General features: G+C 60.6%; 95 protein-coding genes and 2 pseudogenes (2 of these 97 cut by a window edge). 49 read left to right on the top strand and 48 right to left on the bottom strand.

Annotation, left to right across the window (positions count from 1 at the left end; translation table 11 throughout):
• Positions 1-95, bottom strand: partial view of a peptidylprolyl isomerase gene (locus tag FRT59_RS17205; protein WP_034119930.1) — the start only. 187 nt of this gene lie to the left of the window's left edge; only the first 95 of its 282 coding nucleotides appear in the window; the start codon lies at positions 93-95; its stop codon lies off the left edge, out of view.
• Positions 96-203: 108 nt separating this feature from the next.
• Positions 204-698 carry a DUF1543 domain-containing protein gene (locus tag FRT59_RS17210; protein ID WP_153871798.1) on the bottom strand — a complete coding sequence of 165 codons (495 nt, stop codon included), beginning with the start codon at positions 696-698 and terminating at the stop codon, positions 204-206.
• A gap of 106 nt (positions 699-804) precedes the next feature.
• Here FRT59_RS17210 and FRT59_RS17215 point away from each other — a divergent pair, with 106 nt between their 5' ends.
• Positions 805-1,626 carry an aldo/keto reductase gene (locus tag FRT59_RS17215; protein ID WP_153871799.1) on the top strand — a complete coding sequence of 274 codons (822 nt, stop codon included), beginning with the start codon at positions 805-807 and terminating at the stop codon, positions 1,624-1,626.
• Positions 1,627-1,672: 46 nt separating this feature from the next.
• On the opposite strand, the gene FRT59_RS17220 is transcribed toward FRT59_RS17215, so the two are convergent.
• On the bottom strand, positions 1,673-2,188 hold the full coding sequence (locus FRT59_RS17220; protein WP_034119926.1) for an Hcp family type VI secretion system effector: 516 nt from the start codon (positions 2,186-2,188) through the stop codon (positions 1,673-1,675).
• A 476-nt stretch (positions 2,189-2,664) separates the two neighbouring features.
• Here FRT59_RS17220 and tssA point away from each other — a divergent pair, with 476 nt between their 5' ends.
• From tssA to FRT59_RS17295, 15 genes are all read left to right on the top strand, one after another.
• Positions 2,665-4,218 (top strand): type VI secretion system protein TssA, encoded by a 1,554-nt coding sequence (tssA, locus tag FRT59_RS17225; RefSeq protein WP_153871800.1) that lies wholly within the window; start codon positions 2,665-2,667, stop codon positions 4,216-4,218.
• A 26-nt stretch (positions 4,219-4,244) separates the two neighbouring features.
• Positions 4,245-4,742, top strand: coding sequence for a type VI secretion system contractile sheath small subunit (gene tssB, locus FRT59_RS17230; RefSeq protein WP_153871801.1), 498 nt, complete (start codon positions 4,245-4,247; stop codon positions 4,740-4,742).
• A 27-nt stretch (positions 4,743-4,769) separates the two neighbouring features.
• Positions 4,770-6,248, top strand: a complete 1,479-nt coding sequence (gene tssC / locus FRT59_RS17235; RefSeq protein ID WP_153871802.1) for a type VI secretion system contractile sheath large subunit — start codon at positions 4,770-4,772, stop codon at positions 6,246-6,248.
• A 14-nt stretch (positions 6,249-6,262) separates the two neighbouring features.
• Positions 6,263-6,664, top strand: a complete 402-nt coding sequence (gene tssE, locus FRT59_RS17240; protein WP_034119923.1) for a type VI secretion system baseplate subunit TssE — start codon at positions 6,263-6,265, stop codon at positions 6,662-6,664.
• The gene (gene tssF / locus FRT59_RS17245) at positions 6,654-8,441 is read left to right on the top strand and encodes a type VI secretion system baseplate subunit TssF (protein ID WP_153871803.1); all 1,788 of its coding nucleotides are present in this window, start codon (positions 6,654-6,656) and stop codon (positions 8,439-8,441) included. The genes tssE and tssF overlap by 11 nt, the downstream gene beginning before the upstream one ends.
• Complete coding sequence (tssG, locus tag FRT59_RS17250) at positions 8,405-9,412, top strand: type VI secretion system baseplate subunit TssG (protein WP_153839543.1); 1,008 nt, start codon at positions 8,405-8,407, stop codon at positions 9,410-9,412. The genes tssF and tssG overlap by 37 nt, the downstream gene beginning before the upstream one ends.
• Before the next feature lie 97 nt (positions 9,413-9,509).
• The gene (locus tag FRT59_RS17255) at positions 9,510-11,039 is read left to right on the top strand and encodes a sigma-54-dependent Fis family transcriptional regulator (RefSeq protein WP_153871804.1); all 1,530 of its coding nucleotides are present in this window, start codon (positions 9,510-9,512) and stop codon (positions 11,037-11,039) included.
• Between the two features lie 35 nt (positions 11,040-11,074).
• Complete coding sequence (locus tag FRT59_RS17260) at positions 11,075-11,206, top strand: type VI secretion protein (RefSeq protein WP_153839545.1); 132 nt, start codon at positions 11,075-11,077, stop codon at positions 11,204-11,206.
• 17 nt (positions 11,207-11,223) lie between these two features.
• The gene (gene tagH / locus FRT59_RS17265; protein ID WP_153871805.1) at positions 11,224-12,414 is read left to right on the top strand and encodes a type VI secretion system-associated FHA domain protein TagH; all 1,191 of its coding nucleotides are present in this window, start codon (positions 11,224-11,226) and stop codon (positions 12,412-12,414) included.
• A 5-nt stretch (positions 12,415-12,419) separates the two neighbouring features.
• Positions 12,420-12,905: a type VI secretion system lipoprotein TssJ gene (tssJ, locus tag FRT59_RS17270; RefSeq protein ID WP_153839547.1), complete on the top strand. Its 486-nt coding sequence runs from the start codon at positions 12,420-12,422 to the stop codon at positions 12,903-12,905.
• A 1-nt stretch (position 12,906) separates the two neighbouring features.
• Positions 12,907-14,235: a type VI secretion system baseplate subunit TssK gene (gene tssK / locus FRT59_RS17275; protein WP_153871806.1), complete on the top strand. Its 1,329-nt coding sequence runs from the start codon at positions 12,907-12,909 to the stop codon at positions 14,233-14,235.
• 5 nt (positions 14,236-14,240) lie between these two features.
• A complete protein-coding gene (icmH, locus tag FRT59_RS17280) occupies positions 14,241-15,101 on the top strand; it encodes a type IVB secretion system protein IcmH/DotU (RefSeq protein WP_153871807.1) in 861 nt (286 codons plus the stop codon).
• A gap of 16 nt (positions 15,102-15,117) precedes the next feature.
• Positions 15,118-18,480: a type VI secretion system membrane subunit TssM gene (tssM, locus tag FRT59_RS17285; RefSeq protein ID WP_153871808.1), complete on the top strand. Its 3,363-nt coding sequence runs from the start codon at positions 15,118-15,120 to the stop codon at positions 18,478-18,480.
• A complete protein-coding gene (locus FRT59_RS17290; protein WP_153871809.1) occupies positions 18,447-19,208 on the top strand; it encodes a PP2C family protein-serine/threonine phosphatase in 762 nt (253 codons plus the stop codon). The genes tssM and FRT59_RS17290 overlap by 34 nt, the downstream gene beginning before the upstream one ends.
• Positions 19,205-20,047: a serine/threonine-protein kinase gene (locus tag FRT59_RS17295; protein WP_153871810.1), complete on the top strand. Its 843-nt coding sequence runs from the start codon at positions 19,205-19,207 to the stop codon at positions 20,045-20,047. Before FRT59_RS17290 ends, FRT59_RS17295 begins: the two co-directional genes overlap by 4 nt.
• 8 nt (positions 20,048-20,055) lie before the next feature.
• On the opposite strand, the gene FRT59_RS17300 is transcribed toward FRT59_RS17295, so the two are convergent.
• Complete coding sequence (locus FRT59_RS17300) at positions 20,056-20,385, bottom strand: DUF6388 family protein (RefSeq protein WP_153871811.1); 330 nt, start codon at positions 20,383-20,385, stop codon at positions 20,056-20,058.
• Between the two features lie 11 nt (positions 20,386-20,396).
• Positions 20,397-20,651, bottom strand: a complete 255-nt coding sequence (locus FRT59_RS17305; protein ID WP_233094268.1) for a hypothetical protein — start codon at positions 20,649-20,651, stop codon at positions 20,397-20,399.
• A gap of 346 nt (positions 20,652-20,997) precedes the next feature.
• Between FRT59_RS17305 and FRT59_RS17310 the strand changes: the two genes are divergently transcribed.
• Positions 20,998-23,067, top strand: coding sequence for an EAL domain-containing protein (locus FRT59_RS17310; RefSeq protein WP_034119913.1), 2,070 nt, complete (start codon positions 20,998-21,000; stop codon positions 23,065-23,067).
• 31 nt (positions 23,068-23,098) lie between these two features.
• Here FRT59_RS17310 and FRT59_RS17315 read toward each other — a convergent pair whose 3' ends face one another.
• From FRT59_RS17315 to FRT59_RS17325, 3 genes are read right to left on the bottom strand one after another with little or no spacing between them, the layout of a single operon-like run.
• Positions 23,099-23,941 (bottom strand): metal-dependent hydrolase, encoded by an 843-nt coding sequence (locus FRT59_RS17315; RefSeq protein ID WP_034119912.1) that lies wholly within the window; start codon positions 23,939-23,941, stop codon positions 23,099-23,101.
• A gap of 15 nt (positions 23,942-23,956) precedes the next feature.
• Entirely contained in the window at positions 23,957-24,847 is an 891-nt protein-coding gene (locus FRT59_RS17320) for an SDR family NAD(P)-dependent oxidoreductase (RefSeq protein ID WP_153839554.1), read from the bottom strand.
• Positions 24,844-26,382, bottom strand: coding sequence for a flavin-containing monooxygenase (locus FRT59_RS17325; RefSeq protein ID WP_153871812.1), 1,539 nt, complete (start codon positions 26,380-26,382; stop codon positions 24,844-24,846). Before FRT59_RS17325 ends, FRT59_RS17320 begins: the two co-directional genes overlap by 4 nt.
• 290 nt (positions 26,383-26,672) lie before the next feature.
• Here FRT59_RS17325 and FRT59_RS17330 point away from each other — a divergent pair, with 290 nt between their 5' ends.
• From FRT59_RS17330 to FRT59_RS17375, 10 genes are all read left to right on the top strand, one after another.
• A complete protein-coding gene (locus tag FRT59_RS17330) occupies positions 26,673-27,671 on the top strand; it encodes an alpha/beta fold hydrolase (RefSeq protein WP_153871813.1) in 999 nt (332 codons plus the stop codon).
• A 309-nt stretch (positions 27,672-27,980) separates the two neighbouring features.
• The gene (locus FRT59_RS17335; RefSeq protein ID WP_153871814.1) at positions 27,981-29,261 is read left to right on the top strand and encodes an alkane 1-monooxygenase; all 1,281 of its coding nucleotides are present in this window, start codon (positions 27,981-27,983) and stop codon (positions 29,259-29,261) included.
• Between the two features lie 133 nt (positions 29,262-29,394).
• Complete coding sequence (gene praA / locus FRT59_RS17340; protein ID WP_034119908.1) at positions 29,395-29,889, top strand: alkane oxidation protein activator PraA; 495 nt, start codon at positions 29,395-29,397, stop codon at positions 29,887-29,889.
• A gap of 134 nt (positions 29,890-30,023) precedes the next feature.
• Positions 30,024-30,527, top strand: coding sequence for an alkane oxidation protein activator PraB (gene praB, locus FRT59_RS17345; RefSeq protein ID WP_034119906.1), 504 nt, complete (start codon positions 30,024-30,026; stop codon positions 30,525-30,527).
• 120 nt (positions 30,528-30,647) lie between these two features.
• Positions 30,648-32,099: an outer membrane protein transport protein gene (locus FRT59_RS17350; protein WP_034119905.1), complete on the top strand. Its 1,452-nt coding sequence runs from the start codon at positions 30,648-30,650 to the stop codon at positions 32,097-32,099.
• A 233-nt stretch (positions 32,100-32,332) separates the two neighbouring features.
• A complete protein-coding gene (locus FRT59_RS17355; RefSeq protein WP_034119904.1) occupies positions 32,333-34,858 on the top strand; it encodes an acyl-CoA dehydrogenase in 2,526 nt (841 codons plus the stop codon).
• A gap of 152 nt (positions 34,859-35,010) precedes the next feature.
• Positions 35,011-36,354: a 3-oxoacyl-ACP reductase gene (locus FRT59_RS17360; RefSeq protein ID WP_153871815.1), complete on the top strand. Its 1,344-nt coding sequence runs from the start codon at positions 35,011-35,013 to the stop codon at positions 36,352-36,354.
• 4 nt (positions 36,355-36,358) lie between these two features.
• Complete coding sequence (locus tag FRT59_RS17365) at positions 36,359-37,249, top strand: MaoC/PaaZ C-terminal domain-containing protein (RefSeq protein ID WP_153871816.1); 891 nt, start codon at positions 36,359-36,361, stop codon at positions 37,247-37,249.
• Positions 37,246-38,544 carry an acetyl-CoA C-acetyltransferase gene (locus FRT59_RS17370; protein WP_153871817.1) on the top strand — a complete coding sequence of 433 codons (1,299 nt, stop codon included), beginning with the start codon at positions 37,246-37,248 and terminating at the stop codon, positions 38,542-38,544. Before FRT59_RS17365 ends, FRT59_RS17370 begins: the two co-directional genes overlap by 4 nt.
• A 31-nt stretch (positions 38,545-38,575) precedes the next feature.
• On the top strand, positions 38,576-40,279 hold the full coding sequence (locus tag FRT59_RS17375) for an AMP-binding protein (protein ID WP_153839562.1): 1,704 nt from the start codon (positions 38,576-38,578) through the stop codon (positions 40,277-40,279).
• Positions 40,280-40,393: 114 nt separating this feature from the next.
• Here FRT59_RS17375 and FRT59_RS17380 read toward each other — a convergent pair whose 3' ends face one another.
• Positions 40,394-41,509, bottom strand: coding sequence for a Gfo/Idh/MocA family protein (locus FRT59_RS17380; protein WP_153871818.1), 1,116 nt, complete (start codon positions 41,507-41,509; stop codon positions 40,394-40,396).
• 328 nt (positions 41,510-41,837) lie between these two features.
• On the opposite strand from FRT59_RS17380, the gene FRT59_RS17385 reads away from it, so the two are divergent.
• Positions 41,838-42,875, top strand: a complete 1,038-nt coding sequence (locus FRT59_RS17385; RefSeq protein ID WP_198809854.1) for a WD40/YVTN/BNR-like repeat-containing protein — start codon at positions 41,838-41,840, stop codon at positions 42,873-42,875.
• Between the two features lie 17 nt (positions 42,876-42,892).
• Positions 42,893-45,268, top strand: a complete 2,376-nt coding sequence (locus FRT59_RS17390; protein WP_153839563.1) for an efflux RND transporter permease subunit — start codon at positions 42,893-42,895, stop codon at positions 45,266-45,268.
• 57 nt (positions 45,269-45,325) lie between these two features.
• Here the strand turns inward: FRT59_RS17390 and FRT59_RS17395 are convergent, their stop codons facing one another.
• On the bottom strand, positions 45,326-50,254 hold the full coding sequence (locus FRT59_RS17395) for a dermonecrotic toxin domain-containing protein (RefSeq protein ID WP_233094269.1): 4,929 nt from the start codon (positions 50,252-50,254) through the stop codon (positions 45,326-45,328).
• Positions 50,255-50,683: 429 nt separating this feature from the next.
• Here FRT59_RS17395 and FRT59_RS17400 point away from each other — a divergent pair, with 429 nt between their 5' ends.
• From FRT59_RS17400 to FRT59_RS17410, 3 genes are all read left to right on the top strand, one after another.
• Complete coding sequence (locus FRT59_RS17400) at positions 50,684-50,980, top strand: DUF5629 family protein (RefSeq protein WP_153871819.1); 297 nt, start codon at positions 50,684-50,686, stop codon at positions 50,978-50,980.
• Positions 50,967-52,142, top strand: coding sequence for a lactonase family protein (locus FRT59_RS17405; RefSeq protein WP_153871820.1), 1,176 nt, complete (start codon positions 50,967-50,969; stop codon positions 52,140-52,142). Before FRT59_RS17400 ends, FRT59_RS17405 begins: the two co-directional genes overlap by 14 nt.
• A 156-nt stretch (positions 52,143-52,298) precedes the next feature.
• Positions 52,299-52,478: a hypothetical protein gene (locus FRT59_RS17410; protein ID WP_153839566.1), complete on the top strand. Its 180-nt coding sequence runs from the start codon at positions 52,299-52,301 to the stop codon at positions 52,476-52,478.
• Between the two features lie 126 nt (positions 52,479-52,604).
• Here FRT59_RS17410 and FRT59_RS17415 read toward each other — a convergent pair whose 3' ends face one another.
• The 10 genes from FRT59_RS17415 to FRT59_RS17460 all read right to left on the bottom strand — a co-directional run bounded on the left by FRT59_RS17415 (position 52,605) and on the right by FRT59_RS17460 (position 66,223).
• Positions 52,605-53,198: a glutathione S-transferase gene (locus tag FRT59_RS17415; protein WP_198809847.1), complete on the bottom strand. Its 594-nt coding sequence runs from the start codon at positions 53,196-53,198 to the stop codon at positions 52,605-52,607.
• On the bottom strand, positions 53,195-56,833 hold the full coding sequence (locus tag FRT59_RS17420) for an AAA family ATPase (protein WP_153871821.1): 3,639 nt from the start codon (positions 56,831-56,833) through the stop codon (positions 53,195-53,197). The genes FRT59_RS17415 and FRT59_RS17420 overlap by 4 nt, the downstream gene beginning before the upstream one ends.
• The gene (locus FRT59_RS17425) at positions 56,830-58,071 is read right to left on the bottom strand and encodes an exonuclease SbcCD subunit D C-terminal domain-containing protein (RefSeq protein ID WP_153871822.1); all 1,242 of its coding nucleotides are present in this window, start codon (positions 58,069-58,071) and stop codon (positions 56,830-56,832) included. Before FRT59_RS17425 ends, FRT59_RS17420 begins: the two co-directional genes overlap by 4 nt.
• A 696-nt stretch (positions 58,072-58,767) precedes the next feature.
• Complete coding sequence (locus FRT59_RS17430) at positions 58,768-60,408, bottom strand: BatD family protein (protein WP_153839568.1); 1,641 nt, start codon at positions 60,406-60,408, stop codon at positions 58,768-58,770.
• On the bottom strand, positions 60,405-62,144 hold the full coding sequence (locus tag FRT59_RS17435; protein ID WP_153871823.1) for a tetratricopeptide repeat protein: 1,740 nt from the start codon (positions 62,142-62,144) through the stop codon (positions 60,405-60,407). Before FRT59_RS17435 ends, FRT59_RS17430 begins: the two co-directional genes overlap by 4 nt.
• On the bottom strand, positions 62,141-63,229 hold the full coding sequence (locus FRT59_RS17440; protein WP_034119886.1) for a vWA domain-containing protein: 1,089 nt from the start codon (positions 63,227-63,229) through the stop codon (positions 62,141-62,143). Before FRT59_RS17440 ends, FRT59_RS17435 begins: the two co-directional genes overlap by 4 nt.
• On the bottom strand, positions 63,222-63,716 hold the full coding sequence (locus FRT59_RS17445; RefSeq protein ID WP_017136650.1) for a DUF4381 domain-containing protein: 495 nt from the start codon (positions 63,714-63,716) through the stop codon (positions 63,222-63,224). The genes FRT59_RS17440 and FRT59_RS17445 overlap by 8 nt, the downstream gene beginning before the upstream one ends.
• Positions 63,713-64,645 (bottom strand): DUF58 domain-containing protein, encoded by a 933-nt coding sequence (locus FRT59_RS17450; RefSeq protein WP_034119885.1) that lies wholly within the window; start codon positions 64,643-64,645, stop codon positions 63,713-63,715. The genes FRT59_RS17445 and FRT59_RS17450 overlap by 4 nt, the downstream gene beginning before the upstream one ends.
• A 5-nt stretch (positions 64,646-64,650) precedes the next feature.
• Positions 64,651-65,610: an AAA family ATPase gene (locus FRT59_RS17455; RefSeq protein ID WP_153871824.1), complete on the bottom strand. Its 960-nt coding sequence runs from the start codon at positions 65,608-65,610 to the stop codon at positions 64,651-64,653.
• Between the two features lie 259 nt (positions 65,611-65,869).
• Positions 65,870-66,223, bottom strand: coding sequence for a hypothetical protein (locus FRT59_RS17460; protein WP_034119883.1), 354 nt, complete (start codon positions 66,221-66,223; stop codon positions 65,870-65,872).
• Between the two features lie 494 nt (positions 66,224-66,717).
• On the opposite strand from FRT59_RS17460, the gene FRT59_RS17465 reads away from it, so the two are divergent.
• Positions 66,718-71,586 carry an NAD-glutamate dehydrogenase gene (locus FRT59_RS17465; protein ID WP_153839573.1) on the top strand — a complete coding sequence of 1,623 codons (4,869 nt, stop codon included), beginning with the start codon at positions 66,718-66,720 and terminating at the stop codon, positions 71,584-71,586.
• Positions 71,587-71,783: 197 nt separating this feature from the next.
• Here the strand turns inward: FRT59_RS17465 and FRT59_RS17470 are convergent, their stop codons facing one another.
• From FRT59_RS17470 to FRT59_RS17480, 3 genes are read right to left on the bottom strand one after another with little or no spacing between them, the layout of a single operon-like run.
• Positions 71,784-72,470, bottom strand: a complete 687-nt coding sequence (locus FRT59_RS17470) for a GntR family transcriptional regulator (RefSeq protein ID WP_153839574.1) — start codon at positions 72,468-72,470, stop codon at positions 71,784-71,786.
• Between the two features lie 17 nt (positions 72,471-72,487).
• Complete coding sequence (locus FRT59_RS17475; protein ID WP_198809849.1) at positions 72,488-73,189, bottom strand: FadR/GntR family transcriptional regulator; 702 nt, start codon at positions 73,187-73,189, stop codon at positions 72,488-72,490.
• A gap of 33 nt (positions 73,190-73,222) precedes the next feature.
• On the bottom strand, positions 73,223-74,533 hold the full coding sequence (locus tag FRT59_RS17480; protein ID WP_153871826.1) for a C4-dicarboxylate transporter DctA: 1,311 nt from the start codon (positions 74,531-74,533) through the stop codon (positions 73,223-73,225).
• A gap of 231 nt (positions 74,534-74,764) precedes the next feature.
• On the opposite strand from FRT59_RS17480, the gene FRT59_RS17485 reads away from it, so the two are divergent.
• Entirely contained in the window at positions 74,765-75,394 is a 630-nt protein-coding gene (locus FRT59_RS17485; protein WP_153871827.1) for a DNA-3-methyladenine glycosylase I, read from the top strand.
• Positions 75,395-75,442: 48 nt separating this feature from the next.
• Here the strand turns inward: FRT59_RS17485 and FRT59_RS17490 are convergent, their stop codons facing one another.
• From FRT59_RS17490 to FRT59_RS17510, 5 genes are all read right to left on the bottom strand, one after another.
• Positions 75,443-75,844 carry a cupin domain-containing protein gene (locus FRT59_RS17490; RefSeq protein ID WP_153871828.1) on the bottom strand — a complete coding sequence of 134 codons (402 nt, stop codon included), beginning with the start codon at positions 75,842-75,844 and terminating at the stop codon, positions 75,443-75,445.
• 84 nt (positions 75,845-75,928) lie between these two features.
• Positions 75,929-77,362 (bottom strand): MocR-like pyridoxine biosynthesis transcription factor PdxR, encoded by a 1,434-nt coding sequence (pdxR, locus tag FRT59_RS17495; RefSeq protein ID WP_153871829.1) that lies wholly within the window; start codon positions 77,360-77,362, stop codon positions 75,929-75,931.
• A 70-nt stretch (positions 77,363-77,432) separates the two neighbouring features.
• Positions 77,433-78,200, bottom strand: a complete 768-nt coding sequence (locus FRT59_RS17500) for an SDR family oxidoreductase (RefSeq protein ID WP_153871830.1) — start codon at positions 78,198-78,200, stop codon at positions 77,433-77,435.
• A gap of 21 nt (positions 78,201-78,221) precedes the next feature.
• Positions 78,222-79,289 (bottom strand): phosphotransferase family protein, encoded by a 1,068-nt coding sequence (locus tag FRT59_RS17505; RefSeq protein ID WP_153871831.1) that lies wholly within the window; start codon positions 79,287-79,289, stop codon positions 78,222-78,224.
• A 129-nt stretch (positions 79,290-79,418) separates the two neighbouring features.
• Positions 79,419-80,372 (bottom strand): 2-hydroxyacid dehydrogenase, encoded by a 954-nt coding sequence (locus FRT59_RS17510; RefSeq protein WP_034119874.1) that lies wholly within the window; start codon positions 80,370-80,372, stop codon positions 79,419-79,421.
• A 70-nt stretch (positions 80,373-80,442) separates the two neighbouring features.
• Here FRT59_RS17510 and FRT59_RS17515 point away from each other — a divergent pair, with 70 nt between their 5' ends.
• Positions 80,443-80,889 carry a hypothetical protein gene (locus FRT59_RS17515; RefSeq protein WP_153871832.1) on the top strand — a complete coding sequence of 149 codons (447 nt, stop codon included), beginning with the start codon at positions 80,443-80,445 and terminating at the stop codon, positions 80,887-80,889.
• Positions 80,886-81,218 (top strand): hypothetical protein, encoded by a 333-nt coding sequence (locus tag FRT59_RS17520; RefSeq protein WP_153871833.1) that lies wholly within the window; start codon positions 80,886-80,888, stop codon positions 81,216-81,218. The genes FRT59_RS17515 and FRT59_RS17520 overlap by 4 nt, the downstream gene beginning before the upstream one ends.
• Positions 81,219-81,227: 9 nt before the next feature.
• Here FRT59_RS17520 and FRT59_RS17525 read toward each other — a convergent pair whose 3' ends face one another.
• The 3 genes from FRT59_RS17525 to FRT59_RS17535 all read right to left on the bottom strand — a co-directional run bounded on the left by FRT59_RS17525 (position 81,228) and on the right by FRT59_RS17535 (position 83,044).
• A complete protein-coding gene (locus tag FRT59_RS17525; protein ID WP_153871834.1) occupies positions 81,228-81,752 on the bottom strand; it encodes a cysteine hydrolase family protein in 525 nt (174 codons plus the stop codon).
• A 241-nt stretch (positions 81,753-81,993) separates the two neighbouring features.
• Positions 81,994-82,440 carry a hypothetical protein gene (locus FRT59_RS17530; RefSeq protein ID WP_153839581.1) on the bottom strand — a complete coding sequence of 149 codons (447 nt, stop codon included), beginning with the start codon at positions 82,438-82,440 and terminating at the stop codon, positions 81,994-81,996.
• 103 nt (positions 82,441-82,543) lie between these two features.
• Positions 82,544-83,044, bottom strand: coding sequence for a DUF4822 domain-containing protein (locus tag FRT59_RS17535; RefSeq protein WP_153871835.1), 501 nt, complete (start codon positions 83,042-83,044; stop codon positions 82,544-82,546).
• Positions 83,045-83,447: 403 nt separating this feature from the next.
• On the opposite strand from FRT59_RS17535, the gene FRT59_RS17540 reads away from it, so the two are divergent.
• Entirely contained in the window at positions 83,448-84,725 is a 1,278-nt protein-coding gene (locus FRT59_RS17540; RefSeq protein WP_153871836.1) for an HAAAP family serine/threonine permease, read from the top strand.
• Between the two features lie 231 nt (positions 84,726-84,956).
• Here FRT59_RS17540 and acnB read toward each other — a convergent pair whose 3' ends face one another.
• Positions 84,957-87,566: a bifunctional aconitate hydratase 2/2-methylisocitrate dehydratase gene (gene acnB, locus FRT59_RS17545; protein WP_034119870.1), complete on the bottom strand. Its 2,610-nt coding sequence runs from the start codon at positions 87,564-87,566 to the stop codon at positions 84,957-84,959.
• Between the two features lie 395 nt (positions 87,567-87,961).
• On the opposite strand from acnB, the gene FRT59_RS17550 reads away from it, so the two are divergent.
• Positions 87,962-88,432, top strand: coding sequence for a DUF1289 domain-containing protein (locus tag FRT59_RS17550; protein ID WP_034119869.1), 471 nt, complete (start codon positions 87,962-87,964; stop codon positions 88,430-88,432).
• Between the two features lie 123 nt (positions 88,433-88,555).
• On the opposite strand, the gene FRT59_RS17555 is transcribed toward FRT59_RS17550, so the two are convergent.
• Positions 88,556-89,419 (bottom strand): universal stress protein, encoded by an 864-nt coding sequence (locus FRT59_RS17555; RefSeq protein WP_153871838.1) that lies wholly within the window; start codon positions 89,417-89,419, stop codon positions 88,556-88,558.
• A gap of 147 nt (positions 89,420-89,566) precedes the next feature.
• Between FRT59_RS17555 and FRT59_RS17560 the strand changes: the two genes are divergently transcribed.
• Positions 89,567-90,169, top strand: coding sequence for a MiaE family protein (locus FRT59_RS17560; protein ID WP_153871839.1), 603 nt, complete (start codon positions 89,567-89,569; stop codon positions 90,167-90,169).
• Here FRT59_RS17560 and FRT59_RS17565 read toward each other — a convergent pair.
• Positions 90,125-90,568, bottom strand: a pseudogene (locus FRT59_RS17565) (MFS transporter); the annotation flags it as partial. The gene FRT59_RS17560 and the pseudogene FRT59_RS17565 overlap by 45 nt on opposite strands.
• A gap of 157 nt (positions 90,569-90,725) precedes the next feature.
• On the opposite strand from FRT59_RS17565, the gene FRT59_RS17570 reads away from it, so the two are divergent.
• Positions 90,726-91,433: a winged helix-turn-helix domain-containing protein gene (locus FRT59_RS17570; protein ID WP_034119865.1), complete on the top strand. Its 708-nt coding sequence runs from the start codon at positions 90,726-90,728 to the stop codon at positions 91,431-91,433.
• Positions 91,434-92,711: an ATP-binding protein gene (locus FRT59_RS17575; RefSeq protein WP_153871840.1), complete on the top strand. Its 1,278-nt coding sequence runs from the start codon at positions 91,434-91,436 to the stop codon at positions 92,709-92,711.
• Positions 92,712-92,792: 81 nt separating this feature from the next.
• Here the strand turns inward: FRT59_RS17575 and FRT59_RS17580 are convergent, their stop codons facing one another.
• The 3 genes from FRT59_RS17580 to ampC form a co-directional block, all read right to left on the bottom strand.
• The gene (locus FRT59_RS17580) at positions 92,793-93,584 is read right to left on the bottom strand and encodes a MipA/OmpV family protein (RefSeq protein ID WP_153871841.1); all 792 of its coding nucleotides are present in this window, start codon (positions 93,582-93,584) and stop codon (positions 92,793-92,795) included.
• A 17-nt stretch (positions 93,585-93,601) separates the two neighbouring features.
• Positions 93,602-95,425 carry a serine hydrolase domain-containing protein gene (locus FRT59_RS17585; RefSeq protein WP_153871842.1) on the bottom strand — a complete coding sequence of 608 codons (1,824 nt, stop codon included), beginning with the start codon at positions 95,423-95,425 and terminating at the stop codon, positions 93,602-93,604.
• A gap of 116 nt (positions 95,426-95,541) precedes the next feature.
• Positions 95,542-96,684: a class C beta-lactamase gene (gene ampC, locus FRT59_RS17590; protein WP_153871843.1), complete on the bottom strand. Its 1,143-nt coding sequence runs from the start codon at positions 96,682-96,684 to the stop codon at positions 95,542-95,544.
• Between the two features lie 131 nt (positions 96,685-96,815).
• On the opposite strand from ampC, the gene FRT59_RS17595 reads away from it, so the two are divergent.
• Entirely contained in the window at positions 96,816-97,688 is an 873-nt protein-coding gene (locus FRT59_RS17595; RefSeq protein ID WP_153839588.1) for a LysR family transcriptional regulator, read from the top strand.
• Positions 97,689-97,730: 42 nt separating this feature from the next.
• On the opposite strand, the gene yghX is transcribed toward FRT59_RS17595, so the two are convergent.
• Genes yghX through FRT59_RS17610 form a run of 3 tightly spaced genes read right to left on the bottom strand, consistent with a single transcriptional unit; the run spans position 97,731 to position 100,100 of the window.
• Positions 97,731-98,618 carry a YghX family hydrolase gene (gene yghX, locus FRT59_RS17600; RefSeq protein WP_153871844.1) on the bottom strand — a complete coding sequence of 296 codons (888 nt, stop codon included), beginning with the start codon at positions 98,616-98,618 and terminating at the stop codon, positions 97,731-97,733.
• A 44-nt stretch (positions 98,619-98,662) separates the two neighbouring features.
• Positions 98,663-99,157 carry a PaaI family thioesterase gene (locus FRT59_RS17605; RefSeq protein ID WP_034119859.1) on the bottom strand — a complete coding sequence of 165 codons (495 nt, stop codon included), beginning with the start codon at positions 99,155-99,157 and terminating at the stop codon, positions 98,663-98,665.
• A 52-nt stretch (positions 99,158-99,209) separates the two neighbouring features.
• Positions 99,210-100,100: a DMT family transporter gene (locus FRT59_RS17610; protein ID WP_153871845.1), complete on the bottom strand. Its 891-nt coding sequence runs from the start codon at positions 100,098-100,100 to the stop codon at positions 99,210-99,212.
• A gap of 89 nt (positions 100,101-100,189) precedes the next feature.
• On the opposite strand from FRT59_RS17610, the gene FRT59_RS17615 reads away from it, so the two are divergent.
• Complete coding sequence (locus FRT59_RS17615) at positions 100,190-101,515, top strand: aminotransferase-like domain-containing protein (RefSeq protein WP_153871846.1); 1,326 nt, start codon at positions 100,190-100,192, stop codon at positions 101,513-101,515.
• Positions 101,516-101,695: 180 nt separating this feature from the next.
• On the opposite strand, the gene FRT59_RS17620 is transcribed toward FRT59_RS17615, so the two are convergent.
• Positions 101,696-103,393, bottom strand: coding sequence for an amidase (locus FRT59_RS17620; protein ID WP_034119856.1), 1,698 nt, complete (start codon positions 103,391-103,393; stop codon positions 101,696-101,698).
• A gap of 192 nt (positions 103,394-103,585) precedes the next feature.
• Between FRT59_RS17620 and FRT59_RS17625 the strand changes: the two genes are divergently transcribed.
• Positions 103,586-103,900, top strand: coding sequence for a DUF2834 domain-containing protein (locus FRT59_RS17625; protein WP_153871847.1), 315 nt, complete (start codon positions 103,586-103,588; stop codon positions 103,898-103,900).
• Positions 103,901-104,030: 130 nt separating this feature from the next.
• On the opposite strand, the gene FRT59_RS17630 is transcribed toward FRT59_RS17625, so the two are convergent.
• Entirely contained in the window at positions 104,031-105,242 is a 1,212-nt protein-coding gene (locus FRT59_RS17630; RefSeq protein ID WP_034119855.1) for an MFS transporter, read from the bottom strand.
• 96 nt (positions 105,243-105,338) lie between these two features.
• Here FRT59_RS17630 and FRT59_RS17635 point away from each other — a divergent pair, with 96 nt between their 5' ends.
• Positions 105,339-106,160, top strand: coding sequence for an AraC family transcriptional regulator (locus FRT59_RS17635; RefSeq protein ID WP_034119854.1), 822 nt, complete (start codon positions 105,339-105,341; stop codon positions 106,158-106,160).
• Between the two features lie 15 nt (positions 106,161-106,175).
• Here FRT59_RS17635 and FRT59_RS17640 read toward each other — a convergent pair whose 3' ends face one another.
• The gene (locus FRT59_RS17640; RefSeq protein ID WP_034119853.1) at positions 106,176-106,682 is read right to left on the bottom strand and encodes a GAF domain-containing protein; all 507 of its coding nucleotides are present in this window, start codon (positions 106,680-106,682) and stop codon (positions 106,176-106,178) included.
• 51 nt (positions 106,683-106,733) lie between these two features.
• Positions 106,734-108,236 carry a glycine betaine/L-proline transporter ProP gene (proP, locus tag FRT59_RS17645; RefSeq protein WP_034119852.1) on the bottom strand — a complete coding sequence of 501 codons (1,503 nt, stop codon included), beginning with the start codon at positions 108,234-108,236 and terminating at the stop codon, positions 106,734-106,736.
• A gap of 321 nt (positions 108,237-108,557) precedes the next feature.
• Between proP and FRT59_RS17650 the strand changes: the two are divergent.
• Both FRT59_RS17650 and FRT59_RS17655 read left to right on the top strand, forming a co-directional pair.
• A pseudogene (locus FRT59_RS17650) lies at positions 108,558-108,908 on the top strand (GNAT family N-acetyltransferase); the annotation flags it as partial.
• 143 nt (positions 108,909-109,051) lie between these two features.
• On the top strand, positions 109,052-110,455 hold the full coding sequence (locus FRT59_RS17655) for an MFS transporter (protein ID WP_153871848.1): 1,404 nt from the start codon (positions 109,052-109,054) through the stop codon (positions 110,453-110,455).
• 143 nt (positions 110,456-110,598) lie between these two features.
• Here the strand turns inward: FRT59_RS17655 and FRT59_RS17660 are convergent, their stop codons facing one another.
• The 3 genes from FRT59_RS17660 to FRT59_RS17670 form a co-directional block, all read right to left on the bottom strand.
• Entirely contained in the window at positions 110,599-111,891 is a 1,293-nt protein-coding gene (locus FRT59_RS17660) for a PQQ-dependent sugar dehydrogenase (protein ID WP_034119850.1), read from the bottom strand.
• Entirely contained in the window at positions 111,888-112,313 is a 426-nt protein-coding gene (locus tag FRT59_RS17665) for a DUF2231 domain-containing protein (protein WP_153871849.1), read from the bottom strand. Before FRT59_RS17665 ends, FRT59_RS17660 begins: the two co-directional genes overlap by 4 nt.
• An 88-nt stretch (positions 112,314-112,401) precedes the next feature.
• Complete coding sequence (locus FRT59_RS17670; RefSeq protein ID WP_153839597.1) at positions 112,402-112,725, bottom strand: hypothetical protein; 324 nt, start codon at positions 112,723-112,725, stop codon at positions 112,402-112,404.
• A gap of 224 nt (positions 112,726-112,949) precedes the next feature.
• Between FRT59_RS17670 and FRT59_RS17675 the strand changes: the two genes are divergently transcribed.
• A complete protein-coding gene (locus tag FRT59_RS17675; RefSeq protein ID WP_034119846.1) occupies positions 112,950-113,429 on the top strand; it encodes a P-loop nucleotide/nucleoside kinase family protein in 480 nt (159 codons plus the stop codon).
• A complete protein-coding gene (locus tag FRT59_RS17680) occupies positions 113,426-114,205 on the top strand; it encodes a nucleotidyltransferase domain-containing protein (protein ID WP_198809850.1) in 780 nt (259 codons plus the stop codon). Before FRT59_RS17675 ends, FRT59_RS17680 begins: the two co-directional genes overlap by 4 nt.
• A 44-nt stretch (positions 114,206-114,249) precedes the next feature.
• On the opposite strand, the gene FRT59_RS17685 is transcribed toward FRT59_RS17680, so the two are convergent.
• Positions 114,250-115,343 carry the 3' portion of a ComEC/Rec2 family competence protein gene (locus FRT59_RS17685; protein WP_153871850.1) on the bottom strand. 343 nt of this gene lie beyond the right edge of the window, so the window shows 1,094 of its 1,437 coding nt (coding positions 344-1,437); its start codon lies off the right edge, out of view; it ends in the stop codon at positions 114,250-114,252.

Genomic DNA, 115,343 nt, shown 5'->3' on the forward strand with positions numbered 1-115,343 from the left:
TCTGCGAAATCAGCGCCGCCTTCAATTTGGGCCTTGAGTTCGTTGCACTTGTCTTCAGTGGAAACGAGGATGTGACGGGCGGTGGCTTTGGCCATGGGAACAATCTCCTAGAGTAAAAAACGGTGAGCGTACCGGATTCAGGCGGTTATTTCTCGGCAAAGTTCCACCGGTTTTCCAGCCCTCACATTTTTCAGCGTGCCGGTTCAAGGCAGCATGAGATAGTCGTTGCGCTGCATTATCGGTCGGTGCGGCCCTTGCACCAGATGGATATAGCGCCCGTCCACCAGATCGATGGGCAGGCAGTCGTCGATATCCAGCACGCCGTCGGTGTGCGCCTGGGACCAATGGCCCAGCATCTGCTGCTTGCCCTTGCTCATGGCGTCCTGCTTGTTGCGGGCGACCACCAGCAGGTAGTGATGGGCCTCGCCAAAGCTATTGGCCTCATAGCCGCCCAAGTTGATGAAGTACAGGCGGGGCGTTTCGGCGGCGGGCGCCAGGTGGCTGAGTTCGACTTTCCAGCCGTCGACGCCATCCACGGCCATCCACGAATCGATATGCACGCCCTTGGGGCTGCCAAACCACGCGTCGCGCAGTTGCGGGTAGCTGGCCTCCAACGTGTCCGCCACCGCGAACGCCACATCGTGTACTTCAATTTTCGCCCGTGGGTGCTTGCCCCCGAGCATGACGACAAACAGCATTACCGGTGATTCCTGGCGACTGGCGAAAGGGCAACCATACTGCGATTGAACCCTTTTGTCCGCTCAATGCCACACTGTTAACCCGCACATTCACCAGGAGGTTGTCATGCGTACCATTGATCTGGCCGGCGTTCCCGTTCCTGTCATCGGCCAGGGGACCTGGCGCATGGGCGAAGACCCGAGCCGGCGGCGCGCCGAAGTCGCTGCGCTGCAACTGGGTATCGACGAGGGCCTGACCCTCATCGATACCGCCGAGATGTACGGCGAAGGCGGTGCCGAAGAGGTGGTCGGCGAGGCCATTCGAGGCAAGCGCGACCAGGTCTTTCTGGTCAGCAAGGTCTACCCCCATAACGCCAGCCACAAGGGCGTGCCCCGCGCCTGCGACGCCAGCCTTCAGCGCCTGGGCACCGATTACATTGATTTGTATCTGTTGCACTGGCGCGGCCAGTACCCACTTGAAGAAACCGTTGAAGCCTTCGAGCGTTTGCGCGAGGCGGGCAAGATTGGCCGCTGGGGTGTTTCAAACTTCGATGTGGCAGACCTGCAGGAACTCGCATCCCCGGCGTGCGCGACCAACCAGGTGCTCTATAACATCGAAGAACGCGGAATTGAATTCGACCTGCTGCCATGGTGGCAACAGCACCATTTGCCACTGATGGCCTATTGTCCTATCGCCCAGGGTGGTGAGCTGCTGTCGAGCCCGACCCTCAAGCAGATTGCCCATCGCCATGACGTGACAACCGCCCAGGTGTCTCTCGCCTGGGTCCTGCGCCAGGAGGGTGTTATCGCTATCCCCAAGGCGGTCACCCCCGAACACATCCGGCTCAATGCCAGGGCCGCAACCCTAATATTGGATGAGCATGACCTGGACGCGATTGATCGCGTGTTTGGCGCGCCCAAGCGTAAGCATCCGCTGGCGATGGTGTAGCCGGCCAGCAGGAACGGCGCCTTCCGTGGCAGCCGTTCCTGCGAGGTTAGCCGGCTACCGGGCTGCGCCAGTCGTCTGAGCCGGAAGTGCCGGCGACTTCGTGAGTCCAGATGATCTTGCGATAGGTGAAGTGCACATCCTCCAAATGCGTGAAGTGGGCGTTGTCAGGGTCCTGGCAGTTGGGCATGCGTGACTGGATGTCCACGATGGTTGCGCCTTCCAGTTCAATGGTGAAGTAGTGCTCCTGTGTCCCGGCGGAGGAGGTGCGCAGCCACTCCAGGCGGCAGGACACTTCTTCACCTGTGGTCAGGGCGCTGAAGAGCAAGGGTGAGGATTTATCGAAGACCTTGCTGATCATCAGCGGCTTGTGCACGCGCTGACCGGTCGGCTGGCCCGATTGCGGGTCACGGGGAATGATGACCTGATGGGCAAAGGCCTGCACCAATATCTGGTCCTCATGACCTTCCTGATAAATGTTGCCTACCGAGTCCTGGGTGAATGTACCTGCGGTGATCAAACCTTGTTTTACACCGGTGACGGAGAGGTACGCGGGTGTGGGCATGTTTCTGGTTTCCTTGCCTGATTGAGTAGGGGGTGCCGAGCGGCGAGATAGCCGGGCGAATAGGAATTAACAAGAAGCGTGCCTGAAAGTGTGAGGAGCAATGAAGTTAAGGTGATAACGGTTTAATGCCCGGTTTTTTGGAAGTTGTTGTCGGGCTGCGGCTGTTTTTACGCCTGTAAGTTGCACATGTATGCGCATTTAGTTGCTCATGCCATTTGTTCTGGAAATACGCGGTCGTGCGAGGCAGACGGCTATTTTTGTGTGATATCCCTGCGCAAATAACTGCGCAGGCGCCTATTTGCCGTTGCGTGTAGGAGGTTTCTTAAGTTCCGTTCCGTTACTTGCTGATTGCTTTTTCCATGGCTAAGGTTCGCACACTTCGATGTGTTTTGAACGGAAGTTAAAGGGCAATCTGATGCGTACTTCAATGGCGCTAAGTTTGCCTATTTTGCCCTGGACGGTTTGTGTGGCCCAAAATGGATTATTCAGAAAAGCTTAGTGCTTATTACCGGGAACTTGCACGAACAGCCTGCTCTTCAGGCAGTTTTGTTGGCAGTGACATGCGTTTCTCCGGCGAGTTTGAAACGCTGGAAGCCGAGCTTGGCAAGGCACAATCGATTCATGATACGGGGCTGCCGGATTGGCAGAAGGTCAGCGAAATCAGCGAGTGCCTGCTGCGTGAGCATTCCAAGGATCTGCGCGTCGCGGCCTGGTTGACCTGGGCGCTGTATCAGCGTGATTCCTTTACTGGGCTGCTGGCCGGTCTCGGGTTGCTGCTTGAGCTCTGCGAACACCATTGGGCGGATGTCTACCCTGCCAAGCTGCGTACACGGGTAGCGGCATTTGGCTGGTTGGTATCGCGCCTCGAGCACGCATTTGCACAACACCTGTCGCTCAGCGATCAACGGCCATTATTCCAGGTGCTGTTGGAGCACCTCGAACGTCTGGATCAGTTATGGGCCCACCATCTTGGCGGCGATGCTCCCTTGCTGCTGCCGATTCGCCGACAGCTCTCGGAGCGCCTGGCCCATGCCGCGCAAGGTGCAGCGCAACCTGGCGGCGTCGCGGGCGCCATTGCCCACGTCACGCAAGCGACAACCCCGTTGTTCAAGCCCGAGCATTCGGTCAACAACGAGAAAGACGCGCACAAACTGCTACGGGCATTACAGGAACAGGCCCGCCCTTTATGTGCCTGGTGGTTGCGTCAGAACGCCGCCGACCTGCGTGCCCTGCGCCTGGGGCGAACCTTGGCATGGCTGATGCTCGTCAGCTATCCCGACGCCAACAGTGAACGGATAACGGCTCTGCGCCCGTTGGCCGCCGACAAGCTCAAGCGCTATCAGGACCGGTTCAGCCAAGGTCATTACGCCGATGTGCTACTCGAGCTCGAGGTCAGCCTGGCCGGTGCATTGTTCTGGTTCGATGGCTTGCGCATGGCGTGGGAGTGCCTGGAGGCCTTGCGCGCAGACCTGGCCATGACCGAGCTGGAAATGCATTTCGCGCTGCTGCTACAGCGTCTGCCGAGCCTGCCTGAGTACAGGTTCGACGACGGCACTCCCTTTGCCAACCCCGCGACAGGCGAGTGGATCGCGCTCCACGTTATGCGCCATGTGCGTAAACCCGAGCCGTCCAACGTGGTAGCCGAGGTGACCAGCGAGCCCTGGGAAATCGCGTTGCAGGCGGTGATGCCCTGTTTGCGCAAGGACGGACTCAAGGCTGCGGTCGGCGTGCTCAAGCAAGGCTTGCAAGGCGCGTGCAACGATCGCACCCGCTTTCATTGGCGCCTGGCACTGGCCAGGTTGTGTGTGGCGGCCGGCAAGCACGACCTGGCCAGGATCCAACTGGAATACCTCGACCTTCAATTGCAGCGCACGGGCCTGGAGAGCTGGGAGCCGACATTGGCCGTACAAGTCTGTCAGCTCCTGTGCCGCTGTTATGACCTGTTGCCACAAAACCAGGCCTTACGCGACTGCAAGGACGCCCTGCATCGCCGGTTGTGCCATTTCGACCTAGAAGCAGTACTCGAATAAAGCCTCATCAAAAAAGGAAAAGCTCCATGGCCAAAGATGGTTCGGTAGCCCCCAAGGAACGTATCAATATCACCTTCAAACCCGCCGTCGGTGGAGCCCAGGAAGAAGTCGAGCTGCCGCTGAAGCTGATGGTGCTGGGGGACTTTTCCCTGCGTGCGGACCCACGCAAGCTGGAAGATCGCAAACCTATCGGCATCGACAAGCACACCTTTGACGAAGTGTTGGCCAAGCAAGCGTTGAGCCTGACGCTCAGCGTTCCCGACCGCCTCCAGGATCAAGCCGATGGGGATGAGCTGGCGATCCAGGTCCGGATCAACGCGATGAAGGACTTCAACCCCGCGAACCTGGTCGAGCAGATCCCGGAGTTACAGAAGCTGATGGCATTGCGTGAAGCATTAGTGGCGCTCAAGGGCCCACTGGGGAACACGCCGAGCTTTCGCAAGGCTATTGAGCAGGTATTGGCCAATGGCGATTCCCGCTCTCGGGTCCTGGCCGAATTGGGGCTGGACGGCCCTGAAGCCTGACATTTTCAGTAAAAGGACACTGACACCATGACGACGATTCAGCACGACCTGCAACCCGTACACGTCACCCAAGCCAGCAGCATCCTCGATAACATCGTTGCCCAGACATTGCTGAGCGCCGACGACGAGGCTTACGACATCGCCAAGCGCGGCGTGTCGGCGTTTATTGCAGAGCTGGTCAGGCCACACAACCGCGGCGAACCGGTAAAGAAACGTCTGGTCGACCGGATGATCGCCGAGATCGATACCAAGCTCAGCCAACAAATGGATGAGATTCTGCACCACCCGGATTTTCAAGCGTTGGAGGCTTCCTGGCGAGGGCTTCAGTTGCTGGTCGAGCGCACCAATTTTCGCGAGAACATCAAGATCGAGCTGTTGAATGTCTCGCGCCAGGACCTGTTGGAGGATTTCGAGGACTCATCGGAAATTACCCAATCCGGGCTTTACAAGCATGTGTACAGCGCTGAATACGGTCAGTTCGGCGGGCAGCCGGTGGGCGCGATCATTGCCAACTACTTTCTCTCGCCCAGTGCTCCCGATGTGAAGCTGATGCATTACGCTTCCAGCGTCGCCAGCATGGCCCATGCACCCTTCATTGCCGCTGCAGGGCCGAGTTTCTTTGGCTTGGAAAGCTTTACCGGGCTGCCCGACCTGAAGGACCTGCGGGACCATTTCGAAGGCCCGCAGTTTGCCAAGTGGCAAAGTTTTCGCCAGAGCGAAGACGCCCGATATATTGGCCTTACCGTTCCGCGCTTTCTATTACGCACCCCGTACGACCCCCTTGATTGTCCAGTCAAGACCTTCGCCTATCAGGAAAACGTGGTTAACAGCCACGAGCACTATTTGTGGGGCAATACTGCCTATGCTTTTGCTACGCGCCTGACCGACAGCTTCGCGCGCTTTCGCTGGTGCCCGAACATTATCGGCCCCCAAAGCGGCGGGGCCGTCGAAGACCTTCCGCTGCATCACTTCCAGAGCATGGGCGAGATCGAAACCAAGATCCCTACCGAGGTGCTGGTATCGGACCGTCGCGAGTACGAGCTGGCGCAAGAGGGTTTCATCGCCTTGACCATGCGTAAGGGCAGCGATAACGCAGCGTTCTTTTCCGCCAGCTCTGTGCAGAAACCCAAATCCTTTGGCACCAGTGAAGAAGGCAGGGCGGCAGAGCTGAACTATCGGTTGGGCACCCAATTGCCCTACATGATGGTGGTCAACCGTCTGACCCATTATCTCAAGGTGCTGCAACGCGAGCAGTTGGGCTCTTGGAAAGAGCGCACGGACCTGGAGTTGGAGCTCAACAAGTGGATTCGCCAATATGTGGCGGATCAGGAAAACCCCAGTGCTGAAGTACGTGGGCGGCGTCCGCTGCGTGCTGCACGTATCGTCGTCAGCGATGTCGAGGGCGAGCCTGGCTGGTACCGGGTCAGTGTGAGTGTGCGCCCGCATTTCAAGTACATGGGGGCAGACTTCACCTTGTCCCTGGTCGGTAAGCTCGATAAAGAATGAGCAGAGGCCAGGGCATGCTTGAGCACAACAGCCTTTTCGAACGCCTTGAGTACGGTGCGCAGGCCCGGGCGTGTCCGGTGGCTTCCGTCGCCGCACATCTGGGAAAAATGCTCAGCACTCGCGAGGGCAGTGTCCAGGCACTGCCTGACTATGGCTTGCCTGACCTCAATGATATGCGGCTCAGCCTGCATGAATCCTTGACTCAGTCGCGGCTGCATATCGAGCGCGTCATCCAGGTCTATGAACCGCGGCTGGCGAGTGTGCGTGTCAGGCTGTTGCCTGGTGCTCGTGAGTCCTTGGCCCTGGCATTTGCCATTGAGGCTGAGCTGGTGATCGACGGCGTTCTGCAACCTGTGGTGTTCCACGCACGCCTGGCTGATCCTGGGCGGGTTGAGGTCTGTGCCGATGGCTTTTAACCGCTATTTTAAAAGCGAACTCAGTGCCTTGCGCCAACTAGGGCGGCGTTTTGCCGAGCGCAATCCCGCCCTTGCGCCGTTTCTCGCGGAGGCTGGCCAGGACCCGGATGTCGAACGCTTGCTGGAGGGCTTTGCATTTCTGACCGCGCGCCTGCACCAGAAGCTGGATGACGAACTGCCAGAGTTGACGCATTCGCTGATGCACTTGCTATGGCCACATTACATGCGGCCAATACCGGCCTTCAGCATCCTGCAATTTGACCCCTTGAAACGTGCTGGCCCCAGCGTTCGAGTGGCTCGGGACACCGCCGTGGAAAGCGCCCCGATCCACGGCGAGCGTTGCCGGTTCCGTACATGCTATGCCACCGACATCATGCCTTTGCAACTCAGTGCTCTGGATTACACATGCAAAGGCGAAGGTGCCTGGCTGGACTTGCGTCTGACCATGAGTGCCGAAGGTAACTTCAGTGAGCTGGCATTTGATTCGCTGCGACTGCACCTGGCCGGAGACCACTACCTCAGCCAGGGCCTGTACCTCAGCCTGTTGCGCCATCTCGATGGCATTTGCTTGCAACTCCTGGATCACGACGGTCTGCCCGTCAGCACCAACGATGGCCAACCTGTGGCGCTGCGGCTCAGTGCCGGCCAGGTCCGGCCGGTGGGGTTTTCCCCGGAGCATGCGCTGATTCCTTATCCGCAGAACACCTTCGGTGGTTACCGGCACCTGCAGGAGTACTTCGCCTTTCCCGAGAAGTACCTGTTTATCGATGTCGAAGGGCTGGATGTAGTGCACTCACTGTCCCATGAGTTGCTTCGGCAGGTGCATGGCATGGTGATGCGCTTCGAACTTCGTACCCAGGGCCGTGAGCCTCAGCGACCTACCCTGGACAATGTGAAGCTGTACTGCACGCCCATCGTCAACCTGTTCAAACAGGATGCGATCCCCATTCGCCTGGATGGTAAACAGGATGAGTATCTCCTGGTGCCTGGGGAATATACGCCGGGCAATGCCGGTGTGTTTTCCGTGGACCTGGTCACCGGGTGGCGCCCTGGCGGGCTGGGCTACCAAACCTATGTGCCGTTCGAGTCGTTTGAACATGACAGCGCCAGTGAGCCTATGGCGGCACCGCCCAGTTACAGCATTCGCCAACGCTCTTCGGTGCAGCATGCCGGCCTGGACACCTGGATGGGATTCGGTAACCGGCGCGAACAGGGCCAGGAAACCCTGTCAATCGAACTGACCTGTACCAACGGCAACCTGCCGCAGCGGCTACGCGCAGGCGAGATCAACCAGCCCGGCGAGCAGACCCCGGAGTCGTTGACGTTTCGCAACATCAGCACGCCAACTGCTAGCTTCGCGCCGCCACTGGACCAGGATTTCCTGTGGAAACTCATCAGTAACATGTCACTCAACTATTTATCGTTGACCGATATCAATGCCTTGAAAGTGATTCTCGAAACCTATGATCTGCCGCGTTATCACGATCGACAGGCGCTGAAGGTCAGCCAGAAAAGATTGGGTGCCTTGCGTTCAATCCGCCATGAGGCCGTGGATCGACTGCACCGTGGTCTGCCTGTCCGTGGCTTGCGGGTCGACCTGACGCTCGATGCCCAGGGCTTTGTCGGCCAGGGCGACCTGTTCGTATTCGCTTCTGTCCTCAATCAGTTTTTTGCCCTCTATGCCAGCCTCAATTCATATCACGAGTTGCGAGTCATCAGCACACAAGGAGACGTGTATCAATGGCCATCGCGGATGGGACAGCAACCCCTGCTCTGACTCACCTTTGCCGTGTTATTCGTGAGTACACGCTATTTCAGGCGGTTCTGCAGGTCACCGAGCGACTGCGCGAAGCCCATCCACTGCTGGATGACGACGCGCTGTACGACCAGTTGGAGTTTCAGGCCAATCCTGGATTGGGGTTTGCCGCGCACGATATCGACCGGGTGGAGTTCTTCAAGGAGAACGGGCATTTGCGCGCTCGCCTGCGCCTCAACGTGTTGGGGTTATTCGGTGCCGGGTCACCACTGCCTGCGTTTTATGGTGAGCAGGCATCTGCCGAGCGATCGGGTGGCAACCCGACTCGAGACTTCCTTGATCTGTTCCACCACCGTCTACATCGCCTGATGCTGCCGATCTGGCGCAAATACCGCTATCGGGCATGTTTCCAGGCAGGTGCCAACGATCGGCTTTCCGAGCAGATGTTTGCCTTGATGGGGCTGGGTGGCAGCGCAATCAGAGGCGCTTCGCAACTCGATTGCAAGCGCCTGCTGCCTTACCTGGGCCTGCTGAGTTTACGCGTGCACTCGGCTGCTTTGATCGAGTCTGTGCTGCGTTACTACTTCAAGCACGACGCGCTGTTTATCGAGCAGTGGGTTGAACGCACGGTCCAGGTCAATCCGTTGCAGCGTAATGACCTGGGGCGGGCCAATTGCGCCCTTGGCCAGGATCTGGTCCTGGGGCACCGCATCGCTGACCGCAGCGGCAAGTTCAGGGTGCATGTGCGGGCGCTGAACTGGCAGCGTTTTCACGATTTCCTGCCCACGGGGAGGGCGTATCAGCCGCTTTGCTCGCTGGTGCGTCTGACCCTGCGGGATCCCTTGGAATATGACCTGCGCCTGGTGTTGGCTGAGGGTCAGATCAGGGCGTTGCATATCGGAGAAAACACGGTTTGCCGCCTGGGCTGGACCACTTGGCTGGAACATGAACGGGCCGACGGCGTGGTCACGCTTACCGGCAATTTTCATTAGGGACGAATGACCATGATTAATCTGGACCTGCAACAACTGATCCGCACACTGTCGGCACAGAGGATGGCAATGGCCGGCACAACTGCGAGTTCAGCCGATGACCAATAAGCTGCCTGGCGAATTGACCGCCCCACTGGTATATGCCGATGCGCTGTCCGCCTGCTTCACACGCCTGGGGTTGGAACGTGATGAACACTCGTTGGCTCAGGTGTGCGTTGCCGGGGCCGCGCGACTGAGCCAGTGCGAACTCAGCCAGTTGTACCTGCTCGATGAAGTGACCGGCGGGCTTGAACTTATCGCCCAACATTTACCCCAGGTGCCGTCGCTGGCCGTCGCCCCCTCTCATCTCGAGTTGCACCACCAACAACTGCTGCACTACGCCTTGAACCAAGGCGCCGTCCTGAGTCTGGAAGATGTGCAACGCAGTTGCTATGACGCGCGTTTCCTGCCGGCGTTGGCGACACCTTGGCGTGCACTTTTAAGCGTGCCGCTGTTCAACCGATGCGAGCGCATTGTCGGTGTGCTGGTGTGCGCCCGCCAACAGCCGGCCCAGTTGCAAGCCTACGCAACATCCTTGGGGCAACTGGGCAGTTTTGCCCTGAATCAACTATTCGTATTGCGCAGTATGCGGCCCAACGGCGGCGCAGCGCCAAGGTGCACCCAGCCGTTGGCCCGGGCATACGGCTTGATCGGCACCAGTGCGGCGATGGAGCAGACGTGCCAGTTGATCACTAAAGTTCTGCATACCGCTTACACCGTGCTGTTGTGCGGCGAGACCGGCACTGGCAAGGAAGTGGTGGCCAGGGCGATTCATGCGGGCGGCCCGCGCGGGGCCAAGCCTTTCGTCGTGCAAAACTGTGCAGCGTTCCCGGAAGGGCTGCTCGAGAGCGAGCTTTTCGGCTATCGCAAAGGCGCGTTCACTGGCGCCGAGCGCAATCATGCGGGGCTGTTTGACGCCGCCCACGGCGGGACGTTGCTGCTGGATGAAATCGGCGATATGCCCCTGTCACTGCAAGCCAAGTTGCTACGGGTTCTGCAGGAGGGCGAGGTGCGCCCGTTGGGCGCCAGTGCGGCACACAAGGTCGATGTACGCATCATTGCGGCAACCCATTGCGACCTCAATGCGATGGTCGAGGAGGGACGCTTTCGCGCAGACCTTTATTACCGGCTCGCACAGTTCCCCATCACGTTGCCGGCCCTGCGTGAGCGCGACGGTGATGTGCAGCAACTGGCGCGCCATTTCACTGACAAGGCTTGCGCAGCGTTGGAGAGGGCGCCTGTTGACTGGTCCAGTAGCGCTCTTGACCAACTGTCGAGCCACGGATTTCCCGGCAACGTACGCGAGCTCAAATGCCTGGTGGAGCGCGCCGTGTTGTTGTGTGACCACAGCGTGATCCTGCCCGAGCACCTGGCGCTGCCGCGGACACCGGCGCTATCCGCTACCGATGATGTGACCCTGCGTCAGCGTATGGAGCGGGTGGAGCGGGCGTTCCTGCTCGATTGCTCGCACAGGAACCACGGTAATCGCACCCGTACCGCGCGGGAGTTGGGCGTTGCCCGGCGCACGCTGCTCTATCGTCTTGCACGCTTGAACATTCCCTTTGGTGATGCCAGGGAGAAACGCTGAATGGCGCACTTGATTTTTATTGTGGGAGAAACCTGATGCCTGATCGTCCATGGCACGCCGTCGTGCTTGTGTTGTGTTTGCTGGGTGGCTGTAACGCGAACTATGTATTCGATGATGCCGAGTACCGTCCTTTGGGTGACCCGCAGGCGATCATTCGTGGTCGATGAATGGAGGGGTGGCGACGATGCAGCTTCTGTTTGAGGTCTGCGCGGTCGAGCGCGACAAGGCCGCACCTTTGGACCAAAAAGTATTCGACGGCGCAGGCGGTGTGATCGGTCGTGGCTCCGGGTGTGACTGGGTGATACCCGACCCCAGTCGCGTACTCTCCAGTCACCATGGGTTGGTCGGTTACCGTGAAGGCCGCTATTTCCTGACTGATATCAGTCGCAACGGTATCGGGGTGGCGGGCAGCCCCGAACGCCTGCGCAAGGGGCAGGCGCGATTGATCAGCGATGGCGATGTGTTTGAACTGGGGTCGTTGGCGATACGTGCGCGGCTACTGGAACCGACCCAATCTGCCGGCGAGCTACGGGCCACCGCGTCAGTGACGATTCCCGATGATGCCTTCCTGTCGCTTGACCCTCTGCATGGGCTGGACCTTGATCACCAGCGGCAGGCTACCTCGGATGACCTGGGGGCTTTGGATGAGGTCGTCGACGAGCAAGGGGCTTGGGCGGACACCCACGGTCCCGAATGGGAGCATGTGGTATTCCCACAGCGTGCAGAACCCTTGGTGGAGGGGCCCGCATTGCACGCTGTTGCGTCGACTGCACCGACTGATGAGGTGTTCTGGTCACAGTTTGCCGCGGCCCTTGGCGTAGGCCTGGATGCCCTCGACCAACCAGGCAAGGAGGCGCTGGCGATTAAGGTGGCGCGCTTGTTTCGCTTGGCGATCGAGGGGCTGCAGCAGAGCCTGCGCACTCGTGAAGAGTTGAATAACGAGCTGGACAGGGCACCGCTAGACAGCCAGGGCGCCGGACAGAACCCCTTGAAGATGTACGGCGATACCCAAGCGGCGTTAGCCGCGATGTTGGATGCAAAAGAGTTGGGCCAACTGCCCGCAGTACGGGCTATCGCACAGGCTCATCGGGAACTGCAAATACACCAGGTCGCGCTGTTGGCGGCCTGTCGAAGCGCCGTACGGAACACCCGCGCCGCCTTTGAGCCAGGCCATTTGCTGGGGTGCTTCGAGTCTCAGGGCAAGTCGCCCAGGTTTTTCACGGATGGTGGGCATTGGCGTGCTTACCAACGTCACTACCAACGGTTGGTGGCGCGAGAACGGTTGCTCGATCGCCCCTTGGGTGGCGATTTCGCCAAGGCGTATGAGGAACAGGTGCGCCTGATCTCCACCCTGCACATTGATTTTTCAGGATGATATTCATGTATAGAGCCACCCTCACTTCGCTGTTGCTCTTGCTGGGCCTGCTGGCTGGCTGCAGCACGCTGTCGCCTTTTTCCACGCTGACCAAGCTGGACGTGGTGCTGACTGCCAGCGAGCACGTCAACCCTGACCTGCACGGCCGCCCGTCCCCAGTGGTGGTGCATTTGATTGAACTGCGTCATGGCGGGGCCTTCGAACATGCCGACTTCTTCGGCCTGTATGGCAATGCGCAGCAGGTGCTACCAAAAGACTGGGTAAACAGCGAGGAAGTTGAATTGCGCCCGGGTGATCGCCTGGCGTTCAAACTTCGTATCGGACCTGACAGTCGTTTTGTGGGAGTGCTGGCGGCTTATCGAGACTTGCCGCATGTCCAGTGGCGGCTGCTGCTACCCGTAACCGCGCAGCAATTGAACCGGGCCGACCTGGTGCTGGGCCAGGCCGGTATACACGCTGCCGGCTCGCTTGCCGGCGTGGAGACCCAGTGACATGCCTGTTCATAAAGTTATCTGGCAGGAAGGCATGCTGTTGCGGCCCCAGCACTTGCAGCACAACGATCGCTATTACCACCAGCAGCTTAACCAGACGCGTCTGTTGGGCAGTGATGCCTGGGGCTTGCTCACGCTGGAACTCAATATGCAGTACCTCAAGCTAGGCAAGCTGGTGGTCAACCAGGCCAGTGGCGTCTTGCCGGACGGTAGCCTGTTTGACTTGAGTACCGCCATGGAGCCGCTGGTGTTGCAGGTGCCCACTGATGCGGGCAAGCAAGGGGTTTACCTGGCGCTGCCCCTGGCTAGCGGCACCTGCCTTGACGTCCGTCAGCCAGAGCAGAGTGATGTTCTGGCGCGCTACCTCAGCTGTGAAGTGGAAGTGGGGGACTCCAACGTCGGTGTGGATGCACGTTGCCGGATCAACTGTGCTCGCCCCGATTTACGTCTCCTGCTGGGCGAACAGCCGGGTGACCAGCGCTTCGTCAAGCTCAAGGTTGCCCAGGTACTGGATGCCACCGGTGAAGGGGGCGTGATCCTCGATACGGCGTTTGTCCCCACGTTCATTTTCGTGCAGGAGCATGGGTACGTGGCGTCATGTCTCAAGGAGGTGGTCGGCTTGCTTGCCAGCCGGGGCGATGCCATTGCGGCGCGCATTCGCGGGGAGAGCACGGCCGCCGGTACGCAACTCGGTGACTTTCTGATGCTGCAAGTGATCAATCGCACCGAGTTGGAGTTGCGGCACTGCCTGAGCCAGGCCCGGGTCCGGCCCGAAGCGATGTTCCGCGCGCTGGTGTCGATGCTGGGTGAGTTATCAACGTTCGCCAGTGACAGTAAGCGTGCGCATCTGGATGTGCATTACCAGCACGCCGACCAGGGCGCCAGTTTTCGCGGGCTGATGGAGCGTGTACGTGCGGTGCTGTCGGTGGTGTTGGAGCAACATGCGATCGAGCTGACATTGCAGCCACGTCAGTACGGGGTGCTGGTGTGCCCGGTAAGCGAGTTGAAATTGCTCGGTACGGCCACGTTCATTCTGGCAGCCACTGCGCAGTGTGACGCGGAGGAACTGCGCCAGCGCCTGCCGGCGCACCTGAAGGTCGGGCCGGTAGAGCGCATACGTGAATTGGTCAACCTGCACTTGGCCGGTATCAAGGTCAAGCCCCTGCCAGTGGCGCCGCGACAGATTCCGTTTCATGCCGGCAAAACCTATTTCATGCTCGATATGAGCAGCCGAGATATCGCACAGCTGGAGCAGTCGGGTGGTTTCGCTTTCCATGTGGGGGGTGAATTCGCCGGGCTTGAACTCAACTTCTGGGCCATCAGGAACTGAATGCCATGGACAGTGAATACACTCAGGATGAAAAAACCGTCCTGCTTGACCGTGAGAGTCATGGGCCTGCACAGGGGCCGTTGACGGACTTCCCGTCGCCGCCGCGTTATGAGCAGTTGGAAGACCGCATGATCTACGCCGGCCATATGCTCGAGACCCTGAGCTTCAAGGCTGGGCTCAACCCTGTGGTGGCTGCCGCCTGGGCGTTGTTGTCCGAGGTCGTGGGGCTCAAGGTCTGCTCCGGTCGTGAAAGCCTGGGCACGCTCAACGACCGATTGTCGTTGGCGGTGACTCAGTTCGAAACCCGTGCGTTGCAGGGCGGTGTTGAAAGCAGCCAGGTCATGTCGGCGCGCTATGTGTTGTGCAGTGTGCTCGATGAAGCGGTGGTCACTACGCCTTGGGGGGCCCAGAGCGAATGGTCGAAGATGAGCCTGTTGAGCCGCTTTCATAACGAAACCTTCGGGGGCGAGAAGGTTTTCCAACTGTTGGAGCGACTGTCGCGCGACCCGGTGAAGCACCTGGCGATGCTGGAACTGTTGTACCTGTGCCTGTCCTTGGGGTTCGAGGGCAAGTATCGGGTCATGGAGCGGGGCGTGTCGCAACTCGAGTCCGTTCGCGATGCCTTGTATCGCCAGATCAGACATGTGCGCGGGGAGCCGCCGGCGTTGCCGCTACTGCCTGCAGCACTGGGGGCGGGCCGGCGCAAGTGGCCCCGTGTCATTCCCGCCGGCTGGTTGGTGGTCTTCACCCTGGTCTGCTTGCTGGCTATGTACGCAGCCTTTGCCTGGGTGCTGAGCAAGGAGCGGGCGATTGTGCTGCAACCCCTTCAATTTTCGGCGTCGGATCTGATCCGCACGCCCTTGTAAACGCTGGGAGCAATGAATGAGCGCATTTTTCAAGGGTGTGGGCGTGCTGCTGGGCAGGTTTTGGGTCTGGAGCCTTTTGCTGGTGCTCTCCTGTGCGGCAGCGGTGTGGTTTTTGGGGCCGTTGCTGGCGGTGGATGACCACCGCATCTGGCAGGGGGCACCTGCTCGCCTGGTCACTATCAGCGTTTTGTTTCTGCTGTGGGGGCTGGTGATGGCCTTTGCAGGGGGTGGCCGTGTCGCCAGGCGGCAAAGGCCTGAACCCTTGGAGCCCCACGAGCCGTTGACGTGGGTAGAGGACGAGCATCGATACGTACGCGGTCGGTTCAAGGAAGCCGTCCACTGGCTGAGAACATCCCGCCGTTATGGAGAGCGTAACGCGCGTTGGCGCCATGACCTGCCCTGGTACCTGTTGATCGGAGAGCAGGGCAGTGGCAAGACGCAACTGCTCGCGGCAGCCGGCTTGCAGTTGTCGCCTGATCACGCTGATACCCGGCCGATGGGCAGCAGTGCACATTGTGACTGGTATTTCGCCGACGAATGCGTACTCATCGACACTCCAGGGCGCTACTTGACCCAGCCCGACAGTTCAGTGGATGCCGCAGGCTGGGCCACCTTGCTGAACCTGCTCAGGTGGCGCCGCCGAGTGCGCCCGCTCAATGGCGTGGTGGTAACGCTGTCGGTAGACACGCTGTTGAGCACCAACGAGTACGACCTGGACCACCATGCGCGTCGTGTACATTCGCGCTTGCAGGAGGTGCAACAGACGTTGCATGTGGATGTGCCGATCTACCTGGTGTTGACCCAGGCCGACCGATTGCCGGGGTTCGCTGAGTTCTTTGACTCACTCCATGGGGAAAGCGCCGACAGCGTACTTGGGCAGCACCTGGACGTCGGCACTGGAGGTACTGACATCACGCTGGTTCGCCAGGCGGTCGAGCGATTATTACAGCGCTTGAACAGTGAGCTGATTGTGCGATTACACCAGGAGCGCAGTGTCGAGCGTCGCGGCCAGATGCTGGAATTTCCCCAGCAGGCGGCACGAATAGGTGAGCGCGTCAGCCTGTTTGTGGAAATGGCGTTTTCCGTTCATCGCTACCAACCTATCAATGGTTTGCGCGGGTTCTTCCTGACCTGCGCCGATGAGGGGCAGGCTCGCTTTGTGCAGGGCCTGTTCAATCGCGTGATCTTTGCCGAAGCCGACCTTGCGGGCCTGCAGGTTCACGAACAGCAGCGCATTCGTCGGCGCCAGGGGCTGCAGGCAATGGCTGTCGCACTGGTTCTTGGCAGTGTCGGCGGGCTGTGGATGCACAGTTTCACTATCAATCACCAACGCCTGGCGCAATTGGCGGCACTGACAGCACCTACGCCGCTCGTCCCGCCCGCCAGCGATGACAGCACGGCACTGTTGGCGCTGTTGGATGCGCGGCTGGCGGCGACCCAGGTTTTTCCTGCAGCGCAAGATGTACGCCTGGTCGAGCGTGCCGGTCTGTATCAGGGCGAGCTGAGCCGGCCCATGGTCGACCAAGCCTATGAGCAGGCGTTGCAACAACTGCTGGTTTGGCTAACCGCCGAGCTTGAAGAGCAGGTACACGCCAGCCTTGGGGATAGGGAGCGGATGCTGGACAACCTGCGCGCATACCTGATGCTCAATCTGCGCGAGCGCCGTGAGCCGACCTGGTTGGCACAGCATGTGACGGGCCTCTGGTCGGTGCGCTTTGCCGGGGATGCGCCGACACAAAAGCGCCTGAGCGAGCACTTTTCGCGCCTGCTTGAGCGGCCGTTTGTCGCGCCGCTCAACGAGGAACGGGTGGCCCAGGCCCGCGAAGCACTGAGGGGAGAGTCATTGGCCGATGTGGTGTATCGCGTCCTGCGCGAACAAGCACGCAACCTGGAGCCTTTGCGCCTGGCAGAGGGCAAGGTGTTTGCCGCCATCGACCCTCCTGTTCCCGGTTTTTATACAAAAAGGTATGTGCAGTACTTGGAGGCCCAGGGCCCGAAGTTGGTGAATGCCATCGCCCAGGATAACTGGGTGCTGGGGGAGGGCACCGACCTGGGTCCCCAGGAGTTGCGCCGGCTGATGACCGAACTGCAACAACGCTACTTCAGTGAGTATGCCGATGCCTGGAGCGACGTCCTCGGTCGTGTCAGGCTGCAACAGACCGACAACCTGCGCCAGGATGCCGAGCTGCTTATGAACCTGACATCAGCCCAGTCGCCCTTGATTGCGCTGTTGCAGCAGTTGCGCGAGAACACCCGGTTGCTGCCTGGTCACGAATTGTTGGACAAGGTGGCCCAGCGCCCGGGAGCGCTGGGCGGGGTGGCCAAGGCGGTGTTGGCGGATGAGCAGGCGGGGTTTTCCGATGTGCCGCGGCGGGCATTGCAACGGCGGTTTGAGCCCTTGCATCAGTTGCTTGATGAGCAGCAAAACCCCGGCGCAGCGTTGACACAGGCGTTACGCTTGCTGGACGAACTGCACTTGCAACTGACGGCATTGAACCGTGACAGCACGCCAGAGCAGGCGGCCTTCATGCGTGCCAGGCGACGTATGGAGGGGCAGCAGGATGTATTGGGCAATCTGCGAGATGCCGCTGCACGTCTACCGCTGCCGCTTGCCGGTTGGTTCGAGAGTTTGGCCGATGACAGTTGGCGGCATGTGTTGGAGCAGGCCTATGTGCACGTCAACCAGCGTTATCAGAGTGATGTGCAAAGTCTTTACGCCAAGGCGATTCGCCGACGTTACCCGTTCAACGCCCACGCGAGCAGCGATGTAGCCCTTAACGATTTTCAGGAGTTCTTCAAGCCACAAGGGGTGATGGCGCGCTTTTATGAAGGTTACCTGCGGCCATTTATCAGCGCCGACGGCGCCCGTTACAGGTTGCGGGGGCTGGATGGCCAGAGTTTGCCGGTTTCCCGTGCGTTGCTGGACCAGCTGATGAAAGCCCAGTTAATCCGCCGCGGCTTTTTCAACGAGGACGGCGGGGAATTGTCTGTGCGATTCAGCTTGGCGCCTTACAGCCTGGACCCATCGGTCAGCCGCGCGATCCTTCGGTTTGGCGACCAGCAGTTGGAGTACCGCCACGGTCCGATCGTGCCGATGGCGTTCCATTGGCCTACCGATGCAGACAACGGGCGCAGCAGCCTCGTGCTGGAGAGAGGCATGGAGCAGCGGCCATTGGGAATCGAGAAGAACGCGGGGGCGTGGTCATTGTTCCGGTTTTTTGATCTGCTGCAGAAAGAACCTGCAAGTGGGCGAAATATGCATATTTTCAAGGCAGACCTTGCCGGCCTGCGCGCTAATTACCTGCTGACCAGCCAACGCACGCCTGGCCCGTTTGACATCGACACATGGCGCACCTTCCGATTGCCGGAGCAACTGTGAGCCAGGGGGTCGCCCAATGGCGTAGCGCTGGGCGTACGCAGCGAGGGCAGGCGCGGTTGCGCAATGAGGATGCATTCCTGGACAGCCCGCGCCTTGGCAGCTGGGCGGTGGCGGACGGAATGGGCGGGTATCGGCACGGGGATGTCGCTAGCCGGTGGGTGGTCAGCAACTTGGCGGCAGTATCGGCTCACGGCAACCTTGATCAGCGCATCAATGCAGTTCGGGAAAGTTTGCAGGGGGTCAACCAGCGCTTGAGGAATGAGTGGATAGAGCCGGGCGCAAAGGGTAACGAGATGGCGGGCAGTACCGTGGTTGCACTGCTCCTGGAGAAAGGCCGGGCGGCTTGTATCTGGGCGGGAGACAGTCGCTGCTATCTATGGCGCGGCCAGAGTCTCTACCAGTTGTCGAGGGATCACTCGCTGCTGCAGCGTCTCATGGATGAGCGTCACATCAGCGTGGCCCAAGCGCAGGCCTATCCTGGCGCCAGGGCCTTGACCCGGGCTGTGGGCGCGCGCTCGCGATTGCAACTTGAGGTGTTGGAACTCAGCACCCGTCCAGGGGATGTATTTTTATTGTGCAGTGATGGTCTGTACCAGGCCCTCAGCCATGTTGACCTCGGACGTGCATTGAGCATGGGAACTCCCCAGCAGGCGGTGGAGCGGTTATTTGCCGGGGCGTTGCGCAGACCGGTACGGGATGACCTGACTGCGGTAGTGGTGCAGCCTTGAACTCGGTGTCCCAACCCTCCCGTTTACTTGTTGGGCGTTATCACCTTGAGCACGTCCTGGGCAGGGGGGGCATGGGCGTGGTGTATCGGGCGCGCGACCTGTTGCATGAGCAGTTTGGCGAGCCCCGTTCCAACGTGGCACTCAAGCTGCTGGGCGAATCCATTTCCCAGTGCGCCGATGCGCATGTGTTGTTGTACGGCGAGTTTGCATTGGCCCGCGGCCTGCGGCACGACCGTGTGATCAGGATGTTTTCGTTTGAGGTCGATACACACAGCCAGATTGCTTTTTTTACCATGGAGCTGTTGCAAGGGGTGACCCTCGACCGACTGCTTCTGGAATGCTCCTCTGGCTTGCCTTGGCGGGAACTGCAACCCATTGCCTTGCAATTGCTGGATGCATTGGCCTACACCCACCAGAAAAACGTTGTTCACGGGGATGTCAAACCGGCCAATGTCATGGTGGGCGACGAAGGCGTGCGTTTATTCGATTTTGGCCTGGGGCATGCACAATCGCAGGCGGCGGTGGGTTTGCCGAGTGTTAGCCGCAGCCGTTTCAATGCCTGGACACCCGCCTACGCAGCGCCGGAATTGCTGGCCGGCGGTGCGCTGACCACCGCTGCCGACGTGTACGGCGTGGCCTGCATTCTGTACGAGCTGGCCCACGGCAAGCGCATTGGCGAACGCACCTCCACGGGGCGGCTGCTGCGGCCCGTGCAACTGCCCAGGCATTGCTGGCCAGCGTTACGTTCGGCGTTGGCGATTGACCCGGAACACCGACGCATAACGGTCGCCGAACTGCGCGAAGTCATTGGCTGCAGCCGGCCACGATGGTACTTGTAGGGCGAGGGTCAAACGGCCAGGTCATGCAGGTGACAGTACTCCACCCAGTCCATGCCGGCCATCTGTGCAACTTCCTTATGCACTTCGCGGCGTTGGGCCTCGTAGGCTTCGTGGGACTCGGCCGTCAACTTGAGCGTCAGCTCCCAAGCGAACAGATGTTGCTGTTCAGCGTGCGCTTCGAAAGCTTCATGTAAGCGTTCGGCACGATACTGCGCCAGGGTTTCCCCTCTGGCCTGGGCCGCCAATGGGTTGAGGCTGTCCAGGTCGGCGACGATCTGCGGGTGTTCGCGCAGGAATGTGTCCAGTGCGCGTTGGTAGGTATCGCTGGGTGCTGACAACGGCGTGCACCTTAGTGAGAAGGGCGGGAGCCGGTATCGGAGGCGCGTGCGCTGACGTGATGGCGAGCACGCTTGCGGGATCTGCGTCGCAACCAGCTATGCACAGGTGCCAGCAGAAAGAACATCAGGTAAGCGACCATTACCAATGCCAGGTCTACCCAGGTCTCAGCGACAGGCCCGGTAAACAGTTCAATGACGTTCTTGATGACAAATAGCAATACCACGCTGCATAACCACAGCAGGATGGTGACAAATAGGGGACTCATGTTACTCGACGGCTTGTCTTGCATAGTGAAGCTCTCTCTCCTTGGTGCCAGTTGTCGTACCGGGCTGGATTCCCTGAGCGCGCGCCCGTTGTTACGCAGTTTGTAACATCCTTTAACACGCAGAAAGGCGCGGATGATACCGACTCAGACAGCATTAGGGGATGACTCAGGTCAGAAAGTTCGATATTTCATGTGGGAATCAGTGCAGCGAGACCGCATTTACTGCTGAGAAAGCGTGGCGAGTGTTGGCAAAAGGCTTTCGCTTCCACTAGCAGGACGTGTAGCGTTAGCGAGTGTTTCCGGCCCTGGTTCCCAGCGGCATTCGGTGACGGGCAGAGGACGGCTCATGGGGCAAACGCTGTTCAAACTTTTCCTTACCCAGCGCCTGGCGGTTTTGGCCAGCACTGAATCGTTGCGTGCGATTCGTGAGGGATTGTTGTGGATCCTGCCGTGCCTGTTGGTGTCAGCCGGCTTTCTGATCCTCTCCGAATGCGCCCAGGTGCTGGGGTTTGGTCCGCAGGTGGTGGGCTTCCTGGCGGGTTTGCATAACCAGATCAGCTCAGTGATTCCATTACTGGTCGCGGCTTCCATCGGTTACATGTTGGCGATTCAGCACCGCCTGCCACAGCTGCCGGTAGCGTTCCTGTGCCTGGCTCATGTGGTGGTTGCAACCTTCATCCTGCGCGACTATCCGCGGGCTTCGGCCACTTTCCTGCTGTTTATCGCTATTGCCTCACCCTTGATCAATGTGCCGGCAATTGCCTGGCTGCACCGCTACCGTTGGACGCGCCTGGTCAACGAGGACCTGGTTGGCCATAACCTCAAGGGCACCATCAATATGGTGATCCCAGGTGCGATCACTGCGTTGGTGCTGGTGGTGGTGCTTTCGTTGCTGCTGCTGATCCCCTATGTAGCTCAGTTGCAGGGCCCCCAGGTGCTCGATGCGCTGCAAACGCCCTACGGTAGCGGGTTGTTCGTGACATTGATGAATTCGTTGCTGTGGTTCTTCGGCATTCATGGCGTGTATGCCATGCAGCCGCTGTTCGATGTACTGGACCAGGCCGTAGTGCTCAACGCTGCGGCGCTGGCGGCGGGGGAGCCGGTCCAGTACCTGCTCAACAGCGGCTTGCTGGGCAGTTTTGCCTTTATCGGAGGATCCGGCGCGACGTTGTGCCTGCTGCTGGCGATCCTGCTGTTTTCCAACAGCCAGTCCATGCGATTGCTGGCGATTGCCAGTTTGCCGTTGTCGTTATTCAACGTCAGCGAGGTGCTGTTGTTCGGGTTGCCGATCATCCTCAACCCGCGATTGTTCATACCGTTTCTACTGGTGCCGGCGTTCAACACGATATTGGCGCTGACGGCGGTACAGCTGGGGTGGGTTTCGCCTTCGGTGGCCAGCGTGCCGTTTACCGCCCCGGTGCTGCTCAATGCCTACCTCAGCACCCATGGCGATGTGGCGGCCGTGGTGTTGCAACTGGCGCTATTGGGCGTAGGCACGCTGGTGTATGCGCCCTATGTACGGGCGATCCACCGCCAATCCACGGATGGCGGTACGGTGTACCTCAAGTCCTTGGACATGACCTTTCGTGGCCTTGAGGAAAAAGGCCGCCTACTGGAATTTGACCCGGTGCTGGCGTCCCACCGGAGCATGGCCCGGCAAGCCGTCGAATTGAGCCGCATCCAGCAGATCAGCGATTACGAGTTCTACCTTGAGTTCCAGCCCCAGGTGTCCACCCGCACCGGCCTGTGCACCGGGTGTGAGGCATTGATGCGCGCCCGGGACAGTCAAGGTAAGGTGCATTCACCCTGGGAGTTCCTGCAATGGCTGGCCCAGGCCAGGCTGATGCCGGACGTGGACATGTGGGTGGCGTCCCAGGCTGTGCGCCAATATCAGAAATGGCAGAAGGTCGGCTTTGAGTTGCCGATGACCATCAATATTTCCAGTGCCACCCTGAAGGATGCTGCCTATGGGGATCGCTTGGTGGAAGTTCTCGCCCAGGCTCATGGCCTGGTGTCGGTGGAGATCACCGAAGATGCGCTGGTCAGCGATATCCCGGCGGCCCGCCAGACTATCCAGAAGCTGCAGTCCCTGGGCGCGAAAGTGTATCTCGATGACTTTGGCACCGGCTTTTCCGCATTGAGCTATTTGCACCAGTTTCCCGTGGACTTCATCAAGATCGATCGCAGCTTTGTGGTCGCCCAGCGCGACCCCAAGGGCGCCCAGGTGCTGACCGGCATGTTGCGTTTCTGCGAGGCGCTGAACCTGGGGGTGGTGGTTGAAGGCGTGGAGACCGCCGAGCAGTTGGCTTTCTTGAATACGGGCCCTGAGTTGTTTATCCAGGGTTGGTATTTCAGCAAGGCATTGCCTGGCGATCAGGTGCCACGCTTTGTGCGTGAGCGGGTGGCTTGGGCTTGAGGGTGGACTGACGGCCGATCCACCAAATAGCCTAGGCCGACTCATACCCTCGGCGCGTCCGTTCAATCTCCTCAACCAACCCCTCTATTCCCGCCAGCCGTGCCCGATTGTCATGATCCCAAGGATGAAACCCCGGTTTGAAATAATGCAACCACGGTCGCACCATCCGCGGAAAAACACCCTTTGGCCCATACAGGAACTTGACCATGCGCCACAGCCCTTTCAGCTTGCCGCCCGAGGTGCGGTCGGCAATCAGCAGGCGCACGTGGAAATCCAGCACCACCAGCCAGAACATCACGGTGGTGGTCAGCATGGTGCCGGTGCGCAATAGGTAGCGTGCGGGCCCCGGCTTGATCACGCGGTTCCAGACATCGAATGCCACGGCTTTGTGTTCGGTTTCTTCCAGGGCGTGCCAGTACCACATCTGCTGGTAACCCTTGAGCGAGTCGCCAAAGCGTGACGGGTCGCTCAGCAGGATTTCCGCGAGCATCGCGGTGTAGTGCTCGAGGGCAATGGTCACCGCCAGGTTGAACGACGGCGGCAGGTGTTTTTTCTGCAGGTCGAGGAAGAATTTCAGGCGCCGGTCGAGGGTGTGTGCCGGCAGGCCGGCCGCTTGCAGCAGGTCGTTGTAGGCCACATGTTCGCGGCTGTGCATGGCTTCCTGGCCGATAAAGCCCTGGATTTCTTTTTTCAGTTCCGGGTCGTCGATCTGCCCGCGGTAGTGGCGCACGCTGTCCATGAAAAACAGCTCGCCCTGGGGGAACAACAGCGACAGGGCATTGAAGAAATGGCTGATAACCGGCCCTTGTTCGTGCCAGTTCTTGATGCGCTCGGCAGGCAAGGCAAAGCGGATATCGCGACGGATCGGCAACATGGTGCGTCCTCCTGTTCAGAGACGGGGCTCGTCGTTGGTTTCAAACACCGGCGTGCGCGGCTTGGGCGCCATGCGCCGGCTGGCAAACACCACCAGCGCTTGATAGGCCGATGGCAGGCAACGGGCGAGCAGATCGAGAAAATAGGCGTCGCGGCCAATCAGTACGCGGCGCTTGTTTTTGCGCACGCCTTGCAGGATCACTTTGGCGGCCTGGTCGGCGTCGGTGATGAACAGTTTTTCGAAGTCGGCGCGGGCCTGCTGTTCGCTGTGGATGAGGAAACCCGTCATGTTTGCGTCGATACGGCTGCTGCGGCAGATATCGGTGCGAATGCCACCGGGGTGTACACAGGTGGCCGAGACGCCACAGCGTTGCAGGTCGAGCTCCTGGCGCAGCGCTTCGGTGAAGCCGCGCACGGCAAACTTGGTGGCGTTGTAGCCGCTCATGCCGGGTTGGGCAAACAGGCCGAACACGCTGGAAGTGTTGACCACATGCCCGTCGCCGCTGGCCTTGAGGTACGGCAGGAACGCCTTGGTGCCGTGCACCACGCCCCAGAAGTTGATGCCGACGATCCATTCCAGATCGGCGTAATCCACGCCTTCTACCGTGCTCGACAGCGCCACCCCGGCATTATTGAAGACCAGGTTGACCTGGCCATGTTCAGCCGCGCAGCGTGCGGCCCAAGCCTCCATGGCTTGGCGGTCTGAGACGTCCAGCACCTGAGTGGTGACGGTTACCGGCGACAAGGTCGAAGTGCGGATCAGTGTCAGCGTCTGCTCCAAGCCCTGGCTGTTCTTGTCCGCCAAGGCCAGGTGGCAACCTTCCCGTGCCAAGGCCAAGGCCAGTGCGCGACCCATGCCTGAGGCTGCGCCAGTGATCGCCGCAACGCGGCCGTTGAATGACTTCATGACAGGCTGCCTTCTGTGGCGGAGTGGGGCGCGGCTGCTGGGCGTGGCGCGCAGGGCATCGGCAGCGGGCTGGCCACGTAGTCCTTGAGCGCAAAGTGGCGGGTGACCTGCTTGAAGCGCCAGGTCGAGCCGGGCCACAGCGTGGTGTTCTTGCCGGTGCGTGGGTCCAGGTACCAGCTCTGGCAGCCACCCGTGTTCCAGATGGTGCGCTTGAGCTGGTCCTGCAACTGGTGGTTGTAGGCCTGCTCCACGTCGGGCTTGACCTCTACCGTGGCAATGCGCTGGCGCTGCATGTGTTTCAAGGCGTCGAGGATGTAGGTGACCTGGGCCTCGATCATCAGGATCATCGAGTTATGCCCCAGGCCGGTGTTGGGCCCGACGATCAGGAACAGGTTCGGATAGCCCGGCACGGTGGTGCCTTTGTAGGCATGCGCGCCTTCGCCCCAGGCGTCCATCAGGTCGATGCCGCCGCGGCCGATGATGCAGCCTCGGGGCAAGGGGTCGCTGGCCTGGAAACCGGTGCCGAAGATCAAACAGTCAGCGGGATGCTTGATCCCGTCGGCGGTGATCACACCGTCGGCTTCGATACGCAGCACGCTAGTGGTGACCACCTCGACATTGCTGCGCGAGAGGGCCGGGTAGTAGTCGTTGGAGATCAGCACGCGCTTGCAGCCGATGGTGTAGTCCGGTGTCAGCGTCTTGCGCAGGGAAGGGCGGGCCACTTGTTTGCGCAGGTGACGCAAGGCGATTTTCTGCACCATCTTCATCAGGCGTGGATGCAGGGCAAAACCCACCACCCGAGCCTCCAATGCCCAGTAAAAAGCCCCGCGTACCAGCTTTTGGGTGAACGGCACGTGCTTGAACAGCCAGCGTTCGAGCGTTGAAATCGGCCGGTCGGGCTTGGGCATGATCCACGGCGGCGTACGCTGGAACAGGTCCAGATGCGCCACCTGCGGCGCGATCTGCGGCACGAACTGAATGGCACTGGCGCCGGTGCCGATCACCGCCACGCGCTTGCCTTTCAAGGAGTAATCGTGGTCCCACTGCTGGGAGTGGAAACGCTTGCCCTTGAAGCTGTCCAGCCCCGGAATGTCCGGCATCGCCGGGCGCGACAACCCGCCCATCCCCGATACCAGCACCCGAGCGCTGACCTGGCGGCCGTTGCTGAAGGTCAGGTGCCAGCGTTGCCGGTGCTCATCGAATACCGCACGGTGCAGGCCCATGCCGAAACGCAGGTAGGGCGCCAGTTCGAAGCGCGTTGCGCAGTGTTCCAGATAGGCACGGATCTCGGGTTGCGCCGCGAACTGCCGCGTCCAGTCCGGGTTGAGCGCAAAGGAAAACGAATACACCTGGGACTGCACGTCACAGGCGCAACCCGGGTAGTGGTTGTCGCGCCATGTGCCACCGAGGGTCTCGGCCTGTTCAGCGATGAAGAAGTCGGTGAGCCCGGCCTCCTTGAGTTTGATCGCCATGCACAGGCCAGCGAACCCCGAGCCAATGATGGCGATGTCGATTGAATCACTGTGGGCATTCATAGAGCTGCCTCATAAGTAGAAAACGCTTGGGCATCGGATGGGCTCCTGTTTTTGTTTTGTCTTTTAGATAGAACACCATTGCAAAGGAAAATTGAATTATTTATTTTAAAAAAGATTTTAAATAATCTACCCGAAAAATTCGCCTACGCTAGGACCTTGTTGCGCATATGCGATTTGTCCGACGGACGACCGCGCAGTGCACTAAGTCCAGGTCCAAGGTGTGGACGATGGCTGAGGCCCTGATCAATTCCGGTCGGGTCGCCAGCAGCAGGGAAGCAGAGGACCGAGCTATGGCTGTCGAATGGGTTGTCGCTGCGGGTGTGCTGGTGGGCGCCAGCGCGGCGTTATGGGGCTTGAGTGCCTGGATGACGCGGCGCATTGAAGCGGCCGTGCCGATCAATGGGCGCTTCGTCGAGGTGCAGGGCGAGCGCTTTCATTATGTCGAGGAGGGCAAGGGCCCGCCGCTGGTGATGATCCACGGGCTGATGGGCAGCAGTCGCAACCTGACTTATGCGCTGTCCGGACAACTGCGTGAACATTTTCGCGTGATTACGCTCGACCGACCGGGGTCGGGCTATTCCACCCGGCACCGTGGCACGGCAGCAGATTTGCCGGGCCAGGCCCGGCAGGTCGCGGCCTTTATCAATACGCTTGACTTGGATAAGCCGCTGGTACTCGGGCATTCCTTGGGCGGTGCGATTGCCTTGGCGCTGGCCCTCGACCATCCCCACGCCGTGTCCGGGTTGGTGCTGGTAGCGCCCTTGACCCACCCCCAGCGCGTGTTACCGCTGGTATTCCTGTCTTTGGCGGTACGTCCGGCCTGGTTACGGCGCTGGATAGCTCATACCTTGACGATGCCCTTGGGCCTGCTGACCAAAGATGCGGTGGTCAAGGGCGTATTCGCCCCCGATGCTGCACCGCCGGACTTCGCCACCCGCGGCGGCGGGTTGCTGGGCATGCGTCCCGATAACTTCTACGCCGCGTCTACCGAGATCAACCGGGTCAACGATTACCTGCCGGACATGGTCAAGCGCTACCCGCAACTGACCCTGCCCATCGGGCTGATCTATGGCGCGCGGGACAAGGTGCTCGACTTCCAGAAACACGGCCAGGCCCTGGCAAGCAAGGTGCCAGGGCTGAAAATGCAGGTGGTGGAAGGGCGGGGGCATATGTTGCCGATCACCGCGACAGAGCGAGTCGCGGCGCTGGTGGAGCAGATTGCCAAGCGCGTTCGGCCTGGGGAAAACGTCAGGCTGCTGCACCCGCCCATTGCCCTGGCGAGTAAATAAACGTGCGACCCGACTCGCGGTTCAAAGGCGTTGATGCCTGCCCTAGACACCTGACCAATCGGCTTAAAAAGAGACTGCCCGGTCACGTAAAAAAGGGCTTGAAAAACTAGTTGACGACCTAACGATTCCGCGCTATTTATTTAAAAAAATTATTTCAATGTGTAATTTGAAATTATTTTTGAAATGCCTAAGAGCGAATAAAATAATGAAAACAACGTCTTTTATCGCATGGTTGATTTCCCGGGGCAGTCAGCGCTCCGTGAACCTGTTTGCTGCCCAACTGCCCACCGACTGCGTACGGAGGCTGCCATGAACCAGACCCTGGCAGCCCCAAACGTCTGGACTGACGGCAAACGCCACTTGTGGTGGCTCGGCATCATGCCCCTGGCAACTCCCTTACTCTCCGGCGCCCTGGCGATCACCACCGGCGTACAGCAACTGTGGTGGGTGGGCGTGCTGATCATCTTCGGTTTCATTCCCTTGATCGACGGCCTGCTCGGCGAAGACGTCAGCAACCCGCCAGAGTCTGCCGTCAGCAACCTTGAGTCCCAGAGCTACTATCGCTGGATCGTCTACACCGGCGTGGTGTTTGTGATCTCCTCGGTGGTTATCACCGGCTGGCTCGCCGCGGGTGGCATCGACTGGATCATCAACGGCGGCCTGCTGCACGCCACGGCCACGCTGGAGCCCTCCAACTGGCTGGCCAAGACCGCTGCGTTCATTACCGCGCGCACCGAGTTGCACGGTGAAATCAGCGTGTTCACCTACCTGGGCATGGCGATGTCCACCGGCGCCGCTACCGGCATCGCGATCAACACTGCCCATGAACTGGGGCACAAACCCAAGCCCCTGGAAGTGTTCCTGGCCAAGGTCACCCTGGCGCCGACGTTCTACGGGCACTTCTACACCGAACATAACCGTGGCCATCACGTACGTGTCGCCACGCCGGAAGATCCAGCCAGCTCACGGCTGGGCGAAAGTTTCTGGGCGTTCCTGCCGCGCTCGGTGTGGTTCAGCGCCGTGTCGGCCTGGAACCTGGAACGCGAACGCCTGCGCAAACTCGGCCTGCCGGCCCTGCACTGGAAGAACGCCGTGCTCAGCGCGTGGATGTACAGCGTGGTGTTGTGGGGCGCAATGATTGCCTGGCTGGGGGCGGCGGTGATTCCGTTCCTGATTATCCAGGGCATCTACGGCTTCTCGTTACTGGAAGTGGTGAACTATGTCGAGCACTACGGCCTCAAGCGCCAGAAGTTGCCCAATGGCCGTTATGAACGCTGCTCGCCACGCCACTCGTGGAACAGTAATCGAATTGTCACCAATATCTTTCTGTTCCAACTTCAACGGCATTCCGATCACCATGCCAACCCCACTCGCAGTTATCAGTCGTTGCGTCACTTCGATGAATCACCGCAACTGCCGTATGGCTACGCGAGCATGATTGTCTGGGCCTATGTACCGTACTTATGGCGGCGGCGCATGGATCATCGCGTACTCAATCACTATGCCGGGGATATCACCCTGACCAATCTTCAACCGTCAAAGCGCCTGAAGTATCTGGAGAAGTACAGCAATAGTGCAAAGCCGTTTTGACGTGAATTAAACCGTTGTTGGCGTACTCGGGATCTGTCGATCGCGCAGCTTCTTATCGCCCAAGGTATTGAGTTCTGAGTGCACGAAAGTGGTTTGACCCTACAAAAATAATTTCAAGGGAAGGACGTCCACCATGCAAAGCCCTGCCACGTTCACCACGCATGTCCTGTTGGCTGCGATGGGCCTTATCTTCTATCACCAGGCCCAGGCTGCCCGTATCGAACCCGCGGGCAGTGCCTTCACTGCCCAAGGGCCCATCAGCTTTTCCAAAGGCAAGCTGATCAGCGCCGACTGCACCATCAAGGTCGCCGGCAAGGTCGCGGCCGATGGTTCATCAGTGAATGTCGATAAAGTCGAGTTTGACGGCGGCCTCAAGTGCAGTCGCGTGGAAGCGATCAACTTGCCCTGGGTCTTGGTAGCCAAAGATACGAAAAGCGGCTCGATGTCGAAGATCAGCGTGGATGTGCATGCCTTTGGCCTGGGCGGCAAGTGCGGCCCTTCAACGGCCGACGGTACATGGGACAACGCCACCGGCAAGTTGGAAGCCGCCGATGTTGCCATTGGCGAAGACTGCAAGATCAACACGGTGTCGATCAAGATGCCGCCCAACTTCAAAGTTATCGAATAAAAGAATCCGACTGTTGTAGCGGTAGATGATTTGAAATTTGGCTGGAAAGGGAAGTTCTGCAGTTTCACCGTGACCTCTCGATCATGGCCATTACCCCTGGCGAAACGAATCGCCATAACATGTGAGGAAAAACAATGAAAAGCTTGAAAACTCTCGTGTCGTTGACTGCTCTGGCTGTTTGCATGGGTGCTGCTTCGATGGCCAGCGCGGCTTCGATCAGTCCAGAAGGCCCTTTCACCACCACCGCAGGTTCTATCGTGGTGCAGTCGCCGTCTTCATTCGGGGGCTCTGTGACCTGTGGCATTACCTTCAGCGGTAATGTCAGTGGCGGCGTTGCCACTATCAACAATGCCTCCCTGACCGGCGGCGGTCTGTGCGCATTGCCAACCCTGAAAAGCATCCCGTCGCCAGGCTGGAAGCTGACCGCCTTGTCGGGCACTGCCGGTCAAGTGGAGAACGTGGGCTACACCATCAAAAAGACCATCATCATCCCCGGCACTGACTGCGGCCCATCCACCATCAGCGTGGCCTGGAACGCTGCGACTCACACGCTCACCGCGGCCAACCAGGCTCTGAGCGGGGGTTGCAACGTTGTCTCGTTGACCACCACTGCCGCTGGCCTGACTGTCAACCCATAACGGCTGTTCGTTGCAGGACAAAGGGTTGATCACCCGCTGAAAGGCCGGCGCCTCGCCAGAGGTGCCGGCTGATGTGGAAAGCCGGCGATGCCGGGAGCGCATAATAATAAGGAGTGCCGCATGATCAGTAAGAAACAACAGGCTCAAACACTGCTGGGGCTGGCGATACTGGGGGGGTTGATGACGACTGCGCCCGTGCAGGCGGGTGGTTTCTCCACGCCGACTTACGGTGCCCCTGGCTGGGGCCGAGCATTCGGCGGCGGCTCTCTGTTCAAGAATGATCCAAGCTCTGCCTACAACAACCCGGCGGCCATGGCGTTTGTCGACCAATCCGTGGTTCAACAGACCGTGGATTACGCCCGCGTCAAAATCAAATACAGCGGCCAAGCTTACGATTACACCGGTAATCCGGTGAGCAATACTGCAGTGTTGCCCGATGGCAGCTTTGATCCCAGCACGGCAACACTCAATAACAATGATGGCGGCCAGGGTGGTTTCACCGCCTGGTTGCCTACCGGTTTCCTGGTTATCCCCATCGGTGACCGCTTTGCATTCGGTCTCAGCCAAGTCGTGCCGCAAGGTATGCGTACCACCTGGAATGAAAACTCCAAGTTTCGCGACTTCGCCGTGGACACCAAAATCGAGACCGTCGGCCTGACGGGCTCCTTGTCTTTCAAAGTGCGTGACGACTTCTCCATCGGTGGCGGCCTTATCGTCCAGCGTAGTCAAGGCTTCGTCAGCCAGAACGTCGATCTGTTTTCGGCGGCGTCAGTCTCTCCAGGCTTGGGTAACGGTGCATTTCCGGCGGGCGTCGGTACTGCACTGATGCGGGTGAAGGTCGACAATATCTCTACTGGTTGGTTTACCGGCGTTGTCTGGAAGCCGACTGATCGTGACTCGTTGGGCCTTAACTACCACGCCAAAATCAAAAACAAAATGACGGGCAAATACAGCGTCCGGGCTGATGCCTTGAACAACGGCCTGATGACCGACGATACGATCTTCGGTAACGGCAAAACGCTGGTCGAAACGGCTTACCCTGGGCTGAAGCTGTACCCCAATGGCGCCCACGCCAGCACTCAGTTGGATATTCCAGCAACCGCCGCGCTTGACTGGGTACACCAGTTCAACGACCGGTGGACCTTGGGTGTCAGTGCCATGTGGACCCAGTGGTCGTCCTTCAAGGACCTCACGCTCAAGTCCCAGGGATCGACCATCGTCGCCATTCCCTATAACTACAAGGATGCTTGGATGTACTCGGTGGGTGGTGACTTCAAGGCCACGGATGAGTTGACCCTGCGGGCTGGTGTGGCGTATGACCAAACGCCGACCCGCAACTCCACGCGCGATCCACGTATCCCTGACGGCGACCGTTATTTTCTCTCGCTGGGTGCGGGTTACGATATCAAGGCCGTTCCTGGCCTGACCCTGGACGCCGCGTATTCGCACCAATTTGTTGAGAAGGTCAACATCAAGACCCAGAACGTTGACCGACTCGGCGGCGGCCGGCTCGACGGTTCGGCCGAGTCCTCAGGCGACATTGTCAGCCTGTCAGCTACTTACAAGTTCTAAACCCACCGTGGCATGAGCGCTGGAGGCATCTGGTGCTCACTGCCTGAACGATCTTGATTACTGCTCTGAAGGCTGACTCGTTCGGCCTTTGATTATTGTGCCAAAGCGTTAAATAAAAATTTCAAAACAAAATTTGAATTTACTCTTTTAAGTTTGTAGTGTGGTTTTACGCCGCAGCTCATTTCGATCTGACCGCGCTTTTGCCACGCCCTGAATCAAGTAGAGGTCTCCCCATGCTTATCTGGTTATTGGTGGGTTTCGCAGCCGCGATTGCCCTGGCTTATCGACAAGCTGCCGCCACCCTGTGGTTGGGCGTCGGCCTGATCTGGCTGGCGGCTGGTTACCTGTTCAACGCAGTGGCCGGCCTGGGCATTGCCATCGCGGCAGTGCTGGTGGTACTGCCGGCCTTGGTGCTGGCGATCAGGCCTCTGCGCCGCGCCTTGTTGACCAGCAAGGCCCTTGGCCTGTTTCGGACGATCATGCCGGCGATGTCCGACACCGAGCGTGCGGCTATCGAGTCGGGCACCGTGTGGTGGGATGCCGAGCTGTTCAGCGGCAAGCCCAACTGGCAGCGCCTGTTGCAAGCCGCGCCGGCCAGCCTGAGTGCGGAGGAGCAAGCCTTCCTCGACAATGAAGTCGAAACTCTGTGCGACATTGCCAATGACTGGGAAACCACCCAGGTCTGGCAGGACATGTCCCCCGAAGGCTGGCAGTACACCAAGGACGCCGGGTTTCTCGGCATGATCATCCCCAAGCAATACGGCGGCAAAGGCTTCTCCCACTACGCGCACTCCCAGGTGGTGATGAAGCTGTCGACCCGCTGCTCGGCGGCGGCGATTTCGGTGATGGTGCCCAACTCCCTCGGCCCGGCCGAGCTGCTGCTGCATTACGGCACCGACGCCCAACGCAATTACTACCTGCCGCGCCTGGCGCGGGGCGAAGACATCCCGTGTTTCGCCCTGACCAGCCCCTATGCCGGCTCCGATGCGGGCGCGATCCCGGACCTGGGCATCGTCTGCAAAGGCATGCACGAAGGCGAAGAAGTGCTGGGTTTCAAAGTGACCTGGGACAAGCGCTACATCACCCTCGGCCCGATTGCCACAGTGCTGGGCCTGGCGTTCCGCGCCGAAGACCCGGACGGCTTGCTCGGCGCGGCCGGTTCCCTGGGCATTACCTGTGCGCTGATCCCGACCTCCCATCCGGGGGTGAACAGCGGCCGCCGTCACTGGCCGCTGAACGCGGTGTTCCAGAACGGTCCTACCACCGGTAAGGATGTTTTCATTCCCTTGGAGTGGGTGATTGGCGGCCGCGAACAGGTCGGCAATGGCTGGCGCATGTTGATGGAATGCCTGGCCGCAGGCCGGGCGATTTCCCTGCCGTCGGCCAACGTCGGCCTCGGTAAAGTGGCGGTACGTGGCACCACCGCCTATGCGGCGATGCGCAAGCAGTTCGGCCTGCCCATCGGCAAGTTCGAAGGGGTGCAGGCTCCGTTGGCGCGCATGGCCGGGCATTTGTATGCCTGCGATGCGGTGCGCAAGGTCTCGGTGGCGTCCCTGGATGCCGGCGAGAAACCGTCGGTGATCTCGGCCATCGCCAAGTACCACGTCACTGAGCGCGCGCGGATGATCGTCAACGACGGCATGGACATCGTCGCCGGCAAAGGCATTTGCATGGGGCCCAATAACTTTCTCGCCCGTGCCTACCAGCAAAGTCCCATCGCCATTACGGTGGAAGGCGCCAACATCATGACCCGCTGCCTGATCATCTTTGGCCAGGGCCTGATTCGTTGCCATCCCTACGTGTTCCGTGAGATGGAAGCGGCGCGCAACCCGGACCGGCGCAAGGCGCTGGAAGACTTCGACCGCGCGATGTTCGGCCACGTGAGCTTTGTACTGGCCAACACCGTACGCGCAGCGGTGCATGCCCTGACCGGAGGGCGGCTGATTTCGGCACCGGCCAAGACCGACCCGGCGCTGGCGTCCTACTACCGCCAGGCCAATCGGCTGTCGGTGGTGCTGGCGTTGATTTCGGACGTTTCCATGGGCGTGCTGGGGGGTGCCCTCAAGCGCAAGGAAAGTATCACCGGGCGCCTGGGGGATATTCTGTCGCAGCTATACATTCTCTCCTGCGTGCTCAAGCGTTTCGAGGACGATGGCCGGCCCCAGGCCGACCTGCCGTTGGTGCATTGGGCGGCCCAGGACGCGTTGTTGCGTGCCCATGAAGCCTTGGCCGAAGTGCTCGACAACTACCCCTCCAAACCTGCTGCGGCAGTGGTGCGTGGCTTGAGTTTCCCGCTGGGCATTCCGCTGCGCAAACCCTCGGACCGCCTGTTGGCGCAAGTGGCGGATGTGGTGCAGACCCCAGGTGAAACCCGCGACCGTTTGCTGGCCAATTCCTACATTCCTCGCCCGGAAATCGACAAGCTGGCCTACGGCGAATTGGGCTTCCGTTTGTTGCCGCAAGTGGAGCTGATCGAGGCTCGGCTCAAACCTGCCATCAAGCAAGGCCTGCTCGAGCCGATGCCGATTTCTGCCGCGGCCTTTACCGGCTGGCGTGTCAAGGCGCGGGCACTGGACTTGATCAGCGACGACGAAGACGCCTTGCTGGCGCGCTATGTGGAATACGCCGACCACGGCATCCAGGTGGATGACTTCCCCCAGGACTTTGGTTTGTTGGAGGCGTTGCAGCAGCGTAAGCAAGCGCTCGAACCGGCCGCCAAGCGTCGCAGCAGCCAAAGCGAAAACGCCTCGGTCAACTAGGAAAAACGCGGTCCAAATGTGGGAGGGGGCTTGCCCCCGATAGCGGTGTGTGAGCCCAGCAGATTTACCTGATAGACCGCCATCGGGGGCAAGCCCCCTCCCACATTTGACCGGGTTTACAGGCAGGATTTATGTTGTGAGTGGAACCTTCTATGAGTGACAACTACCTTTCATTCGTCAATTCCCCCTGGGGCCGTCGTCTGGCCCAGGCTGTCGGCTTGCCGCAACCCTTGCCGCTGCAACGCCATCGCAGCGGCCAGGCCGGGCTGGCCAACCCGGTGATCATCGCCGGGGCAGGGCGCCTGACGGCGGCGGTGCAGCGCATCTTCAGCGCCACCGACACCGTCGCCGCCACCCCGGCGACCCTCAAGGCGCCGTCCACGGTCAAGGTGCAAGGCGCGGTGTTCGACGCCAGTGGCGTGGCCGACCTGCAACAGCTCGACGAGCTCTACGTGTTCTTTCACAGCAATGCCAAGCGCCTCGGCCAGCATGGCCGCGTGGTGGTACTCGGCACCGCGCCGGAACACTGCAAGGACTTGCCCCAGGCCATCGCCCAGCGTGCCCTCGAGGGCTTGGTGCGGTCGCTGGCCAAGGAGCTGCGCCGGGCGATCACCGTGCAATTGCTTTATGTGGCTCCCGGTGCTGAAGAGGCGCTGGACAGCAGCCTGCGGTTCTTCCTGTCGCGCCGTTCTGCCTATGTCTCGGGGCAGGTGGTGCGCCTGGAAAAACCGGTCGATGGCAACAACGTCGTCAATTGGGACAAACCCTTTGCCGGTCGACGCGCCTTGGTCACCGGCGCCTCCCGTGGCATCGGCCTGGCCATCGCCCAAGTGCTGGCGCGGGACGGCGCCCATGTGGTGTGCGTGGACGTGCCCCAGGCCCAGGACGCGTTGCAGCAGGCGGCCGCCAGTGTCGGTGGTTCAGCCTTGCCCCTGGATATCACGGCCGCCGACACCGCATCGTTGCTGCAAGCCCATGTCAGCCAATACGGTGCCTTTGATGTGGTGGTGCACAACGCCGGGATCACCCGTGACAAGACCATCGCCAAAATGACCGAAGCCGCCTGGCGCAGTGTCTTGGCGGTCAACCTGCAAGCGCCTCTGCTGCTCAGTGAAGCGTTGCTCGACAGCCAGGGCGTGAACCCCGGTGGGCGTATCGTGTGCGTGTCGTCGATTTCCGGTATCGCCGGCAACCTTGGGCAGAGTAACTACGCCACCTCCAAGGCTGGCGTGATTGGCCTGGTACAGGGCCTGGCGCCACGTGCGGCGGCCCGGCAGGTCACGGTGAATGCGGTGGCGCCCGGGTTTATCGAAACCCAGATGACCGCGAAAATCCCGCTGATGATCCGCGAAGCCGGGCGGCGCATGAATTCGTTGTCCCAGGGAGGGCAGCCCATCGACGTGGCCGAGACCATCGCCTGGCTGGCCCATCCTGGCTCGGGCGGGGTCAATGGCCAAGTGGTGCGGGTATGTGGCCAAAGCCTGTTGGGAGCCTGAGCCGATGGAGTATGTGACGCAGATTATCGACCCACCGCCCTCGCACACGCAGTTGTTGCTCGACGGCATGCGCGCCTTGCGCAAGCCCAAGCTCGACGGTGCGCCGCCGTTGCCCACGGCGCGGCTGGTGCGCTCTGCGGTGGAGCTTTCGCCCGCGGGTATCGCCGCTTACGCACGGGCCTGCGGCTTTCGTCGCGAACAGGGCGTGCCACTGTCCTATCCCCATGTGTTGGCGTTCCCATTACATTTGATGCTGCTGACCCGGCCGACCTTCCCTTACCCGGCCAGCGGCATGGTGCACCTGGCCAATCGCATTCGTCAGCACCAGCGCCTGCACGAGGGCCACGCGCTGCGCCTGGAGGTGTATTGCGAGCGCTGGGTAGCCCATCCGAAGGGCCAGGCATTGAGCATCGCCACCCGCGCCTACAGTGCGGGCGCCCTGGCATGGGAAAGCGACAGCCTGTACCTGCGTCGTGACGTCGACAACCCCGTGGGTGAACCCTGGAGTGACCCACTGCCGTTGCAGGAAGACGGCTTGTTGCGCACCCAGCGCTGGGTGCTGCCTGCTGACCTGGGGCGCCGCTTTGCCAAGGTCTCGGGGGATTTCAACCCGATTCACACCAGTGTGATCGGCGCCAGGCTCTTCGGCTTTCGTCGCGCCATCGCCCATGGCATGTGGACACTGGGTCGCGCGTTGGCGGCGCAACAACCGCCCGGTGGATTGAGCCAGGCCCAAGCCCATTGCGACTTCAAGTTGCCGATCTTCCTGCCCGGCCAGGTCGCCCTGTGGAGCCACCCGGTGACCGGCCCACGCCGTGAGTTCGAAGTGCGCAATTTTGCTGGGGACAAACCCCATATGCGCGGGCTGTTCATTTGGAAAGAGAGCCAGCAATGACTGACTACAGCTTCAACCCGGCCCCGACGCGCCGTGTGGCGATCATCGGCGGCAACCGCATCCCGTTTGCCCGCTCCAACACGGTGTACGCCCATGACAGCAATCAGGACCTGTTGGTCGCCGCCCTGCAAGGCCTGGTAGACCGCTACAACCTGCACGGCCAGCGCCTGGGTGAGTTTGCCGCCGGGGCGGTGATCAAGCATTCGCGGGATTTCAACCTGGCCCGTGAGTCTTTGTTGTCCACCACGCTGTCGCCGCAAACGCCCGCTTATGATGTGCAACAAGCCTGCGGCACCGGGCTTGAGGCCGCGCTGCTGGTGGCGAACAAAATCGCCCTCGGCCAGATCGAAGTCGGGATTGCCGGTGGCGCCGATACCACGTCCGACGCGCCCATCGGCATCAACGAATCGTTGCGCCAGACCTTGCTCGCGGCCAATCGGGCCAAGGGCGTGGGCGACAAACTTAAACAACTGCTGAAAGTCCGTCCGTCGATGTTGTTCAAACCGCTGCTGCCGCGTAACGGCGAGCCGCGCACCGGCTTGTCCATGGGCGAGCACTGCGAAGAAATGGCCAAGCGCTGGCAGATCAAGCGCCTGGCCCAGGACGAACTGACCCTCACCAGCCACCAACGCCTGGATGCGGCTTATAAACGCGGTTTTTTCGACGACCTGATCAGCCCCCATCGCGGCCTGGCCCGGGACAACAACCTGCGTGCCGATATCAGCCTGGAAAAACTCGCGGGTTTGTCGCCGGCGTTCGACCGGCGGAACGGTACGCTCACTGCCGGCAACTCGACGCCGCTGACCGACGGCGCCTCAGTGGTGCTGCTTGCCAGCGAAGATTGGGCCAGCGCCAACGGCTGGCCGGTGCTGGCGTACTTGCGCACTGGCGAGACGGCGGCAGTGAGTTTTGTCGATGGCACCGAGGGCCTGTTGATGGCGCCGGCCTACGCTGTACCGCGCATGCTCCAGCGCGAGCGCTTGAGTTTTGCCGATTTCGATTTCTTCGAGGTCCACGAAGCGTTTGCCGCCCAGGTGCTGTGCACGCTCAAGGCCTGGGAAGACCCCGAGTATTGCCGCGAGCGACTAGGCCTGGACGCACCGCTGGGCACCATTGACCGCAGCAAGATGAACGTCAACGGCGGCTCACTGGGCTGCGGGCACCCCTTCGCCGCCACCGGCGGCCGGCAGCTGGCGGCGCTGGCCAAAGCGATCCACGAACGCGGTGGCGGTCGCGGCCTGATCTCGATCTGCGCGGCGGGCGGGTTGGGCATTACTGCCATCGTCGAAAAGTAGCGCTATTCACAACAACAATAAGGACACTGCCATGAACGCTATCAGCCTGGAACACGCCGAACGCATCTGGTTGAACGCTTACCTGCCCGGCGTTCCGGCCGATATCGATGCCGGGATCGAGGACTACCCGTCGTTGCGCGAAGTGTTCCTGGAACACTTGGAAAAATTCCGTGAGCGGGTCGCCTACGTCAGCATCGGCACCGAGATGACCTACGCCGACTGGCAGGCCCAGGGTATTGCCTTTGCCGCCTGGCTGCAGGGCCAGGGCGTGCAGAAGGGCGACCGCGTGGCGCTGATGATGCCCAACTGCTTGCAGTACCCGATCTGCCTGTTGGGCACGATCCTGGCCGGGGCGGTGGTGGTCAACGTCAACCCGTTGTACACCAGCCATGAGCTCAAGCACCTGCTCAAGGACAGCGGCGCCGAGACCGTGGTGATCTTCGAGAACTTCGCCCACACCCTGGAAAAAGTCGTGGCCGGCAGCAGCGTCAAGCGGGTGGTGATAGCGGCCATCGGCGACTTGCTGGGCACCTTCAAGGGCGCGGCGATGAACTTCATCCTGCGCCGCGTACAGAAGCAGGTGCCGGCGTTCAAGCTGCCCGGCGCCCTGCGTTTCAATCAGGTGCTGAAACAGGGCAGGGCGCTGAATCATCTGCCGGTCAGCCTGGACCGCGATGAGCTGGCGTTTTTGCAATACACCGGTGGCACCACCGGCGATGCCAAGGGGGTGATGCTCAGCCACCGCAATATCATCGCCAACCTGCTGCAAGCCAAAGCCTGGGTCGGCGACCAGTTGGACCAGCACAAGCAGGAAACCAACGTGACGCTGCTACCGCTGTATCACATCTTTTCGCTGACGGTGAACTGCCTGATGTTCATGTGCCTGGGCGGGCGCAACATCCTCATCGCCAACCCCCGGGACGTGAAGCGTGTGCAGATGATCCTGCGCAAAGAGCGTTTCAACGGGATCGCCGGGGTGAACACGCTGTTCAACGGTTTGCTGGAGAACAAAGCGTTCTGTGCGCGGGACTTTTCCGACCTGCGCATAGTGATCGCTGGCGGCATGGCCACCCACACGGCCGTGGCCAAGCGCTGGAAAGAAGTCACCGGCCTGCCGATCATCGAAGGCTACGGGCTGACCGAATGTTCGCCGGTGGTGAGCATCAGCCCCATTGATATTTCGCGCATGCGTGAGATGGAGTTTACCGGCAGCATTGGTGTGCCGTTGCCGTCGACCTGGGTGCGCTTTGTTCGCGAAGACGGCGAGCTGGCGGATATCGGTGAGCAAGGTGAACTGCAAGTACGTGGCCCGCAAGTGATGCAGGGCTACTGGAAACGCCCGAAGGAAACCGCCGAGGTACTGGATGCCGAGGGCTGGCTGTCTACCGGTGATATCGGGGTGATGGACGCACGCGGCTATATCCGCCTGGTAGACCGTAAGAAGGACATGATCCTGGTCTCGGGTTTCAACGTGTACCCCAATGAAATCGAGGATGTGGTGGCGATGCATCCGGGTGTCGGTGAAGTGGCGGCCATTGGTGTGGAAGATACGGTGACGGGGGAGAAGGTCAAGATCATCGTGGTGCGCAAGGACCCGAACCTGACACAGGAGCAGATCCTCGCGCATTGCCGGGAGTACCTGACGGGGTACAAGCTGCCCAAGTATGTGGAATTTCGTACGACGGAACTGCCCAAGACCACTGTGGGCAAAGTACTTCGTCGGGCGTTGCGCTGACATGAATCCACTGGTGATTCAAGTGTGGGAGGGGGCTTGCTCCCGATGAGGGCGTGTCAGTGAATACATCTGTAACTGACCCACCGCCATCGGGGGCAAGTCCCCTCCCACATTTTAAACCGTGGCCACTTTGACCCAGCGCTCCTCGAGGGCCGCCACGCGAATCGCCGTCGCCAGCCGCTCAACTTCCCATGCGGCCTCAAAGTCCGTTCCCTGCGCACCCTGGCCGGCCAGGGCCATGATCAACTCCTGCACCTCCAACGTCTTCAATTCGTTGTAGCCCAACTGATGCCCCGCCGCCGGGCTGAACGCTGCATAGCCGGGCAGGGCAGGACCTGCCAGTACACGTTGAAAACCGTCCTGGCCGAGGCGGTACAGGCGCAGTTCATTCAAGCGCTCCTGATCGAACGCCAGTGTGCCTTTGGTCCCGCTGATTTCGAAACTGAGGTGGTTCTTGTAGCCGTGCTTGAGCCAACTACTGCTTACCGTGCCGCGGGCACCGTTGGCAAAGCGCAGCAGCGCATGCACCTGGTCGTCCACGGCGATGGCTTTTGACGTCGGGCTACCGGCCGTGGCGGGGCGTTGGGCATGCACGGTCTGGGTATCGGCACACACACTGACCACATCGCCGACCAGGTAGCGCGCCATCGACAGCAAATGGCTGCCCAGGTCGGCCAGGGCGCCGCCGGCATGCGCCACTTCACAGCGCCACGACCACGGGGACGTCGGGTCGGCCATGAAGTCTTCGCTGAACTCACCCTGGAAGCTGATGATATCGCCCAATTCGCCCTGGGCAATCATCTGCCGGGCCAGCACGATCATCGGGTTGTGCTGGTAGTTGTAGCCGACTCGCGTCACCACCCCGGCAGCACAGGCGGCGCAGCGCATGGCGTCGGCTTGCTCGAGGCTGACGGCCAGGGGTTTCTCGCAATACACCGCCTTGCCTGCCGCAATCGCGGCCATGGCCATGGGGTAGTGCAGGTGGTTGGGGGTGGTGATGGCCACGACGTCGACCTTGGGATCATTGATCAACGCCTGCCAGTCGCCATGGGCCTGGGCAAACCCCCAGGCGCTGGCGCAACGTTGTGCGCGTTCGGTGTCGGCGTCGGCCAGGGCGGCCAGCTTGAGGTGTACCGGCAGTTCAAATACCGCCCGCGCGTTATTGAACGCCAGCGCGTGGGCGCGGCCCATGAAGCCTGTGCCGATCAAGCCGATTCCGAGTTCACGCATAGCCGTGGTCCTTTGGATTATTGTTTTCAGGAAGGCTATTAATGGAATAAAAATTCCCTTAATTCAATAGATGGAATAAAAATTCATTTGGCGGCGCCAGTGGGACGCGCTTCTTGTACTCATCATTTCCCCTGATGCCGCTACATTCACCATCTGGCCAAACGCCGCCAGTTAACAAAAGATAACGTAGCGCCGATTGTCAGACGATTCCAAAGCCCGATAGGATGGCTCCTGCTTACTCCAGGCGCTCTAGATTGCAGGTTTCAAGGCCCTGGATGAGACGACCTAACAATAATAAATGGGAGAAAGGTCTATGAGTGAGCCTGTCATGGGTTGGGTTGTCTGCCGCCCACGTGCCGCACGCAGGGTTGCGTTGTTGGCCACAGCGCTCTCGCTGCTTGCAGGTGCCGTGTTGTCGACGCCAGTGCTGGCCGCCAGCGATACCACCGCCGCCGCGGTTTTTGCGATTGAATCTCCCAAGGCCGCCAAAGGCTTGATGATCGACGTGGTTCACGCGGGCAAGCGCCTGGTGGCGGTCGGTGATCGCGGGCATATCCTTTATTCCGATGATCAGGGCCACACCTGGGCCCAAGCCAAAGTCCCCACCCGGCAACTGCTCACGGCGGTGTTTTTCGTCGATGACAAACACGGCTGGGCCGTCGGCCATGATGCGCAAGTGCTTGCCAGCTCCGATGGCGGTGCCACCTGGACCCCGCAATATCAAGACCTCAAGCGCGAAGCCCCGTTACTCGATGTGTGGTTCAACGACGCCAGCCACGGCCTGGCCGTGGGCGCCTACGGTGCGTTGATCGAGACCACCGACGGCGGCAAAACCTGGGACGACATCAGCGACCGCCTCGACAACGAAGACCAGTTCCACCTCAACGCCATTGCCCAGATCAAGGACGCCGGCCTGTTCATCGTTGGTGAGCAGGGCAGCATGTTCCGCTCCAGTGACGACGGCCAGACCTGGGAAAAACTCGAAGGGCCTTATGAAGGCTCGCTGTTCGGCGTGATCAGCACCGCGCAACCGCGCACGCTGCTGGCCTACGGACTGCGCGGCAACCTGTACCGTTCCACCGATTTTGGCAGCACCTGGGAACAGGTTCAGCTGAATGCGGCGCGGGGCGCGCTGGAGTTTGGTTTGTCGGGCGCGGCCTTGTTGGATGACGGATCCATCGTCGTCGTAGGTAATGGCGGTAGCGTGGTGGTCAGCCATGACGACGGGGCGACGTTCAGCGTGTTCAATCGCCCGGACCGCATTTCGCTGTCGGCCGTCACGGCGGCGGGCGACGGCAACTTGATTCTGGTCGGGCAGGGTGGCGTTCGCGTCGCCACGCCAGCTGGCGCTGACCTCTCAAAATAATAAGAAGGCGGGTTTCAATGAGCAGTCATCACAACGATAAAGCGACCTTTCTTGAGCGCCTGATCTTCAACAATCGCCCGGCAGTGATCGTCATCTGTTTGCTGGTGAGCATTTTCCTGTTCTGGCAGGCGACGTTGATTCGCCCGTCCACCAGCTTTGAAAAGATGATCCCCCTCAAGCACCCCTTCATCGAAAAGATGATGGAGCACCGCAACGACCTGGCCAACCTGGGCAATACCGTGCGCATCTCGGTGGAGGCCAAGGACGGGGATATCTTCACGAAGGAGTACATGGAGACGCTGCGCCAGATCAACGATGAGGTGTTCTACATCTCCGGCGTCGATCGTTCGGGCCTCAAGTCGCTGTGGAGCCCCAGCGTGCGCTGGACCGAAGTGACCGAGGAGGGTTTTGCCGGCGGTGAAGTGATCCCGCAAAGTTACAACGGCTCGCCGCAAAGCCTCGACCAGTTGCGCAACAACGTGCTCAAGTCCGGCCAGGTCGGGCGCCTGGTGGCTAACGATTTCAAGTCGAGCATCGTCGATATCCCGCTGCTGGAGTCCTACCCGGACCCGCAAGATCAAGGCAAGTTGCTGGCCCTGGACTACCAGAAATTTTCCCACGAGCTTGAGGACAAGATCCGCAACAAGTTTGAGGCGCAAAACCCTAATGTAAAAATTCACATTGTCGGCTTTGCGAAGAAAGTTGGTGACCTGATCGATGGCCTGATCATGGTGGTGCTGTTCTTTGGTGTGGCCTTCGCCATCACCCTGGTCCTGTTGTTGTGGTTCACCAACTGCCTGCGAAGCACCATTGCGGTGTTGAGCACGACCCTGGTGGCCGTGGTATGGCAACTGGGCCTGATGCATGCCGTCGGCTTCGGGCTGGATCCGTACTCGATGCTGGTGCCGTTCCTGATCTTCGCCATCGGTATTTCCCACGGTGTACAGAAGATCAACGGTATCGCCCTGCAATCCAGCGACGCCGATAACGCCCTGACCGCCGCACGGCGCACCTTCCGCCAGTTGTTCCTGCCAGGGATGATCGCGATTCTCGCAGATGCGGTGGGCTTCATTACCCTGCTGATCATCGACATCGGCGTGATCCGTGAGCTGGCCATCGGCGCGTCGATCGGCGTGGCGGTGATTGTGTTCACTAACCTGATCCTGCTACCGGTAGCCATTTCCTACGTCGGCATCAGCAAGCGTGCCGTCGCCAAAAGCAAGAAAGACGCGAACCGCGAACATGCGTTCTGGCGGCTGCTGTCCAAATTCGCCAGCCCCAAAGTCGCCCCGGTTTCGATTTTCCTGGCCTTGATCGCCTTCGGTGGCGGCCTCTGGTACAGCCAGAACCTGAAGATCGGTGACTTGGACCAAGGCGCGCCGGAGCTGCGTCCGGACTCGCGCTACAACAAGGACAACAACTTCATTATCAGCAACTACTCCACCAGTTCCGACGTGCTGGTGGTGATGGTCAAGACCAAGGCCGAAGGCTGCTCGCGCTACGAGGCCATGGCGCCTATCGACCAGTTGATGTGGAAGATGCAGAACACCGAGGGTGTGCAGTCGGCGATCTCGTTGGTGACCGTGTCCAAGCAGATGATCAAGGGCATGAACGAGGGCAACCTGAAATGGGAAACCCTGTCGCGCAACCCGGACGTGCTCAACAACTCCATCGCCCGTGCCGATGGCTTGTACAACAACAATTGCTCCCTGGCGCCGGTGCTGGTGTTCCTCAACGACCACAAGGCCGAAACCCTTGACCGCGCGGTGCATGCGGTGCAGGACTTCGCCAAGGAGAACAACAAGGACGGCCTGGAATTCATCCTCGCCGCCGGTAATGCCGGGATCGAAGCGGCCACCAACGAGGTGATCAAGGAATCGGAGCTGATTATCCTGATCCTGGTGTACCTGTGCGTGGCGACCATGTGCATGATCACCTTCCGTTCCTGGGCTGCCACGCTGTGCATCGTGCTGCCGCTGGTACTGACCTCGGTGCTGGGCAACGCGCTGATGGCGTTCATGGGCATCGGCGTCAAGGTCGCAACCTTGCCGGTGGTGGCGCTGGGCGTGGGGATTGGTGTGGACTACGGCATCTACATTTACAGCCGGCTGGAAAGTTTCCTGCGGGCGGGCTTGCCGCTGCAAGAGGCGTATTACCAGACGCTCAAGTCTACCGGTAAGGCCGTGCTGTTTACTGGCTTGTGCCTGGCGATTGGGGTATGCACCTGGATCTTCTCGGCGATCAAGTTCCAGGCCGACATGGGCCTGATGCTGACATTCATGCTGTTGTGGAACATGTTCGGTGCACTGTGGCTGCTGCCGGCACTGGCGCGGTTCCTGATCAAGCCTGAGAAGTTGGCGGGGCAGAAGGGCAATTCGCTGTTTGCACACTAGGTCCGTAAAAAAGCCGCACGGTGTGCGGCTTTTTTACTACGTGTCAGCGGCTTAGTTTCACAACGGCAGGAACAGTTTCTCATCCAGAGGCGCTGTGATCCTGGCCTTGATTATTTTCTCCACGGTGCCGTTTTTTCCTGCCTCGCGAATCAAGTCCTTTTGGGTTTTGCGCCGTTGGGATGCGATTTTCAGATGCGCGGCTGTGTAATCGGCGCGTGGCCAGTTTTCCTTTGGGTAGTGAAAGTGGGCGTACCACACCGGTTTTTCTTGGCCTTTTTGGCGAACAGAGTATTCGGTGAAGAAATCACCACTCTCTGTAGGAGTGTCCCGCTGCACAAGGTTGATATCGACAAATTTATTGCGCCACAAGAAGTCTACATTTTCCGCTGTCGGCGGCTGAACCAAATAGCCGTCTGCCGCATGTTGGCGGGCGTTCTGAAACATTTTTTCGGCGGTGGCTCGCCAGTACGCAACCAATTCGGCGGTTTCAGGTCTGGCGAGATGGTTGGCTTCAGCCTGGTCTGCCATTGCTTTGAGTTGTTTGGCAGGTGTATTGATCATGTCGTACCAGTCTCTGGGGGAGACGGTGTCGCGTCGCAGCGGATCGGCAAGCTTTGTCTTCTGGAAGCGAATCGTACGCTCGATGCTTGCCGTGCCATCTATCAGCGTTTGCGCCTCTTTCTTGTAGCTCGCCAAGGACTTCGCGGGAGTAGAGCCTTGGGGCGCTTGTACGGGCTCAGCAGGGACGATCCTCACCCACCCACGGCCATCCGCATCCGAGTGATCGCTGTAGCTTGCTACTGGTTGGCCGCTTTGTGGATCGAGCACATCGACAATATCAAAGGTCCGACCGGGTTCCGGGGCGCGTAGTATGCCGAGCAAGGTCTCCTTGTGTTCGGTCTTGAACACGTGCTGATTATGCGGTCTGGTTTGTAGGTCGTTGCGTGCGGGCGCTGCTGGAATAAGAAACTGCTCTTCGTCGACGACCTGGACCAACTCGGTTTCCGCTTCAGCGATGAGCTCATTGAGTACCTCGGTGAAACGCTGGTGGTATTGCTCCCGAAAGAGCTCCGGATGCTCCTCCTGCATAAGGAGGCCGTCGCTCAATACCTGTTTGTATTTAGAGATAATGGTTGTGAGTGTGGCATTGCGTTCGCTCAAGGTGTAGCCGGTGTATTGGCGCAGATCGTTAAAAGCGGCTATTTCGGTTTTCAGGGATTCTGTCAGGAAGCGCCTCATCTGCAACCGATCGGTTGCCTCTGGGCTGCGGGCTGTCCATGTCGTGGTCAATAGTTTGAGGAACGACATCCTGTTCAGTTTTGCTGTCAGTACTCTGGCAGCGGGAGGGGAGGCGTATCGCTCTTGGATGTACTCCTCGGCGTTTTTCTTACCAAAGGGGGAGTCGTTCTTCCACTGATCAAATGTGTCACTGACCGGTTGCCTCGACGCCAATAGATTTTCAGTAGCGTGATAGGCCATTTCGGACACTTCCATCAATTCATCGTAAGCGATACTGGAGCCTCTATTGGTCTGGCTCATCAACTCCTCCAGCGAGGCGCCATTCACTCCAACGTGGCGAGCGTCGTTGGCCAGAGACGTGTAAACGTTATCTATTTCAGTCAGGGCGTGCAGGATGCTTTCGTATACCGATGAGCGGTCCTTTTTGAATTCGGACAGGTCGTCAAACCCACCGATTTTTTTGGGCGCAATGATTTCAATGGCTTTTTCGCCAGCCACCTTCAGGGCTTGTGTCAGCGGTTTGAGCGCCTGAAGTTGCTGGTCCAGGTTGCTCTTGAGCCGCTCGGTGGCTCGGCACTGTTCCAGATAGGGCGCAAGAAATCGCTGTGCCGAACCCTCATTCTTGGAAAGGTTGCGAAGCGTCTTGAGTTTTTTTCGAGCGGTCTCGTACTCGGAGAGGCTGGTATTGATTTTTTCGATTGCGGTTGAATGGGCTTCCTCCACTTTGCTCAATTCCCGCTTGCTGCGGTGGAAGTTCGCCTTTGCTTGCTTCTGCGCTAGCAGGTTTCTTTTGATTGTATCTTGCAGGCTCTCGTTTTTTGGCATGCCACCCTTGAGCTTGGGGGCGACGTCAAAGTGCCACAGACCCTGGCCATCGCGGGAGATGGGTGGCGCTATACGGGCCTTGTTCTGTTCATCAATGACGAAGGGGCCGTCCAGGTCGATCGCCACGCGGAACCAGGCCTGGCCGATATTGGCATAGAGTTGGTCGTGGACCTTATACAGACCCCTTCTGATGCCTTCGGTCAGGGGAGAGCCGGGCTCAGCCGGCGCCGGTACCTTGAACGTGTCGATCTGCGCCAGCAGGTTTGGCGTCAGCCCGCGTGGGCTCGATAACCGGATATCGATGGCCGTACCGTCGCCACCGAAACTGGTGGTGACAGGGGGTGTCGGATCCTGGCGGATGACGGCTTGGTGAACAACGGGCTCTTGAGTGTCACGGCGGCCAGGCCCGGGACTGTCGGGATTAGCGTCTGGCTCGAAGCGTTCAAACGTGTGTGCCGGCTTGCCGGGTTCCGCGCTGGAGGCGTGGCCCAGCGTCATGCCCAGGTTGATCAACAGGTCGACCACTGCCGACGTCGGGTCCGGGTCGTTTTGTGTGGAAAGCCGCTTGATGTCTTCTTCGCTATTGGCCAGTTGCAGCAACCAGCCCGCCATCGCCCCCGGCCCGCGCAATACCGGCAACAATGTGTTGAATAACAGCCAGCCGAGTTCCTTGTGCGAGGCCCAGCGGCTTTCAGCGTCGGAAGTGGATTGGCCTTCTGCCAGGGTGACCAGGCTGTTGGCGTTGGAGCGGAACCAATGGGTGAACAGGTCACCGTTGAGCAGGTCCTGGCGCAGCGTGGTGGCGTCAGCATAGCCGTCGACGGCGAGGGTGGTGGGCTTGGGCGTGGTGGGTGGGTCGAACTCGTTGAACACGGTAAAGCGCGCGATATTGGGTGTATGAAAACCGCCGTTGCCATAGACCGCGCGGGTTTTGTCATCTTTGAGCCAGGCCAGCACGCTGTCTTGCAATGCCCCAGGCTTGCGGACTGCCTCCAGCAGTGCCTCGCGGCTGGCGAATTCGAGCAACGCGGGTTTCAATTGAGGACGATAGAGAATATGTGGGCCGCTGCTGCCGGCCAGCGGTTCGATGATGAACATATTGTCGACCACGTCTGGCGTTGCCCCCGGCTTGCGCACAAATGCCAGGGGGCGCACGGTGATTTCCTGCCCGTCCACCTGTTTGCTGCCCGCGCCGGGCTGGGTGAGGGCTTCGACAAAACGGTAACCCTGGGCGCTTATGCCCGCTTCGCCCTTGAGCTTGAGTTCCAACGCCTGCATGGCGAGCTGGATCGGCACCTGCTCGACAAACCGCGCTGCCCGCTCCCGGGATTGCGGGGTGTCGCTGAGCAGTTCGCGATTGAGCAGTTGTGGGTAGTGGCGACCGATATCCACGCTGCTGATCAGGTTCTTGAGCATCTGCGGCATGTGCGGGTCGCTGACCGGTTGCCCGTGCAGGTGGACTTCCATCTCGCCCTTGGGCAAGCCCGCGAGGTTTTCCAGGGCCATGTCGACCAGGCTCATCTTCACCCGTTCAATGTAGCCGCTGCCCAGGTTACCCACGGCGACCTTGAACACCACGTCCACATCCTGGGCGGTATAGCCTTTGCCGGCCAGGTGCTGGTCCAACTGCTGCTGGGCATAGGTGCGGATATCGGGAACGCCGTCGAGGAAGGTACGACCGTCGTTGCGTTTCACGCTGCTGGCCAGTGCCAGTGCGTGATGTCGGTAGGTGTCGCGTTCCGCATCGTTGGCGTTACTGAGCCAACCCGGCAGCTTGTCACGCAGGCGCCCAAGCTCAGTAGCGTCGGGGGTGTAGGCGCCCACGAACCAGGGGCTTGGGTCGCTTGCCCGGGAGAACACCTGTTCAAGCTCATCCGGGGTGCCCGATGTTGGAAGACGAATGGACGCTACGTTTTCCACCATGGCATTTAGGATCAGCGCCGCTTGTGTATCGAAGATATTGGCGTCGGGCTCCTGGCGCTTCCAGTCGAGGCTGTCGAATACGAATGCCTTCTCCAGGTTTCGCCCCCAGGCATCGCCGAATGCTTGCAATGAGTCGTACGCGGTAATTACCCCGGCCGCGGTCGCATGCAGTACCTGCGTACGGCCGGCCACTTCCCGGGTGATCAGCAGGTCCGGGCTGAGCTGAGCGGATGTATCAGTACCTTTGCGCACGGCGGTGTCCAGGATGAACACCTTGGCTGCGGCGTCGCCTTTTGCGCTCTGGCGTTGCGCACGGTCCGGGTAGCTGATGACCTGATCGAGGGTTTCGCGTTGTTGCTCCGTGAGCCCGGGTTGTTTCAAGGCGGCGGTTCTCAGGGTGTCCCTCAAGGCGTCGCTGAGCCACAGCCAACGGTTCGCACCGGCCGCGCCTGTGTCTTGAGCGTTATAGGCATCGCCGGTGAAGTGGCGAATCAACGCTTGCTCGAACTCACTCTTGAGGGTGGTACGCAGGCTGCGGATCACCAACTCGACGGCCTGCATATCGATGCCCGGCGTCAACCCTTGCGCCGAGGGTGCCGGCTTGAGCGTATGGCCTGTGGCTTGGTCGATCAAGGTGCAGGCCAGTGAGTGTTTGTCGGTAAAGTCCAGCTCGCCGTCGCTGGTGAGGTGCTTCAAGGCCACGTCCAGAAAGGGCGTCAGGCAGTATTGCGGCGGATTGTTTGAGGTGGGTTCGGCCAGTGATGTGTATTCGAGGTCGAACGCCAGGGTGGGGTAGAGGTTTTTCAGGGCATCGCTGAGCATGCCCGACACCACTGAACGCAGCGTGGGGCGCTCGGCGAACTGGTGGGCAACGGTGTTAGCGGTGATGTCAGGCGAGCGGGGCGCTGTCGCCGGTTGATGCGTGGAAAGCGTGGTAAGAGGCGTTGAACGCAGGGGTACAACAGTTAACCCGGATTCACCCGCTACTTCGTAATGCAAGGTGGCATCACGCCTGCTTCTGCGCAGTGGCTGGCCGTGATCTGATTGGGGTGCAGGTTTGGAAGGGAGGGGCGGTGTTGCTTGGGCTGTTTCAGCCGGCTGGAGGGCGGCGGGAGTTGGCAGTACAGGGCTAAAGGCGTAGTCGAAAAGTCGTGGAGGGTGGTTTCCATGGATCATCGTGTAGCTTCCTTGTCGTTGAGATCTTGCCCGCTGAAAACTAACGACCGGCGCTCAACCGTTAAATGAGCAATGAGTAATCAGCTGTTTCCGGAGACGCTGTACCAGCGGCAAAGGCCGATGGCACGCAGGGCGGGTGAGGAGGCAGTAATTGTGGCGGCATATGAATGCCCCCGGTGGGAGAAAACAGGGTTTTAGGTTGATGCAACATTTTGACCTATCATGAGGTCTTTCCTCTGAACGACTGATGTTATGACTGCCGAAACTGCGACCCTCACCACCGTCCTTCCCACCAGCAACATGCTCGAAATCGATGGCCTGCACGCCTTTGACTTCGAGTTAAACGACGAGAAGTTGCTGATCACCGCCATGGACGGCCGTGCTGAAAAACGCTGGGCATTCAGCCTGGCCCAGGTACAGGCGGCCACGTTCGACGACACCCTGCAAAGCTGGACCCTGACCGGTGAGTCGGGCGAGCACCGCCTGATCTGCATGAGCGCCTTCACCGGCAACAATAACGATGAGGATCAAGCCGATGATGATGCGTAAATTCTGGCCCCTGCTGATGGCGGGCAGCGTCGGTGCCATGTCGGTGCAAGCCGCACCGGCCGACACCTATGAACTGCTGGTAGGCAGCTACACCGCCGGCAGCAGCGAAGGCATCTACCGCCTGCAATTTGACAGCCGCACCGGCCAGTTCAGCGGCAAGCCAGTGCTGGCGGCCAAGACGGCCAACCCATCGTGGTTGACGGTCTCCAAGGACCAGAAGTACCTGTTTGTGGTCAACGAGAACGGCCCGGGCCAGAAAGACCCGGTCGGCCGTGTCAGCAGCTACAGTATCGACCCAAAGAACCATCAGCTCACGTTGCTCAACCAGGTGCAGAGCCTGGGCAACGAGCCGACTCACTCCAGCGTCGCCGCCGATGGGCGCCACCTGTTCGTCGCCAACTATTCGGTGCTGGAAGACCCGGGCGGCAGCCTGGCGGTGCTGCCGGTAGACGCCGAGGGCAAGCTGTCGGCCCCGGTACAGTTGAGCGGGCACCCGGCCAGCCGCGTGAACCCTGAGCGCCAGGCGTCCAACCATGTGCATTCGGTGGTGTCGTCGCCGGATGGCAACTATGTGTTTGTACAGGACCTGGGGGCGGACAAGGTGTTTGTCTACCACTACGACCCCAAGGCCAATCACGAGTTGCCGCTGACTCCGGCCAACCCGCCCTCGGTGCAGTTGCCGCCAGGCAGTGGCCCGCGTCATTTGCTGTTCAGCGCTGACGGCAAGCACGCCTGGCTGACCACCGAGATGAGCGCCCAGGTCGCTGTGTTCGATTACAACGAGGGCAAGCTGACGCAAACCCAATTGCTGGACTATGCCGCCGGCCAACCGGTGTCCGACAAGGCCGGCGCCGCGTTGCATGCCTCAAGCGATGGCAAGTTCCTCTATGTGAGCAACCGTGGCACGGCCAACCAGTTGCTGGTGTTCAGCATCGACCCGGCCACCGCGCACCTCAAGGAAATCCAGCGTCGCTCCGTAGATGGCGACCACCCGCGTGAATTCAGCCTGGACCCGAGCGGCAAGTTCCTGCTGATCGCCAACCAGAAAAGCAATGAGATCGTGGTGGTAGAGCGCGACCCCAAGACCGGCCTGCTGGGTAAAACCGTGCAGAAATTGCCGATCGATGCCCCCAGCGACCTCAAGTTCCTGGTGCGTCAATAAGCCACAGGCCCCGCCATGCGGGGCCTGACCCTTTGTATTAATTCGATTGATAGCGGCTACTGTTTCAAAGCATTTCTAAGGTTCAACCCTCGGGCGTAAGTTGGGTTCCAAGGCCTTCCCCGGCCACCCAACCAAACGAACACAAGGGTTACCGCCATGAACTTCAATCTCTTCTCGATCATCGCCGCTTCCGCTGTTTCCGCCACTGTAGCGTTGCCAGCTGCCGCCACCGTAGAAGTCACCAGCAAAAAATCCAATGTCACGGCCTACACCCAGAAATACCTGCAACAGAGCGCCAACTTCTATGCCGCGCTGGATCACAAGACCCAGCACTGAGCCTCAATTGAGCGACGGTCAAGTGCGGGAGCTGGCTTGCCTGCGATGCTGACGACTCGGTGTAGCCCATGCACCGAGTGGATACCCTCGCAGGCAAGCCATCTCCCACACTTGATTGTATCGGCCTCAGGGTTTTGCCATCACGGCAATAAACAGCGGCGACTCCAGAAACCGCTGCAACCAAGCCTGCAAGCGCCGATACGGCGTCCCCGCGAACCACTCGCGATCCACATGGGCAAACTGCCGTACAAACGGCGCCAGCGCCACGTCGGCCAGGCTCAGGTGATCGGCAAGCAAATACTCCCGCTCTGCCAGCAAACCCTCCAGCTTCTGCAAGAACACCTCGCCCTCGGCCCGGTAAGCTTCCATCGGTTGCTCCGGGTAGCGCTCGGGGTACTTGTATCGATTCAAATGATGTTTGAACCCTTGGTCGTTCGCTTCAATCAGCTCGTACACCGCCGGATGACCCTGTAGGCGCCAGTCCTCGGGGTCGTGTTGGGCCAGCGCCCATTCCATGATCTCCAGGCTTTCCTCAATCACTTGGTCCCCGACGTTCAGCACCGGCACCGTGCCCTTGGGCGACAGCGCCAGCATCTCGGCCGGCTTGGCTTTCAGGCTGACTTCGATAATGCGCACAGCTACCCCCGAATAACGCAACGCCAGGCGCGCCCGCATTGCATAGGGGCAGCGCCGGAACGAATACAGCAGTGCTTCGTTCACTTGACCTCCAAAGTACTCAAGCCATTGCCCTGGCGCTTGACCTGAATCTGTACCGGGATGCGCTCGTGCATTTCCTGTACGTGAGAAATCACGGCCACCTTGCGGCCCTGGGCCTGCAGGCCATCCAGGGCGTCCATCGCCAATTGCAGCGACTCGGGGTCCAGGCTGCCAAACCCTTCATCGATAAACAGCGATTCGATCTTCAAGGTACTCGAGGCCATGGACGCCAGGCCCAAGGCCAGTGCCAACGACACCAGGAAGGTTTCGCCGCCCGACAGCGAGTGCACCGAGCGCAGTTCGTCGCCCATCTCCGTGTCCATCACCAACAAGCCAAGCATGCTGCCGCCGCGTTTAAGCCGGTAGCGGCGCACCAGTTGGCGCAGTTGTACGTTGGCGTGGTGCACCAGCAAATCGAGGTTGTAGGCCTGGGCGATCTTGCGGAAGGTGTCGCCGGTGGCCGAGCCGATCAGCGCATTCAGGCGCGCCCAGCGCTGCCATTCCTCGTAGGCCTTGGCGATCTGCTCGGCCAGGGCCTGGTTGGCGTTCTGGCGGCGCTGGTCTTCGGATTGACGTGCGCGCAGTTCGGCGCAGTGTTTCTCACCTTCGGCCAGTTGCTGGTTAAGCGTCGCCAGGGTGTTGTCCAACTGCTCGGCGTCCAGGTTACCGTTGTGCAACGCTTGGTGTTCCGCCAGGCGCTGTTCGCGCTCTTGCAGCAGTACCTTGGCCTGCTCGACGGCTTTTTCGCTGTTGTGCAGGTGCTGGCGCAACTGCGCGACCTGGGCTTCATCCAGGGCCAGCAGGCGCGTCAGGCCGTCGTCATCCAGTTCGGGGTGCAGGGCACGCCATTCGGTGACACGCGTCGCCAGGTTGTGTTGCTCTGCCTCCAATGCTTGCTGGCGTTCCTGTTGGGCCTTGAGGTCCGCCACCAACTGCACCAGGGTCGTGTGCACGGCGTGCAGTTCCTGGTTGGTATCGGTCTCGGCCTGGCGTGACTGTGCGACGGCCTGCTCCAGTTGCTGCTGCCAGTGTTCGGCGCTGGGGTGGTCACCCAACAAGCCGCTGAGTTTTTCCTGGACGACCTGATGCTGCGCCGCCAACTCGGCGACCTGCAGATTCAGGGCGTCGAGCTGTTGCTGGCGATGTTGCTGGTGGGTCTGTTGTTTCTCGATGGCCTGTTGGCGCTCTTGCTGCTCGGCCAGTTCATCACGCTGATGGCCCAACTGCTCAAGGCGTTGGCTGACCTGCTGGTCGAGCTGCATAAAGGTCGCTGCAGGTGTACTGCGCAAACCTTCCAGGGTGTGCGCGGGCAACAGGCTGGCGAAGGCGCTGAGTTCTGTGTCGAGGCGTTCGCGGTCGTTGGCCAGTTCGCGCTGCTGGTCCACCAGCAATTGCCGGGCTTGCTGGCTGGCGTCCTGGGCGGCTTGCAGTTGTTGCTGCAAGCGCCCGGCGTTTTGTTGCAGGTTGAGCAGGGCGCCCTGGCGGTGCTCGTCCTGGGTGATGCTTTGGGTCAGTTGGGCCAGTTGCTGGGCCAGCCAACTGCTGCGCTGGGTGGCGTCCTGGTTGAACAGCGACGTGTACAGAGGGTGCGCTTGCAGGCTCGGCGCCAGGCCCTGCTGCTGCGTAGCCAACTGCTCCTGCTGCTGCAGGAATTCCTTTTGCTGGCCGATCAAGCCGCCCACTTCGGCGCGCAGCTCGGTGAGTTTTTCCTTGAGGTTGTCGACGGCTTTCTGCGCCGCAGCCTCTTCGCTTTCATCGTGGCGACCGAGGCTTTGCAGCAGCGCTTCGGGCTGGTGATACGGATGCTCATGACTGCCACACACCGGGCAGGGCTGGTCATCCTGCAACTGCTCGCGCAGTTCCTCGACGCTGGCACTGCGGGCCAGGCGCTGGCGCTCGAGCAGTTGCTTGGTCACCGTCAGGGTTTGCTCGGCCACCGTGAGTTCGGCCTTGGTTTGCAGGCCGGTCTGGTTCAGTTGCTCGCGTTGTTGCGCGGCGGCGGCGAGTTTCTGCGCCAGCGCGTCAGCCTGTTGATCCAGCTGTTGCTGGCTGTCCCACAAGCGGGTGAGGTCTTCGAAGGCGCGCTGTTGCTTGCGGTTGTCTTGCAGCAGGCTGGCCAGCAATTGAATTTGTTCGGCCACTGCATGGGGTTTGGCACCGGCCTCCTGGTAGAGCAGGTCCAGGGCTTCACGCTGTTGGGTGAAGTGTTCGGCGGCGGTGCTGGCACGCTGCTCAAGCTGCGGCAGCTCGGCCTCGCCCTTGTGCAGGCGATTGCCGATCAACATCAGTTGTTGCAGGCGGTCGCGGTAAGCGCTCCAGGCATTGCTCAGCGGCGCGAGGGCGGCGCTGTGCTCAAGCTCGGTAGCCAGGCGTTGCAGGCGCTCGGTGACTTGGGCCTGCTTCTCGTGCAAACCGTCGAGCAGGGCCTGGCCTTCGGTGCAGGCGCGGGCGTGCTGCTGTTTCTCCTCGGTGCGCTTGGCCAGTTCCCTGTTCACGTGGGCGAGGTTGTTTTGTTCGTCGACGGCCTGGCGCAGCAGAGGCGCGGCGTCGGCCTGGTTTTTCAGGGCCTCGGAAAGAGCCGCTTGGGCGGCCACTTGCTGTTGTTGCGTCTGTTCCTGGCGGGCATGCAGGGTGACTTGCTGATCAATGTGCTGCTGAATCTGTAGCGCGAGCGGCGTCAGCAAGGTGCTGAGTTCTGCCTGGCGCAGGAAGTGATGGCGTTGCGGCGCCAACTGGTCGAGGCGGCTCAAGTCCTGGCGTTGCGGGCCCTGGCTGTCCCAGTGTTGCTGGGCTTGTTGCAACTGTTCGACGGCGCTGAGTTGGCGCTCCTGCCATTCACGCAGTTCCTTGAGCCAGGTGTGCTGCAACTCCAACTGCTTGAGCTGGGCCTGCTGGGCCTTGAGCTGTTGCTGGGCCTCAGCCAGCTGTTGATCCAGTTCGCCGCGGACCTCTGGGGCCAGGGGCACGACGCCGGTGGCTTGGTCTTGCAGCTGTTTGTGGGCGTCTTTAGCATCCTTGGCCTTGTCGAAGGCGCGGCGGCCGAGCTGGGTGTAGAGCGCAGTGTCGGTGAGCTTTTCCAGTAGTTCACTGCGCTCATTGTCATTGGCCTTGAGGAAGGCGCTGAACTCGCTTTGCGCCAGCAACACCGCACGGGTGAACTGCTCGAAGTTCAGGCCCAGGGCCAGTTCCAGCTGGGTTTTGTATTCGGTTTTCTGGCTGGCCAGCAGTTGCTCGCTGTCCAGGTCGATCAGGCTTTGCCGGCTGTTCTGCAACTTGCCGCTGGCCTTGTCGCGGGCGCGGTTGGCTTCCCAGCGCGCACGGTAGCGGCGACCGCTGACGCCGACGAAATCCACCTCGGCGTAGCCACCACCGGTGCCGCGCCGAATCAGGGTGCGCGGATCGCCGATGGAGATATCAGTGTCGGCATCCGGCATCTTCGCCTGGCCGGTATCACCCAGGCGCGGCACCGCACCGAACAGCGCCAGGCACAGCGCATCGAGCAGGGTACTTTTACCCGCGCCGGTCGGCCCGGTAATGGCGAACAGACCGGCGCTGGCCAGGGGCTCGGCGGTAAAGTCGATTTCAAACGGGCCGGCCAGGGAGGCGAGGTTTTTCAGGCGAATGGCAAGGATCTTCATGGCTGTTCACCCGCTTGTTGCACTTCCTGGAGTAGCACAGCGAAATCCTTCATGGTCTGTTCATCGACTTCACTGCCATAGCTGTCCTGCCAGGCGCGGCTGAACAGTTCCTGGGGTGTGAGCTGGTCGAGTTCGACCAGGCGCTCGTCGTCCGCTTCTGCGCTGCCGCGCTGGCCGGCGTACTCGGCGGCGATACGCACCAGGCGCACCGCTTTGCCTTGCAGGGCGGTTTCGATCTGCTGGCGCAGGTCGGGTTGTGGTTCGTCGAGCCGCACCCGCACTTCCAGCCAGGGGTGACGCTGGGTTTCGGCCAGCAAGTCGATGTCGGGCAACTCGGCCAGTTGCGTGAGGATCTCGGCCAGGGGCGCGGCTTCCGGGCGTTGCAGGTTGACCGAGCGCGGAATCGGCAGCGCTTCGACGTTGACCAGGCGTTCGCCCTGGAACGTCACGTCGAGAATCTGGTGCTTATAGCCGATTTCGGAAAACGACAGCGGAATCGGCGAGCCGCTGTAGCGTATGCGCTCTTCGCCATTGACCTTCTGCGGCTTGTGCAGGTGGCCGAGGGCAACATAACCGACACTCTTATCGAACAGGCTGGCCGGCAGCGCCTCGGCATTGCCGATGATCAGGCTGCGCTCGGAGTCTTCCGACACCGAACCGCCAGCCATATGCGCGTGGCTGATGGCGATCAGCGCCTGGCCCTTCTTGCGTTTGGCGTTGGCAGCGGCGATCAACCATTCATGCACTTGACCGATACCGCGCAGGTAGTCGTCCCCAAGGTGGGCACCGGTGACTTCCGCCGGGCGCAGGAATGGCAAGGCCAGGCACCAGGCGGCAATCTTGCCTTTAGCATCCGGCAAGGGGATCAGCAGGCGTTCGGCATCCAACTGGCCGTCGTCCAGCCACAACACCCGGCCAAGGGCATGGGTGCGCAGGCGGCGCATCAGCGGCGCGGGCAATTCGATACGCGAACCGGAGTCGTGGTTACCGGCGATCATCACAATAGTGAGGCTGGGGTTTTGTTCGTGGGCGCTGATGATGAAGTCATACAAGCGCTCCTGAGCCTTGAGCGGCGGGTTGACCGTGTCGAAGATATCGCCGGCGATCAACAGCACATCCGGGCGCTGGGCATTCAGTTGGCCCAGCAGCCACTCAAGGAAACAGGCGTGTTCGAAGTCGCGTTCCTGGCCGTGGAGGTTTTGGCCCAGGTGCCAGTCGGAGGTGTGGAACAGACGCAAGGCGAACTCCGTGGAGAAGATGAAAAGGAGGGGAGTTTACCTGTAAAAGCGCACCCGGTGCCCGCGGGTGACCACAGATCCAATGTGGGAGAGGGCTTGCCCTCGATGGCGGTGGGTCAGTGACGGAACAACTCTGGCTTGGCCTTGAACCTGTGGCGAGAGAGTTTGCTCCCGCTTGCGGTCTGACAGCCAACGACTCTCTAAATGAGGCGGCGCGATCCAAAGGTGGGAGCTGGCCGGGATGTTGGGTCTGATTGGGTACATATCCGTTTCTGCGGTAACGGCTGCTATTGGTTCCGCTCTTACAGCGGGTCACTTTTGAAAAGAGCCCAAAAGTAACCAAAAGGCTCTTGCCCCACCACTCGGCACCTCGCTTAGGCTCGGTGTGCCCGTAATCCGACATTGATTTGGGGGGCCGCCGCCACGCGCCATCCATGGCGCGGGGCGGCTAAACCGGCATCCCTGCCGGTTTACCCCCCAAATCAATGTCAGATTCCGGCCAGCGTGGTTTAACGGGGCGCCTAAGATCAAAAGCCAGATCAAGATCAAGATCAAGATCAAGAGCGGCTCGCTGCGCATCGTGGTTAGCGGTGGCTGACCCATCGTCATCGGGGGCAAGCCCTAATGCCAGTCAGTTAAGCGAACGAAATGTTCAAAGTAGCGAAGATCAAATGTGGTGTGTCAGTTGGCGTGCGGTTATTTGGGATACAGCGGCGGCAAGCTGGTGGTATCGGTAGCCGGGTCTTGCTCGCGCTCGGCCACCGGGATGGCCTTGATCGCACGCCACAGGTCTTCACCCAGCCAATACTGGCCGCTTTCGCTGTACAACGCGCCGTTCAACCCATCCAACGCATCCGACAGCGGCACAAACCGCGCCGCCATGTCGGCCAGGGTTTCTGGCTGTTGCCGCGCCCAGGCGTCGAGGGCCTGGCGGGTGGCGTGGGGGTCGTTGGCCTGGGTGGCGCGCTTGAGGTCGTCGAGCAAGGTGCGTGGGCTTGGGCCGGTTTGCGCGGCGCGCTGCACGGCTGGTTGCCGCCGGGCGCGCCACCAGAGGCCGAAGCCCAATAGGGTGGTGCAGGCCAGGGCCAGTGTGCTCAGTTGCCACAGCCACAGGCGCTCATCGTCGGGTGCGGTGATGATGGTCGGTGTCGCGGGCGTGTCTACCACCAGGCTTGGGTTAACCGCCACTTGCAGGGTACGCGCCGGCAGGCTGGTGCGTTCCAGGTGATCTTCGTGGGTATTCCACCACACCACGTCCACCGGCGGCAGCTCCAGCGCGCCGGCGCGGGTGGGCACCAGGGCTTCGCGGTCTTCACGGCTGCCGGTCAGGCCGCGGTCACTGGTCTGGTTAGCCATTACCGGTTGATCGGGGTAGCGGCGCAGGCCGTTGACCTCGGTGCTGGGCAGCGCCGGCAGCTGTGCGCTGGACAGGCCTTCGGCCTGGACGGTCAGGCTGCGGGTCAGGGAGTCGCCGACTTGCACGTGGTCAGGCGTGGGGTTCCAGCCTTCGCTCAGGGTCAGGCTACGCGCAGGTAGCCAAGGGGCGTCGGCGGGGTAGAGGTCCGGCTTGGGCTTGATCGTCAAGGGCAGGGCCGCGGAGCTGACGTGAATCATCTTGCCCGGCTTGGTGCCCTGTAGCGTGTTCTCCTGGGCCGGGCGCGACTCCACCAGGGTTGCGCTGAACGTCTGCGCGGGAATCATCACGCTGCCGCTGTGTTGTGGGTAGAGGGCGTAGCGGGTCTCGATCACGCCATGGCGGATGCTGTTGATGACCTTCTCATAGGTCCGCGACTCGCCCAACTGTTCGACGCGCGCGTCGGGAATCTGCAGTGGCGTGAGGCTGCTGTCGTCATACAGCGACACCGAGTGGTACACGCGTACGGTCAACAGCGCCTGGGCCTGCACGTACACGCTGGTCTGGTCGAGGTTGGCTTCGATAAACACCGGGGCCAGTTCGGCGCTGGTGTTCTGGCTGGCGGTTTCCACTACTTGCAGGGTGATCGGCTGGGTCTTGAGTGCGCCGACTTGCAAAGGTGGGATAACCACGTTGCCGTTTTCCTTGGGCAGCAGGGTGATGATCCAGCGCGTGGTGGCGTGGTTATCGCCGCCCAGGGTCGTGAGTTGGTTGATCTGGCGGGTGCCGCTGACTTCAAACTGCGCGTCCAGAGGGGACAGGTCCGGCTTGCCGAACTGGGTCACGTCGCTGGACTCCACCGTCAGCTCGACCGTTTCCCCGGAATTGAGGCGGCTGCGGTCAACGCTGGCGACCAGGTTCGCCGCCTGGGCGTGGCCTGCCGACAACGCGAGCAGGAGCAGAAGGGTGGTGCAGCGGCTCATCGAGTCGTGTCCTGATGTTGTTGCTGTTCGTACCAGAATTTGCGCCGTAGCAGTTCGCCGGGGTTGTCCGGGATCTCTTGCAGCCATTGCTCCAGGGCCTGGCGCCGCTCGCCTTCAAGGCGGGTATCGGCTGGGCGCAGGGGCGGCGTAGTGGTTTGCTCGTCTCCCAGCTCACTGCCCGGCACTTCGTTACCGCCTGGTTTTGGCGTAGCGCCGGCCTGGGTCTCACTTTTGCCGGCTTCGCCCTGGCCCTGGGCCGGCTGTTCGCCACCCTGAGCCGTTTGCCCGCTGGCGCCCGGTTGCGCAGTTTGGCCGGGTTGGGTGGTTTCGTCATCTGTGTTTTTTGCTGGCTGGGCCGGCTCGGGTTGCGCTTGCTCCTGCATCAGCGTTTCCACCAGGGCTTTGTTTTTCAGTGCCGGTTGCAGATCGGGCTGGGCCTCCAGAGCCTGTTCGTACGCGTCAATGGCCGCCTCGAACTCACCGGACTTGGCCAGCGCGTTGCCACGATTGTAGTGGGAATAGGCATCACTGCCTTGGGCAAAACGTTTAATGGCCTCGGCGTAATTGCCCGCCTCGTACAATGCCACGCCCTGCCATTGCGGGTCTTGGAAGTGTTCGGCGGCTTCGGCCGGGCGTTTGTGCTTGAGCAGGTACTGACCTTGTTGGTCTGGGCGCAGCCACAGGTCCTGGAGGCCAAACGCATAACTGGGTTGCGGTGCGCCCAGTAGCAGCAACGGCAGGCAGAACAGCCAGCCGCGACGCCCGGCGCAGGCGGCGAGCAGCAACAGTGGCAGCAGCAGCCAGTAGCCCTGGTCGGCCCAGGTATCCAGGTGCAGCACCTGGCCGTCGTTGCGCAGGGCTTGTGCGCTGTCGAGCAGGCCGAGTTGGCGCAGGTCCTTGTCATCCAGGCGCGCCGCACGGTAGCGGCCGCCCATTTCACTGGCGAAGGCCTTGAGGGTCGGGCTGTCGAGGCGTGGCACGAGGATCGCGCCCTGGTCGTCCTTGAGGAATTCGCCGCTTTCCTGGGTTACCGGTGTGCCTTCGCGGCTGCCGATGCCGAGGATCGACAAGGCCGGTGCCTGGGCACTTTGCAGTTGCAGGCGGATGCCTTGGCGTTCCTGTTTCGACAGCGAGGAACCGACCAGCAGCAGGCGCCCCTGGCCCAGGCCGCCTTGCTTGAGCAGGCCCAGGGCCTTTTCCACTGCCAGATCGGCGCGGTGGCCGGGCTCGGGCATGATCGACGGGCGCAGGGCTTCCAGCAGGTTGCGGCTGGTGGCCAGGTCATCCGACAGCGGCACCAGTGTGTGGGCACTGCCGGCATACACCACGATGGCGGTTTGTGCATCGGTGCGCGCTTGCAGCAAGTCGTACAGCTTGCGCCGCGCCTGCTCCAGGCGATTGGGCGGGCTGTCGGTGGCGAGCATTTCCGGGGTCAGCTCCAGCAGCACCACCAATGGGTCTGCGGGTTTCTGACTGGACTGTTCGACTCTTTGCCAACTTGGGCCCAGCAACGCCAGCACAGCCAAGAGCCAGGCAATGCCAAGCACCACCCATGGCAATTTGCTCTCGCGACCGTTGCCACCACTGAGCAACACGGCATGGAAGGCCGGCGGCAGGATCATCTGCCAGCGCCCGGCGCGCTTTTGCCGGTGCCACAACTGCCACAGCAACCAGCCAAGCAACGGCAGCAGCAACAGCCACCACGGGCGGAACCAGTGCGGCCACAGGGCGATCATCGACGCCTCCGCAAACGCAGGCGCTGGAGGCGCTGGCGCCATTGCGGGTGTTGTTGCAGGAAAATCCCCTTGTTCGACAGTTTGTTGAACCAGCGTTGCAAGGCGTTGTTCGGCCAGCGCTCCTGGATCACCAGTAACAGGCTCAGGATCAGCGCCAGGGCCAACGGGCCGCTGTATAACGCCTGGGCCGGGCGGGCCTGGGTGGGTTGTTGCTCGACAGGCTCGAGGGTGTCGAGGGTCTCCTTGATCCTTTGCAGTTCCTCGCCATCGCGGGCGCGGAAATATTGGCCGCCGGTGGCCTCGGCCAGTGCCTTGAGCGCCGGCTCGTCGAGGTCCAGGCTCGGGTTCACGCCGAGAATGCCCAGGGAGCCGGTTTGCTCGGGGTCGGCGCCGATGCCGATCGGGTAGATTTTCACCCCTTCCTCGGCCGCCAGGCGCGCTGCTGTCAGCGGGTCGATCTGCCCGGCGTTGTTGGCGCCGTCGGTGACCAGGATCAGCACGCGGCTTTGCGCCGGACGCTGGCGCAGGCGCTTGAGGGCCAGGCCAATGGCATCGCCGATGGCGGTGTTCTTGCCGGCAATGCCGATGCGGGCTTCGTCCAGCCAGGTGCGCACTGTGCGCCGGTCAAAGGTCAGTGGTGCTTGCAGATAGGCTTGGCTGCCGAACAGGATCAGCCCCACACGGTCGCCTTCACGCGCTTCAAGAAAGTCCCCGAGCAGGTGCTTGACCAGGGACAAGCGACTCACGTCCTCGTCCTGCCAGTGCATGTCAGGGAAATCCATCGAGCCGGACACGTCTACCGCCACCAGCAAATCCCGGCCACTGGCGGCAATCGGCAAGGGTTCGCCGAGCCATTGCGGGCGTGCGGCGGCGGTCAACAGCAGCAGCCACAGCACCACGAACGGTGCTTGCTGGCGCCAGGCGGGCAAGTTCACCCGGGCACGGCGGCGAGCCAAGCCTTCGAGATCGCTGAGGTAACTGACTTTCAATGCCGGCTCGCCGCTGTCGGCCACCGGCAGGATCAGGCGCATCAACCAGGGCAATGGCAACAGGGCGAAGATCCACGGCCAGGCAAACTCAAACATGTTTGCGAATCCAGGTGTCGACGGCCTGGGTCAGGCCGGCGATGGCTTTGTCATCGAGTTTGCATTCGGGTTTGTAGGCGCCCTCCACCAGCACCATCCAGCGCGTCAGGCCGGCAGCGGGGCAGCGGTTATCCAGGAAGGCCAGCCATTTGCGCCCGTTGAGGGTATGGCTCTGGCTATAAGGGTAGTCGTTGCGACACAGGCGTTTGAGCAGGCCGTTGAGTTGCTGCAACCAGGCGCCAGCGGGAGCGCCGTCGTAGGGCTTGGGCATCAGCGCCAGTTCGGCCAGGGCGGCGATGCGCAGCGGGTCGAGAGGCTGCTCGGCGCGGGCCACGGGGCGGCGGGTCGGCAAGAAGCGGCGCAGCCACCACAGGCCCCAGCCGAGCAGGGGGATCACCAGCAGCAACAGCCACCAGCCGGGTGCAGGTGGCCAGAACCCGATGGCCGGTGGGGCGATCAGCGGTTGCAGTTGATCCAGGCTGCTCATTGTTTTTTAACCGGGCGTTGCGGGTTGAGGTACTCGCGCAGTTGCTCGACCATTTCACTCTGGGTGCTCAACGGCATCAACAACACACGCAGTTTCTGCGCGAGCAGTTCCCAGCGAGCGATGCGGGCTTCGGCCTGGGCCTTGTAGGCCTGGCGCAAGTCGACGTTCAACGTATCCAGTTCCAGTTGCGCGCCACGCTCGGCAAAACGCAGCAACCCGGCGGCGGGCAGGGCGTGATCCAGTGGGTCGGAGATCGGCAGCAACAGCAGGTCGCAATGGCGCGACAGCAGGCTCAGCTGTTGCTCGGCGCCTTCGGTAAGCGCACGTTCGTCGCAGATCACAATCCCCAGGCTGCCCGGGCGCAGCACTTCACGGCCACGGCGCAAGGCCATGCCCAGGGCATCGGCTTCCGGGCGGCTTTCGGTGTTCAGGCTCTGGTTGACCCGCACCAGGCGGTTGAGCAGTTGCAACAGGCTTTGCTTGCTGCGCCGGGGCTTGATTTCGTAGTGCTCGCTGTCGCCGAACACCAGCCCGCCGACCCGGTCGTTATGCCCCAGCGCCGCCCAGCCGATCAGGCTGGCAGCCTGCGCGGCGAGCACGGACTTGAACATTTGCCCCGAGCCGAAAAACAGCCGGCAGCTTTGCTCGACCATGATGAAAATCGGCCGTTCGCGTTCTTCGTGGAACAACTTGGTGTGCGGCTCCTGGGTGCGCGCCGTCACGCGCCAGTCGATGGTGCGCACGTCGTCGCCGGCCTGGTACACGCGCACCTGGTCGAAGTCGACACCGCGCCCGCGCAGCTTGGAGTGGTGCAGGCCGATTAATGGGCTGCGCTGGCCGGGCGTGGAAAACAACCGCACTTCGCGCACATGGTGGCGCATCTCAATCAATTCACTGAGGGTTACGCGGATACCATCGCTTGCGTTCATCGACTTCAAGCGACGGCAACGACGTCGAGAATGCGTTGTACCACGCGGTCCTGGTCGATCCCGGCGGCTTCGGCCTCGAACGACAGGATGATGCGGTGGCGCAGTACGTCGAACAACACCGCCTGGATATCTTCCGGGCTCACGAAGTCGCGACCGGCCAGCCAGGCGTGGGCGCGCGCGCAGCGGTCCAGGGCAATGGAACCGCGCGGGCTGGCGCCGTAGGCGATCCACTCGGCCATTTCCGCGTCGAACTTGGCCGGGGTGCGGGTGGCCATCACCAGCTGCACCAGGTATTCCTCCACCGCGTCGGCCATGTACAAACCGAGGATTTCCTTGCGTGCGGCGAAGATCGCCTGCTGGCTGACGCGGCGCTCGGGCTTGGTTTCGCCATTCAACGCTTCGCCCCGCGCCTGTTGCAGGATGCGCCGTTCTACGGTGGCGTCCGGGAAGCCAATCTTGACGTGCATCAGGAAACGATCGAGCTGGGCTTCGGGCAGCGGGTAGGTACCTTCCTGTTCGATGGGGTTCTGCGTGGCCATCACCAGGAACAGCGGTGACAGCTCGTAAGTGCTGCGACCTACACTGACCTGGCGTTCGGCCATAGCTTCCAGCAAGGCCGACTGGACCTTGGCCGGTGCACGGTTGATTTCGTCGGCCAATACCAGGTTGTGGAAAATCGGCCCTTGCTGGAACACGAAGCTGCCGGTTTCCGGGCGATAGATCTCGGTGCCGGTGATGTCGGCAGGCAACAGGTCGGGGGTGAACTGGATACGATGGAACTGCGCTTCGATACCTTCGGCCAACTCCTTGATCGCCTTGGTCTTGGCCAACCCCGGTGCGCCTTCGACCAGCATGTGGCCGTCAGCGAGCAGGGCGATCAGCAGGCGATCGATGAGTTTTTCCTGGCCGAGAATCTGCGTAGAAAGAAAGGTTCGCAGCGCAAGCAGCGCTTCACGATGTTCCATCGATGACGGTTCCTGGAAAGATGAGCCTGATGCTCGAGCGCGAGCGTCAGGCTTGGGAGGCTTACTTTAATGCATCGAAGGGGGTGGCGACTAACAGCGTCACGGGTATTTTCAGAAAAACTTGTAGGGTTTTTGTGTGGGAACACGGTCAATGTGGGAGGGGGCTTGCCCCCGATGGCGGTGGGTCAGTCACAGATGTATTAACTGACCCGCCACTATCGGGGGCAAACCCCCTCCCACATTTGATCTATGGTGCAGCTTAAATCCGGATGAAAGTGCCGGTGCCTTTGAGGATGTTCTGCAAGGTTTCCTCCACCTCGGCCAGGTCGGATGCGGCGGTGGCGTGGGTGATTTCCAGCTGATCCTTGCCCCCCAGCGCATCGGTATCACCCGCTGCAAGTTCGACCAGCAACGTCGTGGCACTCAAGGTCACCTTCAGCCCATCCAGCGTCGACGGCTCGTAATCCCAGGTCAGTTCCACTTCATCTTCATCCGGGTACCGGCTCAGCATGAACATCTCGCCGTTCTTGCCGTGGCAGCAGAGCATGGCCATGTTGTCTTCTTCTTCATCGCAAGGGGTGGCCATCAGTGCGTCGGTTTTCAGTTGCAGCATGGGGAGTCCTGTCTGGGAGAGGGTGTTGCGCCGGGCAATTGTGCCATTGCGGCGAATTTTGTGCTGCATTGTGTGTCAGACCCAGAGCATGACCTGACGGGCTGTATCAGTCATTTCCGGTACTTGCTGACCTGGAAATGGCAGGTTTCTCACCTTGAAAATGCCGGTTGCACAAGTCGCAACCGGTAGTCTGCTTACCGATGACCGAATATGTCGCAGCGTCGCAAGCAGCTGTCTTACTACACTCGTTAAGCTGCGCAACGGATGTGCCCTGTGCCGGGAGCTGGACCTGCCCGTCGTATCGTCGCCTGGCAAGGCGCATGTCTTATGGAAGCTGTATGTGACCTGACTGTCTTGTCCAGCTTCACCCACCTGTCGCCCTGATTCGTTTATGGTGCTTATCGTCACTACCAGCGAACAGAGCTGACGGTCTCCCCGCAAGGGGATAACACGCGACGCTTCCATCAATAACAAGCCCAAGCGGAGTACCACAGATGGCGTTCTTCACCGCAGCCAGCAAGGCCGACTTCCAGCATCAACTGCAAGCGGCACTGGCGCAGCACATCAGTGAACAGGCACTGCCACAAGTGGCGCTGTTCGCTGAACAATTTTTCGGCATCATTTCCCTGGACGAACTGACCCAGCGTCGCCTCTCCGACCTGGCCGGTTGCACCCTGTCTGCCTGGCGCCTGCTTGAGCGCTTTGATCACACCCAACCGCAAGTGCGGGTCTACAACCCCGATTACGAACGTCATGGCTGGCAATCGACCCACACTGCGGTCGAAGTGCTGCACCATGACCTGCCATTTCTGGTGGACTCGGTACGCACCGAGCTGAACCGCCGTGGCTACAGCATCCATACCCTGCAAACCACCGTGCTGAGCGTACGCCGTGGCAGCAAGGGCGAGCTGTTGGAGGTTCTGCCAAAAGGCACCCAGGGCGAAGGCATCCAGCAAGAATCGCTGATGTACCTGGAAATCGACCGCTGCGCCAACGCCGCCGAATTGAATGTGCTGAGTAAAGAGCTTGAGCAGGTGCTGGGCGAAGTGCGCGTGGCCGTGGCTGATTTCGAGCCGATGAAAGCCAAGGTCCAGGACCTGCTGGCCGGTATCGACGCCAGCCAGTTCGCCATCGATGGCGAAGAAAAAGCCGAGATCAAGAACTTCCTGGAATGGCTGGTGGGCAACCACTTCACGTTCCTGGGCTACGAAGAGTTCGTGGTACGTGACGAGGCGGACGGCGGTCATATTGAATATGACGCCGATTCCTTCCTCGGTCTGACCAAGTTGCTGCGCGCCGGCCTCACCGCCGAAGACCTGCGCATCGAAGACTATGCGGTGGCCTACCTGCGTGAACCCACCGTGCTGTCGTTCGCCAAGGCCGCGCACCCAAGTCGCGTGCACCGCCCGGCCTACCCGGACTACGTGTCGATCCGTGAGATCAGTGCCGACGGCAAGGTCATCAAGGAACACCGCTTCATGGGCCTGTACACCTCCTCGGTGTACGGCGAAAGCGTGCGGGTGATTCCTTACATCCGCCGCAAGGTCGCGGAGATCGAACGCCGTTCGGGCTTCCAGGCCAAGGCGCACTTGGGCAAGGAACTGGCCCAGGTGGTTGAAGTGCTGCCCCGTGACGACTTGTTCCAGACCCCGGTCGACGAGCTGTTCAGTACTGTGATGTCCATCGTGCAGATCCAGGAACGCAACAAGATCCGTGTGTTCCTGCGCAAAGACCCATACGGTCGTTTCTGCTACTGCCTGGCCTACGTACCGCGTGACATCTACTCCACCGAAGTGCGCCAGAAGATCCAGCAAGTGCTGATGGATCGCCTCAAGGCTTCGGACTGCGAGTTCTGGACCTTCTTCTCCGAGTCGGTACTGGCTCGTGTGCAACTGATTCTGCGGGTTGACCCGAAGAACCGCCTGGACATCGACCCGCTGCAACTGGAAAAAGAAGTGGTGCAAGCCTGCCGCAGTTGGCAGGACGACTACGCCAGCCTGGTCGTGGAAAGCTTCGGCGAAGCCCACGGCACCAACGTGCTGGCGGACTTCCCGAAAGGCTTCCCGGCCGGCTACCGCGAGCGTTTTGCCGCGCATTCGGCCGTGGTCGACATGCAGCATCTGAACAGCCTCACCGAAGCCAACCCGCTGGTGATGAGCTTCTATCAGCCGCTGGGCCAGGTCTCCGGCCAGCGTGAGCTGCATTGCAAGCTCTACCACGCCGATACGCCGCTGGCATTGTCCGATGTGCTGCCGATCCTGGAAAACCTCGGCCTGCGCGTGCTGGGTGAGTTCCCGTATCGCCTGCGCCATGCCAATGGTCGCGAGTTCTGGATCCACGATTTTGCCTTCATCGCCGCCGAAGGCGTGAACCTGGATATCCAGCAGCTCAACGACACGCTGCAGGACGCGTTCGTGCATATCGTCCACGGCGATGCCGAGAACGATGCGTTCAACCGCCTGGTACTCACCGCCGGCCTGCCATGGCGCGACGTCGCGCTGCTGCGTGCCTACGCTCGCTACCTCAAGCAGATCCGCCTGGGCTTCGACCTGGGTTACATCGCCAGCACCCTGAACAACCACACCGACATCGCCCGCGAGTTGACCCGGTTGTTCAAGACCCGCTTCTACCTGGCGCGCAAGCTCACCGCCGACGACCTGGAAGACAAGCAGCAACGCCTGGAACAAGCGATCCTCACCGCCCTGGACGACGTTCAGGTGCTCAACGAAGACCGCATCCTGCGTCGCTACCTGGACCTGATCAAGGCCACCCTGCGCACCAACTTCTACCAGGCCGACGCCAACGGCCAGAACAAGTCGTACTTCAGCTTCAAGTTCGACCCGCGCGCCATTCCAGAACTGCCCAAGCCGGTGCCGAAGTTTGAAATCTTCGTCTATTCGCCGCGTGTTGAAGGCGTGCACCTGCGCTTTGGCAACGTTGCGCGTGGTGGCCTGCGCTGGTCTGACCGTGAAGAAGACTTCCGTACCGAAGTGCTCGGCCTGGTAAAAGCCCAGCAAGTGAAGAACTCGGTCATCGTGCCAGTCGGTGCGAAGGGCGGCTTCCTGCCGCGTCGCCTGCCACTGGGCGGCACCCGCGACGAGATCGCGGCCGAGGGCATCGCCTGCTACCGCATCTTCATTTCCGGCCTGTTGGATATCACCGACAACCTGAAGGACGGCGCCCTGGTGCCGCCGGCCAATGTCGTGCGCCATGACGACGATGACCCGTACCTGGTGGTCGCGGCGGACAAGGGCACCGCAACGTTCTCCGACATCGCCAACGGCATCGCCATCGACTACGGCTTCTGGCTGGGTGACGCGTTCGCTTCCGGTGGTTCGGCTGGTTACGACCACAAGAAAATGGGCATCACCGCCAAAGGCGCGTGGGTTGGTGTGCAGCGTCACTTCCGTGAACGCGGCATCAACGTGCAGGAAGACAGCATCACCGTAGTGGGCGTCGGCGATATGGCCGGTGACGTGTTCGGTAACGGCTTGCTAATGTCCGACAAGCTGCAACTGGTCGCGGCCTTCAACCACCTGCACATTTTCATCGACCCGAACCCGAACCCGGCCACCAGCTTCGTCGAGCGCCAGCGCATGTTCGAGCTGCCGCGTTCGTCCTGGACCGATTACGACACCAGCATCATGTCCGAAGGCGGCGGGATCTTCTCGCGCAGCGCCAAAAGCATCGCCATCTCGGCGCAGATGAAAGAACGCTTCGACATCCAGGCCGACAAGCTGACCCCGACCGAGCTGCTCAACGCCTTGCTCAAGGCACCGGTAGACCTGTTGTGGAACGGTGGTATCGGTACCTACGTCAAGGCCAGCACCGAAAGCCATGCCGACGTGGGCGACAAGGCCAACGACGCGCTGCGGGTCAACGGCAACGAGCTGCGCTGCAAGGTGGTAGGCGAGGGCGGTAACCTGGGCATGACCCAACTGGGTCGTGTGGAATTCGGCCTCAATGGCGGCGGTTCCAACACTGACTTCATCGACAACGCCGGTGGTGTGGACTGCTCCGACCACGAAGTGAACATCAAGATCCTGCTCAACGAAGTGGTGCAGGCCGGTGACATGACCGACAAGCAGCGCAACCAGTTGCTGGCGAGCATGACCGACGAAGTCGGCCACTTGGTGTTGGGCAACAACTACAAGCAGACCCAGGCCCTGTCCCTGGCTGCGCGCCGTGCCTACGAGCGTGCCGCCGAGTACAAGCGCCTGATGAGCGACCTGGAAGGCCGTGGCAAGCTGGACCGCGCCATCGAGTACCTGCCGACCGAGGAACAGCTCACCGAGCGCGCGTCCACCGGCAAGGGCTTGACCCGTCCAGAGCTGTCGGTGCTGATCTCGTACAGCAAGATCGACCTCAAGGAAGCGCTGCTCAAGTCCCAGGTGCCGGATGACGAGTACCTGACCCGTGACATGGAGACCGCGTTCCCACCGAGCCTGGTGGCCAAGTTCGGCGAGGCCATGCGTCGTCACCGCCTCAAGCGCGAGATCGTCAGCACCCAGATCGCCAACGACCTGGTCAACCATATGGGCATCACCTTCGTGCAGCGACTCAAAGAGTCGACCGGCATGAGCCCGGCAAACGTGGCCGGCGCCTATGTGATCGTGCGTGACATCTTCCATCTCCCGCACTGGTTCCGTCAGATCGAAGCCCTGGACCACCAGGTTTCCGCCGACGTGCAACTGGAGCTGATGGATGAGCTGATGCGCCTGGGCCGTCGCGCTACGCGCTGGTTCCTGCGCAGCCGTCGCAATGAGCAGGACGCCGGGCGTGACACCGCGCACTTCGGCCCACACCTGGCTGCGTTGGGTCTCAAGCTCGACGAGCTGCTGGAAGGCCCGACCCGCGAAGGCTGGCAGACCCGCTACCAGGCCTACACCGAAGCCGGCGTTCCGGAGCTGTTGGCGCGCATGGTGGCAGGTACGACTCACCTGTACACCTTGCTGCCGATCATCGAAGCCGCCGACGTAACCGGGCATGACGCCGCCGAAGTGGCCAAGGCCTACTTCGCCGTTGGCAGCGCCCTGGACTTGCCATGGTACTTGCAGCAGATCAGCGATCTGCCGGTGGCCAACAACTGGCAGGCCCAGGCCCGCGAAGCCTTCCGCGACGACGTGGACTGGCAGCAACGGGCGATCACCATCTCGGTACTGCAAATGGCCGACGCGCCACAAGACATGGAAGCCCGCGTGGCCCTGTGGCTTGAGCAGCATCAGGACATGGCCGATCGCTGGCGCGCAATGATGGTGGAAATCCGTGCAGCAGTGGGTACGGACTACGCCATGTACGCGGTCGCCAACCGTGAGTTGCTGGATCTGGCGTTGAGCGGTCAGTCGGTGCTGCAACCGGCTTGATCAAGCGGTAAATAAAAAGCCCCCGCATCGTGAGATGCGGGGGCTTTTCATTGGAACACTATTTATCAATCAACGAGGGGCCAAATGTGGGAGCGGGCTTGCTCGCGAATGCGGTATATCAGACACATATGTGTTAACTGACCCACCGCATTCGCGAGCAAGCCCGCTCCCACATTTTGATCTGCTTACACTTGGGTTCAGTGGTGCTTGAGTAATTTGGATTCCAGGTGATCCAGATGCAGGGTCATCAGCGCCACTGCGGTGGTTGAATCGCGCTGCTCAATCGCCTCCACGATCGCCTCATGCTCCTGCCACGCGCAATACGTGCAGGCCTTCGCTTCATATTGGGCAATGATCAACGACGTCAACGGCACCAGGCTGTTGAGAAACTGCGCCAGCGGCGCATTGCCTGCCATCTGTGCCAATTGCAGGTGGAACTCCCCCGATAACCGGATCGCCGGCCCCCGCTGATCACGCTCGATACAGTCGCGCTCGCGTGCAATCAGTTCGCGCAGTTGGCGGATCTGTCTCGGTGTCGCCTGGGCGCAGGCCAGTTGCACCACGGTGATTTCGGTCAGGCGCCGCGCTTCCAGAATCTGCCGCGTGTGCTGGGCATCTGGCGCGGCGACCTGGGCGCGTTGATTGGGGCGCAGGATGATCACTTGCTGATGGGACAGCTTGGCCAGCACCCGGCGGATCACGCTGCGGCTCACGCCAAAGGTTTCGCCCAGGCTTTCTTCGGTGAAGCGGCTGGACGGGGCGATGCGCTGTTCGAGAATTGCGTCGAACAAGCGGGGGTAGATGTCATCCACCGACAGCTTTTTACCAGGCACCAGGCGCAGTGCAGGGAGGAGTGGGTCGCGTTGCAAAGCGTGAGCGGTCATGGTCGTCCTCCAGAAAATCAACTGCCCAGATGGTCGTCCGGGATGTTCAAGCGAATGCCCATGCGCAGGCCTTCCTGAAGGATATGCCGACGCATTTCGGCGCTGGCCAGGGCGCTGTTTTTATTGCGGATGGCGCGCACCACGGCTTCGTTTTCCTGCAGGCGTTCAGCCAAGTGCTCAGGCGAATTACGCAGCACGTGGGCGCTTTGCTTGAGTGCATTGCTGGTTTGCTGCACTACGTTCTGGAAAATCGGGTTGGAAGTCAGGGCGAACAGTTCTTCGTGAAAGTCGATATACGCGTTCATGCCGGCTTCGGCGTCACCGGCATCGAGGGCCTCGCGCATGTCCATCAGGGTCAGGCGCAACTGGCCGACTTCCTTGCTGCTGATGGACTGGGCCACCAGGCCGACGATAAAGGGTTCGAGGGTGTAGCGCAGTTGCAGGATGTCTTCGAGGCTGGCATCGGCTACGGCGTCGCTCGATTGCGGCTCGCTGATACTGGTCTCCAGCACCACCACGCCTTTACCGGGCATGGAGCGCACCAGGCCGAGGGTTTCCAGCACGATCACGGCTTCGCGCAGGCTGGGGCGACTGATGCCCATTTGTTCAGCCAGTTCACGCTGGCCGGGCAGCATTTCACCACGCCGCCACTGGCCCTGCGCCAGGGCGGCGCGCAGTTTTTCTACGACTGAATTGACGACGGTTGAAGTGCTGATCACGTCGATGGCTCCTGAATGTTGCAAAAAAACAAATTAGAACTCCTGATGCGCCGGCAACACCGGCTTTTTGGCCTGGAAGGCATAACCTTGCTGGCCGTCCAGCACCTTGTTGGCGCGCGGGATGTCGATGTCTTTTTCCCACCGGGCAATCGCCACGGTAGCCACGCAGTTGCCGATCAGGTTAGTCAATGCACGGCCAATGCCCATAAACCAGTCCACTGCCAATACCAGCACCAGGCCAACCACCGGAATCGCCGGAATAGCCGTGAGCGTCGCCGCCAGAATGACCAGCGCCGAGCCCGGGATACCGTGGGCACCTTTGGAGGTGATCAACGATACCAGCAGGATGGTCAACAAGTCGGTCATCGACAGCGGAGTACCGGTGGCGTTGGCGATAAACACGATGGCCAGGGTCAGGTAGATCGAGAAACCGTCGAGGTTGAACGAGTACCCTGTCGGAATCACCAGGCCGACAGTCGAGCTGCCGATGCCCAAGTGTTCCAGCTTACGCATGATCTGCGGCAGCACGGCATCGGACGAAGCGGTGCCCATCACGATCAGCAGCTCTTCGCGCAGGTACTTGAGCAGGGGCAGCATGCGCAGGCCCGACAGGCGCATCACCAGGCCGAGGATCAGCCCGACGAAAGCAAAGCAGGTCAAGTAGAACAGGCCCACCAGGCTGCCCAGGTGTTGCAGGGAGTCCAGGCCGTAGGTGCTGGTGGTGAACGCGATCGCGCCGAACACACCAATCGGCGCCAGGCGCACGATCATGCCCATGATGCGGAATATCACGTGGCTCAGCTCGTTGATCAGCCGCGAGATGCCGCTGGCCGCCTCACCCACCAGGTTCAACGCACTGCCGAACAGCACCGAGAACAACAACACTTGCAGCACATTGTTATCGGCGAATGCGCCGATCACCGAGTTGGGGATCAGGTCCATCAGGAACTGGCTGGTGCCGCGGATGTGTTGGCCCTTGTCGGCCAGTTCATTCAAACCAGCGGAAGAGAGCTGCTCCAGGTGGATATTGGCGCCGCTGCCGATGCCGGTGCTGAACGCCATGATCAACCCGAGCACCAGGGCGACAGTGGTGAGTACTTCAAAGTAAATCACCGACTTGAGGCCGATGCGCCCGACCTTCTTCAGGTCGCCGGCGCCGGAAATACCGCTGACCACCACGCAGAAGACGATCAGGCCAATCAGCATTTTGATCAGCTTGATAAAGCCGTCACCCAGGGGTTTGAGTTGCGAGGAGAATTCGGGAAGGGCCAGGCCGCAGACTACGCCTAGCATCAGGCCGATCACGACTTGCAGGAAAATCGAACGCGAGCACCATCTGAGCATGGGAAGGATCTCTATTCGGTGCCCTGGTGGTTCCAGGGCTTAATTGTTGTGGTCTTACCGGTAAGTCCAGTGCGTGGCCAGTCTACGCCTGGCTTTTTTCAAATAACAAGTAAATATTCGGCGGTTCGTAGGTCCCGGTCTGACCAGTTAGTCGGTCAGTACGATGCTTGAGCGGTTGACGGGGTATATTTTTTTTTGCGTATCATCCGGCTTCTGTACACGAGGTGACGAATGGACCCATCAGGTCTGACAACCGACGCAGCCGGGTGCACCCATTGCACATGGCGCAACGCCGCCCCCGAATACCTCCATTACCACGACCACGAGTGGGGCGTGCCGGTGGCGGATGACATCCAGTTGTACGAGAAAATCTGTCTGGAGGGCTTTCAGGCCGGAATGGCGTGGATCACCATCCTGCGCAAGCGTGAAAGCTTCCGGCAGGCGTTCGAGGGTTTTGATTTTCGCCGGGTGGCGCAGTACGGCGAGGCGGATATCGAGCGCTTGATGAACGACCCGGGCATCGTGCGTAATCGGGCCAAGGTTGTTTCCACTATCAACAATGCGCGCCGGGCCTGTGAACTGGTGGATGAGATCGGCTCGCTGGCGCGCTGGTTGTGGGCATTCGAGCCTGCCGAGCAGGAGAGGCCAGCGGTGGTGGACATGGCGTACTGGACGGCCAACCCGACATCACTGGCGTCGGTGCGCTTGTCCAAGGCCCTGAAGAAGCGCGGTTGGACCTTTGTCGGCCCGACTACGATGTATGCGTTGATGCAGGCGATGGGAATGGTCAATGACCACCTTGAAGGTTGCGTTTGTCGGCAGCGGATTGAGGCGCTGCGCAACCACTTCAAGCGACCCTGACCCTGTGGGAGCGGGCCTGTTCCCATATTGGTTTTGTATCGTGGCGGGTTACTGTGGCAGCGGGGTCAGCACTTCAGCCTTGTCATCCAGCACCATCACCACCAGCAGTTTGGCCGGTTGGGTCTGGCTGGCATTGCTCGATTCAAAATGCCGCGAACCGGCCGGTTCGTAGAACGATTCCCCAGCTTTGTAAGTGATCGCTTTCTCCTCGTTGACCCGCGACGTGATCTCGCCTTCCAGCACATACGCCACGGCCGTACCGGTGTGGCTATGGGGCACGGTGGCCTGGCCGGGGGCGTAGTCGACGGTGAGCATGGTGGTTTTCTTGCCGGGCACATTGGTCAAGGCGTGCTCTTGCAGCACCTTGATCGTTTCCTTGTTGTACACCGGGTCGTGGGCAAATGCGCCGAGGGAGGCGAGCATCAGCGTGGTGGCGAGCAATCGTTTCATGGTGAGGGTTCCACATAGTTCAAGACCTCTCCACCCTACGCCGCAGCGTGCACACCACCAATGACCAATGCGCCGGAAAACCCCTTAGCCAATCTGCTGGAGGATATCGCGAACCTTGTCCAGCGCCGGGTCGATGTCCAGGGTTTCCATGGCGCCGAAGCCGATGATCAGGCCCGGGCGAACCGCAGCGTCGTGGTAAAACACGTCCAGCGGATACAACCCCACGTCCACCTGGCGCGCCAGTTCGATCAGCAATGCAACATCCACTGGCACTTTGCACAGCGCTGCCATATGAAAGCCGGCCACTGTAGGCACCGCTTCAAACCACGGTGACAGGTCACCCGCCAGACGCTGCAGGATGCGCTCGCGGCGCCCGGCATAGACGCTATGGCAGCGGCGGATATGCTTGAGCAAATAGCCCTCGCTGATGAACTTGGCCAGTGCCCATTGCGGCAGGGTCGAGCAGTGCTGGTCAGTCAATTGCTTGGCCTTGAGCACAGCGCCATAAATCGCCGGTGGGAGCACTGCATAGCCCAGGCGCAACTCCGGCAGCAGGGTTTTGGAGAAGGTCCCGACGTAGGTCACCACGCCGCGGGTGTCCATGCTTTGCAGGGAGTCGGTGGGGCGGCCTGCGTAGCGGAATTCGCTGTCGTAGTCATCTTCGATAATGATTGCGCCAAGCTCGATGGCCCGCGCCAGCAACGCTTCGCGGCGCGGCAGGCTCATGGGCATGCCGAGGGGGAACTGGTGTGACGGCGTCACGTAGATCAATCGCGTGCCATCGGGAATATTTTCGACCTGAATACCGTGTTCGTCGACCGGCACACTCGCGACGCTGGCGCCCATCGCCACGAACAGTTGGCGTGCCGGGCTGTAGCCTGGGTCTTCCATGGCCACGATGCTGCCCGGTTCCAGCACTACGCGGGCGATCAGGTCGAGGGCCTGCTGCGCGCCATTGGTGACCACGATGTCGCTGTCGCGGCATTTGACCCCACGGGAGAAGGCGATATGCCCGGCAATGGAACTGCGCAACGCGGGCAGTCCCTCGGGCTGGCTGTAGAAACCGCTGTTCTGGGCGATACGGCGCAGGGCGTCCTGGGTGCAGCGCCGCCATTCGTCCTGGGGGAATTGATTGCGTGTGGTGGCGCCGCCGATAAATTCATAGCGCAGGATGCTGTCGTCGGTGGGATGGCGCATGGGCGAGGGCAACGCCGCCCACTTGCCCAGGTTGGCAGCGCAGGCCAGGTCGGCAGCGGTCTGTACGCGGTCGGGCTGTGGCGCCCACGCATTGACGAAGGTGCCTCGGCCAATCTTGCCGACCAGTAGGCCTTCGTATGTCAAGGTCGCGTAGGTGTCGGAGACGGTTTTGCGCGATACGCCTAATTGCTCGGCGAGCAGCCGGCTGGGAGGCAGTTGTGCACCGGCCGAGAGTCTCCCGGTGGCGATGGCTTCGCGTAACTGCTGATAAAGCTGGGCAGCCAGGTCTTTGCGGCCGGTGATGACGAGGTGCAATTGCATGTTTCATCCTGGGGCAGATCGATCTGCGCCAAGGTTACTCGCAAACCGATCCGAAGAAACCCAGGTGGCGTCAGGACAAGAAACCACCGTCCACATTCAGCGACATGCCGGTGGTGTAGCTTGAGGCATCACTGGCCAGGTACAGCACCGCGCCGGCCATTTCGCTGGGGTCGGCCACACGCTTGAGCGGGATCTGGGCCAGGGCCACTTTCAGGATCGAGTCGTTCTTGACCAGCGCCGAGGCGAACTTGGTGTCGGTCAGGCCCGGCAGCAACGCGTTGCACCGGATGCCGAATGCCGCACATTCCTTGGCAAACACCTTGGTCATGTTGATCACGGCGGCCTTGGTCACCGAATAGATACCCTGGAACACGCCGGGCGAGATACCGTTGATCGAGGCCACGTTGATGATGCTGCCGCCGCCGTTCTCACGCATCAGCTTGCCGGCTTCCACCGACATGAAGAAGTAGCCACGGATATTCACGTCCACAGTCTTCTGGAAGGCGGCCAGGTCGGTGTCCAGCACGTTGCAGAATTGTGGGTTGGTGGCGGCATTGTTGACCAGGATATCCAGGCGTCCGAACTGCTCGCGAATGCCGGCGAACACCTGGGTGATCTGTTCCATTTCACCAATATGGCAGGCAACGGCGGTGGCTTTGCCGCCGTCGGCGATGATCGCATCGGCCACGTGCTGGCAACCGTCCAGTTTGCGGCTGGAGACAATCACATGGGCGCCTTGCTGGGCCAGCAACTTGGCGATGGCCTCACCGATGCCACGGCTGGCACCAGAAACGAAAGCAATCTTGCCATCAAGGTCGAACAGGTTGGTCTTGGACATAGAAATTCCTTGTTGTTGCAATCAGAGTGCGGATTTACCGATGACATTCAGGCTCATCTGCTCCAGCAGCTTGTTCATGTGGATGAACTGCGCAAAGCGTTTGTCCTGGGTCTGGCCATGGAAGAAACGGTAGTAGATCTGCTGCACGATGCCGGCCAGGCGAAACAGGCCGTAGGTGTAATAGAAATCGAAATTGTCGATCTGGATACCGGAGCGCTCCGCGTAGTAGTCGACAAACTGGCGGCGGGTGAGCATGCCGGGGGCGTTGCTCGGCTGACGCCGCATCAGTTGCACTGGCGCCGGGTCTGCGGCTTCGATCCAGTAGGCGAGGGTGTTGCCCAGGTCCATCAGCGGGTCGCCCAGAGTGGTCAGTTCCCAGTCCAGCACGCCGATGATCTGCATCGGGTTATGCGGGTCGAGGATCACGTTATCGAAGCGGTAGTCGTTGTGCACGATGCTGGAAGTCGGGTGGTCGGCTGGCATCTTGTCGTTGAGCCAGGCGCGTACCGCCTCCCATTTTGGTGCGTCGGGGGTCAGGGCCTTTTCGTAGCGGTCGCTCCAGCCGCGGATCTGCCGCGCCACGTAGCCCTCGGGCTTGCCCAGGTCGGCCAGGCCGCAGGCGTTGTAGTCCACCCGATGCAGTTCGACGAACTTGTCGATAAAGCTTTTGCACAAGGCTTCAGTCTTGCGCGCGTCCAGCCCCAGTTCGGCCGGCAAGTCAGAGCGCAGGATGATGCCGTTGACCCGCTCCATTACATAGAACTCGGCGCCGATCACCGATTCATCGGTACAGTGCACATAAGCCTTGGGGCAGTAGGGAAAGCCATCTTTAAGCTGGTTGAGAATGCGGTATTCGCGGCCCATGTCGTGGGCGGACTTGGCCTTGTGGCCAAAGGGCGGACGGCGCAGCACGAATTCCTGGCCCGGGTATTCCAGCAGGTAGGTCAGGTTCGATGCGCCGCCGGGGAACTGGCTGATCGTGGGCGTGCCACTCAAGCCCGGGATATGGGCCTTGAGGTAGGGATCGATCAGGCCGGTATCAAGCTCTTCGCCTGGGCGAACCTGGGTTGATTGGTCGTTCAGCGCCATGCTTATCCCTTCTGCTTATTCTTAAGGCCTTGGACTATTTCCTAATCTAATGCGCCCAGCCGCCCAACGACAAGGTCGGGGCGGCTTAATAGGTTAGCGTGTTGAAGGGTGATCAGCGTGCCTGATTGGTCACTTTGCAGGCGCTGGCAACGTGACCGGCGTGAGCGCCGGGCGGCCGGCAAAGTATTCCACCAGGTTGTCAGCGACACGCTGCACGGTGTCGTGGGCGGCTTCCGGTGACAGGCCTGCGACATGGGAGGTGAGCACTGTATTGTTCAGGCGCTTGAGGGCGTCCGGTACCTTGGGCTCGTCGTCGAACACATCCAGCGCGGCGCCGCCGATACGCCGTTGTTCCAGTGCGGCCACTAGATCAGCGGTCACCACCACGCTGCCGCGGCCGATGTTCACCAGATAGCCGTGTGGCCCCAAAGCGTCGAGGGCATGGCGGTCGATCAAGTGACGGGTGCTTGCTCCGCCGGGAGTCGCCAGGATCAGGAAGTCCGAGTTTCGGGCTAGCTCCACGGCCGTCGCACAATAGGTGTAATCCACGTCATCGCGGGGTTGGCGGTTGTGATAACTCACCTCCATGCCGAAACCGAGGGCGGCGCGCTTGGCGATCTCCATACCTACGGCACCAAGCCCGAGAATTCCCAGTTGCTTGCCCGCCAGGGAAGGGCGCATGACCTTGGGCCATTCGCTGCGCCGCACGGCGGCATCCGTCTGGGGAATGCCGCGCACCAGCGAGAGCAGCAAGGCCATGGCGTGATCGGCCACCGAAGGCGCGTTCACCCCGGCGCCGTTGGTCACCACGATCCCGCGATTGCTCGCGGCCTGCAGGTCCACGTGTTCGTAGCCCGCTCCGATCACGCAGATGATTTCCAGCAAGGGCAACGCGGCGATTTCCTCGGCGTACAGCCCCAGCGGGCCACGGGTCACTACGGCCTTGATCTGCCCGCCTTGGGTCTTGATCGCCTGGGCCCGTTCAGCAGGAGTCGGCGCCAGGATCACATGAAAATCATTGCTCTCGATGATTTGCAGGTATTCATTGATGGTTTCAACCAGGACCAGAACAGTGATGGGCATCGCAAGGCTCTTCCTGAAGGGTTTGAGAGCATGAGTATGCGGGATTTGTAAGGCGGAACGTTTTATTGGGATGGAAAAATTTCTTCTTTCGTCAGACCAATCTGAATTTGGAGACCGTCCATCCGTAGCCGCTTTTTTGCGCAAGACTTTAATGACTTTCCCATCAGCAGAGACGACATGGATGCTTGTTCCTGCCACACCCGAAGAGATCGAATGGACGCCGTATGGTTACAAACACAGCCCCTCAACGCTGGTTCCCTGGAGAGCGGTTATCGCCAGTACGCTTGTCGGCCCCGCCAAGTACAGGCCGGGCATCGCTATTGAAAAGCTTGAAAGGGAGGCTTATAAAAACGGAGTACCCACTACGAATGGAAAGCCTTGGAGAGTCATGGAATTCTCCCACTGCATAGGCGCGAGCCATGGCAAACTCAGCCGCTGGGTTCGGATCGAACTAAGCGCTGGCGCCATTCATGGTCACCCAATTTCTGAACAGGAATTCAGGAGGTTAACAAATTGATTTCGCTCAATTTTATTGGTGGAACAGTCACCCATGACGATTTGTCGCTCTTGCAGGATGTTGCAGTGGCGAAGCAGGTCGATCTGTTAAAGGAAGATATGCTCCAGGTCGAGTTCGCCGCAGGATTGCTGCTGGACGTTGGTTGGTATCCCGAATTTGATACAACGGGTGGATTCCGGATAAATGTCATCAAGAACTATGACTGGGACCACCCGCTCATAGCGCTGACTGCCCACGAGACGACTGAACTGATGGAAAAACTGGATATTGCGCAGAGCACCATAAAGGGCGAGCTGCGCAATGCAAGCCAGGGGAACTCGGCTTCTTGATTGGAAGCGTCAGCTCCAGATATCCCTCGCTTTGACCTGCTTTGTAAATGCCCCGGCCAACGTTGCATTGTGATGCTCGATGATCGCCTTGGCCGACAGCGCCGGCGTATCCATGCACGTATGGCCGTCCTCCGGTAACACCACCGAGAACCCCAGTTCCACCGCCACACGACAGGTGGTATCGACGCAGAACTGAGTTTTCATGCCCACGATGACCAACTCCTCGATTTGCGCCGCCGCTAATTGCTGCGCCAGATCGGTGCCCAGGAAACAGCTTGGGCGGGTTTTATTAAACAGGTGGTCGTGGGACTCGTCGACGTTCAGGCCTCGCCACAGCTGCCACAGTGGGCTACCTGCTTCAATGGGCGAGCCGGTGGGGCCGGTATGGCGAGCGAAAAAGATTGGCGCGCTAGCCGAGCGGGCGCGTTGGATCAATTGGTTGACGGTGTCCAGCACACGTTCGCGCTCGAAGGGCTTTTGCGGCCCGTCGTACAGGCCGGTTTGCATATCAATGATCAGTAGGGCGGTAGCCATGGTGTTACTCCTTGAGAGTGCCGGATGGCGGAGCAACAAAAAAGGCCCCGTCCATCGCTGGCGGGGCCTTGGGGTATTTCCGGAGGGTGTCTAGATGAAGCACCCACGGTCACCGCACGACCCGCCATTGGCGGTCGTGGTGGTGGTGTGGGTGAGGTTCAACTGAATAAGGTTCATGCCCCGATCATGCTGGGGCGGGCGCGCGGCTGTCAACGGGCGTGTCCGATTTGTTTCCCCCAATCTATTGGGCTGTGCCCGTATTCCGTGCCTGGGCTTGCTCTCTTTGAGCGATCGGCATGAAGTCGTACGTAGGAAAAAATTCGGTCTGGTACGCGCCCCAGGCAGTGTTTTCAATCGCAAGGTTGACCTCAGCCAGGCGCGACGCCGGCAAGCGCAGGACGACGACCTGCCCTATGCCCATGGTTATATTCCAACTGACGACTTCTACGCCGGCAGGCGGAAATACCTTGTGAAATTCCTGTTTGGCAAGTTGGGCTTTCAACTCGCCTAGCGGTCGTGATTGATCGTGTTTAAGAAAGACGGTCAACATGACTGCATTGTCAGGTGTGACGGCGATACTTTTTGCAGGAGAGGCTGCACTTGCCTGCGCCATGGCTGAGCTGGGTAGCAGTACGGCCGCCAGCAGTGCAGGTATTAACAGAGATTTGAATGGCGTGGGTATATTCATATCAAGGTGCCTCGTTTGTTATTGGTTTTTATGGCTGGATATAAAGACGTGAGTCAACGCAGTAAGCGATGGGCAGATTTGTCAATAAGTAAGTGTGGTTTGATCAGTTCGACATTTTAGTCTTTATCGGGCCGGTGTAAGGCGCGTGCACTACATAAATTCGAACGGAAGGGTTGGTGGCGACCATGTCGCGACGAACTTCCCGGGAGTAGGTAAACTCGGTGTTATCCAGTTTTTCCAGTCGCCTGACGATTGTACGATTGGGGCCGAGGTCAGGCACCAGGATGTGGGTCTGCTTATCGCCAGTGACCAGGAAATAACCCCCACCCCCATCGGGGTGTTTCGAGCGCCCGGTATCCGTGTAGAAGAACTCATAACGATTGCGCTGCGGGTCCCACATCGATATTCCGACTACACCTGGATAGTTAGCCTTGACGTCTTTTTCTGGTTCACCCTCTATATAGACCTTGGTAGTCAACCATTGAGGTGAGGAGGCCAGCGCACGAATATCCGCCTCGGGCTCCGCTGATGTCGCGTAACTTAAGGAAGAGACTAATGATCCCGCAAAAATCAGGCTGATAAAAGCAATGTTGAATCTTCGCATTGTCAAGCTCCTGAAGTCTTTATTAAGTATTGTTTCCAGTGCGGGGACGATATTAGTTTGGGGGTTTGTGGCTGCTCAATAGCTATGAATGGTTCTGTAACAGTTCAGGTGTTGTATGGATAAAAATATAATTTTTATGCGAGTGATCTCTGAAGTTTTTGTCGGACTCTTCTTGTGTATTTTGTTTGTTACATGAGAGGACGTATTGTCCGTACGACTCTACGGCAGTCCAAATCCTTCACCGACGGCCGTCCTTGAACGGCCGCACCGCATAACCATTCCTCAGCTAAGTCTTTGCTTATTCAAGAGAATCCCGGACAATCCGGCCCTTGTTATGGCCAGGGCGCTGCCTGTCAGGGGTTTCTGACTCGTCCTGGCCGTGTGAATGCGGAGATCCGACCGGATGAATGATCAGGCCAATAGCGTCGACGAACGCTATGCAACGACACCTGCAACCCTCACAAGCTGGAGCCGCCAGGACACCACCTGGATGCTCGGGCTGTTCGGTACCGCCATCGGCGCCGGTACTTTGTTCTTGCCGATCAACGCGGGCCTGGGAGGCTTCTGGCCACTGGTGATCCTCGCGCTGCTTGCGTTCCCGATGACGTTCTTTGCCCACCGAGGGCTGACCCGTTTCGTACTGTCCGGCCGTGAAGGTTCCGACATCACCGATGTGGTTGAAGAGCATTTCGGTATCAAGGCCGGTGCGCTGATCACCTTGCTGTACTTCTTCGCGATCTTCCCGATCCTGCTGATCTACAGCGTGGCCCTGACCAATACCGTCAGCAGCTTCATGGAGCACCAGTTGCACATCATGCCGCCGCCGCGGGCGATCCTGGCGTTTGTGCTGATCCTCGGCCTGTTGGCCGTGGTGCGTTGCGGTGAGCAAGTGATCGTCAAGGCCATGAGCTTGATGGTGTATCCGTTTATCGTCGCCTTGCTGTTCCTTGCGGTGTACCTGGTGCCGCATTGGAATGGCGGCATTCTGAGTACTGCCAGTGAGGTGCCGGCACCGTCGGCGTTGCTCAATACACTGTGGCTGGCGATTCCGGTGATGGTGTTCTCGTTCAACCATTCGCCGATCATTTCGACCTTTGCGGTTGACCAGAAGCGCCAGTACGGCGTACACGCCGAGGAGCGCAGTTCGCAGATCCTGTCCCGGGCGCACCTGTTGATGGTGGCGATGGTGCTGTTCTTCGTGTTCAGTTGCGTGCTCACCCTGTCGCCAGCGCAGTTGGCCGAGGCGAAAGCGCAGAACCTGTCGATCCTGTCGTACCTGGCCAACCACTTCGACAACCCGACCATCGCTTTCGCTGCGCCGTTGATTGCGTTCGTGGCGATTGCCAAGTCGTTCCTGGGCCACTACATCGGTGCCAGCGAGGGCCTCAAGGGCTTGGTGATCAAGACCGGTCGCCGTCCGGCACCGAAGACCCTGGACCGCATGACCGCCGCATTCATGCTGGTGGTGTGCTGGATCGTCGCCACGCTGAACCCAAGCATTCTTGGGATGATCGAGACGCTGGGTGGGCCGATCATTGCATCGATCCTGTTCCTGATGCCGATGTACGCGATCCGCAAGGTGCCGGCGATGGCCAAGTACCGTGGGCAGGCGTCTAACGTGTTCGTTACGGCGGTAGGTTTGGTGGCGATTACGGCGTTGGTGTATTCGCTGATTGCCTAAGGTTTGACACAGCCCTCAAGGGCTGACCAGATCCAAATGTGGGAGGGGGCTTGCCCCCGATAGCGCAGGTTCAGTCGATTGATGGGTGACTGATGCACCGCCATCGGGAGCAAGCCCCCTCCCATATTTGTTTTGTGGTGTTGCTGATACCGTATTGCGGGCATAAAAAAACGCCGCGTACCTTGCGATACGCGGCGCTGATTTACCAGGTATAGCTACATCAACCTACCGTTAAGCTTGAATCACCGGGATGTTGGCGCTTGCTGCGATCTTGCGGAACTCAGCGATCTGGTCGAAGTTCAGGTAGCGGTAGACGTCACTGGCCATGGTGTCCAGTTTCGCTGCGTAGCCCATGTACTCTTCGACAGTCGGCAGGCGACCCAGGGTAGAGGCCACGGCCGCCAGCTCAGCCGACGCCAGGTAGACGTTCGCACCATCACCCAGGCGGTTCGGGAAGTTACGGGTCGACGTCGACACCACGGTCGAATTCGGCTCTACACGTGCCTGGTTACCCATGCACAGCGAGCAACCCGGCATTTCCATGCGCGCGCCAGCCTTGCCGTAGATACCGTAGTAGCCTTCTTCGGTCAGTTGGTGAGCGTCCATCTTGGTCGGCGGCGACAGCCACAGACGGGTTGGCAGCTGGCCCTTGACCTGTTCCAGCAACTTGCCGGCAGCGCGGAAGTGGCCGATGTTGGTCATGCACGAACCGATGAACACTTCGTCGATCTTCTCGCCAGCAACGCTGGACAGCAGGCGTGCGTCATCCGGGTCGTTGGGTGCGCAGAGGATCGGCTCGTTGATCTCGGCCAGGTCGATCTCGATGATTTCGGCGTATTCGGCGTCGGCATCGGCTTCCATCAGTTCCGGGTTGGCTACCCAGGCTTCCATCGCTTGGGCACGACGTTCCAGGGTGCGTGCATCGCCGTAGCCTTCGCCGATCATCCAGCGCAGCAGGGTGATGTTGGAGTTCAGGTACTCGGTGACGGAGTCCTTGGACAGCTTGATGGTGCAACCGGCAGCCGAACGTTCAGCCGAGGCGTCGGAGAGTTCGAAAGCCTGTTCCAGCGTCAGGTCGTTCAGGCCTTCGATTTCCAGGATGCGGCCGGAGAAGGCGTTCTTCTTGCCTTTCTTCTCTACGGTCAGCAGGCCAGCCTGGATCGCGTAGTAAGGAATGGCATGAACCAGGTCACGCAGGGTGATGCCAGGTTTCATCTTGCCTTTGAAGCGCACCAGGATCGATTCCGGCATGTCCAGTGGCATCACGCCAGTGGCTGCGGCGAACGCGACCAGGCCAGAACCGGCCGGGAACGAGATGCCCATCGGGAAACGGGTGTGGGAGTCACCACCGGTACCGACGGTATCCGGCAGCAGCATGCGGTTCAGCCAGCTGTGGATGATGCCGTCGCCTGGACGCAGCGATACACCGCCACGGGTCATGATGAAGTCAGGCAGGGTGTGGTGGGTGGTCACGTCGATCGGCTTTGGATAAGCCGCGGTGTGGCAGAAGGACTGCATCACCAGGTCGGTCGAGAAGCCCAGGCACGCCAGGTCTTTGAGTTCATCACGGGTCATTGGACCGGTGGTGTCCTGGGAGCCGACGGTGGTCATCTTCGGTTCGCAGTAAGTACCTGGGCGAACGCCTTTGCCTTCCGGCAGGCCGCATGCCTTGCCGACCATTTTCTGTGCCAGGGTGAAGCCTTTGCCGGTGTCGACAGGTGCTTCAGGCAGCTTGAACAGGTCGGTAGGGCCCAGGCCCAGTTCTGCGCGGGCCTTGTCGGTCAGGCCGCGACCGATGATCAGCGGGATACGGCCGCCGGCGCGAACTTCGTCCAGCAGTACCGGGGTCTTCATTTCGAAGGTGGTCAGGACTTCATCAGTGCCGTGTTTGCAGACTTTGCCAGCATGAGGGTACAGGTCGATCACGTCGCCCATGTTCATGTTGGTGACGTCGAATTCGATAGGCAGTGCGCCAGCATCTTCCATGGTGTTGTAGAAGATCGGGGCGATCTTGCTGCCGAAGCAGAAACCGCCGGCACGCTTGTTCGGCACGTAAGGCACGTCGTCGCCGAAGAACCACAGTACCGAGTTGGTGGCCGACTTACGCGACGAACCGGTACCGACCACGTCACCGACGTAGGCGATCGGGAAGCCTTGGCCGCGCATTTCTTCGATCTGCTTCATCGGGCCGGTCTTGCCTTGCTCGTCCGGTACGATGCCTTCGCGCGCCATTTTCAGCATGGCCAGGGCGTGCAGCGGGATGTCAGGACGGGACCAGGCATCAGGCGCAGGGGACAGGTCGTCGGTGTTGGTCTCGCCGGTGACCTTGAACACGCGCAGGCTGATCTTGTCGGCCAGGGTAGGGCGGTTGCGGAACCACTCGCCGTCAGCCCAGGACTGGATCACGCCTTTGGCGTGCTCGTTGCCGTTGCGGGCTTTTTCAGCCACGTCGTGGAACGCATCGAACATCAGCAGGGTGTGCTTGAGCTGGGCGGCCGCGACGGGCGCCAACGTGGCGTCGTCCAGCAGCTCGACCAACGTCACGATGTTGTAGCCGCCTTGCATGGTGCCGAGCAGTTCAACAGCGCGTTTCTTGTCGATCAGGGGGGAAGTGGCTTCGCCCTTGGCCAGGGCAGACAGGAAACCGGCCTTGACGTAGGCAGCTTCGTCAACGCCTGGTGGAATGCGGTTGGTGATCAGGTCAACGAGGAATTCTTCTTCGCCAGCCGGAGGATTTTTCAGCAGCTCGACCAGGCCTGCGGTTTGTTCGGCGTTAAGCGGCTGGGGAACGATACCCAGGGCGGCACGCTCTTCGATATGTTTGCGGTAGGCTTCAAGCACAGTTATTACCCTCATCAGTGGTCCCACGGGACGCTCATCCAGAAATGAACGGCACGCATGCGCTCGGGGGCTTTTTGAGCCGCAAAGCCAGCGCTGCCGGCATTCCTTACAGAAGCTGTTTTCAAAGTTTTACGCCTGCAGAACGGAGCTGATGAGGGTTGGCGCGGGCTCTGACCTACCGGGTCGAACCTGCGCCAACACCGTTCTGAAGGAACGACTGTGCTCGTGACGCTTTGAAAACAGCTTCCAGCGGATTATTGGCGCCTTACAAGGCCGGGTGATTCTACGGCAAAAAAAAACTAAAGGTAAGTTACCTAACCAAGTTTGCGGGGTGATCAACCTTAGACAAAGGGCTAACATGGCGCACTGTTTCGCTGATTTGCGTGTCGTTGCCCATGCCCAACCAAACTATCAAGACCCCCTGCGTCGGCCTGTGCTCCACGGTCTACGGCGATCTCGTGTGCCGCGGCTGCAAGCGCTTCCACCACGAAGTGATCCAGTGGAATGGCTATAACGAAGAAGAAAAACGCGCCGTCTGGCTCAGGCTTGAGCAACTGCTGGTACAGGTGATGGCCGGCAAAGTGGAAGTCTTCGACCCCAAGACCCTGCGCGGGCAGCTGGAGCAACGCAAGATTCGCTTTGTGCCGCACCAGTCCGAGTATTGCTGGGCCTACCAGTTGATCGCGCGCGGGGCGCGGGTGATCAATAATCTGGAGGCGTATGGCATGGTGCTGTTGCCGGAGTTTCGCGACTGGCCCTTACCGGACCTGCGCGATGCCATTGATCGTGAGTTTTTCATCTTGTCCGAAGCGCATTACCAGCGCTATATCGCCCCGGCTTTCCTGAAAGATTCGCTATCCACCTGACAGCATGCATCCAAATGTGGGAGGGGGCTTGCTCCCGATTGCGGTGGGTCAGTGAAGGATGGGCTGACTGACACGCTGCTATCGGGAGCAAGCCCCCTCCCACATTTTGCCCTTCACTGTTCTTCAGGGCTTGGTCGCAAGCTCTTGCAGGTGATCCATCAACGTCTGTGGCTTGAGCACCAGCACATCGCTTTCCACCGCATCGAGCACCACCTCCGCGGTATTGCCGATCAATGCCCCGGAAATCCCGGTGCGCGCCACGGTGCCGATGATGGTCACCGCCGCCTGCAACTGATGGGCAATATGCGGGATCAACACATCCGCCGGGCCTTCCTTGATATGCAGGTGTGCGTCATCGACGTCGAACTCGGCCTGGAATGCCTTGCACTGCTCGCGATAGCGCGCCTCGATGGTTTCCTTGAGCTGGAAGGTCGGGTCCGCCGCTGACAGCATCGGCGACGGGTGGGCACTGATCACGTGCAATTGCGCCTTGGCCAGGCTGGCGATATCAAAGCCGTGGTCGATGATCGAGTTGTGCAGCGAGCGGTGTTCGCTGTCTGTATTGCCCACATCGATGGCCGCCAGAATCACGCCGCCGGCCCATGGCGTGGAGGTCTTGACCAGCAGCACCGGCGTCGGGCAATAGCGCAGCAGCTTCCAGTCCGCCGGGGTCAGAAGGGCCTTTTTCAGCGGGCTGTCGGGGAAGTGCTGCTTGATCACCAGGCCGCAGCCCTCGGCCTGCTGCACATCGATGATGGTTTCATGCAGGCTGTCGTTCCACGCCTGTTCGGTGGTAACGCTGTAGCCGTCTTCCTGCAGCCCGGACTTGAGCAGGCTTAACAGCGCGGAATGCTCGTGCTTTTTGTCGCAGACCAGCAAGTGCAGGTGCGCGCCGGTCACTCCGGCAATCAGCTTGGCACGCTTGAGGGCCAGGCTTTCCGAATGCTCGGGCTCGATGACCACCAGGATGCTGCGGATGGCTTGCATGATCGGGTTCTCCAGGAAGGGGCGTGCAACAACTATAGTTGCTGCCTGCCAGACGTCATGTTGATACACATCAAGGCCGGTGGCTGGTGGTCTGCGGCGGGGTCGGTATAATCGGCGCCCTTTTGTGATCCTTTGCCCGTGAGCCCGATGAACCTGCCCGAAATCCACGAATTCCTCGGCTGCCGCACCCCCGACGCCTGGGTCCAGGCCGCCCTGGCCGATCAGGACACCCTGCTGATCGACCACAAGAACTGCGAATTCAAAGCCGCCAGCACCGCCCTGAGCCTGATGGCCAAGTACCACGGCCACGTTGACCTGATCAGCATGATGTCGCGCCTGGCCCGCGAAGAGCTGGTGCACCACGAACAAGTCATGCGCCTGATAAAAAAACGCAAGGTCGAGCTGCGCCAACTGCACGCCGGTCGTTATGCCTCGGGTTTGCGCAAGGTGGTGCGCAGCCATGAGCCGGTCAAGCTGGTGGATACCCTGGTGGTCGGCGCTTTTATCGAGGCGCGCAGTTGCGAGCGTTTCGAAGCGCTGGCGCCCCATCTGGACGAAGAACTCGGCAAGTTCTACTTCGGTTTGCTGAAAAGCGAGGCGCGGCACTTCCAGGGTTACCTGAAGCTGGCCTACCAGTACGGTGATGCCAAGGATATCGCCCAGGTCATCGAGCGGGTTAGGGCAGCCGAACAGGAACTGATCGAATCACCCGACGTCGAGTTCCGCTTTCACAGTGGCGTGCCAGCCTGAGGCCACGGCCACGCCGATCAAGGCGGTGATACCGGCCAGCAGCAGAATCACCGTTTGCATGCCCAGAGGCGCGGCCAGCACGGCAATCGTCAGGCCCGCCAATGGCTGGGCCAGGTTGTTGAGCAAGGTAATCACCCCCACCGTCTTGCCGAAATCCTGCACTGGAATAACCCGTTGACGGGTGCTGCGCAGGTACACGTTGAACATCTTGTCGAAGCCGGTCACCAGCAGGAAGCCCACGGCGTAAGCCCCTACGCCGGGGCTGACGGCGGTGATCAGCGCGCCGACGGCAATCATCGTATACGACAGCCCTCCCATGACTTTCAGCGGCATTGAAGAGCGCGCCAGGTAAAACAGAATGCCGATGGTGACCACCGCACCAGCGGCTTGCAGCAGGGCAGAGCTCCCTGTGAATGGCGTTAAAGATTGCGGGTAATTTGTTAAAAACTCTTAAAAGCATGAAGCTTCGTCGGCGCGTACTGGCCAGCTGCTTCTGTTGGCCAGCTTGCCACCTATAATGCGCACACTTCAATCCGCGCATCCACACTGAGAACTTATGGAAAACCTGGGTCTGGGCAAGGTCCTGCTCGTTGAGGACGATGAAAAGCTGGCAGGGCTGATCGCGCATTTTCTGTCGCAACATGGTTTCGAGGTGCGGGTGGTGCACCGGGGCGATAAAGCCTTGGCGGCCTTCCTGGACTTCAAGCCGAAGATGGTCGTGCTCGACCTGATGCTGCCGGGCCAGAGCGGGCTGCATGTGTGCCGCGAGATTCGCAATGTGTCGGATACGCCCATCGTGATCCTCACCGCCAAGGAGGACGACCTGGACCATATCCTCGGCCTTGAGTCCGGTGCTGACGACTACGTGATCAAGCCGATCAAGCCACCGGTGCTGCTGGCGCGCTTGCGTGCCTTGCAGCGCCGTCAAGTGCCCGAGCCCACCGTGCGCGGTGCGCTGGAGTTTGGCCGTTTGTCGATCGATCGCAGTTGCCGAGTGGTCAGCCTGGGTGGCGAGAAGATCGACCTCACTACCATGGAATTTGAATTGCTGTGGTTGCTGGCCAGCAGCTCGGGCAAGATCCTCTCCCGCGACGACATCCTCAACCGCATGCGCGGCATTGCCTTCGACGGGCTCAACCGCAGCGTCGACGTCTACATCAGCAAGTTGCGCGGCAAACTCAACGACAACCCTCGCGAGCCGGTGTGCATCAAGACCATCTGGGGCAAGGGGTACCTGTTCAATCCGTTCGCGTGGGAGGTTTAGATGCTGCGCTTGTATCTGCGCCTCTATGTCATCCTTGCGCTCGGCCTGGCCGCGTCCATCTGGCTAGTCAACTTCGGCCTGGACGCGTACATGCCCGAGTCCAACGAGACCTATAACCGTGAAGCCCTGCGCGGCCCGGCATGGGCCCTGGTGCAACAGTTGCAACCGCTGCAGGGTGAGGCGCGCCAGGCTCGTCTGGATGAACTGCAACCGCATTATGGCTTGCGCCTGAAACTGGTACAGCGCGACGCCCAGCACCTGAACGAGCGCGAACGCAAACTCCTGGCGAGTGACCAGGTGGTGGTACGCGAGGACTTCATGAAGTTCCTGGCCCCCATCGACAACGGCCCGCAATTGCTTGAAATCAGACTGCCGGAAGAGCCCAGATGGCTGTACCTGTGGGCCTATGGCTTACTCGGCGCAGGCCTGGCCATCGTCCTGTATTTCTGGGTGCGCCCGCACTGGCGCGACCTGGAGCACATCCGCCTGGCGGCGCAACGCTTCGGTGACAACGATCTGGGTTCGCGCATCCTGCTGCCGCGTCGTTCCACCGTGCGCGAACTGGCCGGGCATTTCAACCAAATGGCCGAGCGCATTGAAAGCCTGATCGCCAACCAGCGTGAACTGACCAACGCTGTGTCCCATGAATTGCGCACGCCGATTGCGCGCTTGTCGTTCGAACTCGACCAGCTCAGGCAGCAAAGCGACCCACGCCAGTGTCGCGAGCTGATCAGCGATATGTACGCCGACCTCGGCGAGCTGGAGGAAATGGTCTCCGAGCTGTTGACCTATGCCAGCCTGGAGCGCGGCGCCACCCAGGTCACCCGTGAGAATATCGAGGCCCATAGCTGGCTTGACAGCGTGATCGGCAGCGTAGCCCTGGAAGCCGAGGCAGAAGGGGTGCAGTTGTCACTGCGCACCTGTGAAGTCGACTTTATCCAGATCGAGCCACGCTTCATGGCGCGGGCGGTGATCAACCTGCTGCGCAACGCCATTCGTTATGCCGACCGCCGCGTAGAAGTGTCGCTGGTCAAGTTCGGCAGCGGTTACGAAGTACGGGTCAATGACGATGGGCCGGGCGTGCCGTTGGAGGGGCGCACCAAGATCTTCGAACCCTTCCTGCGCCTCGACGCCAGTCGCGATCGCCGTACAGGCGGGTTTGGGTTGGGCCTCGCGTTGGTCAAGCGCGTGAGCCAGTGGCATGGCGGGCAGGTGGAAGTGCTGGATTCGGAGTGGGGCGGGGCGTCGTTTCGGATGACCTGGGCGTATGCCGAGTAACACTTTTTGAATACTGCGCAGGCTAAATGTGGGAGGGAGCAAGCCCCCTCCCACATTTTCCAATTGGTTTACCAACATTAATCAGAAGGTGTATTCCAGCGCCCCGATCACCGACGTCTGCAACCGCCGCTCCACAATCGGGCTCTTGCCCGCTTCATCCGCCAGGTATTGCACATCCAGCAGCGTCGAGAACTGGGTGTGCTCACTGATCGGCACGCTCCACACCAGGTTCATGCCATTGCTGATATTACCCGCGCCGGCCTTGTATTCCTTGAAGCGGCTGCGCGCCGCCTGGCCGGTGGTCACGCCGTACCAGGTCTGCAGGTAGTCACGGTCACCGAAGTGGCTGTTGAGGCTGGCATCGACCGAGCCGAAGCGGCCTTCATACAGGTTGGTGCCCAGGCTCAACTCCAGGTGGGTGTAGGCTTTGCCGGTGTCTTTGTGATCATCCTCCTTGAGCGCATGCTCCAGGGTAGCGCCGATGATCACACCACCCAGGTTGTAGGCGGCGCTCACGCCCACTTGCGGGCGTGATTTGATCTCGCCCATACCTTTAAGGCGTTTGGAGCCGGCATGCATGCTCTCGTTTTTATCCTTGCGTGAGCTGCTGGCGCCGACATAGGCGCTAAAGCTCAAGGCGTTGCCTTCGTAGCCCCAGCCCAGGCCCTTGTCGGTGTCGAGGAAAAACCCCCAGGGGCTGACGATTTGGCCGCCCAGCAGCGGCGCGGTCATGCGTTCGTCGCTGCCACTGTAGCGGGGCGCGTTGGCCACGCCGGCCTTGAGGCTGTATTCCCAGTCTTCGGCGAGCGCAGTGTCGGCAGCGGCGAGCAGGCATAGTGAGGTCAATGACAGGCACAGGTTTTTTGAGCGCATCAGGGTGTTCTTCCAGGTTAGAAATTCAAAGGTGTGTGGGGTGAATGCGTGCGTTTGAAGGAGTAGCCCGAAGCGCTCAGGCCGTTGACCTGGCGGCTGACGGTGTCGCCCAGGCCGTAGCCGCTGCCGGCCAGCACCGCGTGGGCATTGTCGACGGGCAGCAGGATGTAGTCGGTCAGCGGCTCGTCATGCAACTGGCCGCGTATCACCAGGAAGCCTTCTTCCAGGCGCACGCTGATACCGCTCAATGGCGCGTCGGGTTCATGGCTGTTGAGTACCTGGTAGGTGCCGATAGTGTCGGCCCAGGTCGTGGACAAAGGCGGCGCTTCGATGCGCTCGCCAATGGCGATGCGTTGGCCGTGGCTACGCGCAGTCAGCATCTGCCGGCCTTGTACCGTGACCACGTCCAGCTGTACGCGGCCCAAGTCGCCCAGGTCCTTGAGCCAGAAGCCCAGGACTTTTTTCTGGGCGCGTAGCCAGCCTTGCTCGTCGCGCAACAACTCAAAGGTGTAGCCGGCCAGTTCGCCTGCCAGGTGTTCGTGGTCATCCTTGATGCGGAACACGCCCCAGGCGGTCGCGTAAAATCCCGACAGACGCTTGCGGTCGACCGCCGCTGGTACATGGCGCAGCTTGAGGCCGTGGCTGGGCGCCTGGCAGTCGTCGGCGCAGACGGCCTTGCCGGTCTGCGCCTCGAGCATCAGGCGCAGGCTGTCGGTGGACAGCGACACCACCATTTCTTCGGCATTGCTGTCGTTGGCCATGATGATCACGGCCAGTTGCTGGTCCGGCAGCAGGGTCAGTTGCGCGGCGAAATCATCACCGCCACCGCTGTGCTGATAGGTGCGCACGCCAGGCCCGACCGGCTCGTCACCGCACGGCGCGAGGAACCAGCCCAGGCCCATCTGGCAGTCGAAATCCAAGGCGTTACCGGTGTTTTGCTGGGTGAACATTGCGTCAATCGACGCGCTGTCCAGCACCTGGTTGCGTTTGTAGGTACCTTTGGCGAACAGCATCTGCACATAGTGGCTGAGGTCCTTGGGGCTGGCCCACAAGCCGCCGGCAGCAAGGTCACGCACCTGGGCGTCGGTGCTGGCGTTGCCATTCTCATAGCCCAGGGCGCGGAAGCTCAATTGCGCGCCGGTGCCGACGAAACTGGACTGGTTCATCTGCAGGGGTTTGAACAGGCTGCTTTGCAGTTGGGCCTCGAAAGGCTTGCCGCTGCTGCGCTCAATGGCGGCACCCACCAGCGAATAGCCGAGGTTGGAGTAAGCCACCTGGGAACCCGGCAGGCTGCTCAGCCACACGCCCGATACGCGCATCGGCATCTGCCCCATGGCGTAAGTGCTGCGCAGGTCACGCAGATGTTCGCTGGGTAAGCCGGATTGATGGCTGAGCAAACGCCGCAACGTGATCGCACGATCCGCTTCGGCCTGGTCGCTATGAAAGCGTGAGCGTACGTAGAATTCGCGCAGGGTGTGCTGGATCGGCGCATCCAGCGCCAGGCGCTGTTGCTCCACCAGTTGCAGCGCCGCTGTGGCGGTGATCAGCTTGGAAATGCCGCCGGCCCGAAAGGCTGTGTTGGGCGTGACCGGCACACCCTGGGCCTTGTCGGCCAAGCCGAAGCCGCGGGCCCAGATCAACTCCTGGCCATTGACCAGGGCAATCGACAAGCCCGCCACATTTTCCCGGGCCATCTCCCGGGGAATGCGGGTTTGCAGGTAACGGATGATTGCGCCGTAATCGCCTTTTTGAATCGGCGGCGGGGCAGGCGGTTGCGAGTGGCAACCGATACTGCCTAGCAGGCAACCCAACAGCGGAATACCGCGCAATGTGCGAAACATGAAGAGCACCCGAATGGTGGTTTGGATGCTCGAATGCTAGGGCCGTGGGGGCCAACAATCTTTGAGTGCTTTGTCGGTAAACTGTCAAAGACTGTTAATTGCTGATTTTTTCGGCGTTATTGGTCCATCGCGCTCAAGATCCCATGGGCGACTTTCACCCGTTCGGCATTCGGGTAGTTCCGGTTCGCCAGAATCACCACACCCATATCCTTGCTCGGCACATACGCCACATACGCACCAAACCCACCGGTGGAGCCGGTCTTGTTGTACAGCACGTTGGCCGGTTGCGCCTGGGCCGGTTTCAGCCAGTTGACCTTGTGCGGCTCCATCGTCATGGCGGTGGAGTTGCCGTCAAGCAGGGCTTGCAGAGTGATGGGGTAGGGGTAGCGTTCCCAGCCCAGGCCCTGGGTCATGCCGTTGACTGTGTAGTAGCCGGCGTGGGTGGCGAAGATGGCCTGTTGCAGCGGTTGCTCCAAGGTCTGCGGGTGCATGTTCGCAATCACGTAGCGAGCCAGGTCCTGGGTGCTGGTCTTGATGCCGTAGGCTTCGCTGTCCAGGGCACCGGGGCTGACGCGTACAGGTTTTTGCTGCTTGTCATAGCCTTGGGCATATTGGCCGGCTTTGTCGCTGCGCACGCTGACGTAAGTGTTGGTCAGGCCCAGTTTGGGCAGCAGGGTTTTCTCCATGGCGACGTTGAACGGCTGGCCCAGGCTTTGCGCCGCCAGGTAGCCGAACAGGCCGATGCTGGGGTTGGAATACAGGCGTTGTTCGCCCGGGGCGTAAGTGGGTTTCCAGTGTTGGAAATAGCCGAGCATGGTGGCTGCACTGTCGGCCGCATCCGGGAACTGCAGCGGTAGGCCGCCGGGGGTATAGGTCGCCAGCTGCAGCAGGCTGATGCGATCAAACGCGCTGCCGGCCAGGGCGGGCAAGTGTTGGCTGGCCATGTCCGACAGCTTCAGCTTGCCAGTGGCCTGGGCGTAACCGCCGAGGGTGGCGGTGAAGGTTTTGCTCACCGAGCCGATTTCGAACAGCGTGTCTTCGTTCACCGGGGCCTGTGTGTCCTTGGCGGCCACGCCGTAATTAAAGTATTGCACCTTGCCCTGGTTGATGACGGCCACCGACAGGCCAGGTATACCTTGCTGCTGCATCAGGGGCTTGATAGCGCTGTCCACCACCTGGCGCATATCGGCGGCGGCGATGCAACTGCCAGACCCAAGCAATAATGCGGATATCAATAGTTTTTGTAAGTTGCGCTTCATGGTGACTCGCTTCCATGTAAATGAGTAATGACGATCAGAACCTGCGCAGGCGAGGCAAATCTAGGTGGATTTTACGGCGTGGGCAAACGATGATATCTCGCACCAGCCATTAGAAAAATTTGGGGCAAGCCTTGCTGCGTTCTCATCTTCCGCTAAATGCCCTGCGTGCCTTCGAAGCCTCGGCGCGCCATTTGAGCTTTACCCGGGCGGCCATTGAGCTATGCGTGACCCAAGCGGCGGTCAGTCATCAGGTCAAAAGCCTCGAAGCGCAACTCAATGTCACGCTGTTCAAGCGCCTGCCACGGGGCCTGATGCTCACCAGCGAAGGCGAAACCCTGCTGCCGGTGCTGCGTGAAGCCTTTGATCGCATTGCCCTTACGTTGGGCCAGTTCGAAGGCGGGCATTACCGCGAGGTGCTGACGGTAGGGGCGGTCGGCACCTTCGCGGTGGGCTGGCTGTTGCCACGTCTGGCGGATTTCCACAGCCTCTACCCCTTTATTGATTTGCGCCTGTCCACCCACAACAACCGCGTGGATGTCGCCGCCGAGGGCCTGGATTACGCGATCCGCTTTGGCGCCGGCGCCTGGCACGGCACCGACGCCTGCCCGTTGCTGGAGGCTCCGTTGACAGTGCTGTGCGTGCCGCAGATTGCCGAGCAACTGCACAGCCCGGCAGACGTGTTGAAGCACACCTTGCTGCGCTCCTACCGTGCCGATGAGTGGAGCCTGTGGTTCCAGGCTGCCGGTTTGCCCAGCGATACGCGGGTGCCGCGCAGCATCGTGTTCGACTCCTCGCTGGCGATGATGGAAGCCGCCCTGCAAGGCACCGGCGTGGCGCTGGCGCCGGCACTGATGTTTTCGCGGCAGTTGGAGAGCGATGTGGTTCGCCAGCCGTTCGACGTGGGGATTACGACAGGCAGTTATTGGCTGACCCGTTTGCAGTCGCGGGCTGAAACCTCGGCGATGCTGGCGTTCAAAGGGTGGTTGCAGACGTGCATTGGATAAGCATGTGGGAGGGGGCAGGCCCCTCCCACATTTAGAGTGCTGCTACGCCAGGTATTGGCGGAACCATCCCAGGGTGCGCTCCCAGGCGAGATTCGCCGCCGCTTCGTCATACCGGGGTGTCGAATCATTATGAAAACCGTGGTTGGCACCCTTGTAGATAAACGCCTCATATGTCGTACCTGCAGCTTTCAACGCCTGTTCATACGCCGGCCAACCCTCATTGATCCGCGTATCCAGCTCGCCGTAATGCAACATGATCGGCGCCTTGATTCGCGGTACGTCCTTGGCGTCGGGTTGGCGCCCGTAGAACGACACCGCCGCGCCCAGTTCCGGGTAGGCCACCGCCGCGGCATTGGTCACGCCGCCGCCATAACAGAAACCGGTGATGCCGACCTTGCCGGTGCTGCTGTCGTGGTGCATCAGCCATTCGATGGCGGCGAAGAAGTCGTTCATCAGTTTGGTCGGGTCGACAGTCTGTTGCAGCGCCACGCCTTTTTCATCATTGCCGGGGTAGCCGCCCACTGAGGTCAGGCCGTCTGGGGCCAGGGCGATAAAGCCGGCTTTGGCCAGGCGCCGAGCGACGTCTTCGATATACGGGTTCAGGCCACGGTTTTCATGCGCCACCACCACGGCGGGCAGCTTGCCTGCGGCCTTGGCCGGGCGCACCAGGTAGCCGCGCACCGTGCCGTTACCCGAGGGCGAAGGGTAGGTAATGTAGTCGGCAACGATGTCCGGGTCGGTGAATTTCACCTGTTCGGCCAGGGCGTAGTTGGGGCTCAGGGCTGCCAGCAGCGCCGAGGCGGTGAGGCCGCCCAAGGTGAACAGCGCGGCGCGGTCGAGAAATTCGCGACGGTTGATCTTGCCGTGGGCGTAGCCGTCGTAGAGTTCCAGCAGTTCGGGGGCAAAGTCTTTCGCGGTGAGACGGGGCATCGGTGCAGTCCTCGATCAGCGGTTGCAGTCAATGTAGACCAGGATCAAGCCTCGCGGCCATGGGCGGCAGCGGCCAGTTGCCCGGTGTCGACGCGCACGAACACCGAGTCGCCGATGGCGGTGAGTACGTCGCCGGCATACACCTCGCAGACCACGCGGCTTTTGCGCCCGACTTCGCCTTCGACCCGGGCACGCAGGGTCAGGGGTACACCCATGGGCGTGGGCTTGATGAATTTGATCCCCAAGTTGCCGGTGACGCAGTCGATGCGCGGCAGGCTGCCGGGTTCACGTTGCTCGGCACGGTAGTGGTAGGCCATGGCGGTCCAGTTGGAATGGCAGTCCACCAGCATGGCGATCAGGCCACCGTAGACCAGGTCGGGCCAGCCGCTGTATTTGGCCTCGGGTTGATGCTCGGCGATCACGTGCACGCCGTCCTCGGCCCAGCGGCTCTTAATGTGCAGGCCATGGGGGTTGCTGCTGCCGCAGCCGTAGCAGATACCTTCCGGCGCGGTGGTGTCCTGGAGAGAAGCGCTGTGCATGCAGAGTCCTTGTTGTTCTTGGGGGCGACGCCTCTGTTTAGCAGGCCACGCGTTAGCGAGCAAATTTCTTCGCCCCGGCCACGCAGCCGATCACCGCGACCGTCACCAGCAGCATGCCCAGGCTGACCTGCTCATGCAGCAGGCCCGCTGCCAACGCCAGGCCGAAGAAAGGTTGCAGCAACTGCAATTGGCCGACCGCCGCAATGCCGCCCTGGGCCAGGCCGCGGTACCAGAACACAAAGCCGATCAGCATGCTGAACAGCGCCACATAGCCCAGGCTCAGCCACGCCGGCAGGCTGATACCGCTGAAGGTCGAAGGCGCCAGCAACAGGCTCAGCGGCGCCGCCACCGGCAGCGACACCACCAACGCCCAACAGATCACCTGCCAGCCGCCCAGGCTGCGCGACAGCTTGGCGCCTTCGGCATAACCCAGGCCGCATACCAGCACTGCCAGCAGCATCAGTAAGTCGCCCACGGGAGCGGCGCTCAGGCCCTGGGCAAAGGCATAACCCATCACCAACAGACTGCCGAGGATCGAAAACAACCAGAACACCGGCCTGGGCCGCTCACCCCCACGCAGCACGCCAAATACCGCCGTGGCCAGCGGCAGCAGGCCGATGAAGACGATGGAGTGGGCCGAGGTCACGTATTGCAACGCCAGGGCGGTCAGCAGCGGGAAGCCGATCACCACGCCGAGGGCGACGATGACCAGCGGTGCCCATTGCTGGCGTGCCGGGCGTTTTTCCTTGAACAGCCACAACAGACACACGCCCAGCACTGCGGCGAGAGTGGCGCGGAGCATGGTCAGGAACACCGGGTCGAATTCCATCACCGCCAGGCGCGTGGCCGGCAGCGAGCCGCTGAAAATCACCACGCCGATAAAACCGTTGATCCAACCCTGGGTGCGAATGTCCAGGGTGCCGAGGGGGGAAGTACGTTCCATGAGGGCCTGTCCGAAAAAAGGGAGTTGCGTGTCGGCCATCCTAGGATCGAAGATCAGGACAATCAAAAAATTGTCATGGATACATGCCTATGCCCCGTGCCCGTTACAAGTCGCTGGTCGATACCTTCGCCGAGGCCATCCGCAGCGGCCAGATGCCGCCCGGCACGCGGCTGCCCACCCATCGGCAATTGGCCGCCGAACATGGCCTGGCCCTGGTCACTGCCAGCCGGGTGTACAGCGAATTGGAAGCCATGGGCCTGGTCAGCGGCGAGACCGGTCGCGGTACCTTTGTGCGCGAGATTGCCTTGCCGCCGGGGCAGGGCAGTGGGCAAATGACGGTTGCGGCAGGCCTGCTCGACCTGAATTTCAACTACCCGTCTTTACCTGGCCAGGCCGAGCTGTTGCGCACGGCGCTGCGCCAGTTGGCCCTGTCCGGCGACTTGGAGGCGCTGCTGCGTTACCAGCCCCATGCCGGGCGTGTGCATGAACGCTCCGCCGTGGCCCGGCACTTGTTGAGCCGAGGCCTGGCGGTGGACGCCGAGCAGGTGCTGGTAGTCAGCGGCGCCCAGCATGGTTTGGCGGTGACCTTGATGGCGTTGCTCAAGCCTGGGGATGTGATCGCGGTGGATGCGCTGACCTATTCGGGCTTCAAGGTGCTGGCGCAAACCCTGCACCTGGAAATCGTCGCCATCCCGGTCACCGCCAGCGGCCCGGACCTGGAGCACCTGCACAGCCTGTGTCGCAGACGCCCGGTGCGTGCGGTATACAGCATGCCGACCCTGCATAATCCGTTGGGCTGGGTGCTGAGCCTGGAGCAGCGCGAACGCTTGGTGGCGATTGCCCGGGAGCACAACCTGATGATTATCGAGGATGGCGCCTATGCGTTTCTCGCCGAAGATGCCCCCGTACCGGTAGCGACCCTGGCACCAGAGCGCACGGTGTATATCGGCGGGCTGTCCAAAAGTGTCGCCACCGGTTTGCGTGTGGGCTTTATCGCCGCGCCTTCGGCCTGGGTCAGCGGGTTGGAGCGCACGATCATGGCCACCACCTGGAATGTTCCGGGAGTGATGAGCGCGATTGCGGTGGCCTGGATTGAGGATGGTACGGTGGCGCAACTGGAGGCGCAAAAGCGTGCGGATGCCCAGGCCCGCCAGGCATTGGCGGCGCAGGTGCTGACGGGCGTGAGGTATATCAGCCATCCGTGCTCATATTTCCTGTGGCTGCCTCTGGCGGAAGACGCCCGCGCTGATCAGGTCGCCATGACCTTGCAGCGCGACGGCATATCCGTGTCCACCGCCGAACCGTTCGCCGTCTCGGCCCAAGTGCCCCACGCACTGCGCGTCGCCCTGGGTTCGGTGCCGATGGCCCAGTTGCGTGAGGCCCTGGTGAAAGTGCGCACGGTGGTGGCGTGGTGAGCGATCCTCAGTACCTGTAAGCCAGATGCCCGATCAGCAGCCACCTGAGCCACGGTGCGTGATTGGAAATACAGCAAAATGTGGGAGGGGGCTTGCCCCCGATTGCTGAGTGTCAGTCAACCCATTATTGGCTGATACACCGCTATCGGGGGCAAGCCCCCTCCCACATTCGAGTTGCGTTTAGCCTGGCGTCCGCGGCGGGATCATACGTTTGCTGCCGGTGGCTTCAAACGCTGCAGCAAAGCGCAGCAGCGCCGAATCATCATAGGCACGCCCGGCAAAAGTCAGCCCCACCGGCATACCGATATCCGCCATCACGCCCATCGGCACGGTGACAGTGGGCACGCCCAGGTGACGAATCGCGAGATTGCCGTTCGCCACCCACACGCCATTGCTCCAGGCGATATCGGCGGACGCTTCGTTCACATCGGCATCGGCCGGGCCCACATCGGCCACGGTAGGGAACAGCACGGCGTCGAGGCCGAGGTTGTCCATCCAGTCTTCCAGGTCGATACGTCGGGTTTGCTCAAGGCCGCGCAGGCCATCGGGCACGGTGCTGATCTGGTCCCACGGGGTGATCCCGCGTTGGGCCATGCGCACGTATTCGTCCATGCCGGCGGCCAGGTCGTCTTCACGGTTGGGCAGGGTGCCGGGGTCGTGGGGGAAGATCTTCGGTCCGTCCACATCTGCCAGGCGGTTCAGGCTCGGGTCGCCATTGGCGCGCAGGAAATCATCGAAGGCCCAGGCCGACAGTTCCCACAGTTCGTCGTGCAGGAACTCCTTGGAGACCAGGCCACGGGTAAACACCGTCGGCGCGCCGGGGCGGTCGCCTTCGCAGTTGGACACCAGTGGGAAATCCACTTCGATCACTTCGGCCCCGGCTGCTTCCAGCGCCTGGCGGGCGGCTTGCCACAGTTCGATCACCGTGGCACGGGTGTGGATCTTTTGCCCGGTCGGGCCGCCGATCCCGGGTTTTTCGCTGGTGCCAGCATCGGGGTCGGCATTGATGTACATGCGCGGCACGCCGAAGCGCTTGCCGGCCAGGCTGTCGCTGCTGACCGCCAGGGTGGCGTACGACGCCGGGCGCACCGAGGTGACGCTGGGGATCGGCACCCAGGGCTGCAGGCGCCAGAGGTCGCCACGCGTGTCGGGGTCTTCGGCAACCACCACGTCGAGGACTTCGAGCAGGTCGGCCATGGTGCGCGCATAGGGCACCACCACGTCCATGGTTGGCGTCAACGGCCAGTTGCCGCGTACCGAAATCACGCCCCGGGACGGTGTGTAGGCACACAGGCCATTGTTGGACGCCGGGCCGCGGCCGCTCGACCAGGTTTCTTCAGCCAGGCCAAACGCCGCAAAGCTGGCGGCGGTGGCGGTGCCGGCGCCGTTGGAGGAGCCGGAGGCAAACGGCGCCGTGAGGTAGTCGGCGTTGTACGGGCTTTCGGCGCGGCCATACACGCCACGCTGCATGCCGCCATTGGCCATCGGCGGCATGTTGGTCTTGCCCAGGCAGATGGCGCCGCCGGCCCGCAGGCGTTCAATGGTGAAGGCATCCCGCTGGGCGACCAGCTTGGCAAACGCGGGGCTGCCGGATGCAGCGGTCAGGCCCTTGACCAGGTAACTGTCCTTGGCGGTGTAGGGAATACCATCCAGCGGCCCCAGGGTTTCACCCTTGGCACGGCGCGCATCGGACGCCTCGGCTTCTTTCAGGGCGTCGGGGTTGCGCACCACCACGGCGTTCAACGCGGTGGCGGTGTGCGGGCCATCGTAGGCGTCGATCCGCGCCAGGTACGCCTGGACCAGTTCAACCGCCGTGGTCTGGCCGGCTTCAAGCGCAGCGCGCAATTGGGCAATGGAGACTTCAGTAACTTGCATCACGTTTTTTTCGCCGCCTTCAAGTGGGGGTATGGCGGCAGTCTACGTACAGATATTTCACAAAACCAGCGCGGCATAGTTCGCGTAGGCGGCACGCATGATCTGCCCGATGAAGACGGCAATGGGATTGCGAGAGGGAGGCCCTTATCGCTAAGGTGGCCGCGATGATTTCCATCGCATTTCAAGGAAGAACCCATGCGCAGACCCTATATTGCCCTGGCTGCATTGCTGGGATTTACCCTGTACACCGTGGCGACGATGTTCACCGCCGAGCAATCACTCTTGGCGTTTGGACGAGAACTGATGTCGCGGCCCGATACCGCCCAGGTGGTGATTGACCTGTATTTGATGGCGGTGCTGGCGGGTGTGTGGATGTACCGCGATGCGCGCGGGCGAGGGCGGTCGCTGGCCTCGGTGTTGCCATACTTTTTGCTGACGGCGGTGTTTGTGTCGGTGGGGCCGTTACTCTATATCGTGGTCAATGGGTTTTCCCGTCGGCCATGCAACTGAGCTGGTAAAGAATCGCCCGCAGTGTGGCGGTTTGTTATGACCTGTAGTGGAACTTACTATGTGGGAGGGGGGCCCCTCCCACATTTGGATCGCGGCGTATCATTTACCTGCTTTTGGGTACACCCAGCAATCAAACACCCTTGGTCGACGGCAACAGTACCGTCAGGATGCCCACCAGCGGCAGGAACGAGCACAGCTTGTAGACGTACTCGATCCCGTGGTTGTCGGCGAGCATACCGAGCAGCGCTGCACCAATCCCGCTGAAACCGAACATCAGGCCAAAGAATATCCCAGCGATCATGCCCACATTGCCGGGCACCAATTCCTGGGCAAACACCACGATGGCCGAGAACGCCGAGGCGATGATAAAGCCGATGACCACGCTGAGTACGGCGGTCCAGAACAGGTCGACGTAGGGCAGGGCGAGGGTGAACGGCGCGGCACCGAGGATGGAGAACCAGATGACTTTCTTGCGGCCGATCTTGTCGCCGATCGGGCCACCGGCGAAGGTGCCGACCGCCACCGCGCCGAGGAACAGGAACAGGTACATCTGCGAACTGGCAACCGACAACTGGAACTTTTCAATCAGGTAAAAGGTGAAGTAGCTGGTAAGGCTGGTCATGTACCAATATTTGGAGAACACCAACACGGCCAGCACCACCAGGGCAAAGGTCACGCGGCCTTTGGACAAGCCATGGGTCGCCTGGCTGCCTTGCTTGAGCTTGAACAGGTTGAGGTGGTGGCGGTACCAGCGGCTCAAGCCGTACAGCACCAGGATCGCGAACACCGCAAACAGGCCGAACCAGGCGATATGGCTTTGGCCGTAGGGAATGATGATCGCCGCCGCCAGCAACGGGCCGAAGGCGCTGCCGGTGTTGCCGCCGACCTGGAAGGTGGATTGCGCCAGGCCGTAGCGGCCACCGGAGGCCAGGCGTGCGACGCGAGAGGTTTCCGGGTGGAAGGTCGACGAACCGACACCCACCAGCCCCGCCGCGAGCAAAATCGCCGGGAAGCTGCCGACAAACGCCAGCATCAAAATACCGATCAAGGTGCACACCATGCCCGCCGGCAGCAGCCAGGGCTTGGGGTGACGGTCGGTGTGGTAGCCGATCCACGGTTGCAGCAAGGACGCGGTCAACTGGAAGGTCAGGGTGATCAGGCCGACCTGGGTGAAGCTCAGGCCGTAGTTGGCCTTGAGCATGGGGTAGATCGACGGCAGCACGGCCTGGATCAGGTCATTGATCATATGCGCCAGGGCGCAGGCGCCAAGGACGCGCATAACCAAGGGGCTTATCTGGGGCGTCGTGGTGGCAGCGGCGGGTGTCGCGGTGAGACTCGACATGCAGGCATTCCATACAAGGCAGCAAACAGGGGCAGACAGTACTTTAGCTGGCAGCCATTTCTAATTGTTTCGAAAGCTATGCTAAATTCGGAGAAAATGCCTGTCTCGCGAAATTCGGGCGTAAACCATCTCAAAAAGGGCGAAACAATCAAATCCCTCGACAAATTTCTCCAGGAGATCGATGAAGGTGATTGGGCCGTCATCAGCTCGGCCACCGATTATCCCGAAAACTGGGTGATCCCCGAGCACAGCCACAACAAGCATCAGCTGCTCTATGCCATTGGCGGGGTGATGGTGGTGTATTCGGCCCTGAATCAATGGACGGTACCACCCAACCGTGGCTTTTGGATGCCTTGCGGACAAGTGCATTCGCTGCGCTGCGTGGGCACATTGAAAATGCGCAGCGTGTTCGTGCGCCCGGACAGTTTCCCAAACCTGCCAGCCGAGCCAAAGACGGTGACGGTCTCGCCGTTGTTGAGCGAGCTGATCAAGGCATCGGTCAGTTTGAAGCCGCCCTATGCCGAGGACTCACGCGACGCCCGGATCATGCATCTGATCCTCGACGAACTGGCCAACCTCCCAGCCTTGCCGCTGTCTTTGCCACAGCCTGCCGACCCACGCCTGAGCCAGATCTGTCTGGCGCTGCAGAACGAACCTGGGGATGCCTCCACCGTTGCGCACTGGAGTGCGCGCTTGGGCCTTGATCAAACCACCATCCAGCGCCTGTTTCGCAAGGAAACCGGGATGACCTTCGGCCAATGGCGCCAGCAGGCACGGCTGCTGCTGGCGCTGGAGCGCATTGCGGTGGGGGAGAAGATTATCGATGTGGCGTTTGAACTGGGGTATGAAAGCCCGAGTGCATTTACCAGCATGTTCAAGAAACAGTTTGGCAGGACTCCGAGTCAGTTTTTCCGATAACGCAGGCGATCGTTGTTATTGCTCAGTCGCGGTCAGGTTAGCGTAGAAAATGCAGCCAATCAGCCGCGCAAACAGACTCAGGGTCTCGGGCAGGTTGGGATCATCGAACAGCATTGCCCGCGAGTCCAGCGCACACAGTGCACCGAACAGACGCCCATCGGGCAGAAAGATCGGCGCGCCGGCATAGCTTTCGATGGCGTATTGCTTGACCACCGGGCGCGCGGCAAAGCGGCCGTTCTGGCTGATCTGCGGGATGAACAGAGTCTGGGGGTTGATGCAGAATTCACTGCACAGGGTAGTTTCGAGGTCGAGGACGTCATCGACATGAATGCCCATGTCAAAGGTGTCGTGTACGGAGCAGACGATCCATTCCAGGTCAGTAAACTTGGCGATGCCAGCAAAGCGCATTCCGGTCAGGCGGGTCACCAGTTGCAGGATGCTGGTGGTGGCTTCTATTTCGGCAATGGCAGCGCGTTCATCGGCGCTGAGTAATGAGTGTGCTGCGGTGACGCTTGGAATCATGCTTGAACACTCCAATGGCGTGACGGCCAGGCCGCCACGCCGAGCCAAGTATTAGTTAATCCGAGGGTGCTGCTGCACCAGGTTCTGGCGCTTGGCTTCCAGTTCGGCAATCTGGGCGTCGATGTCTTCGATCTTCTGCTCGATATTATCGTGGTGCTCTTGCAGGATCTCCTTGGCCTCTTCCATGTCCGACGCTGCCGGCGCCGCGCCGCGCAGGGGCTTGTTAGCGGTTTCCTTCATGGTCAGGCCGGTGACCAGGCCAACCACGGCAAACACCATCAGGTAGTAGGCGGGCATGTACAGGTCGTTGGTGCTTTCCACCAACCAGGCCACGGCGGTTGGGGTGAGACCGGCGATCAAGACCGAGACGTTGAACGCACTGGCCAACGCGCTGTAACGCAAGTGCGTGGGGAACATGGCTGGCAATGTGGAAGCCATCACACCGATAAAGAAGTTCAACACGATGGCCAGGATCAACAGGCCGCTGAAGATCAGGCCGATCTTGCCGCTGGTGATCAGCATGAAGGCCGGTATCGACAGGAACAACAGGCCGATGCTGCCGGCGATGATGAACGGCTTGCGGCCGATCTTGTCGCTGATAAAACCAATGAACGGCTGCACGAACAACATGCCGACCATGATCGCGATGATGATCAGCACGCCGCTGTTTTCTTTGTAATGCAGGTTATGCGACAGGTAGCTGGGCATGTACGTCAGCAGCATGTAGTACGTCACGTTGGTGGCTGCGACGATACCGATGCAGGTCAACAGGCTGCGCCAGTGCTGGGTGGCAACTTCCTTGAACGACACTTTCGGGCCGTGAGTCAGGCCCTGGCGGTCACCCTGTTCCATCTTGTCCATGTGCTGCTGGAACGCCGGGGTTTCTTCCAGCGCGTGGCGCAGGTAGAGCCCGATGATGCCCAGCGGCAGGGCAAGGAAGAACGGCAGGCGCCAGCCCCAGGCTTCGAACTCCGCCTCGCCAAGCACAGTGGAAATCAACACCACCACACCTGCGCCGAGGACGAAACCGGCGATGGAACCGAAGTCCAGCCAACTGCCGAGGAATCCGCGTTTGCGGTCCGGGGCATATTCGGCGACGAAGATGGACGCGCCGGTGTATTCCCCGCCTACCGAGAAACCTTGGGCCATTTTGCACAGCAGCAACAGGATCGGTGCCCAGATACCAATGGAGGCATAGCCGGGGATCAGGCCGATAGCGAACGTGCTCAGGGACATGATCACAATGGTGGCGGCGAGGACTTTCTGTCGCCCGTACTTATCGCCCAAAGCGCCGAAGAACAGGCCGCCCAGTGGGCGAATCAGGAAGGGCACCGAGAAGGTGCCCAGCGCAGCAATCATTTGTACGCTGGGGGAGGCGTCCGGGAAGAACACTTTGCCGAGTACATAGGCGACAAACCCGTAGACGCCGAAATCGAACCATTCCATGGCGTTACCCAGCGCGGCGGCGGTGATCGCCTTGCGCACCTTGGCATCGTCGACGATGGTGATGTCTTTCAAACCGATAGGTTTGACACGTTTCTTACGTAATATCATGCGGGTCACTCTAAAGCTGAACAGGGGAGGTGCCATCGCGGCGATGGCACCACTCTGTCAGTTCAGATACAAGTGGACACGAAATAATTCACCCCTTTGTGGATTTTTTCTCGCAGCGGGTAGAAATGCTCGGTTCCGGGTACCTGGGATTGCACTGGCGATACAGATCAAATGTGGGGGTTGTCGAGCCTTGGCGAGGCTACGAAGGCGGCGGCGCTTTTGGCATTTATGTTGCCTGACCCACCGCCTTCGCGGCCTCGCTAAAGCTCGACGGCTCCCACAGGGATCGTCGGTGTTGTTTAAACGGGGTTCGCACATGACTACGGCTGGTGGGCGATTGCCCGGCGAGAGGCACCGGAGCACATCATCGGTTTTGGCGGGATCGCGCCCCTCAACTACCTGACACAGCGGCGTATCAACCTCGGCTACCGCTTCGCCGTGCAAGCGTGGGGGCAGGGCTACGCGACCGAGGTGGGCCGCGATGCATTGGTGCTGGCGTTTGAAACCCTCGGTTTACCGGAGGTCTTCGGCTTGGTACGACCCGATCATGCCGCGTCGATCCGCGTGCTGGAAAAGCTCGGCATGCAACCCTTCGGCGTGCTGGACGACGTACCGGGGCAAGCGCCCAGCCTGGTACTGCGGGTTTGTCATCCTATAACTGCACGGAACTAACGTTTTTCACACCCGCGTAATTCCTCGATAAACGGCACTCTTTCCGATTGACACTGTGTGGGTGTCTCGATATAAAAGCCACAGTTGTACGACGACATATGACGCTGCATGTGTCCTATCTAACAAAAATAAAAAGTGATGCCATGAATTTGAACGAGCCCATCAGTGCCCATCGTGTCGGCCAGGCGGTCGGCAGCTATCGCTGGACGATCTGCGCGATGCTGTTTTTCGCGACTACGGTCAACTACCTCGACCGTCAGGTGCTGAGCCTGCTGGCGCCGCAACTCTCGACACAATTTGGCTGGAGCAACACCGATTACGCCAACATCGCAGCGGTGTTCCAGTTCGTCTACGCCATTTCCATGCTGTTTGCCGGGCGGTTCGTCGACAAGATCGGTACCAAGGCCGCGTATGTGGTGGCGATTTGTATCTGGTCTACCGGTGCGATCATGCATGCCTTTTCGGTGCCGATGGGCGAGGGCATCGCGGCGATCAGCGGGGCAATTGGCCTGGCGGTGATCCCGGTGTCGATTGCCGGTTTCATGCTGTCACGGGCGGTCTTGGCGATTGGTGAAGCGGGTAACTTCCCCATTGCGATCAAGGCCACTGCCGAGTACTTCCCCAAGAAAGAACGCTCACTGGCCACTGGCATCTTCAACTCCGGGGCCAACGTTGGCGCGATCCTGGCGCCGATCTGCGTGCCACTGATTGCCGGCCTGTGGGGCTGGGAGGCGGCCTTTATGGTCATCGGCATGTTGGGTTTCGTGTGGGTCGCGGTCTGGGCTGCCGTGTACGAAAAACCGGAACAGCAAAAACGCCTGTCGGCCGAAGAACTGGCCTACATCCGCAGCGATCAGACGGTACAACCTTTCACCCCAGCGCCTGCGGGCACCGCCACGAAGAAAGTCTCCTGGTTCAAGCTGCTGACCTACCGCCAGACCTGGGCGTTCGCCTTCGGCAAGTTCATGACCGATGGCGTGTGGTGGTTTTTCCTGTTCTGGCTGCCCACCTACCTGTCCGCGCAGTACGGCATGAAAGGCGCCGATATCGTGATGCCGCTGGCGGTGCTGTACAGCATGACCATGGTCGGCAGCATTGGCGGCGGCTGGTTTCCCAGCTACTTCATGGCCCGCGGCGATGCACCCTATGACGGGCGCATGAAAGCCATGCTGGTGATTGCGCTGTTCCCGCTGGTGGTGTTGCTGGCGCAGCCGTTGGGCTATCTCAGCTTCTGGGTACCAGTGCTGCTGATCGGTGTGGGCGCTTCGGCGCACCAGGCGTGGTCGTGCAATATTTTCACCACCGTGTCCGACATGTTCCCGCAGAAAACCGTGGCTTCGGTAGTCGGCATTGGTGGCATGGCCGGCGGGCTGGGCGGGGTAGTCATGACCAAGATCGGCGGTTGGGTGTTCGACTACTACAAGTCGATCAATGACATCCACACCGGCTACATGATCATGTTTGCCATCTGCGCCCTGGCTTACCTGGTGGCCTGGAGCGTGATGAAGGCGCTGGTGCCGCGACATAAGGAAATCACCGACCTGTAGCTGGCGCTTCAGGTATCGAAGGCGGGGCCCTTAAGACAGGCGCACACAAACGTGTCGTGGATAGGCCCCAGCGAATGGCCTGGCTTGTACCGCAATTGCACAATGACGGCTGACAGGGGCGTCGCCGCCCCTGTCATACCCGGTTAGTGGTTACGGGTGACTCGCCAAATGGTATTGGCGAGGTCGTCGGCAATGATCAGTGCGCCTTTCGGGTCCACCGTCACGCCCACCGGGCGCCCACGGGTCTTGCCATCATCGCCACGAAAGCCGGTGGCGAAGTCGATGGGTTCGCCTGAAGGCTTGCCGTTGCTGAACGGTACGAAGATCACCTTGTAGCCCACCGGGTTGTCGCGGTTCCAGCTGCCGTGTTCGCCGACAAACACGCCATCGGCGAATTTTTCCCCCATGGCGGGAATGGAAAAATCCACGCCCAGCGCAGCCACATGGGAACCCAGGCTGTAATCCGGCTTGATCGCCGAGGCCACCTTGGCCGAGTTCTGCGGTTGTGCGCGTGGGTCGACGTTCTGGCCCCAGTAGCTGTAGGGCCAACCGTAGAAGGCACCTTCGCGCACCGACGTCAGGTAGTCCGGCACCAGGTCGGGGCCGAGCTCATCGCGTTCGTTGACCACCGTCCACAGTTGCCCGGTGCCCGGTTGGAGGGTCAGCGCGGTAGGGTTGCGCAGGCCGGTGGCGTAGGGTTTGTGCGCACCGGTGGCCGCGTCGATCTGCCAGACCATGGCGCGGTCGATCTCCACTTCCATGCCGCGTTCAGTGATGTTGCTGTTGGAGCCGATGCCCACGTACAGCTGGCGGCCGTCGTCACTCACGGCCAATGACTTGGTCCAGTGGTGGTTGATCTGCGCCGGCAAGTCGGTGACTTTGACGGGCGGGGCGCTGGCCTTGGTCTGGCCGTCGGCGTAGTCGAAGCGCACCAGTGCGTCCTGGTTGGCCACATACAGCTTGCCGTCGGCGTATGCCAGGCCGTAGGGGGCGTTGAGGTTGTCGGCGAATACCGTCTTCAGTTCATAGGTGCCGTCACCGTCGGCATCGCGCAGCAGGGTAATGCGGTTGCCGCCTTTGACCTTGGTATTGCCCTGGGCCTTGATCACGCTGGCAATCACGTCCTTGGGCTTGAGCTTGGCGGCACTGCCGCCACGGCCTTCGGCCACGAGGATATCGCCGTTGGGCAGCACCAGGGTCTGGCGCGGGATCGCCAGGTCGGTGGCGATGGCGGTGACGCTGTAGCCTTCGGGCACCTTGGGCTTTTGCTCACCCCAAGGCGTGGGCTCGGCAATCTTCATGCTCGGCAGCAGGCTACTTTGTTGTTCGGGCAGTTTGGGATCGGGGCCGCGGGCCTGGGTCTTGTCGCCTTCGCCACCGCAGGCACTCAGCACGAGGGCTGCGCTGAGCAAGGTCAGTGTGTTGAGTGTTTTCATCGGGCAACTCCTGAGCGCAGATTGGTCAAGCCGATCCACGTCGCGATGATCGCCAGGACGGTGACAATCGCCGACAGCACCATGCCAGTGGGCATCATGGCGTAGGCGTCCTTGGCATGCTGGAAGGCATTGACCAGCCCGAGCACCCAGGTGCCCAGCAACAGCAGGAAATACGCCACCGGGCGCCCGCCCTTGTGTTCGGCACGCACCAGGTTGACCAGCGCAAACAACAGTGCAAAACCACAGAACACCAGCGCCCCGGCGATCAGCCACGACGCGAAGTTGGCCCATTGGATCTGGTAGGTCTGGCCGTAGGCGATATCACTGAGCAAGGCCCCGAGAAACAGCGGCACGGTGCCTGCCAGCAAGGTCCCATGTAGCGGACCAGGTCTGACGAGGGGGTAAGTGGGGAGGGTAGTCATGTGGGTGGCGGCTCCTTATCGTTCTGCGCCCTGGGCTCAGGGCGCGATGACTTCGCATAGGAAAGGAGCGTGGCATTTGTAAGAAAGTTCACTGGGAGGTCGTGTCGAGATGTTTTTCGAACCACGACGCATAGGGTGTGTTGCCGACCTGGCAGCGGTTGTAATCCGGGCTGCCATCCTGCCACCACACCGGGCCACGCTCACCCAATGCGACTTTGGCATGCTGCACCTGCTGCCGGGCGGCTTTCAAGGCCTGGGGATCAGCGTCGCCTTTGGCCGACTTGACCGCCCGGCGTGCGTCCATCAGTGCGTTGACCCAATGCTGCCGGGTTGCCTCGTCCAAAGCCGGATTGGTACAGCGCCAGAGTTGCCCCTTGACCACAAAATAGCGGCCGTCCGGTGTGCTAAGCATGATGCCTGTGCAGCACCCGCAGCACGCCCCACAGCATCGACATCACAATTGCCATCCAACCGGCAAACAGGCTGAAGAATGTCATTGCAAGGTTCATCACGGTCTCCCATTGTGTTGTCGTCTCCTTGAAGGTGACCTCGCTTGGAGACCAGGATTCAACTGGATGTATTTACGTCAGCGGCGGCATGACTCATCCTGCCTGGCCCGACACAAGGAAACGCTTTATGCCAACCCTGCATCTGCTGTGCGGCAAGATCGCCTCCGGCAAGTCCACACTCGCCAAGAGCCTGGCCGCCGAGCACGGGGCCATTGTGCTCAGCGAAGACCACTGGCTGGCCAGTCTGTATCCCGGTGAGATCCAGGCCATCGCCGACTACCTGCGCTGTGCCCAGCGGGTGCGCAGCGTGCTGGGGCCGTTGGTGGTTAACCTGTTGGAATCCGGCGTGAATGTGGTCCTGGATTTCCCGGCCAATACCCTCGCCAACCGTGAGTGGTTGCTCGGCCTGGCCCAAGCGGCCAAGGTGCCGCACCGGCTGCATTATCTGGAACTGGACGATGCCACCTGCCGTGCCCGCCTGCATGCGCGCAACGCTCAGGGCGAGCATGACTTTGCCGCGACAGACGCCGAATTCGACCTGATCACTCGCCACTTCTGTGTGCCGAGTGAAGAGGAAGGCCTGGTGATTGAGGTGCATCGCCCGTGACTGTCTTACAATCCGCGGGCGTCGATGCCGACGGCTATATCCTCACCGTCGCCGATGCTCCCGTACAAATTGAGTTCCAGCCGCTGCTCGCGGATGTCTGCGCAACCCTGTCCCAGGCCGCGTTCGGCCCGCACGGGATTTATCTGTATGGCAGCGTCGCACGAGGCCAGGCCGAGGTCGGGGTTTCTGACCTTGATCTCTCGCTGATACTGATCGAACCCCCTGATGCACCTGTGCTTGAACGGCTGGAGGCGGCCCGCGTCGCGTTGGAACAGCGGCATCCACACGTCACCAAGATCGACTTCGACATCGGCGATCGCGCACAGGTGTTGGCGCCCGAGAATAGAAACCGTTGGGGCTTTTGGCTCAAGCATCATTGCCGTTGTGTGTGGGGCGATGACCTGTCACTGCACTTCGAACCGTTTCGCCCGAGCCGTGCTATCGCCTTGGCGGTCAATGGCGACTTCGAACAGGCGCTCACGACGTATCTCTTGCGCATCGAACAGGCTAGCTCCGAACACACCCGCCTTCGCCTGCAGCGTGAAGCATCGCGGGCCCTTATCCGCGCCACCCACACCTTGCGCGCAGACGATGCGCCAATGTGGCCGCAAACGCTGGAAGAGTACGTCGCGCTGTTTGTTCAGCAGTACCCGTCGATGCGCGTGCAAATCGCGTACTTCCTGTTTGAAGCGCGTAACCCGAGTGCTGAGTGCGAGGCATTCTCCACGCGGCTACGGGCGTTTTTGAGTTGGATGGTTTCTGCACCGGATAGGTAGATGTGCTGGCGTTCAACTACCTATTAGATGCGCCAAGCCCAGGCCTAACGCCAGCGCCTAGGCTTCACTCCGGCAACCGGTGGGAGGGTAGGGACGGCACTTGGCGTCAAGCATAAGCACCCCCCAGGCACGCTCCAGCAACCGCATTTTGGGTCCTCGGCATCCACCGAAAACTTAAGCAGGATGTTGCCATGAGCATGTTCGTTGCTGTGGTTACCCCAGCAGACCTGGCGATCTTGAGTGAGCACCGCTGTGCCATGCCATCCTGCAGCTTTATACGCATCGAGCGACGCTTGTGTGGGATGCCCGTATTCATTTCCTTTGCCTACGGACAGAGCTAGCTTCATCGGAGTGCCCGGTTTGGGATGGGGGACAGCGGCTATCGTTATCTTCGACCCGTGATGAGGCGCCACCATACCGGCTAGCTCAAGTTGCCGGTTGCTTGTGAGGGAGGGGATCGATGGAAAGTCGGCATCACCTGTCATGAGAATTGCCGGCCCTTGGCCCTTCGGTTGGACAAACATCGCGATTCCGGTGTTGTTGCTGTCAGAGGGGGTTTGCATTGTGGGCTCACACGCTTCAAGCCAGCCCTCGGAGAATCGTATCTGCGTGCAGTCATCCGGCCACAGAAGGATGGCCGAGATACCCGGCATAAGCTGCTTGTTTGTTAGCGCTTCATAGAAGCTCAGTGCTAGTGGGCTGACCTGGTGTTCTGGTCGTTCGGGGGCACGGGCAATCCAGAAGCGAGCCAGCGCCTTACGGTTCCACTCGTGCCGAGTGGTCAAGCTCGCAGGATTGTATTGGCTTCTGGCGATTGCGTAGGACCAATGATCCATATCCCAATGGGAGAGGACAACAGGTGCAACTCTGACGTGGTCGCAGGAGAAAAAATTTGGCTGACGCGGTGGTCGCGTTCGTGCATGAAAGTTGGGTGCCCATCCCAAATCAAAAAAGACACGCGGGTGTTCAAACCTGTCGATGATCGCATTACAGTTGCCCTGGCCTACATCGTATGCAGCGATCGAGAGTTCGCCTGAGTCTTGCAAGGAAAAATCCAATACACCCGCAATAAGTGTTTCCGGAGCGCGCGGTGCGTACGCCAGCATGAAAGCTTTATATTCTTCGTTGCTCAACTTCA

The organism is Pseudomonas haemolytica (assembly GCF_009659625.1).
GTDB classification, from domain to species: domain Bacteria; phylum Pseudomonadota; class Gammaproteobacteria; order Pseudomonadales; family Pseudomonadaceae; genus Aquipseudomonas; species Aquipseudomonas haemolytica.

Coding starts and splice junctions, on each gene's coding strand:
- FRT59_RS17490 (WP_153871828.1), bottom strand. CDS start 75,844: ATGAAACGATTGCTCGCCACCACGCTGATGCTCGCCTCCCTCGGCGCA.
- FRT59_RS17535 (WP_153871835.1), bottom strand. CDS start 83,044: ATGCGAAGATTCAACATTGCTTTTATCAGCCTGATTTTTGCGGGATCA.
- pdxR (WP_153871829.1), bottom strand. CDS start 77,362: ATGCAATTGCACCTCGTCATCACCGGCCGCAAAGACCTGGCTGCCCAG.
- tssF (WP_153871803.1), top strand. CDS start 6,654: ATGGCTTTTAACCGCTATTTTAAAAGCGAACTCAGTGCCTTGCGCCAA.
- FRT59_RS17610 (WP_153871845.1), bottom strand. CDS start 100,100: ATGGAACGTACTTCCCCCCTCGGCACCCTGGACATTCGCACCCAGGGT.
- FRT59_RS17410 (WP_153839566.1), top strand. CDS start 52,299: ATGAACTTCAATCTCTTCTCGATCATCGCCGCTTCCGCTGTTTCCGCC.
- FRT59_RS17575 (WP_153871840.1), top strand. CDS start 91,434: ATGCTGCGCTTGTATCTGCGCCTCTATGTCATCCTTGCGCTCGGCCTG.
- FRT59_RS17350 (WP_034119905.1), top strand. CDS start 30,648: ATGATCAGTAAGAAACAACAGGCTCAAACACTGCTGGGGCTGGCGATA.
- icmH (WP_153871807.1), top strand. CDS start 14,241: ATGGACAGTGAATACACTCAGGATGAAAAAACCGTCCTGCTTGACCGT.
- FRT59_RS17445 (WP_017136650.1), bottom strand. CDS start 63,716: ATGAGCAGCCTGGATCAACTGCAACCGCTGATCGCCCCACCGGCCATC.
- FRT59_RS17435 (WP_153871823.1), bottom strand. CDS start 62,144: ATGATCGCCCTGTGGCCGCACTGGTTCCGCCCGTGGTGGCTGTTGCTG.
- FRT59_RS17485 (WP_153871827.1), top strand. CDS start 74,765: ATGGACCCATCAGGTCTGACAACCGACGCAGCCGGGTGCACCCATTGC.
- FRT59_RS17500 (WP_153871830.1), bottom strand. CDS start 78,200: ATGTCCAAGACCAACCTGTTCGACCTTGATGGCAAGATTGCTTTCGTT.
- FRT59_RS17330 (WP_153871813.1), top strand. CDS start 26,673: ATGGCTGTCGAATGGGTTGTCGCTGCGGGTGTGCTGGTGGGCGCCAGC.
- FRT59_RS17655 (WP_153871848.1), top strand. CDS start 109,052: ATGAATTTGAACGAGCCCATCAGTGCCCATCGTGTCGGCCAGGCGGTC.
- FRT59_RS17315 (WP_034119912.1), bottom strand. CDS start 23,941: ATGTTGCCGATCCGTCGCGATATCCGCTTTGCCTTGCCTGCCGAGCGC.
- FRT59_RS17635 (WP_034119854.1), top strand. CDS start 105,339: ATGCCTGTCTCGCGAAATTCGGGCGTAAACCATCTCAAAAAGGGCGAA.
- FRT59_RS17480 (WP_153871826.1), bottom strand. CDS start 74,533: ATGCTCAGATGGTGCTCGCGTTCGATTTTCCTGCAAGTCGTGATCGGC.
- FRT59_RS17665 (WP_153871849.1), bottom strand. CDS start 112,313: ATGACTACCCTCCCCACTTACCCCCTCGTCAGACCTGGTCCGCTACAT.
- tssJ (WP_153839547.1), top strand. CDS start 12,420: ATGTATAGAGCCACCCTCACTTCGCTGTTGCTCTTGCTGGGCCTGCTG.
- FRT59_RS17260 (WP_153839545.1), top strand. CDS start 11,075: ATGCCTGATCGTCCATGGCACGCCGTCGTGCTTGTGTTGTGTTTGCTG.
- FRT59_RS17325 (WP_153871812.1), bottom strand. CDS start 26,382: ATGAATGCCCACAGTGATTCAATCGACATCGCCATCATTGGCTCGGGG.
- proP (WP_034119852.1), bottom strand. CDS start 108,236: ATGATATTACGTAAGAAACGTGTCAAACCTATCGGTTTGAAAGACATC.
- FRT59_RS17320 (WP_153839554.1), bottom strand. CDS start 24,847: ATGAAGTCATTCAACGGCCGCGTTGCGGCGATCACTGGCGCAGCCTCA.
- FRT59_RS17570 (WP_034119865.1), top strand. CDS start 90,726: ATGGAAAACCTGGGTCTGGGCAAGGTCCTGCTCGTTGAGGACGATGAA.
- FRT59_RS17510 (WP_034119874.1), bottom strand. CDS start 80,372: ATGCCCATCACTGTTCTGGTCCTGGTTGAAACCATCAATGAATACCTG.
- FRT59_RS17670 (WP_153839597.1), bottom strand. CDS start 112,725: ATGCTTAGCACACCGGACGGCCGCTATTTTGTGGTCAAGGGGCAACTC.
- tssG (WP_153839543.1), top strand. CDS start 8,405: ATGGCCATCGCGGATGGGACAGCAACCCCTGCTCTGACTCACCTTTGC.
- FRT59_RS17585 (WP_153871842.1), bottom strand. CDS start 95,425: ATGTTTCGCACATTGCGCGGTATTCCGCTGTTGGGTTGCCTGCTAGGC.
- FRT59_RS17525 (WP_153871834.1), bottom strand. CDS start 81,752: ATGGCTACCGCCCTACTGATCATTGATATGCAAACCGGCCTGTACGAC.
- FRT59_RS17255 (WP_153871804.1), top strand. CDS start 9,510: ATGACCAATAAGCTGCCTGGCGAATTGACCGCCCCACTGGTATATGCC.
- tssM (WP_153871808.1), top strand. CDS start 15,118: ATGAGCGCATTTTTCAAGGGTGTGGGCGTGCTGCTGGGCAGGTTTTGG.
- FRT59_RS17290 (WP_153871809.1), top strand. CDS start 18,447: ATGGCGCACCTTCCGATTGCCGGAGCAACTGTGAGCCAGGGGGTCGCC.
- FRT59_RS17660 (WP_034119850.1), bottom strand. CDS start 111,891: ATGAAAACACTCAACACACTGACCTTGCTCAGCGCAGCCCTCGTGCTG.
- FRT59_RS17390 (WP_153839563.1), top strand. CDS start 42,893: ATGAGCAGTCATCACAACGATAAAGCGACCTTTCTTGAGCGCCTGATC.
- FRT59_RS17530 (WP_153839581.1), bottom strand. CDS start 82,440: ATGAATATACCCACGCCATTCAAATCTCTGTTAATACCTGCACTGCTG.
- FRT59_RS17305 (WP_233094268.1), bottom strand. CDS start 20,651: ATGAGTCCCCTATTTGTCACCATCCTGCTGTGGTTATGCAGCGTGGTA.
- FRT59_RS17455 (WP_153871824.1), bottom strand. CDS start 65,610: ATGGAACATCGTGAAGCGCTGCTTGCGCTGCGAACCTTTCTTTCTACG.
- yghX (WP_153871844.1), bottom strand. CDS start 98,618: ATGCCCCGTCTCACCGCGAAAGACTTTGCCCCCGAACTGCTGGAACTC.
- FRT59_RS17365 (WP_153871816.1), top strand. CDS start 36,359: ATGGAGTATGTGACGCAGATTATCGACCCACCGCCCTCGCACACGCAG.
- FRT59_RS17380 (WP_153871818.1), bottom strand. CDS start 41,509: ATGCGTGAACTCGGAATCGGCTTGATCGGCACAGGCTTCATGGGCCGC.
- tssB (WP_153871801.1), top strand. CDS start 4,245: ATGGCCAAAGATGGTTCGGTAGCCCCCAAGGAACGTATCAATATCACC.
- FRT59_RS17605 (WP_034119859.1), bottom strand. CDS start 99,157: ATGCACAGCGCTTCTCTCCAGGACACCACCGCGCCGGAAGGTATCTGC.
- FRT59_RS17310 (WP_034119913.1), top strand. CDS start 20,998: ATGGGGCAAACGCTGTTCAAACTTTTCCTTACCCAGCGCCTGGCGGTT.
- FRT59_RS17615 (WP_153871846.1), top strand. CDS start 100,190: ATGCCCCGTGCCCGTTACAAGTCGCTGGTCGATACCTTCGCCGAGGCC.
- ampC (WP_153871843.1), bottom strand. CDS start 96,684: ATGAAGCGCAACTTACAAAAACTATTGATATCCGCATTATTGCTTGGG.
- FRT59_RS17420 (WP_153871821.1), bottom strand. CDS start 56,833: ATGAAGATCCTTGCCATTCGCCTGAAAAACCTCGCCTCCCTGGCCGGC.
- FRT59_RS17555 (WP_153871838.1), bottom strand. CDS start 89,419: ATGCAAGCCATCCGCAGCATCCTGGTGGTCATCGAGCCCGAGCATTCG.
- tssK (WP_153871806.1), top strand. CDS start 12,907: ATGCCTGTTCATAAAGTTATCTGGCAGGAAGGCATGCTGTTGCGGCCC.
- FRT59_RS17360 (WP_153871815.1), top strand. CDS start 35,011: ATGAGTGACAACTACCTTTCATTCGTCAATTCCCCCTGGGGCCGTCGT.
- FRT59_RS17515 (WP_153871832.1), top strand. CDS start 80,443: ATGGAAAAATTTCTTCTTTCGTCAGACCAATCTGAATTTGGAGACCGT.
- FRT59_RS17440 (WP_034119886.1), bottom strand. CDS start 63,229: ATGTTTGAGTTTGCCTGGCCGTGGATCTTCGCCCTGTTGCCATTGCCC.
- FRT59_RS17400 (WP_153871819.1), top strand. CDS start 50,684: ATGACTGCCGAAACTGCGACCCTCACCACCGTCCTTCCCACCAGCAAC.
- FRT59_RS17580 (WP_153871841.1), bottom strand. CDS start 93,584: ATGCGCTCAAAAAACCTGTGCCTGTCATTGACCTCACTATGCCTGCTC.
- FRT59_RS17550 (WP_034119869.1), top strand. CDS start 87,962: ATGCCCAACCAAACTATCAAGACCCCCTGCGTCGGCCTGTGCTCCACG.
- FRT59_RS17430 (WP_153839568.1), bottom strand. CDS start 60,408: ATGAGCCGCTGCACCACCCTTCTGCTCCTGCTCGCGTTGTCGGCAGGC.
- FRT59_RS17370 (WP_153871817.1), top strand. CDS start 37,246: ATGACTGACTACAGCTTCAACCCGGCCCCGACGCGCCGTGTGGCGATC.
- praA (WP_034119908.1), top strand. CDS start 29,395: ATGCAAAGCCCTGCCACGTTCACCACGCATGTCCTGTTGGCTGCGATG.
- FRT59_RS17375 (WP_153839562.1), top strand. CDS start 38,576: ATGAACGCTATCAGCCTGGAACACGCCGAACGCATCTGGTTGAACGCT.
- FRT59_RS17465 (WP_153839573.1), top strand. CDS start 66,718: ATGGCGTTCTTCACCGCAGCCAGCAAGGCCGACTTCCAGCATCAACTG.
- FRT59_RS17405 (WP_153871820.1), top strand. CDS start 50,967: ATGATGATGCGTAAATTCTGGCCCCTGCTGATGGCGGGCAGCGTCGGT.
- FRT59_RS17355 (WP_034119904.1), top strand. CDS start 32,333: ATGCTTATCTGGTTATTGGTGGGTTTCGCAGCCGCGATTGCCCTGGCT.
- FRT59_RS17470 (WP_153839574.1), bottom strand. CDS start 72,470: ATGACCGCTCACGCTTTGCAACGCGACCCACTCCTCCCTGCACTGCGC.
- tssE (WP_034119923.1), top strand. CDS start 6,263: ATGCTTGAGCACAACAGCCTTTTCGAACGCCTTGAGTACGGTGCGCAG.
- FRT59_RS17675 (WP_034119846.1), top strand. CDS start 112,950: ATGCCAACCCTGCATCTGCTGTGCGGCAAGATCGCCTCCGGCAAGTCC.
- tagH (WP_153871805.1), top strand. CDS start 11,224: ATGCAGCTTCTGTTTGAGGTCTGCGCGGTCGAGCGCGACAAGGCCGCA.
- FRT59_RS17540 (WP_153871836.1), top strand. CDS start 83,448: ATGAATGATCAGGCCAATAGCGTCGACGAACGCTATGCAACGACACCT.
- tssC (WP_153871802.1), top strand. CDS start 4,770: ATGACGACGATTCAGCACGACCTGCAACCCGTACACGTCACCCAAGCC.
- FRT59_RS17220 (WP_034119926.1), bottom strand. CDS start 2,188: ATGCCCACACCCGCGTACCTCTCCGTCACCGGTGTAAAACAAGGTTTG.
- FRT59_RS17630 (WP_034119855.1), bottom strand. CDS start 105,242: ATGTCGAGTCTCACCGCGACACCCGCCGCTGCCACCACGACGCCCCAG.
- FRT59_RS17505 (WP_153871831.1), bottom strand. CDS start 79,289: ATGGCGCTGAACGACCAATCAACCCAGGTTCGCCCAGGCGAAGAGCTT.
- FRT59_RS17215 (WP_153871799.1), top strand. CDS start 805: ATGCGTACCATTGATCTGGCCGGCGTTCCCGTTCCTGTCATCGGCCAG.
- FRT59_RS17460 (WP_034119883.1), bottom strand. CDS start 66,223: ATGCTGCAACTGAAAACCGACGCACTGATGGCCACCCCTTGCGATGAA.
- praB (WP_034119906.1), top strand. CDS start 30,024: ATGAAAAGCTTGAAAACTCTCGTGTCGTTGACTGCTCTGGCTGTTTGC.
- tssA (WP_153871800.1), top strand. CDS start 2,665: ATGGATTATTCAGAAAAGCTTAGTGCTTATTACCGGGAACTTGCACGA.
- FRT59_RS17450 (WP_034119885.1), bottom strand. CDS start 64,645: ATGAACGCAAGCGATGGTATCCGCGTAACCCTCAGTGAATTGATTGAG.
- FRT59_RS17625 (WP_153871847.1), top strand. CDS start 103,586: ATGCGCAGACCCTATATTGCCCTGGCTGCATTGCTGGGATTTACCCTG.
- FRT59_RS17560 (WP_153871839.1), top strand. CDS start 89,567: ATGAACCTGCCCGAAATCCACGAATTCCTCGGCTGCCGCACCCCCGAC.
- FRT59_RS17210 (WP_153871798.1), bottom strand. CDS start 698: ATGCTGTTTGTCGTCATGCTCGGGGGCAAGCACCCACGGGCGAAAATT.
- FRT59_RS17385 (WP_198809854.1), top strand. CDS start 41,838: ATGGGTTGGGTTGTCTGCCGCCCACGTGCCGCACGCAGGGTTGCGTTG.
- FRT59_RS17640 (WP_034119853.1), bottom strand. CDS start 106,682: ATGATTCCAAGCGTCACCGCAGCACACTCATTACTCAGCGCCGATGAA.
- FRT59_RS17335 (WP_153871814.1), top strand. CDS start 27,981: ATGAACCAGACCCTGGCAGCCCCAAACGTCTGGACTGACGGCAAACGC.